Origin of the sequence: Staphylococcus sp. HMSC063A07, assembly GCF_001836955.1 — a bacterium.
Lineage (GTDB): Bacteria > Bacillota > Bacilli > Staphylococcales > Staphylococcaceae > Staphylococcus > Staphylococcus lugdunensis.
Window position 1 is genome coordinate 83,952 of record NZ_KV830913.1, and the last position, 82,694, is coordinate 166,645.

Genomic DNA, 82,694 nt, shown 5'->3' on the forward strand with positions numbered 1-82,694 from the left:
ACAGCATTCATTATGAATTCTTAGTCCCGCTCCGGCAAGGTTGACTGGATTGAAAAAAGTTTGGCGTCCGCGTATTTTCAATCCAGTCAACTACTACCAATATTTAGTTCATAGCCTAAAACATAATAATGTCCTAGACCCTCTTCATTATTTTTATATTAAATGTCATTGCGAAACGCTTGAGGGAACAAGACAACTTCAGCCACCAATATGAAGTATTGATTATAAAAGAAGCACAAAGACGATTGTAAATTTCAAATCATCTTTGTGCTTCTTTAAGGATTTATATCTCTAACTTTTTATTTTGCATCTTTACCATAAAGCTCTTGTTTAATTTGCGTTGTAGAAATGCCTTCTGTACGTTTTAAATAAACTACTTCGCATTTATCTTTTAAGAAATCAAATTCGCCTTCCCAATCATGACCCATAACAAATGTATCTATCTCATAGCGCTCAACATCTGTTTCTTTTTGACCCCAGTCATTCTCTGGAATTACTAAATCTACGTAACGAATTGACTCAAGCATCATTTTACGTTGTTCATAATCATAATATGACTTTTTATGTTTAATCTGATTAAATTCATCTGAAGAAAGTGCCACAATGAGATAATCTCCCATTTCTCGTGCTCTTCTTAACAATTCAATATGGCCATAATGTAATAAGTCGTAAGTGCCATAAGTAATGACTCGTCTCATGATATGTTAAACTCCTTATCCTTAACTAAAAATTTACAATCTTAATGTAGCATAAATAATTTCTTTACACCATCTTTTAGATGTCACTTTATAATTATTGCATTATTTTTTTAATAACTTCTTGATTCTCTGTTTACTAGTGAAACGCACTTTTTTAGGGGTTACACTAAATTCAAAAGCCAATAAACGCTTAGGTCTTCCAACGCCAACTTCTAACAACGTTTGTCTCCACAATTTATAAGTTTCTTTAGTCCAATGCGATGCACCCTGTTCAACAGCTTGAATCACTCTAAATAAAGCATCTCCTGAATAATGCGTATGCTGCATATCTCTAATATATTGAATGATTGCTTCAATCACAGTTATATCAATTTTAGGATACTTTAATAAATAATTTTGGATCAAATAACTAACAATGAGATTATCTAAACGATGGCTATAATATATCTTCTCATTATCTAATAATAGAATTGACATCATTCTAGAACGTACTTGTCTAGCATCATTTAGATAAGGTAAAAATTGGTCTGCAATTTTAGCAGTAATAGAGTCTTCTCGTTCATTATAGCCTAATACCACGTCTGGAATTAATTGAATATCCCTAGCCTTTAAGAACACACGCCCCATAAATGTATGTTCTTCACAGTAGACGACATCTTCATCAAAGCGCTCATTTTTAAATTTAGCACTAAATAACTTAGCACTTGGTCCGATTGACTGTAGAACTTCCGGACATTCTGCTAATGTAACCCGAGCTTCTTGTTTTAAAACTTCATGCGTAGGAATATCACGCCAATTCCCTTCTTTTCCTCGTACCATTTGTCCGATAACAACATCCGTATCTTCATATTTGTTAAAATAGTGCACTAGTTTGTCGATACTTCCTGATAAATATTGATCATCCGCATCAAGGAATAAGAAGCCCTCGATATCGGCAGACATGGCTTCCAGTGCAATGTTTCTACTCGCAGCAGCACCACGATTAGCTTGTTTTATAATTTTCATATTTTTTACTTCTTTTTGGAGTGCTTCTAATACTTCATGCGTAGCATCTGTAGATCCATCATTTACACATATAATTTCAACATCATGCGTGGTATCAATAGATTTTACTGCCTGACGTATTGTTTTCTCAGCATTATATACAGGTATGATAACTGCTATTTTCATTTTTTCACCAACTTATCAATAAAATTCATCAATAACATTAAACTCTGTGTTGAATTATAATCATGCCAACTCTCAAATAACGGTTTAAGTTGTGTACTATCATTCTTTAATTTATTAATTATCTCCGCTTCATCTGTCACTTTGTAAACTTCAGGAATCGTCCAATAAAATTGATTTAATCCACGCTGATCATGATATTCCGTTTCATCATAAACATAAAATAATGTTGGTTTGTGTAATAAACTTGCTTCAATGGGCAATGAACTATAATCACTGATAAGCACATCAGCCATAATCAATAACTCTTGCGTAGATATTCCTGAAGATTGATGGACGATGCTTGGATGAAATTGACTAATCACACGATACTCTGGCAATGCTTGTTCAATCTTTTCACTGTTTATTTTGCGATTGTTGCCATGGTCTTCACGATATGTAGGAACGTAAACGATGAGTTTCTTCGTTATCCCATGCTGCTGTTTGAGATCGCGCTGCCTTTTTATCATATCCTGCTGTTGATAGTCTACTAAACGAGGCAGCCCAAATTTAAGCATTTGTGCTGCCTGCGCATCAAACGCACCTTCAAAGCACTTCCCCATTTCTTCTCCACCAATAAGATAATAATCTGTCGCATCGTAAACTTTTTTATATTGTGTCACCATTTGTGTGTTTGCAGTATCTACTTGATGATCTTGGAGACCAAATAATTTAAGAGCACCTGATGCGTGCCAGATTTGAATAATCGTTTGGCCTCTTTTTTTTCGATAACCACCTAACATAAGATAATACGTATCTATTAATATTACCCTAGCTGAGCTTAATGCTTTAATATGTTGAATGACACCTTTATTACCAGCAATTAAGTAGTTTAGATGACCTAATGACTCAACCTCTTGTTGATATTTTTTAGGTCCAATAACCGTAATTTGATATGACTGTTGCACTAACGCTTTAATGATGGGCATCATATCTTCATAAAAAGTCATAAATACAACAATATGTTGCTTATTCACTTTTACAGGAAAAAACAACATATTTAAGCTACGAATAATGGCCATATAGAGTTTCTTGATTAAAATTCTCATAAGTCACCGCCAAAAATATAATATGTTTAAAATTATAAATGATTCTACAATAGATAGAAAATAAAAGCTGTACAATATGTCATAACTATTTCTTAGAAACAAGGCACGATTTTAACGTAATTCTTTTGTTGGAACCCAACTTCTTTTGCTTGTGGAATTTCTTGTCGAAATTCTCTGTGTTGGGGCCCCCGCATTTTTTTAGGCTGGGACATGTTTGGATGTCTCAGCCTAGTGGATGTTGATTATAGGAAGTCTGCAAAGTGATCGCGATAGCGTTTATGGAGTATTGATCCAACGATGAAGAAGAATAGTATGACTATTATATTGTATACTAATAATCTCCAATGCTGAATAAAGTACCATTCATGGAATAATATTGCGGCACGATAAGATTGAGCAATAAAGTAGACTGGATTTAATTTCATAATATTATGGATAATGCCACTCACACCGTGGTCTTTCGGCATCCATAATATAGGTGACATATAAAATAAGATCCTCATAATCGCTTGCATCATCATTTGTGTATCTCGAATTAAAATCCCAAGTGTCGATGTTAATAAAGCTACGGATGCTGTAAAGAAGAACGCAATCGGCACATAAATCAACAATTGTATGATATGAATAGATGGATAAATCCCTGCACCCATACATGCTAAAATAATTAATGTTAACAAGCCAATGTGTCCATAGAACTTACTCGTCACAATATATGTTGGAATAATAGATAATGGAAAGTTCATTTTAGCAACTTGATTAAATTTTTGAGAGATAGAACGCGTACCATCTAATGTTCCTTGATTGATAAAAAACCACATACTAATACCCACTAATAACCATAGTACGAAAGGCACGCCATCAATAGGATTGTTACTTCTAATTCCTAAACCAAACACAAGCCAATAAACCATAATTTGTAACGCTGGATTTAATAATTCCCATGCAATTCCTAAATAGTTATTATGGTTAGAAATTTTAATTTGGAATTGTGCCAAACGTTGAATTAAATAAAAGTTTTTTATATGCTCTTTTAACACAGTTAAGACTGCTGACATCGTATAAACCACACTTTCAAACGTATTACATATTTCTATTTTTACTTGACTGTCCACTGTTATTTGCGCATGCATAACCTGTGTTACACACTCATACGATAACCTGTAGTTGTAAACAGTTACCTTTTATTGTTGCACACGTTTACTTTATTACTTAACCATTATACTATCATTTAACTTAAAAAGTAGCTTTAAGTTGGCAAATATCGATAAATTTCATCCAAACTTATCGTTTTAGCAGTATCTTTCATCAATATGTAATCATCTTAATAGTCGAGTGATATCTTTTATGATGTATCACTGAAATCTTCTATTCACTTTACACCAGGTTAATAAATTTCACAACTGATGTGTGATATATTATAATCTATACAAATGCACGTAAGGAAGGTTTAATTATGAACGTATCGGTAAACATTAAAAATGTTACAAAAGAATATCGCATTTATCGAACAAACAAAGAACGCATTAAAGATGCGCTAATTCCAAAGCATAAAAACAATACCTTTTTCGCTTTAGATGATGTTTCAATTACTGCTCATGAAGGTGATGTGATTGGTCTAGTTGGAATCAACGGTTCAGGCAAATCTACGTTAAGCAATATGATTGGCGGCTCTCTATCCCCTACATCTGGCGATATTGAGCGTCACGGTGATGTAAGTGTCATCGCCATTAACGCTGGACTTAATGGGCAACTTAGTGGTGTTGATAACATTGAGTTTAAAATGCTCTGCATGGGCTTTAAACGCAAAGAAATTAAGAAACTTATGCCACAAATTATTGAATTCAGTGAATTAGGTGAGTTTATTTATCAACCTGTGAAAAAATATTCAAGTGGTATGCGTGCAAAATTAGGTTTTTCAATCAATGTAACTGTTAATCCTGACATATTAGTTATCGATGAAGCTTTATCTGTAGGCGACCAAACGTTCACTCAAAAATGTCTAGATAAAATCTATGAATTTAAAGAACAGAACAAAACCATCTTCTTTGTAAGTCATAACATTCGTCAAGTTAAAGAATTTTGTACGAAAATCGCTTGGATTGAGGGCGGTAAACTCAAAGAATTTGGTGATATTGATGACGTTTTACCTCAATACGAACAATTTTTAAAAGAATTCAGGAAAAAATCCAAAGCAGAACAAAAAGCATTTCGTAAAAACTTGGATGCAAATCGCTTTATCATAAAATAATGACACTAGCTCAAAATTTATGAAACAAAAAAATTCATAAATTTTGAGTTTTTTACTTTTCAAATAACCTAATCAGTACTATGATATAAACAGACGTAACAAATTAGACACATTTTATGCGTTTGGAAAAGTAGGTGATTGAGTCATTACTAACAAGACATCACAACAATTTGCAAACCTTGTACGTGCATACCGTAAGTCATATATCGGTAAAGGCCCAGAAAATATTAAAGTATTCTTTAAAGATAATTGGGCTGTCTGTCACATGACCGGAAGCTTAAGTAAAGTTGAAAATTTCTATTTAAGAAATGACGATTTTAAAAGCATGTTGAAATATGGCAGAACCGAAGAAATAAAAGCTTTATATCAGCAAAACCCTCCAACTGAAATGGAGAAACTTGTTGGTGCAAAATTTGTAAAATTATTTACAGATGTTGATTTAAAAACGGATGAAGTCGTTTCTATATTCGTCTTTGACAAAACAATCGAATAATTATCAATCTAAGGGATTGATGTAAGGTACTCAGTGCTGTTTGCTAACCCACTTTTTCAAATATGCTAATCAAAGTATGCATTTTAGGAGGTGGTCGAACAAGACTGAGTATTTTTTTACTAATTTTTAATATATTCTCATTAGCCATGCGATTAACATTTTAATTTATATAAATAGGAGCGGATTAATTATGAAAATTGTGGCATTATTCCCAGAAACAGAACAAGGTTTAGATAATCAATTATTAAATACAACAAAAGCAATCGGTCTTCCTGATTTTCTTGAACATACAGAGCATGAGCTTGTCATTTTAAAAAATGGAGAAACAGACTTAGATCAACACTTAAGTGATGCAGATATTATTATTAGCGCACCATTCTATCCTGCTTATTTAACTAGAAAACGTATCGAACAAGCACCAAAACTAAAACTTGCTATTACTGCTGGTGTTGGCTCAGACCATGTCGATCTTGAAGCAGCTAGTGAACATGACGTTGCCGTTGTAGAAGTAACAGGTAGCAATACGGTAAGTGTTGCAGAACATGCTGTTATGGACTTACTCATTATTTTAAGAAACTATATGGAAGGTCATCGTCAAGCTGTTGAAGGTGAATGGAACCTTTCTAAAGTAGGTAATCAAGCACGTGAATTACAGCACAAAACAATTGGTATTTTTGGATTTGGCCGTATTGGACAGCTTGTAGCAGAACGTTTAAAACCATTTAATGTTAACATTCAACATTATGATCCTATCAATCAAAAAGATTCTGAACTGTCTCATTTTGTAGAGTTTGAAGAACTTGTACGCACAAGTGATGCAATTACAATTCATGCGCCATTAACACCTTCTACCGACACACTATTTGATGCTGATGTGTTATCTCAAATGAAAACAGGCAGCTATCTTGTTAATACTGCACGAGGTAAAATCGTAGATACTGACGCACTTGTTGCTGCAGTTAATAGTGGTCATATTCAAGGCTGTGCTGGAGATGTATGGTATCCACAACCTGCACCTGCAACACACCCTTGGAGAACAATGCCACGTAATGGTATGACGATTCATTATTCCGGCATGACATTAGAATCACAACAACGTATTGAAGATGGCGTTAAAGATATTTTAACTCGTTTCTTTAACAATGAACCTTTCCAAAAGAAAGATATTATTGTTGATAGTGGACGTATTGCTAGTTCAAGCTATACAGCAAAATAATACTCATAACTAAATCTGTTACGTTATCTTGCTCCCCCCTATTCGATCATTGCAATATAACGCCCCTGTTTGAAATTAAATGATATAAATAAAGGAAAAAGTCGAGACAAGTGCATATGGCACATCGTCTCGACTTTATTTTTGCTTATTTCTTATGCTGCTCTTTATGTTCTTTATACTGTGTTTTAGCAACCTTTAACATAAATATAGGGATGCTTTTAAGACGTCCGATACGTTTCCAATCAATTAACAACCGATAAACCCATTCTATATTTAATTTTCTAAATACTTTAGGTGCTCTTTTTTTCATGCCACTAAAGACCTCAAAAGAACCTCCAACACCCATCATTACAGTATGCTTAAACTGATGTTGCTGTGCGACAATCCATTCATCTTGTTTTGGAAAACCCATACCAACAAAAATATAATCGGGATTTAATTTTTTAATTCGTTTTAATACTGTCTCATCATGTGTATCAACATATCCATGATGACTAGCAAACGTAATATATGGATAACGTTGTTGTAAACGACGTTGTGCTTTAGTCACAACTTCATTTTTCGCTCCTAATAAGAATACACGTTGACGCTTTATATTAGCCATCTTTAAACATTGATCCATAAGTTCTATCCCAGGAATACGTCGAGCTAATGGTCGTTTTAAACGCTTTGATGCTTTAACAATGCCCGTGCCATCTGCTACGACGTAATCGGCTTGATTGATTAAGTTTCTATAATGTACGTGTGTAGACGCATAATCAACAATTTCTGGATTAGCAGTTACAATCCACATATTATCGTCTTGCGCTTCATTTTCAACATATGCTGTTATGTTTTCTACCATTTCCAACATGGTCACATTATCAAATCGAACACCTAAAATATCTACTTTGTGAGGCTTGTCGTGATTACTCATAGCAGTATGCTCCTTCGAGTTTTCTATCTAATTATCGACATGCGTGATAACTATATACTTTGAATATATAGTTTATGATACATTATTCCCGTTTGCAATTGTATTCTTAAAAATACATCTAAAGTCCAAAAGTTAAAATATTCAAAGTAGCGTATAATGAAAATATCATGTACTAAAAACAAAAGATTACGAGGTTTATTATGTTGTATTTAGAAGATTTATTTACCACCGTGATAACTTTAAAATTTTATATCATTGTGTTAATTGGTATCTTATATATTTTAATTCATCATTACAGATATCATCCTGTTCTTGCCTATCTTGACATTTTATTAAATTACATACCTGTCTTAACACATGAATTTGGACATATTCTATTTAATAAAATAAGTGGCGGTCGCGCTAAAGATTTAGTTATTGTTACGCGACCATATGAAAGACAGATGACATCACAACAAGGTTATGCGATTACACAATCAACTAGTAAATTAGGTCATGGAATAACAACATTAGGTGGCTATATTTTACCTCCAATTATGTTACTTGTTGGTGCTGCTTCGGCACATTCTGAGCATCCAATCATTTTTCTAATATGCTATATTGCTATTTTTATCTATTTTCTAATTTTAACGTCTAGAAAATGGTCTCCCATTATCATTTTGATATTGTTGGTAACATTATTATATTTATTTTTACAGCAAGCGCAGTATACTTTTACACATACAATAATGTCTTATAGTTATCATTTTATTTTAGGTGTACTGTTAGGCGAAGTCATCCAATCATCTTGGACAATTGTTAAATTAACATTTCAACGTCCTAAAACCCAATGGGATGGGCAGGCATTAGCAGATATGACACATGTCCCTAGTATCGCATTCAGTTTAATTTGGATTTCGATAAACGGTTACAGTTTATATCTGTTATTCCAATACTCATTTTACTAATAACTACCCCCATCTTATAGCTTAATTTGCATCAGTAAAAATAAAAGGAGCGAGAAATCAAATTCTGACTTCTTGCTCCTACGATATATTTATTCTTATTTTAATGAATATCCTTTGTATGATGCAGTTTTAACGCGTGACCAAAATCATTACGCTTGCTCAACAAAAATATTCTCCGCATTGTCAAAACTTAAGATTGACGTATTATCAGTCCTTTTTAAAATAAGCACTTTATTCGTCTCATCTTTAGCTACTATTTCCACTTCATTGCCAATTGAGATGTCTTTACTTGATAAATAAACCAATAACTCCGTCTTATCTCTCACACGTCTTATTATCACATGCTCTCCTGGTTCAAAATTTAAGATAGAAGTTGTATATTTCTCTTTGTATTCATTACTCCGTGGAATAATACCTCCATGTGGACAAGTGTCTGGATAGTTTAAAATCGCATCTAAGCGTTGTACAAATAAATCAGAAATTTTATGTTCTAATACCTCTGCTTCTTGATGCACTTCTTCCCAATTATACTTCAACACTTCAATTAAAAATAATTCTAACAAGCGATGACGTTTAATAATATCTAATGTATGAATTAAACCTTCTTGAGACAGTTTAACTCCTTTATACGGCTTAGTTTCCACATATCCAGCCTTTTCTAGACGACTCACCATTTCACTAACTGATGGTGGCTTAATTTCAAGATAGAGCGATAACTGCTTATTGGAAACAAATTGATGATCACCATCATTTGCAAGTATAGCTTTAAGATAATCTTCTTTTTCTTCTGTTAACATTTCTTCACCTCACAGACACATTCACCTAATTGTACCATGAAAATACTTGACATGTTAAAAGTTCAGAGTTTATCATGAAATAAATTAGGTTAACCTAAACTTTTTATTAGGGGGTGTAAACATTTTAGAAGTCTCTAACTTAACACTTCAACTTGACGGTAAAATTGTCTTGAAAGATATTTCTTTTAAAATACCAATACAAGGCGAAATAATTGGTATTATAGGTCCTAACGGTGCCGGCAAGTCATCATTAATTAAATCACTGATTGGTGAGTTTCAAGCAAGCGGGAAACAAACATTATTTAATAAACCGATACAACATCAGTTAAAATCTATGACCTATATTCCTCAAAAAGCCAACATCGATATTGATTTCCCTATTAGTGTAGAACAAGTCATCCTCTCTGGCTGTTATAAGGAAACAGGTTGGTTTACTAAAATTCCGAAAAGTGCACGTCAACATCTCGTCGAAGTTATGGACGATTTAGAACTAACACCGCTGCGCCATAAACAAATCTCACAGCTAAGCGGAGGACAACTACAACGTGTCCTTGTAGCACGTGCTCTAATGTCTGAAAGTAGAATTTATTTTTTAGATGAACCATTTGTTGGTATAGATTTTAGAAGTGAAGATATCATCATGCAAAAATTAGCAGCGTTGAAGCGAAGTGGTAAACTTATTTTTATTGTTTATCATGACTTATCTAAAACTGAAGCCTATTTTGATCGTGTGTTGTTATTAAACAAAACATTGCGCTATTTAGGTCCGACTAAATCCGTTGTTAATAGTGAACTCATCTATGAGACATTCCTCGGAAAATAACACTATTTAAGAAAGGAGTACCATTGCTGTTTATGATAGATTTTCTAAATCAAATATTAGATTACCAATTTTTACATCGTGCCTTAATTACTTCAATTGTTGTAGGTATCGCATGTGGTACTGTCGGTAGTCTAGTCATCTTACGAGGATTATCACTTATGGGTGATGCCATGAGTCATGCAGTGCTACCTGGTGTCGCGGTATCCTTTATCTTACATATACCGTTTTTCATTGGTGCAATGATTTCAGGTATGCTTGCAAGTTTATTTATCGGTTTTATTTCTGATAAAAGTAAAACTAAACCCGATGCAGCTATAGGAATTTGTTTCACCGCTTTCTTGGCACTCGGAGTTATCATGATTAGTTTAATTCAAAGTTCAACTAATTTGTATCACATTTTATTTGGTAATTTATTAGCGATTACGAATCAAGCATTTTTGTCAACACTGATAATCTGTGGACTGATTTTAGTATTAATTATTATTTTTTATCGTCCATTGAAGATTTCAACGTTCGATCCTACATTTAGTAAAATGAGCGGTTTGAACACATCATTGCTACATTATTTTGTCATGCTGCTACTTGCATTAGTTACAGTTGCCAGCATTCAGACTGTGGGTATCATTCTCGTTGTTGCCCTACTAGTTACGCCTGCTTCGACTGCATTTTTAATCACGAAGCAACTATCTACAATGATGATGGTTTCTAGCTTATTGAGTACGATATGTTCAATCATTGGTATGTTCTTTAGTTATCTATACAACTTACCTAGTGGTGCATCTATCGTTATCTGTACGTTTATTACATACGTTATTGTATTTACTTTTAAAAAATTAGCTAACAAACAGAAAAGAGGTATTTCATCATGCGAAAGTTAATTCCCTTTATACTTGCACTGTTATTAGTATTAACAGCTTGCGGAAGTAAAGATACATCGCACAATCATAAAAAACTTAACGTTGTAACAACAAACTCTATTATATATGATATGGTCAAACATGTCGGTGGTAATAATGTAAATATACATAGTATTGTTCCAGTAGGACAAGACCCTCATGAATATGAAGTAAAACCGAAAGATATTAAAAAGCTTACAGATGCTGACGTCATATTTTACAATGGTTTAAATTTAGAATCTGGTGATGCATGGTTTGAAAATGCTTTAAAACAAGCCGGAAAATCACTGAAAGATAAAAATGTTATTGCTGTTTCCAAAGGCGTTAAACCCATTTATCTAAACGGAGAAAATGGCAATAAAGACAAACTAGACCCACATGCTTGGCTAAGCCTAGACAACGGTATTCAATATGTCAAAAATATTCAACAAGCCTTGAAAGATATTGATAAAAAACATGCTTCATCTTACGACAAGCATGGCAATAAGTATTTAAATAAACTTACAAAATTAAATAATCATAGTAAAGCAAAATTTAATGACATACCGAAAAAAGAACGAACGATGATTACCAGTGAAGGCGCCTTTAAATATTTCTCAAAACAATTCAATATTCATTCAGGATATATTTGGGAGATTAATACCGAAAAACAAGGTACACCTGAACAAATGAAACAAGCAACAAAATTTGTTAAAGATAATAAAGTAAAACATTTACTTGTTGAAACAAGTGTAGATAAAAAAGCTATGCAAAGCCTTTCTGAAGAAACCAATAAAGATATTTATGGCGAAGTTTTTACCGATTCAATTGGTAAAAAAGGAAGCAAAGGCGATTCATACTACAATATGATGAAATATAATATTGATATCATTCATAATAGTATGAAGTAATAGCAGACCTGCTTGCCCCAATCACCTTTGAGGTGAGCAGGTCACCTTTATAATATTAGTATGCTTTGTAGTCCCATATCGTGTATAAATCATACTGACACACTTTGTGTTGTAAACATCATCCTCCGTAAAACTTATAATCAACCTATACACGATATGGTGGTATAAAGCTTATACCATATAAAATTAGTGCGCGTTTGTGTAACCCATACACTCCCCAAACGCGCACTCTTTTTGTTTTAATCTGTCAAACTATCAACGATGACCATTTCATCATAATTAATCGCTTCTCTAATTTTTAATGCAGTACTTTCAGTGATTTCTTCATCTTCAACTAATGAATTTAATACGCGACGTTGCTCTCGTAATGCGTTGAGCTTGATTTTAGTCATTGTATTTTCTGCTTTAGTATTAAAGAAATTATCAGGTGTTAAGTTCTCAATACGCATTAAGTAACCATCACAGACCATACCAATTTCCAAAGTATTGTCACTTGTTGCTTCTTTTGCTAAACGACTTACGACATTATAATGTACTAATTTATTGATTCTCGCCAACTCTGTAAGGTTATCTGTAACGCTCAAAGAAGAAGATGCATTGATACGTGTCTTTACACGACTTTTAAGTAACATACCTCTCACAGCAACAATCATACGTCGGATTAATGAAGCTTGACGATAGACTTGCGTACGTTCAGCATAGCGCATATAGTTTTCAAGTGCACTCGTCGTAATGTTACCTTCCTCAGCAAGATTTTCTAATGTTTTTGTTTCTACATTAAATGCAATTTTTTGTAATCGCTCTAGTTCTTTAGAATTTTCATCATCTTTCGACATCGTTTTTAGAAATGTTAATTTATCATGATATTCTTTAATCACATTACCATATTTATAGCTAGTATCTAATGTCGCATGTTGATTTAAATAATCAATCACATTTTCTAATATATATATTCTTGCTTCTTTAAAGTTTAAACTACCGATTTTCGCTTTAGGTGCATTCGGTGTTATTAGTGGCAAAGCCACTTGAGCAATAACTAAACTAATGATGACCATCCCAGATGCAATAAATAATAAATCATTACGAAACGTAAATGCATGATGATCTGCCAATACATATGGTAATGTCAACGCGATAGCCAATGAAATGGTACCATGTACGCCACATATCGTCATGATTAAGGCATACAAACTTCTCTTTGGCGGTTTTTCATCTGTCTTATCTTCTTCTTTAGACATCATCTTTTGAAAAGGGCTGACAGATAAATAAAAATATGGATATAATACATAAACCCAAATAAACCTAAAGACATATACAGCCAAAGCAATCAGCACGGTTATCGCCATTAAAAATGGTAAATTATGTGGTTCATTATCAATAATTCTAACCACAACTTCAGGCACTAAAAAGCCCAAAATAGAAAAAACAAAACCATTTAGTGCATATCCTAGAATATTCCATGTATGGTTATAGCTCATTTGCAATTGTGTTCTCGTTTGGGCAATACGATCTCTTTCAAAGCCATGAACTAAACCAGCTACAACCGCCGCAATAATACCTGAAGCATGAAACATTTCAGCAACTAAGTATGTCACAAACGGTGTTAATAGTTGTATGAAGGTAAACATATTAATATTTTCAATGCCTCGACGTGTTAATGTTAAGCGGAATCTTACCAAAGCAACACCGATAATGACACCGACAATGGCACCACCAATTGAGGCAATTAAAAATTGTTCAATCGCTTCAAAAATTGAAAATACACCTGTAATTAAAACGCCCACTGCTATTTTAAATGAAATGATACCTGCAGCATCATTAAGTAAAGACTCACCTTCTAAAATAGTCATTGAACCTTTAGGTAGTATTTTGCCATTTGTTATTGCCTGCACAGCAACTGCATCTGTTGGACAAAGGATAGCTGCTAATGCAAAGGCTGCACCAATGGGCAATTCCGGCCAAATCCAATGTACAAATAATCCTACACCAAGCACTGTCGTAATTACTAAACCTAAAGCCATTAACATAACTGGTTTAATATAACGTCTTAAGTGCACTCTTGATACGTTAACACCCTCTACAAATAGTAATGGTGCAATTAGTGTAACCATAAATAATTCGGTATCAAAGTTAAATTCAACAGGAACAGGAGTTAAGAAAAGTAGCATGCCAAATGTAATTTGAATGAACGCAAGAGGTACTTTAGGTATAAAAGTATGCACAAAAGAGCTTATGATGACGACACCGAGAAATATTAGAATCGTTTCAAATATTTCCAATCTTTCACCTCTCCATTTTTTCTTTGCATAATTGAGTTATTCAATACATTGAGTAATTGCAATCACAATGTCTCTTTTATGTAGATAACAATAAACATAAGCATAGAGGATGACCATAAAGGAAGGAACTGAGCCTAAAATTGTTCTATGTCATGCATTGATTAAATTTCAATTAAACTTGTAATAAATTTTAACATGTTGTATACATTATTTTAAATGACTTGCTTAAATAATATATTTAGGTCAATATGTCATTTAATTTCTTCTAGCAGTTATGATGAGACCTGCTCGAAGATCATAGTTCTTATTTATCATCGCTATAATCTGATGAATCAGTTTGTTTCTTTTTTCCAACATCTTTTTGCGTAAAATCATAATATAATTTCTCGCGCCGTTCTTCTCTTAATTTAGCACGTGTTTTTAATTCCTCAGGTGTGTTAAATTCCTTTGAGCTCAGCAATATTGTTGACTGTCGTGGCACATCATCTTTGCGATACATATAAGCTCCAGTACGATAGGCAGCACGTGCTACCAAATGCATTCCTACTGGAGAAGTTAAATTAATAAAGACGATAGATAATAACAATCTCACACTAAAGAAACTTTGTTCATTAGTAAAAAATATTAATACTCCTACCAACGTTAATAGCACTGACAATGTAGAACTTTTAGTTGAGGCATGGCTTCTTAAAAAGACATCCTGAAATTTGACTAGGCCTATTGAACTAATCAATGCAATCATACTACCTAGAAATATTAGAATTGAGGCACATAAATTAATTATTTCTTTTGTTAGTTCCATTAAACACACGCCCTCCTCCTATAAATCTAGAAATTGATACAGAGCTTACAAAGGATATGATAGCAATGAGCATGATAGAATCCAAAAATGATACTGTACGATTAATAACACTCAATACGCCTACGATGGACATGATAACAGCACTCGTTGTATCAAAAGCCACTACACGATCCGCTGTTGTTGGCCCTTTAATTAATCTAAACATAGCGATAAGTAATGCAATACCAAAAACAATTAACGCACTCGTCGTAAAGAACATGGTTAAAGTCGCTATCATTATTGCATCACCTCCAAAATTAAGTCTTCATAATGTTTGATATTTCTGAGTAAAGTTGCTTTATCCTTGTCCGACACATCAATACTATGAATAAAAAATTTGTTCGTTTTCTTTGAAATGCGTATAACCGTAGAACCAGGCGTAATAATAATCAATATCGTTAAAAAGGTAATAGCCCAATCATTTTTCAATGTGGTTTCATATGTCAACAACCCAGGATTCATATCATTCGTCTTAAACAAAATATAATTAATGGTCGAGATACTTGATGTAACTAATTGGTATAAATAAACCATTAAAAATTTAAATGCTACCCACAGTTTCTTAGGATAAAATTCTTGATTGAAAAAACGATGCAAAATGTAAATAACAACGATACCAATCACATATCCAGAGAAGAACGTTGAGAACAAGAATGAATCTTCATCTTGAAATAAGACCCATAAAAATGCAATTAAAATATTTAAAACTACTTGTCTCATTTTAGTTCCTCCTTCAAGTGTGGATTAACTAGTTGATGAAATGTGTGTCCATCCATATTCATCTTTGTAGCATCTTCAGTAACATTAAGGACGATCGGTGCAGCAATTCCCATTGTAATGACAACTACAATTAGTACGCTTAAAATACTTTTACGATGTGTCGGTAATGGATTGAAATTTACTTGTTCACCATCCGCATCACCCCAATACATCACAAAAAAGATTCTAAATAAGCTGTACATCGCTATTAAACTCGTCAAAATCAATAACGTTAAACCTATATAATTGCCATTTTGAATCGCACCTTGAAAAATAAGCACCTTCCCTGGAAAACCACTAAATGGCGGCACGCCACCTAATGCAAAAATCATAATGACAAATGCTACACCATACAATGGTTCTTTTTTAGCTAAGCCATTTAAATATTTATACTCCCGATAACCAGTCATATAAACTAAACTACCTATAATGAAAAAGAGCATTGTTTTAACAACCATATCATTAGCTAGATAGAAAATAGCTCCATTAACGCCATCAAAAGTATTAGAACCAAGACCTAGAATAATAAATCCAATTGATAAGACTACTTGATAAGAAGCGATTTTCTTTATGTCATGATAAGCAATCACACCAAACGCACCAATAATCATCGTGATGCATGCCATAAATACCAGCAATGGATGCGTGACTCCAGTATGTTGATTAAACAGCAAAGTGAAAAAACGAATTAATGCATAGGCACCTACCTTGGTCATTAATGCAGCAAATAGCGCAGCCAACTCTGTATTTAACACAGCATAAGCTTTAGGCAACCACATAAAGATGACCAATGCAGCTTTGGAACCAAATGCAACTATAAAGACTAATGAAATAATAATGATTGTTTTATTATCCTGCATTTGATCAAGCCTTAATGCAATTTGAGTAAAATTCAACGTTCCTACCGTTTTGTACAACAAACCTATACCCAGCAAGAAAATCCACGAACCAATAATATTAAGTACGACATAAATAATTGCCGCTCTTAATTGTTCAACAGATTGTCCTAACGTAACTAGTACAAATGAAGCCAATAACATAATCTCAAACATCACATATAAGTTGAACAAATCAGAAGTTAAAAAGGATCCAATCACACCAACAGTTAAAAATAAAATAAACGTTGGTAAATAATAACGGTTAACTCGATTTTCACCACGACCAAACCCGTATGACATAATTAAAGTAACCACAAATGACGTTATTGTTACCAACAATAAACTAAGAGAATCGCCTAAAAATTGGATGCCGAAGGGTGCTTTCCAACCTCCAAAATCTAAAGTGATTGGCTTATGGTTCAACACATATATTAATAATGCTAAAGAAATAACGGTCGTAACAGACATCGTCCCAATATATAATATTTTTGAAGTATTGTTCTTATTTTTAGTAAAAACTAAGACAAGCGCACAGAGAAAAGGAAGAAGAATGGGTAAAATAAGTAAATTACTGCTCATGATTCTCTTCATCTCCTCTCAGCAAGTTAATTTCTACTTCTTTCGTTACACGATAAGTTCTGTATACTAAGACGAGTAGAAAAGCAGTCATCGCAAAGCCAATAACAATGGCAGTCAAAACAATAGCTTGTAATAAAGGATCAACATAATTCGTATTCGAAGTTCCAATAAGCGGCTCCGTCATATGACTACTATATTTACCCATGCTCATAATAATAAGATTCCCAGCATGCGTGTAAATTGAAATACCAATAACAATTCGAATTAAATTAAGTGATAGGATCATGTATGTTCCTATAAATACTAAGAATCCTATAACTAATAATAAAATGATGTTCATGACTTACCACCACTAATGGATAACATCACTGTAACAATCACGCCAACCACCGTCAGCAAGATGCCTAATTCAAATAAGGTAACCGTAGTTAGGTGCAATTCATCGAAAATAGGCAAATGTAAATGCGCTTCAGATTGATATAAAAACGGCTTGCCAAAAAACATAGGAACAATGGCAGTCGTAACAGAAATTAATGCACCTAAAATCATCAACTTTCTAAAATCAACTGGTAAACTTGCCAATACTTCTGACACGTCAAAGGCCAAGAACATTAGAATAAATGCCGAACTAAAAACAAGTCCACCAATGAAACCGCCACCTGGGTTATTATGCCCAGCCAAGAAAACGTAAAAACCAAATGTTAATAAAATAAACACTACAATTTTAGTAACTGTTTTTAGAACTACATCATTTTCTTTCATCTTGACCCCTCCGATCTTTATAGTTAAGTAATGTGAAGATACCTAATCCAGCGATAATTAAGACCAAGCCCTCAAACATAGTATCTAATGCACGAAAATCTCCTAATATAGCATTGACAATATTTTTTCCACCCGTTAGTTGATAAGCATTAAGATAATACTTAGAGATTGAACTGATGCTTTCTCCATTTTGTGTGATAAAAATAAGCATCATTACTGACCCAGCAACAATCAATGAAATAATAATTTTAATCGTTTCTTTCATCATATTGGGTGCTTTACGAGCCACGTTTGGTAAACGTGAAAAGCTGACAATAAATAGTATCGTTGTAATTGTCTCAACAACAAGTTGTGTAAGTGCCAAATCAGGGGCTTTCATTGCAATAAAAAACAATGCCACAGAAAAGCCAATCACACCATTTAAAATAACCATTGTCAAACGCTGTCTAATAAAGACAAGCGCAATACCAACAATGCTAATTAATATAAGTAAAATCACTTCAAGGGGGCCAAATTCTGAAACATGAACTTCTGCCACTTTGGGAAAACCAACTTGAATCATGCCATAAGCAACAATCACAGAAAAAATCATCAACGTAATAATCAAATAATAATTCAAGCGATTACTCATTAATTTTCTAATACTTTGTCCAGAATATCTTTCAAACCATTGATACACTGAGCGATACGATTGTGTAATTGAAGCCGTTTTTAACATGCCTAAACGGAGATATTTCCAATCAATAAACAGTGTTCCAAGTAAACCTACAGCGATGATAACAATGGTAAAAATTAGCGGTAAATTTATGCCATGCCATTGTGAAACGTGTGGTGCGATAGCTTCAACTTCTGTACCCAACTGAGAAACACTACGTAGTGCAGGTATGACAATGTGTTGCGTAAACAAATTGGGAATAAAGAAAATAATCGGAATAAGCAGACCTAATATCACTGCAGGTATACTAAATAGCCACGGCTCGTGAATATTTTTTCGAGGGACTTTTTGCGTATCAAATTTACCCCAAAAGGTTTCTTTAACCATGTATAATGCATAAATAAAAGTAAAGAGACTTGCAATAACACCAATCGCTGTAACGATGATTGTTAACGTTATATCAAATTGTGCTAGATTACGCGCATGCACTAGTCCGTCGAAGAACATTTCTTTACTTAAGAACCCATTCAATAACGGGACCCCTGCCATGGATAATGCTGCTAATGTCATGACAATATGCATCTTAGGAAAATGATGCCTCATACCTCCAAGACGACGAATATCTCGTGTACCTGCTTCATGATCAATAATGCCTACACCCATAAATAATACACATTTAAATATGGCATGATTCATTAAATGAAATAAACCAGCAAATAAAATCATGATGTATAATTCTGCCATTTTACCTGTAGTTTGTTGTGCAATTCCACCTCCAAGACCAATCATTGACATAATCATGCCGAGTTGACTAATAGTAGAATAAGCCAATATCCCTTTTAAATCATATAATCTTAGCGCTGCGATAGCTCCAAATATCATCGTAATTAAACCGACAAATGTCACAATATAAATATAACTATCACTTAAACCAAGTAATGGTGTGAATTTAAATAACAGAAATAATCCAGCTTTCACCATTGTTGCTGAATGCAGATATGCACTAACCGGTGTGGGCGCTGCCATCGCTTTGGGCAGCCATACGTGGAATGGAAATTGGGCTGATTTTGTAAATGCACCAATTAGCATTAGAAGCATAGCGGGAATAAATAGCGGTTGTTGGGAGATGTGGTGTCGTTGCTGTAAAAGCTCAGTAATCGTATTTGTTCCAGTCATCATATAAAGCATGATAAAACCTGCAAGTAGCGCTAGTCCGCCAAACACGGTGATCATAAATGATTGAATAGCACCTAGCTGACTATTTGCATTGCTATACCAATATGAAATAAGTAAAAAAGATGAGATGCTTGTTAATTCCCAAAAAACGTACATCAGAATTGTATTATTGGAAACAACAATACCTAACATGGCAAACATAAATAATAATAAATAGATAAAAAACCGAGGTAAATTATCTTTTCCAGAAGTAAGGTACTGTGTCGCGTAGAAAAATACTGCCACCCCAATGATTGAAATAATCAAACCAAACATTAGTCCAAGGCCGTCTAAACGTAAATCTACATTAATGTCTATAGATGACATCCAAGGTATATGGATGGCTGGATACTGTTCTTTTAATACTATAGGTATGTGATAAATAAAATAGCTTGATGCCATTATAGGTGCAAGTAGTGCAATGTAACCAGTATATCGTTGACTTGGCTTTATAAATAAAGTGCCTAAAACGACTACCATAACAACGATGAGTGCACCCATAAGATAAACAATGCTCATCAAAAGCCTCCTTTTATGTAAGTGATTACTTATAAATTCAATGCAATCACTGTTTGATTTTTCTCAATTTTCTTAATGCCAATAAACTTCATTGTTTCTTGCGTCGTCTGGTGACCTAAATATTTTTGTATTATCGAAATTGAAATACCCGATTCATAGGCATGATATGCAAATGTTTTGCGCAAAGTTGTTAATCCTATATGTAAAATACCTAATTCTTCTGCTGCTTGATGAATAATTCTATAGGCCTGCTGTCTTGAAAGCGCCTGATGTGTACGTATTGATTGGAATAATAATTGCTGATTAGCCAATTGATAGTCATCAATATAATCTGTCAGTTCTTGACGTAATGTTTCAGGCAACTTAATCTTAATTGACGGTACTGTGTTTTCAATCCAAGCTGTTTTAATATTCCCTCTTTGCAGATTTTTAATATCTTTCACTTCTAATTTTAATAAGTCTGTCAATCTAATGCCGGTATGAATTGCTAATTTGAAAAATAAATAATCTCGCTTAGATTTCATGCTAAGCACTTGATACATACGCTTAATATCTTCTTTATTTCTAATAGGTTCTACTTGATTCATTTGGCCACCTCATAATTGTTTCTCATTTAATAATAATACATATTTAAGTTACATAAAAGAATTATGCTTATATATTCAAATTCATTTGGCTCTTTTGATAATGCGCAACGATATATAAAGTGTAAGGAGGTGAAAATAATGAATCAAATCAATCAACTGACTGTTCAGCTTACTGAAATCAAACTTAATGATGCAGGTAAAGCACAAGAACAAAAACGACGCTTTGCAAAACTGAATCCACAAGCCACTGCAGACCAAATCAAATCATTTTCTCAAATTATAAGTCAACTTACTGGTTTAAAATTTGATAAAGTGGAAGCGATTAAAACTGAAGAAATTGTATAATAAGGAGGACATATCATGCCAAAAACTCTAGAATTAGTATTTAAAACGGCTGATAATAAAAATGCTAGACTGCAAGTTCCAAATATCGTTGCAACAACCGATGCAGATCATGTTAAAGAAGCCATGAATAACTTAATTGCATTGAAAATTTTAAATCCAACAACTGGTTTACCAGTTAAAGCTATTGCGGCTTATCTCATTGACAAATCAACAACTGCCATTTTTGAAGAAAAGTAACTTGTTCATACTAATATCCATAGCAATTGATTATTATTAACCATTTTTGACGGAGTCTGGGGCATCATTATTTTTCAGGCTCTGAACTCTATATTGATGGTAGTTAACTGGATTGAAAATACGCTTACACCAAGCTTTTCAATCCTAGTCAACCTTGCCGGGGTGGGACTACGAATTCACAATGAATTCTGTCCCGCCCCCTATCTATTTTTTAACAACTATCTTTTATCGTACTTTTATTTCAGCTATAATAAGGCCAATCACTTATTTTAAAGAAAGCGTGTTTACTTATGATATTACTATTTATATTCGGTCTTATTGCCGGTATGGTCGTACCTATTCAAACGTCAATTAATTCAAGGCTAAGCTATTATACGAAGTCATCATTTTATGCATCGACCATTTCCTTTTTCACCGGAACACTTTTTTTAGTTGTGCTTAATTTAATATTCAATCCACAGCTACTACATATCATACATACTCAACAAACTTCTTTTAATTACACATGGTTTGTAGGTGGTTTACTTGGCGTTTGTTTTCTAACAGGTAACTTACTGTTATTACCACGACTGGGTGCTGCTTTGACAGTTGTCATGACCGTAACTGGGCAAATTTTCATGGGGGTAATTATCGATACCTTTGGCATACTTGGAGCTCAGCAACATACGTTCACTACGCTCAAAGCTTTAGGTACATGTTGTTTGCTTTTAGGAATTATTTTAATGAACTATTTGCCGAAATCAAAGTTGACTGAAACCAAACAGCCACGTTTTTATTTATGGCTTATCATTGGTCTCATTTTTGGTTTTGCACCCCCGTTACAAACAACAATTAATAGTTCGCTAGCCCAACAAGTGCATTCCTCCCTTTTTGCATCTCTAGTATCTTTTAGTGTTGGAACAATGGCTTTATTCATCTTAACATTATTATTTCATCGTAATTTACGTCTTGAGCGTTACCATGAAACGCAAGGAGCATTGCATCCGATACATTTTATCGGAGGTCTGCTAGGCGTAGCATTTGTCACTGCAAACATTGTCCTAATGCCTCATTTAGGTGCAGCTTTAACTACGATTATAGGTATGTTAGGTCAAATGCTTATGGGTGTTATTATTGATCATTTCGGTTTATTGGGGACACCTCAAAATCGTATCACTATAAGAAAAACATTCGGTCTTATCGCCATTGCTTTAGGGATTATTTTGCTGCGGCTTTTTTAATAGACATTTGTCTTGTCTCAAGCCTTAGAACGTGAAATCATTTAATATCGTTCTGAGGCTTTCAATATAGCCAAAATATTGTATAATATTTTTATAAAATAACCCCGAGGTGATTTAACTTGCCCACAATATTCAAACATCGTTTTATTTTCCCCTTACTCCTACTATTAATTGTTCTAGCTATTTGCCTGATGGTTTATCACACGTATTTTAATCAACCTAAATCTTCCCCAACTTTAATAACCGTGAAACCATACCAATCAGCCTCATTTACCGCTATGGAACAACCTAAATCCTTTTATGAATTACGTTATCACTCAAGCTATGGCTATATAGATCATATTTATGTCAAAAATCAGCAACTCATCCAAAAACAGACACCTTTATTAACTTACTATAATCCTCAATTAGAACCCCTTATTCTTGCACAAAAGAAATTGCTTACTCAAATTAATCATTCAAACGTTTCTAACACATTTAAAGATCAAGCCCGTTTAAAATTTATTAGTGATATTGCAGTTGAACAAAATCATTTAGTAACACGTTTAACTTCTCCAATCAAGGGGTATGTTTTGATAAACAACACGACGCCCTCAAAAGAAAATGATATTATCTTAACGATTACAAGTGAAGAGCATATCATCGTTGGAGATTTACCAGAAACATTCCGCAATAAATTTAAAATAGATGAAGAAGTTACATTACTAACCAGCAATAATCAACAATTTTATGGCAAAATCAATAGTATTTCTCCAATTCCTAAGGCATATCATACAAAAAATTCTGTTTATCGCGTTATAATAAAATCTGATAAAAATTGTCCTCTTGGCACACACATTAAAGTTGCACCGTACCACACAACTTTTGAACTACCACAGTCAGTATTAATTCAAAAAGATTGCGTTTTGATTTCAAAAAATAACAAATTAATTAAAAGAGAAGTAAAATACACTAAGAGTTCAAAAAAAGGGTATATTATTATAACGCAAGGTTTAAATATTAATGACCGCGTTGTAAGACATCCTGAAGCCAAAGATATTTATGATTGAGCACACTTAATGACACTTAACTAATTTTTTTATATAATGAGACTAAACTAAATTACGCCGACATTAATTTGTAATATGAAAATTCTGTTAAATAAAAACTAACTTATCTCAAAACAATATTTTGTTTTATTAAGTGTTTTTATGTTTACTTTTTATTTTTATTTAGTTATAATTAACTAAATAATATAGCATTAAGTGCATTTAAATAAGTTTTATTGACTTCAAACTATCCATAGGCAACGCTTTAATTTTTTTATAAATCTGTATGATTATTAAATTGGGTACGGTGTCTTATAGTAAATGAGGAAATATATTGGGGAGGTTTCACATATGGCAGTTTCAAAAATCAATGATTGCTTTGAATTATTAGCGATGGTTACTTATGCTGACAAATTGAAAGGTATTATAAAGAAAGAATTCTCAATTAGTTTTGAAGAATTCGCAGTTTTAACATATATCAGTCAAAATAAAGAGGATAAATATTATTTGAAAGATATTATTAATCATTTAAATTACAAACAACCACAAGTTGTTAAAGCTGTTAAAAATTTGTCTCAAGAAAACTATTTCGATAAAAGACGTAACGAACATGATGAAAGAACTGTATTAATTTTTGTTAATGCAACACAACGCAAAAAAATCGACAAGCTATTAGAGCAAGTAAACAACCGTATTACAGAAGCAAATAAAGATGCATAAGTCAGCACATAATAATGCAATATTATTGCATAAACGCGATCAGCTATAAGCTAATCGCGTTTTTTATTGACTAGAAAATGAGTGTAATAACAAACTTATTCTAGTTTTACTAATAGTATGATCAAAACACATTTCACTACACAAATTAAGCCATTAAAAACATATTTTTCCATAATCTTTTACTATAGACTATTAAATTTCAATAGATCTCAATCTCGCTTATTATCATGTTAAGAATGACTTGCATCAATAAACTGAGTTAAAAATGACAAAAAGTGATCAGGTTCTTCAATGTGTGGTGCATGTCCTGAGTATTCAAACAACTCCTTTTGGACACGCGTAAAATGGTTATCAATATCATCGTCACTAATTAATGGATCATATTTGCCATCAATAACCAATGTTGGCACATGTATAGTCGTTGGCTGTTCAGCTTGACTATTGCTTATTGAATATAATGCTCTACTGGCAGTCGCATTGTCTTCTGACGTAGCCTTATGATATAAATATTGTGCTTGGAACCATTTCATTGCCCGACTTTGTTCCTTGAAAATGTAAGGAAATAATATCAAAATAGCCTCTGAACGATTGAAACCTTGAATCTCTTCTTGATGCTCAATCATCAACTGTGTAAAACCATGGACGACGGCCTTACGTTTAGAAGAAATCAACGTTAAAGACAACACTCGGCTAGGATATTGTTCAGTAAATTCACGTGCAACCATGCCCCCCATCTCATGGCCGACTAAATGAGCCGTACAGATTCCCAAATGACGCATGATTGCTTTTAAATCCCCAATATGGTCAGATAAGTGATACACATCTGGTCTCGAAGACTTACCATGACCACGTAAATCATATGTAATAACTCGATACTGTGTTTTTAACGCTGCTGCTAAATTATAAAAACCCGCTAAATTACCATTTAAACCATGTAGTAAGATAATGGGAATGCCCTGACCTTCGTCTTTATATACTAATTCTTTTTGGTCAAACGATTTAATTTTGTCCATGACGGCACCTCCCTTTACTAATCTGTATACCCACTCCCGCTAAGAATACGCTAAGAAGTTTAAAAACACTTTATTACTTTTGTATTTATATTCATTTATTATAAAAAGCTTAGCCCATAGTATCCTACATAACATAGCAATACCTATGGCTAAGCTTTTAAAATTTTTATATTTTGGTGCGTGATGATAATTGAATTGTATAGTATATCACTAATACAACAATTAATATCCATATTACTAATGAAAATATTTGAGCTTGATGAGGGTTATGAATAACTGCATCGATTGTTTTTTGTGCAAAGAGAAGGCCTATTCCTGTAAACTCATACCGCTTTAGAAACATGCCTAATAAACTTAGCGCAATTCCTACAAAGAAGACCACTTGATGGCCATACATCGAAACTGGCACAATTCCCAAATTAAAATTGAATGCGCGCATTACAATTAAAATCATAGCTAATATAGCGATAACAACTCCCATAATCATCTCGACACGGTTGCTATATAAATAATTTTTAGCTTCTATTCTAAAATGCAGTAAAACTGTCAATGGAAATAATATAATACAATAACAAATAGACATCGTTGTTGCTGCTTGATAAATAACAAATTGTTTATCATATAAATATGAGATAAGCACAAAATTAATGATGAAGAAAATCGCCGGGTTGATTTGTAAACCAAAAATATTGCGTTGAATGGTCAAGATAATTTGTGCCGGCGACTTCCCTCTATACTCAATATAATCCTCGTTTTTTGCTTCAGATTTAGCTAAATCATGACGATATTTTTCTTCAATATCATCAATAATATTTGAGGGTAAACCTTTATGTGTGAAGTAATCATCGATATTTTCTAGTAATATTTTATCATTAGGACGCATGATAAACTCCTTTACGTAACTGATTCAATAATCAATTGTATCATAAGTTATTCGCATTTACTTAAAGTTTAACATAAGTCACATGACAAAAAGAAAGCGACAAAATACAATCATTTAAAACATGTATTTGTCGCTTCTATTATTAATATGTCAGTGTTGCACAAAAAGTTATTTTGCAATATCTATACGATATAATTTAATATTTTTATCTTTTGGTGAATTTGATGCAAATTGATATGTTGTTTTACCATTTTCAATATAGCCAAAGTTACCACTTACGCTATTGTATTGCACGCGTGCAATCGCTTTGTTACCCACTAGGTGCTTAACATGCTTATATGTTGGGCCATCTGCTTTATTATAAGTCATAGAAATACGTGTAACATAACCATGGTCTTTTTGACCATTTGCAGTAACAACTAAAACACCTTTACTTGTGCGATACTCATAATAATGTTCTTTGCCACTTGGCTCTTTTGAATAGATAGGTGTGCCATATTTTTTAGTTACTTTATTAATAGATTCGCCTATATTAACATCTTCTAAATTTTTTTGTCCATGCGTTAATTGTTCTACAGTTTGAGAAGTATTTCCAGATGCAGCTTCAACATGATATATGCCTACGCCACTGATTACCAAGCCAGAAACTAATAATGATGCCATTAATTTTTTCATAAGCTTTCTCTCCTTCTATTGTTTCTATCTTTCATTTGCTCATTCATATTATACCCTACATATTACTAAAATAACACTACTATTACAAATATATTACAAAAATATGTAATTTGTAATATAATAAATATATAAACTGCCGTTTCTTTACTTACTATTGTTGAGGTATATGTGCTTTAATAAACGAACTAACCTGACTAATAAAGTGTTCTTGTTCTTCAATAAAAGGATACAAACTAGAAGCATTAAACACTTCAAACTGTGGTTGTCCTACTAAATCTGCAACTTCTTTTGCCTCTACACTTGTAACTTGCTCACCATGTTCTCCAGAGATAATGTATGTAGGTTGCGTTACTTGGTCAAATGACTGTGCAATTCCTGTTGTTTTAAATACTTCTTCAACCGCTTCTATCTCTTCTTTAGTGGAAATCGCATTTGTGTCTTCAATATGTTTTAAATATTTGTTTAAATGACGCGGTTTATAATATCTATGTTTATCTAAAAATTTCTCTTGTTTATTGTCTTCCCAATTTCTTATTTCATTAGCATACTTACGGAACAAACGTTCAGCAGGCAATTCACCCTCTATTGACGTCGGATTGACTAGCGTTAATGAAGAACAATATTCAGGATAGCGTACGGCTAAATCAGCTATAATGTTAGCTCCTAATTCGTGACCTATAAACGCTGCTTGCTCGATATATAAATAATCGAGCAATAAAATGATATCATCTGCAAATTCATTAAATTTAATGATTCTTGGCTTATCAGAATAACCATGCCCTCTCAAATCTATCAGCACAACTTGAAATGATTCTGCTAACTTCTTAGATAAATCTTTAAATATAGCTGCGTTATCATATGCCGTGTGTATTAATACTACAGGATAACCTTCACCTGCAGTATGATAATGAATCGTAATACCACCTTTTCTTGTAAATAACTCCATTTATTATTCTCCCTTCCCTGCTGATTGTTGAGGTAAAATGTCTAATATTTCTTCAATCGTTGTTATCGTGTAATCTACTTCTTCAGCTAATGGCTCAATTTCCGCATCTTCTTGTTTAAACCATACACTAACCATGCCCATCGCTCTTGCTGGTGCTACATCGTTTAGTGCATCATCACCTACATACATCATTTCATTTGGTGTAACTCCTAATTGAGCAATCATATCTTCAAATATTTTTGGGTGTGGCTTACGGTATCCTACCATTTCCGAGGTCGATAGATAATTAATTACATGTTCAATTCCTAGAGAGTGAAGTCTAAATTGTTTGATCTTTGACTTACCATTGGCAATCACACCAGTAAGATAATTTCGTTCTGTTAACTGTTCTAAAGTGTATAGCGTGTCGTAGTATGGAAAGACATAGCGATAAAAATGCATTTCAAAATCTCGAAATAAATCTTTCCATGTTAAACGATCAATATGAAATTGTTTAATAATTTCTTTATAGAGATTTGGTTTATCGTTGTCCTCATCATCATCTAATTCAATAAATGTCTTTTTAAAATCTGCTAATTGAACATGCACGAAGTAATCATGGAAACGTTCATATTGTTCTTCAATAAACTTATCTCTTGATTTCTTTCTATCTAATAAAGTGCCTTCTAAATCAAATACAACTGCTTTAATACCACTTAAATCCATGTTTGTCCCTCTTTATTATATAATTTGTATTATCGTAGCAAAGACTTATTGTCATCTTAAAAAACGTGCAGATTTTATCAACATTAAAAATAACACGGGGATCCCTATGATGGCTAAAATAATACTTGCCGGAATTTGAACTGGTGCAATAATAATTGCGCCTAGCCAATCGGTTATCACCATCATAGTCCCACCAATTATAATATTCAATATCATTTGAATATATAGTGAGTAACGATGATGTATCCTGCGACTTAATTGCGGAATAATCATACCTATAAAACCTATTATCCCTACATATGCTATTACAATAGCAGACATCATTGAGGCTATAATTAAAACATAGAAAGTAAGCGTGGTTACATTTAAACCTAATGATTGTCCTTTAAGATCTCCAACTTGTAGTAATTTTATTCTCGGTATCATAATAAATAAACATAGTAATAAAGGCAAACATACCACAAGCATTATCCAAGATTCATAAAATTCTGCCGTAGCAAAGCCTCCAAACATATAATTTGCTACATTATTAAGTTGTTTAGGCTTAATCAGTATTAAAATATAAAGTAATGCATTAAACAATGCACCAATCATTAAACCTGTAATAATTAATAATCGCATTGGTTGTTGTTTAGCCATCGTATAGACAATTGCTAGAACTAAGATAAGTGTTAACATGCTTGTACCAATGGAGAAGACAGGTATCCAGAGTACGCTGATACCAATAAATAGTGGTAACGCCGCACCAAATGTGGCACCACTTGCTAAGCCTAATGTGAAGCTATCTGCCAACGGATTATTTAATACAATTTGAAACAGTTGACCAGCTACAGTTAAAACAGCACCAGCTATTAACGCTTCAAGTACCCGTGGTATGCGCACCTTTAGCAATATCATTTGATTAAATTGATCTAATATTGAGCCTAAGTTCCATAACAGACTAGTGCCTATAACTAAACATAATAACACTAGCCAAAGACTTACTACCTGATATCCTTTCATTATCGTCACTCTTTATCTTTTTTATTAAAACCTCACTTGACCACAGTAAATAAGCTATATACTATAAGCAATAAATTAATATACAAAGCAAGCTATATTTTCCAAACATACTGTTTAATTATTAGTCTTACAGCAATAGCCCACACATTTTTACCAACTTTATTATCATTTATAGATGGCTTCTTTTAAATCCTTTAATCCCTCATCAATACGTGGACCAGGTCGTGAAACTTCGTCACCATTCACAACTTCAACTCTACCATTTTTCACTGCTTTCACTTGATTAAATCCACCTCGTTTTTTTACGATATCGTTGTATTCAGATTTTGAAATACCTTCTGTAGATATTAATATATCTGGATTCTTTTTAATAATAGCTTCTTTGCTAACAGCTTTCCAACCTTCAATTGAACTAAAGCTATTTCGTGCATGTAATATAGTTAACATATCGTTAAAAAATGTCTGCCGCCCTGCAGTATAAATGTCTGGTTTAGAGGACACTTCTAAAAACACCTCTTGTTGTCGTTGATGCTGCGGTATACTATCAACTACTTTTTTAATGTTTTGTTTTGTGTCTTGTATCAAAGCTTCTGCTTGCTGCTCGCGATGAGTTACCTTACCTAGTTGTTTAAATGTTTGATACATCTCATCGATAGATTGAGCATCTTTCACATAAATCACTTTGACACCATTTTTTTGTAGCGCTTTAAGTACTTTATCAGATGATGCTTTTTGTGATTCATGCGCAACAATTAAATCTGGTTTTGCTTTTAATAACGCCTCTTTATTTAGATTCATCGCATCAAATTGTTTTCTTCCTTTTTTAATATTTTTAGGATAATCATCCACAGTAGAAACGCCAATGAGTTGTTTCTTCAATCCTAATTCATATAATATTTCTGTATTGCTTGGCATCAATGACACTATTCGTTGATACGGTGTATGCGATTGTTTATCCGCATTTTGATGTTGACTACGTTGCGTTTTATCTGATTGACTACAACCACTTAATATAAGCAGTATCGATAGCAAAAGTATAACCCCATATTTTAACTTCATTATGTTACCACCTTTATATTTATTTCAATATTCATCATATCAAATTTATTAAGGTACTATTATGTGATTTTCAAAAATATTAAAAAAGCACAAAGACGATTTTCAATTTTTTAATCATCTTTGTGCGATTATGTTGAGATTTGTATCCTAGTCTCTACATTATAAACCTTTAAAAATTTTGCACTTATAATTGTAGGTATATTAAAACTTGTATCTTATTACAGCCTAGTGCACTTCAGGTTCTGCACCATATTTATTAGGACCTTTATCACTTTCTAATAGACAGACAATAAGCGCATATAGCGCAGTCACAATAAATGTTATAGTATATACTAAACCAATGAATAGTCCAATATTTCCTGCCATTTCAAATAATGATTTATCGCTAGAATCATTTAACACAATCTTAAAAATATTCTCAATGATTGATAAGCCGTCAAATATTGCAATAATAAGCGGTGCAGCCATGGTGCGACCACAATCATGGAAACGACGAACTGAAATACTAAATAGTGGAAATAAAGCAACAATTTCAACAAGTGTTATCATTGAGTCTTTAATAGGACGTGATATAGGAAACACAATTGATAGGATAGCTATCAAAAAATAAGCCACAATCACTAGCCCCCACGTTATTAAGACAGACGGCCAAAATTCTTTGCGTCTTGTTCTTCCTTCAAGCTTAAATGTATTTAACCAAAATTTTTTGTAAAAACCCACAGCATGATCTCTCCTTATTTGTAATCAAACATTCTTTGTTTATACTTTACCACAGATTAAGATGCCTATTATCTTTTAAGCAATATAGGCACGAATTGCTTCAGAGATATAACAATTTAGGCCTTCTCTTCTATGTCGATTAATATAAGCACTAAAGCGTGTATCCTCTTCATAGAGTGTCGCCATATAGTTTAAAAATATAGTATCGCATTGGGGTACTTGTTGCAATATAATGTTTTTTAACTTAACAATATTAAGGTAAACTTCTGGTTGTGTAGCTGAAACTCCTTGTATTAAGTATTCATTCATGCAATCAAAAAATTGATTCATGGGTACTTCAATACGTTCATCCCACTTTTTACAAGCGCTATTTTGTTGCACTTGCTGTATGCTATAGGACTGATAATAGTCTGTTTGCCCATACTTTATTTTTGCTTCTTTAGCATATTGCGCATGCAAACGTACATGATCATAATCAAGTTCATCTAATGCTTTCTGATGTGATGAAGTGAGATGGTGTTGTAAATCTTGTAATCGCTGTTCTAACTCATAATAACGTTTCAAAATTTGCTGGTAATGTGCTTCAAGCAACTTGTTTTTAGCTTCTATATCACTATGACAATACCTATGAATTTGTGACAAAGATAGTCCCATATTTTTCAAAAACTGTATTTCTTGTAACTTCTCAATATCTGATTCACTATAATAACGATAACCATTTTCCGCAATGATAGAGGGGATGAGTAACCCTATCTCATGATAGTAACGTAATGTTCTAGTACTACTTCCCGTAATATGCGCAACTTCATTAGGTAAAAATGTGTAATGCAAACAACTCACCCCTTTAATATTTTTCATTCATGCATACTTATCTACTACTATAAACAATAACGTTACGTTAATGTCTATATTATTGTTCAAAATATTCATCTAAAAAGTTGTACTTTTTACTATTTGAACTATTGAAATAATTTTTACCAAAATTATCTAATAATGCATGAAACTCATTCGCATCTTGATTTGTAAAATTTACTGGTAATGTGATATGCTGCTTTAATTTATCATAGCTAGCTGTTTGTTGATAGCCTAATTTATGATATAAACGCCGTGTATAACTGTCAGGAATAAATTCAACACCATTGAATATATAAACCATTAAGACATCCGCTGTTTCCGAGCCAATCCCTTTAATTGCTAACAGTTCATCTCTCAATCGCTTATCAAATAAATGTGCAATGTGCTCATAGTCGTAGTGATACATATGTAACCAACTGAACAATTCATGTAGTGCCTTAGCTTTATTTCTATAAAATCCACTAGGACGAATTATACGCTGCAACGTTTCTAACGATAAAGATAAAATACTTTGCGGTTGAAATTGTGTTGCCTCTTTAAGACGAAGCAATGCCATATGTGCATTGTTCCATGCTGTATTTTGAACTAATATCGCACCTGCTATCATTTCTTCTGGAGTTTCTGCAGGCCACCACGCTTGTGGGCCCATCTCTTCGAATAATTTGTTATAAAGTTGCTCAGTTGTTAGCGTTAGCACATTATCACTCCCATTCATAAGATAAAAATACCCTCATAAACAACAGGCTATGAGGGTACTTTAATTCATTTATTTTACATAGACTCAGGTGCTGACACGCCTACTAAAGTTAAGGCATTATGCAATGTAATTCTTACCGCTTCAATAAGTGCAACAAGTGCTTTTGTCTTTTCTTGATGATCTGTCAAAACCTTTTCAGCATTATAAAATTTATGGAATGCTGCAGCTAAGTCTTGAATATAATTTGTTAAACGATGAGGTGCACGGTGCTCGGCAGCATTGTCAATAACTTGTTCAAATTCAGCAACCTTTTTCAATAAGTCAATCGCTTTGTCATTCGTGATCAATGAAAAATCAGCATCTGTAGTGATGTCTATTCCTTGCGCTCTTGCTTGTTTCAAGATAGAACAAATACGCGCATGAGCATATTGTGCATAGTAAATTGGGTTGTCTTGTGATTGTTCTTTTGCAAGTTCCATGTCGAAGTCAAAATGTGAATCTGGACTACGCATGGTTAGGAAGTAACGCGCCGCATCTACGCCTACCTCGTCCATAATTTCACGTAAAGTAATGGCATTTCCAGTACGTTTACTCATTTTTACTTCTTCGCCATTTTGCATTAGACGAACCATTTGCATGATTTGTATTTCTAAACGATCGCTATTTACGCCAAATGTTTCTAAGCTTGCTTTAATACGATTAATATAACCGTGATGATCTGCACCCATTAAATCAATTAAGATATCATTACCTCGATTAATTTTGTCATAATGATAAGCAGTATCAGGTGTGAAATAAGTATACGAGCCATCACTTTTGATTAAAACACGGTCTTTATCATCTTTAAAATCAGACGTGCGTAACCATGTAGCACCATCTTTTTCGTACGTATAACCGTTTTCTTTCATACGTGCCAATGTGTTTTCAATAGCACCATTGTCATATAACGTTGTCTCACTAAACCAACTATCAAAGTGCGCATTGAAATCAGCCAAATCTCTCTTCAGCTTTACCATTTCGTATTCAACACCTAATTGTCTAAATGTTTTTAAACGGTCATGGTCAGAGTAATCTTTAATTTCCGGATGTTTCTGCGCTAAGTCTTTACCAATTTCAATAATGTCTTTGCCGTTATACCCATCTTCCGGCATTTTATGACTCGTATCACCTAATGCTTCAAAGAATCTTGTTTCAATAGAACGCGCTAAATTCGTGATTTGATTACCGGCGTCATTAATATAATATTCTCGTGTTACATCATATCCTGCAGCAATTAATATATTGGCTAGTGAATCGCCTACTGCTGCGTTTCGAGCATGACCAATATGTAAGTCCCCGGTAGGATTGGCAGATACATATTCTAATAAAATACGTTTGTTTTTAGGCTCACTTGCATAACCATAATGCGCTCCCTTAGAAATGGCTTCAGGAATGATTGCCGTCAAATAATGATTATCTAAATAAAAATTTATAAAGCCTGGTCCTGCGATGTCTACTTGTTTTACATGTGCTTTCGTTGTATCAAAATGATCTACAATGGCTTGAGCAATTTCGCGTGGATTCCGCTTTGCTAATTTAGTTAAGACCATCGCAATGTTGGTAGAATAGTCACCATTTTTACTATCTTTAGGTATTTCGATTTTTATTTCTGGTATTGATTGATCTTGAATGAGTTTAGCTGATTTTATGCTCGTTTTAATTTCATTAATTAATGTCTGCTTTACTTGTTCGATAATATTCATTCGCTTATCTCCTTATAGTTTATTTCATACTGGTACGTGCCCATTTTTTCATCTTCTTGATACAACTCATAATGTATCTTCAATTTGCCACCCGACTTGTTGACAAAATGCAGGATACTCAATGTTTTAACCGTTAAAGTGAGTCGTCCTGCTGAAATATCGTACAAAGTCGTTGTTGTTTTACCTTCAACAAAATGGAGGTTCATATTAATATCGCCTTTGCGAATGAGCTTGACCCCTTGTTGGTCTATTTTAATCGTTACATTTACATTAGCATCTTCTATATTTTCTTCATATCGAATGAATTCGGACTGACGCTGTTGCCATACACCAATCGTTGTCATATCAAATTGTTGCTTATCGCCATTTTGCTTTAAGACTTGCTTTGTATTAATCTTTACAGTCTTAGTCAAAAGTTACTCACCTTAATCTCTAAATAATTACACCACATTATAGCATAAATACTATAGCGCTTGTAGTCGTCAATATACTAAAAATATGGACTTATCGACATATTAAATATCTTATCATTAAAATTAATCTTGCTTTAAAAGACTTTGCTATTGAACTACATGGACCAATATCAGAAATACAATATGCATTCGTTAATCATATTCAAAATAGCGATATAGTCAGCATGAGTATGCCGATAAATATGCATCATTCTATGACAATTATTCCCCTTATGAAACTGGACATATCGCTAAGCTCATCATCAACTGCTTCTTTTTTAAAATTATATTGCTTTAACTACTTAAATCGTTAAAAAGCTGAAACAACTCTTGTATAAGTTGCTCCAGCTTTTGCTTTACTTCTTCATTTTAATCTATCATATACTGTAATTTGCCATCTGCGTCACAATATTTATCTATTCTTTCTAAAAATATCTGCTTCTGATTCAAGTTCTACTATGTCATAATTATATTTATCTACCAACATTTTATACTTATAGAAATAGATGATGCCAAAACAAAGCGTTGTTACAAACAATAATAGTTTAGTCATTTGTTGTCCTCTCATTCTATAAATCAATTCACTTACAAAAATTATACCATTTATTAAGTTGATTACAATATTAATTGATTAATAGACTGTGCTACATTAACATAGAGCAACCTTTTCAAATATATGTATCGCTCTGGTTATTACATAGCGTTTAAGCATCTTGTAATATGTTTATATATAGCAGCTTAGAGTTAATCTATGCTTGATACAACATAGGTGTTTTGACATTTCAAATAAATCATTAACGGTGATTTTAGACAAATTTCCCATTTTTAAAAATGACACGTTCTTTTTGACCATCTATAAAATAATTAAAGTTTTCTGTTTGGAAATCACTTAATAGCACTTTGGAAGTACCATATTTCATACGTTCATTTTCAGTTTTAATAATCATTTTGCGATATAGCCAACCTTCTTTTAACGTGATATCCTTCACTGCAGTGTAATCTAATAGCATAGCTTCTCTCGTTTCAAATGTGTTAAATGCCACAATGATAGCGGCAAACAATTCTTCACCAAGATAATAGACTGTCAAATCGTCACGATGATGTTGACCAACTAACATTCTCCCTTTTTTAAATTCTTTATCTGGAAAATTTATTTCTAAAAAATCTATAAGTTCTTGTTCTCTTAATTTCATCTGCATAACGTCATCTCTCCCATATAATTATTAATTTTATTATATATAAAATTTCAGTATTTGTATATTTTATCACTATGCGCTGAACAGAAATAATTCATATTTTGTTTTAAAATTAATTCATTTAAATGGGAAAATCACGTTAAACATTATTATTCAATCTTACTATATTGCTCATCATCGACGGGTTCTAACCATTCGTTAGAGCTATTTTCTGCTGGAACTTCAATCGCTAAATGTGTAAACCAGCTATCTTTTGTAGCACCATGCCAATGTTTGACTTCTGCTGGTATATGAACCACATCACCTTTCGTTAACTTACGTGCAGGTTCTCCCCAGGCTTGATAATAACCTTCACCTGCTGTTACAAGTAAGATTTGTCCACCTTTATGATGGATATGCCAGTTATTTCTACAACCAGGTTCAAATGTTACATTACCAATAGTTATGCCTTCTGTAGACAACATATTAAGATAACTATCCCCAATAAAATATTCTTTAAATGCGTCATTTTTTTCACCCATTTCAAAAACTGTATCAATATTTTTGTTAGTCATTTTTATCACACTTTCCTAAATTTGTTTCTTTAACCAATGAAAACATATAGAAGCTGGAACAGTAACAAAATGTCCCAGCTTGATGTATAGCTATAATGATGTTGTATCGTTCAAATTAAAACTTAATAACCATACGACCAGTGATTTTACCTTGTTCCATTTCTTCAAAGATATCATTAATATCCTCTAAGTCACGTGTTTTAACTTTAGGAACAACTTTACCTTCTGCAGAAAATTGGAAAGCTTCTTTTAAGTCTTGACGTGTTCCTACTAAAGAACCGACGACTTCAATACCATCTAACACAAGACGTGGTATATCTAAATCCATTTTGTCTACAGGTAAACCAACAGCAACAACACGTGCACCAGCTTTAACAACATCAACTGCTTGGTTAAAAGGTGTTTTCGCTACTGCAGTAATCACTGTGGCATCTAAACCTTTATTATTGGTTAGTTGATTAACGATTTCAGTTGCATCTTGATTTTTAGTGTTCACGACTGCATCGGCACCTAATTCTTTGGCAAAATTCAACTTATCATCACTAATATCAAATGCAACGACTTTAGCATTAAACACATTCTTAGCATATTGAAGTGCTAAATTACCTAAACCACCGATACCAAATATTCCAATCCATTGTCCAGGTTTAATTTTGCTCACTTTAACCGCTTTATATGTTGTAACACCAGCACAAGTAATTGATGAAGCTGCGGCAGGATCTAAGTCATCAGGCACTTTAACGGCATAATTTGCATTTACAATAACCTCTTCTGCCATTGCACCATCGACCGTATAACCTGCATTTTGGACATCACGACATAATGTTTCACGTCCAGAAGTACAATATTCACAACGTCCACAAGCTGCGTACATCCAAGCGATTGACACACGATCGCCGACTTTTAATGCGGTAACATCATCGGCAACTTCAATCACTTTTCCGATTCCTTCATGACCTAGTATTCTACCTGTAACATCACCAAAATCCGCATTTTTCACATGTAAATCAGTATGACAAACACCACAAAATTCTGTCTTAACAAGTGCTTCTCCAGGCTTCAAAGAACGTAAAGTTTTATCTTCTAAACTTACTTTATGATCTTGCGTAACAACAGCTGCTTTCATGATTACTCCACTCCTATCATTCGTTGTAATACAACACTATTATAGTTTAATTATACCATGCAAAAGCTTACTATCGTTAGCAATAACCTAGCTCACAATGTTTTTCATTAAATTATATTTTAAGCATAAAATATATAAAGCATCCGGGATAACAATGTCTTTGACAAGTTAAACAAGCATGTAAGACAGCATTCATTTTGAATTCATATTCCCACGCAGGCAAGCTTGACTAAGATTGAAAAAACTCAGTTTAAGCGTATTTTCTATCCAGTCAACTACTGCCAATATATTGTTACGAACCTAAAATAAATGAGGCGTTATCTCTCAGGCGCTTCTTTATTCTTTGTTATATTACGTACCACTTAAGACCAAACCAAGTGCTTTTAAATACGACGTATTGATCATAAAAGAAGCACAAAGACGATTTTTAATTTTTAATCATCTTTGTGCGATTATGCTGGGATTTATGTCCCAACCTGATATCTATATCCAAGACTTTACAAGTTTAGTGGTAAACGTGTTGTCTTTATATTTAAATAATATAAGCTTGTATAGCTCAATCTTATTCAAATGCTAAATGTAGCTCAGAGCTCGAATTATTCCACATTTCACTATTATGTGATTGTAAAAATTTCTTGAGTACCTGTTTGTTATTGTCACCAATATGATCTATGATAACATGATGTTTCATTGATTTATCCATCATATTAACATGTTCAGGCATGCTTTTATAACCACGGCGAATGGACTTATTAACGAGCAAGTAACATGCAGTAACGCCTGCATAGTATGGACCTTGTTCACTACGTTCAGTCGTCACCCAACAAAGCCAATATTCCTTTGCATCGTCACCTTCTACTGTTTCTTTATCAGTTATCCATTTCACACCTTTTTCTACTTGAGCTCGTGCATGCATACCTCCAATATCAATAAAAGCTTCTTGGTTGGCAACATCAATAAATACAGGTGCAATATTATCTAAGCTAATTGAGCCAATATTTGTACCTTTATGGCCATCTAAAGGGTCATTTTTAATAATATTAAACTTAAATCCTTTATTCTCTGCCAATCATGACACCTCCATATAAATCAAAAAGTATCTATTTGAACTTTAACTATTATCTATTCTACGCATCAGCTAATGTTACTGAATGGTTATATCAATCATTAATTTAACTCATTGAGTAAATTAATAATTGAACCTTTAACTTCAAGGTCAGCAATATTAAGGATGCGCTCCTTAGGATAGTATAATTTATAATCTTCACGATTAATACCTGTAATACTGGAAATTACTAATGATTGACTACTAATTTCTCGAATATGACCATTTTTTCGTAGCAAATGAATCGGTTGACGGTTAGATCCTGGTCTATCATAATCGTAGGGTAAATCTGAAAAAGCTTCACTAACAAAATAATACGTTGGATCTATGCCAGCTTGAATAAATAATTCTTGTAATTCCGTAATTGTTATAATAGAACCATCAAAAGGAATGTACTTAAACAAATCCCTATTGATAAACCGTCGCGATAAATCGCTTAATATTGCATCATCTTCTTTAATCCAATTTTTAAGATAATAAAGAACAACGGCTTCGTCTAAATCAATATATTGTTCTATGGTCATTGTTCCTTCAAAAAACGGTACAAAGTCATGTGGATGCATTTTAAATATATAGCCTTCTTGATATAAGTGTTTCGCTCGTTTCAAACAATTATTAAGCAATACTTCTCCTCCACGACTAACTGGGTGAAAATAGATTTGCCAATACATTTGGTAACGACTCATAATAAAATTCTCAACAGCATGCATACCACTTTCTTTAATTAGTACTTCATCCTTAGAAGGTCGCATTAATCTCAATATCCGTTCCATATCAAACGTGCCATAAGATACGCCTGTAAAATAAGCATCACGTTGTAAATAATCCATTCTATCTGCATCAATTTGTGATGAAATCATTGAAATCACGAGCTTATTATTATGCGTCTTATTAATAACATCTGCAACTTCTTGTGGGAAGGTATCCGAAACGCGACTTAACACTTCGTTTACTTCTGTATCTCCAACAATAATTGCTTGAGTAAAGGCTTCATGATCAGTATTGAAAATTTTTTCAAAGCTATGTGAAAATGGTCCATGTCCTAAATCATGGAGTAGCGCAGCACATAAAGCGAGTGGTCTGTCACTGTTATCCCACGCTTCACGCCCGTTAAATGACTCATCAATAAGACGTCTGACGATTTCATAAACACCTAAAGAATGGCCGAAACGACTATGTTCGGCTGTATGAAAAGATAAATACAACGTTCCAAGTTGTTTAATACGTCGTAAGCGTTGAAATTCCTTCGTTTTGATTAAGTCCCAAATCAGTTGATCTTTGACATGTATATATCTGTGTATAGGGTCTTTAAACACCTTTTCTTCTGCTAACTTTTTTGTCGCGTATGATGATAAATTCAAAGTTATCCTCCTTTTGAGGCTTGAAATATCATGAATCATGTTGCTGTCTGCTGTGCAAAACGAAGCTATTTTATTTCCTTTTTCATTAAAGCTAAATCCATATGTTCGCCATACATTTCTGGCTGATACGAACGCACGATTTCAAAGCCATGATTTTGATAATATTCAATACCTTTAGCATTTTTATTGTCTACTTCTAAATATACTGTATCGTACTGACCTTTAAATGTTTCTATACCTTTATTTAATAAACTTGTGCCGTATCCTTTATGCTGTGCTTCAGGATGCACATAATGGGCAGATAAAAATAGTTCTTTACCATAAATAAAGTTGGCAAATCCTACAATAATCCCTTCTTCTTCAGCAACTAAAAATAATTGTTCTTTTAAACGTTTCGCTAAATGTTGCTCATTATAAGAAGCTGCCAATAGTTCGTTGACTGTTGATGCAGCATAAATTGCTAAATACGTGTTATACCAAGCTTTTGTAGCAACATCTCGAATGGCTACTGCATCTTGCTCAGTCGCTTTTCTAACTCTATACATGCCTGTCTCTCCTGACCGTTAATGAAGTAATAATAGTTGCATTATATCACATTTTGAGTTATTCATATCATTATTATAGATATGAGACTTAAGCCATTAACTTTTTAGAAATGTTACCCTAGAATATCTCTTTAAAATTTAAAAATCACGCATTTAAAAGATAGCTTATCATCCAACTTGCTAGCTTATATCTTATTACTAAATGCTTGATTCCATTCTGTTGCTCTATCTAATGCTAGTTTATCTTTCATAATATCTCCGGGACGTTCGGCTGTACCAATAATGTATCCTGATAACTCTGCTTTTACAAAATCTAAACTATATTTCATTTGTGTAATACATGGTTTAGCTTTTACTTTAGGTACATCTCCACCTACTAAAATCAAACGAAAATCAATTTGGGACATACGCATTTTAAAATCTTTGTATTGTGGATCTATAAGTGTTTCTGACCAATGATCGATAAATGCCTTTAATGAAGCTGAAACACTATACCAATATACGGGTGATGCAAAAATAACCACATCACTTGCTAACACTTGGTCAATAAGTGCTTTATAATCATCAGAATAAGAAGTGATTTCTCCCTTATCATGTCTAGCATCTCTAACTGGATTTAGCTGATATGTTGTCAAATCTATCCAGTTATATTCAAGTCCTTGTAGTGCATATTTTGTTAATTGTGCCGTATTACCATCAGGACGACTTCCTCCAAATAACACTGTAATCATCATACTCATTCTCCTTTAATTCATAATATCATTATTATTTATGATGCCAATATTGACATTGTTCTTAATACCCATTCTTCTTACTTTCAAGTTCTATAAATACACATTAACATACTCAATATAAAAAAAGACTTCTGACACTTATATAAACGTTATCAGAAATCTTTTTACTTATTATTAAGACATTATTTTTCTATTGGAAATAATTGTTCAATCGTCTCAATATCTTTGTCCGTCAATGTAAGCTGTGCTGCTGCAATATTTTCTTTAACCTGTTCAACTCGTTTAGCTCCAGGTATAACGACATCCAAGGCTGGTCTTGTTAAATAAAAGGCTAATACAATATTAGCTATTGATGTTTGATGCGCTTCCGCAATTGGTTTTAAAGCATTGACACGGCGGACATTATCTTTAAATGTTTCAGGTTGAAAATCCCGACGTGGAGCTCGGTGATCGTCAAATGTCATATCTTCTGTGTATTTGCCAGCTAAAATGCCTGAAGCTAGCGGAAAATATGGAATAAATGTAATATTATTTTCAGCCGCATAAGCCATAATATCCTCATTTTCACGATGCAATAAATTATACTCTAATTGCACAACGTCGACATAACCATCTTTGTTGGCTTCTTTAAGTTGTTCTAAAGTAAAGTTAGAAACGCCAATCGCCCTAATCTTTCCTGCTTCTTTCAATTCTTGCAATGCAGCAACAGCTTGATCTTTAGGCGTTGATTCATCCGGAAAATGTATATAATATAAATCAATATAATCTACTTGTAAACGCGCAAGACTCTCTTCTACTTGTGACTTTAAAAATGCCGGTTCATTATTATGATAAACTTTACCGTCTTCATTTATGACATGAGATCCCTTGGTTGCCACTTGAACTTGCTCTCTTGGATATTCTTTAAGTACTTGACCTACAAGTTCTTCGGAACGTTTAGGTCCGTAAATGAAAGCTGTATCAATTAATGTAATACCATTATCAATTGCTTCACGTACAACTTGTTTACCTTGTTCTTCATCTAAATTAGGATATAGATTGTGTCCACCAACTGCATTGGCACCTAACGCAATAGGGTAAACATCAACATTTGATTTGCCTAATTGTACTTTAGTGGTCAAAACAATACACTCCTTTAACTTTATCTATTTATTATTATTTACCCACATCATGTAAAAACATTCCATACTTCTGCTCAATAAGACTAATAAGTTGACACATTGCTTAACATTTTATTTAATGTAACTATAATAGTTACATTAAGGTGGTGACATGATGAACTTAGAATTTAACATTGCTGTACATGTCTTATGTTTTTTAGCAAAGCATAAAGATAAGCATTATAGTAGTACTGAATTAGCAGAATTGACGTGTTTAAATCCAGTACAACTCAGACGTGTAATGTCACAATTAAACAATAGTAATTATATACAAACAATTCGTGGTAAACATGGAGGATATCAAGCTAATCAACATACGGCTGCTATCACCCTAGCAGAACTTTATTCACAATTTGTTCTCGATAAAACACACACACAACGCTTATTCACAGGCAGTATCGATAGTGATTGTATCATTTCAAATCAAATTGCCACTACCATGTCACACTATCGCGAACAAGAACAGCAACTGATTTTAAATTTTTATCGTGATAAGACAATCGATGATGTGATTGAAGATATAATAAAGGAGGCATAATGTTATGACACATTATGATTTATTAATTATAGGTTTTGGAAAAGCAGGAAAAACGCTTGCAAAATTTGCTGCGAATCAAGGGCAACGTGTCGCAGTAGTTGAACAATCTGCAAACATGTATGGCGGTACATGTATCAATATAGAACGTTTATAGTTCCATACAAAAATACCGTATCTTAATAGATACGGTTTAATCTCATCAACCAAGATGACTTTTTTATTAAAACAAAAAACACCCACTAGTTGGTGAGTGTTAGTCACTTTTCCATTCTATATCAATAATATCAGTTCTTCTCATGCTACGATACGAACTATTCTTACCTAAAATATACATAGTTGCTGGGATAAAAAAATCACTATTGTAACCTTTTTTCAACCCAAGTATCATTAATTTACTGTTTTTATCATCTATAAAAGCCACATCAATTTTTTGCGGATTTATTGACTTTTTTGGAACTATGACGCATAGCCTTATTTCTCTATCAATAAAACATTTATGTAAAAAATTATAATTAATGAGGCGATCTTTAATATTGTCATATTCATGATGTTGCTTTATAGTTTCATGCGTGATTTTACCTTCTGCAATTCTTCCAATAATTTTTTTGGCGCTCACATTGTTTTGTGTGTAATGTAAACCTAATAAATGAGGTAAATTGTTTTTGTGAAAAGATATTTTAAAGGTAGGAAGTCCTTTATATTTGGTTTTAACTTCTACATAACCATTGCAAAAACAATTAATGAAATCATTAAGGATGTTTTGTAAATCAACATCATTTTGATTGTTTATTTTTAAATATGTTGATTTCCCCACCTAGTACACCCCTTAAAAATATCCCTACAAACATTAATGTAAGTAGGGATTATGTATGAGAGTGATGGCAAGGAAGAAGTCTCCTGCGGGACCAACAGTCAGATATATGGCCTCTGCCGGGCTATACAAATCACTCCTATTTGTATATAACTATAATTCTATAGTTACAAGACGAACTAACTAAAAGCGCTAAGAAGTTAGGAAGAAAGAATGAGTTTGAGAATTAACTTTCTTCGTAATTAACTATATACCTTGTTGTGCTATTTGTAAATAATTAAGCTGAAATTCTTTTCCTATTTGGATAACTTTTATAAAAATTATACACACATTTTATAGAAAAACCACCCAGTGACATGTATGGGTGGTCAAGGCTTCATGGATTTCGAATGTTTAACATGTAAGTTTATTTTAACATAAAAAAATAGGGCAGTCGATAAGACTACCCTTTCATAATGACGTGGTAAACATACTATAACATATTAAGTTATAGTTCCCCACAAAACACCCTTGCTGTCTGTAGATTTATCCCAAGTTCTGACGGGTAACCATACATTTTTACCATTGTTTGCTGTATACGATACCCAAATGTAACCGTCTTGCTTGCATACAGTGTCATAGATAATGCTTTGACCAGCTTGTAAAACTCCAGCTTGAGGACATGAAGTAAATGGCCCTATATATCTTGTTCTAATCGCGGTATTGGGTGTAAATGTTGCATGTTCCGCTTTGTAATAAGTACCGTATTGATTTACTTTCCAGCCGTTCGAGTTTGTGCGCGTGGCAGGTGTAGAAGCACTGCCAGGTTTGTTTACTATTGTTGTAGATGTAGGCTGCTTACCGATCATATACGCTCGAATTTGTTTGATGAAGTAATCTTTTAACTTCAATCTAGCTTGTTCAGTGATAGAATTGTGTATTGGGTCTAATCCAGCGTGTAACTTCATTGATCTGTGTGGGCATGATGTTTGGCTAAATTCATTGTGTAAGCGTACAGTGTTTCTGTTAGCAGGTAAACCCCATTTTTTGAGTTTCTGCGCTGCAAATTGAAATACTGCTTGTTCATTTGCTAGAAATTCTTTGTCACTAGCACTTAATGATTGGTTCACTTCTATACCGTAGAAATCGTGGTTACCGCTACCAGGATTGATACCGTCCGCACAATGCCAAGCAATACGACTTTCGTCGATAGCCTCCCAGATGCCGTTTCTGTCAGCGTATGCGTGAGCAATACCACGCGCTAATCTGTCGTAGTTAGCATTCACTAAGCTATTGTAATAATTTTGAGAATTTGCTGAACCGGCGTCATTGTGTATGACAACGCCACGCGGATTATAGCCGCGTTTATCCATTGTCCAACCAGTGATGCGTTTTGTATTTACTTCTATTTTTTTAGTTTTCGTTTTATTAGTTTGAGTAGGAGCTTTTTTTGTTTCTGTTTTTAGCACTTTAAACTCTTTTGCTAATGGAGGTACGATAAAGTGCGTTAAGCCATAATAGTTATCCCAGCGCAATTTAGGTTTTTTGTTAGCATAACCGTTCCAATTTTGCTCTAAAATTTGAAATGAGTTAGTATTTCCACCGTTATAAACAATGCCTATGTGCCCGTATTGTGCGTATGTGCCGCTTGTAAATACGGCAATCCAGCCTTTTTGCGGCACTGTTTCTGGCATATTTTCAATAACTTTCCAACCGGTAGGGAATTTATTGTTAGGGAAGTCTTTAGCGTTGCCCCACGCCTTATATTGGTTATCAGTTAACCAAAGAATATAATCTGTAGGTAAGTCGGCACATTGTGCATGATAAAAGTGGTCTACATCAACGCAACCGGGTTCCATTGTGCTAAAAGCGGGGTCGTAACTCGTCCATGTTTTCACTCTATAAGGGCTGTCTACTGTGCCGTTTTTATAAGTGTCTAAACGTGCATTAATTTGTGATTGTGTTTTCATTGTTATTCCTCCACTAACGCTTTTTCGTCTGAATTGTCGCGTTCTTCTTCTGGTACATCTGTGTAGTGACCGCCACTTTTTGCGTCATCGACTGCGACTTCATCGTCATCATCTGAAAATGGTTCTGTTGTGTCGTATGTTTTTGGAGTTAATGCGCTAGGTACAGTTGTTTCAGATTTAAATTGAACCGGATGTGTATCCTCGTTTCTAGGTTTATTCAATTGCATGTCTAAGCCAGCGTCAGAGACGCCTTTTGTGTTTGGATTAGTGATAATACCCAAGCCGGCCAGAAGCGTTAAAATAGTGCCTACAATGCCGCTTACGGCCTCCAATTGTTGTGAGATATCTACACCAAAAATTTCAGCAATTTGTTTTGCCAATAAAAAAAGCGTTCCAATCAAAGCTGATAGGGTCGCCTTATTTTTAAGTCTGTTTATCCAATTAATTTTCATTTAATTATCTCCTTTTGAGTAAAATAAAAAGCCGACCCGTATAGGTCAGCTTGAAATTAAATTCTTAACAATCTATCATATATTACGTTTGAAATGGCATATCCACCATTTTTATTAGGATGTACACCGTCTTTGTACATCAAGCCGTTTGAGTTAGTAGTGTTGAAGTCTCCCAAAGCTCTGTATAAGCTAATAAATCCAATGTCTAAATCTTTAGCGATACGATATAATGCGTTGCTATATTCTGACATTCCTAACGCTGTATTTTGTACGTTATTTCCACTCGGACTTATCAAAAATACACTTGCTAATGGTTTACCTTCTTTTATTCGTGAAACGATTTCTTTCATGTTTTTTTCGAAATCAGTGATTGTCATACTCGCAGCCATATCATTCGTACCAAGTAAAATACCGAATGTGTTAGCGTTACAACGTTTGATTTGTTTAACCCAGTTGTCACGATCAGTTGCTACGATTTGAGATGATTTCAAACCACCGTTGCCCATTTTATGGATAACTACACCTTTATTGCCTTTATAAGCATAAGAGCCAATAAATGACACGAGACCCTCAACAACTTCAAGTGTAATTGTATGTTTACCTAAATCTAGTTTGATTGGTGTTACTTCTTGTTGTGTAGCATCAACTGTCGTCCATTCGCCGTTGTCTACTTTATATCGCCATTTTCCGATGTTTGACGTGTGCAATTCATAATAGTCGATTTCTTCATAGAATGTTACCACTATGCTATCGCCAGCAGTAGAGCTTTCGACCATAGCAGTATCTAAACCTTTAGCTTTTGGACCGATATCTAAATTCGCATCATATTGAGTCCAACTACCTTTTAACTCTACACTTAACAAACCATTGCCTGTATGATTGTTTGCTAGTCCGATAAAACCAATACCGCCGTCAGCATAGCCTAATTTCATAAACTTTTCTTTGAGTGGTAATGTTAGTCGGTCTCCACCTCTAAACTCGCCGCCCTGAATCCAACTGTCGCCAATAAATGCAATCTCTGTTTTGCCTGCGTAATCTGCATTTAATTGCTTGCTTATGTCAGCTGTGTATGATTTAAGTGTGTGTTTACCAAAAGAATCGATGTTATAATCAGTTTTATCTTGTGTAGCTTCCTTCTCTATAAATTCGCTAGGTATCTTTATTTCATACGGTATATAACTTTCTGGCACTTTGTCGCTTTTAACAAGCATCGTTGAATTAATCGCACTAGTTAACATACTAAATCTTACATACCACGCATCTTGAGGCACAGTGATTTGTGTTGTCGCCGTTGTTGTTATTGGTATAAAGTCAAAGCTTTTATTATAAAAAGCATATGTGGCAAAATTATTATTTTTAGATAATGTCGACGCATCTTTAATGTAAATGTAATCACTTGCTGAATAGTTGATGTTATCTGACAAAAGTCCATTAGTCTGATTGACATATTTGCCAGTTGTTACTCTTGAATTATCGAAAATATTTTCTGATCGTTTAGTAAAACTTAATTTATCTGCTGCTATACTGTAATCGTATAACATTTCATTCGAAACATATCTGCTAGGAATATTTTGATTTAAGCCAGGTAAGCTATAATTGAATTTTTCAAAGCTTGTTTTGGTGCTCCCTTTTTCAATTTGATAATTTAAGTAATTATAACCTGCATATTTAGGGTCTTTAATTGTAGTTGTTCTTAAGAAAAAAGCGTTGCTCGGCGTTTTGAATGTTCTTGCTTGTGAAGGTGTAGCCGATCTAGATAAACCACTTAAAAACTTTTTGTTAATGTCATAAAAAACAACCACATCTGCATAATTTTGTGTGTAGTTTGTATTTGGTTCAATTGGTAAAAAATCACTAGTAACGTATGTCTCGTTTTTAATTTCTTGCCCGTCAGCATAATTCAAAATAATGTCAGACGTTATTGTGTAAGCGTTAAATATGTTTTTTCCTGAAAATAAAAAATCAGTTCTAGGATAAGATACCGCTTTATCTTCTATGTCACTAAAAGCTGCTAAATCCTTCTTTTGAGCGTCTGTTAAACTATCGAATGAAACATTGCCGTCTTTTCCTGGCTCGCCTTTAGAACCTTTGAATTTGTCCGGGTTTTCATTGACATAAGATTTCAAGTCTGTTTCTAACTTTTCCTTGAAACTATCGTCTAACAGCCCCATAGCATTTTCTTTCATTACTTTTTCAACTAGGTATTGCAAGCTTTCCACATGAACCTCTTTACCAATAGGCCCAGTCATACCGCTATCAGTGATAGTAAAGTAGAAGTTAGCAACATGTATACTGTCTTTGTCATTTGCTAAGAATAATTTAGCGTCCATTTTACCAACGTGAAGAATTACGTTGTCTCTAACTTTGTATTGTATAACACCTTTTCTAGGGTAAAGTATGTCTAACGGTTCATCAGTGAATATAGAACCATCTTGAGCGAACAAATCTAATCTAGGTATCATGTTTGTTTTCGTAAAGTCTAATATCTCATTTTTATCTTTAATTGTAATTCTGATGTAAGCTGATCCGTCGTCTTCTGTATAGAAGTTAGCACCGATAAATCCATTCTCAACGTTGCTTACATTAATATTGGTTACAACATCTTTTAATTTTCGTACCATAAATACACCTCTAATATTTTTTGGATAAAATAAAAAAGCCGACGCATTGCGTCGACCTTTTATTAAATGCTACTTGCATTTGCCGAACCAGAAACAAGACCAAAGGTTTGCACCAAGTAAAAATTTGAACATAGTTTTCACCTCCTTTCAAATGCCAAAAACTAAACGTAGTACTGCTATAATCAATGAACCAATTATTGTTCCGACCAGCCCGAGTACCCACATTTTAATTTCTTTGATATTTTTTTTATTTTCTTTTTTACTCTCTTTTTCAATTTCACGTTCTCTATTGATGCTGTCTAGAGTAAAATTCATTTTTTGATTGACTAAATTTTGATTATGTTGACCATCCTTTATTTGTTCCAAAGAGGTAAAAATTTTCTCATCATTAACTTCTAATCTACTTACTCGACGCTCAAGGTCGCCTCTTTGGTTGTTATCCATATACCCACCTACTTAAAAATTGATAAAAAGATTTATTCTTTATCTTCTTTCAATTGTGATTTTAATTCTTCTATTTTTTTGCTTTGTTCTATAAGTTGTATTTCTAAACTAATAGACTTGTTCATTTCTTCTATTAATCTTTTTTCCAAAACTGCTTCTGTTACTGATTTTTCATTCATACTTCTACCATTCCTTTTCCAGCAGGATAGAATCTATATTCTTTTAATTGCATTTTTTTAACTATTTCTCTAAATGAGTAGTAACTATCTTCAACTTTAATATAAGCGTCATTTGTTTGTTCTGAAAATGCGATACCTACACCGTTATAAAAACTATATTCAGGTTTTTCTGTAGCAAAATTTTTTACTTTTCCTGATCCAAATGTTTGTATTGCAGAAAAATATTGGTCAGTGTTTTGATATGTGTATATACCGTTAAAAGAGTTCGTATAACAAGTATCGAACCGCCTTTCAGTAGTACCTAAGTTCGTTGGCATTGTTGGTGGACTTGTAGGCGCTAAAACATGGCCTGATGTTCCTTTTTTGTAAAGGGTAGGGTCGACGATTTCGTTATTATCAACAGAATAGTAGTACTCCATACCGTTTACACCAAATTTTATATTTGAACCACCTAACTTTATTGTATCCGAATATAAATTTATGATGTCATAAAAAGTCATCGCGTTATTTTCTTTAATCAGATATCCTTTTATAAACTCTATTCCACCAGCCATTGCCGCTGTGTTTTGCTCGTCCGAATCATAATCTAACACACCAAAACTTAAACCTACTTCCCTGCTATCTGGCCTTTGATCTCTTTTATTATCTAAAATACGCATACCTATTGAAGTGTGTATAGTTTCAGTTTTATTAGTATATTCGTTGTATTTTTCTAAATCGTAGTTGTATTTAATACTGTTTTTACTAGAATAAAAGTCAATACTACTATTCTTTTGGAATGACAGTCTTCCAGCGTCAAGCTCGAATAAAACATCGTCATTGTTACTGGCCAGTGTACCACCTCGGATATGGTCAGCAATCAACGTACCTGTTGTGATTGCATCCGCGTTAATACCATAACCGGTTATCGCACTTTTGAAGTTATAACCACCATTATCACTAATACCAATACCTCTACTGTTAAAAACAGTCATTATATTAGGATCTAATGGGTCTCGTGCAGTTATACCACTCAAACCAAATTCTAAGTTAGTTCTTGCTCTTTTCAGTGCGTCTGTATTGGTTTTCACTGCTTGAGGTAGTACACTATAACCTAATTTAACACGACCTCTTTTTAAGTCATCTAAATACTTTTGTGCTTCGCTAATACTTTGGTAATATCTCTCTTCACGTGACTTGTCGCCCAAAGTCACAACCTGCTTAGTGACGACATGCCTTGCATCTCTTGTTTCTTTTATTTCTAGTATTCTGAAACGTTCTCTAAAGTTAATAGTGTCATCTTCAACCATGATGATATCGCCTTCTTTAGGCGAAATGTAGTTCATTTTACCTGTTTTGTCTCTTAATTTTGTTGTTAAAAAATCAACAGAAATAGAAATTTTAAGGGAGTCGTCAACCAATGATTTTAGTGCTTTGTCCATTGTTTCTTCTAATTTTATTCTTCCGTCTTTGATAGGTTCTGCGTGTCTGCGTTGTTTAAATACTTTCTCGAGAGGATGTACATATTCTCTTATCAATAAAGCTTTTTCGAAGCCTTCTTCATCTGAAAAGTTACCATAACCCCTAGCATAAGTGGCCCAATTAGATGCGTCTTCATCGACTGATATTTCTTTAGCGTTAATTTTTCTTGAAAGGTAATACGCTGGCTCTCTCGAAACTTTGTCTTTTAACATGAATGTGTTTGATTGTGGTAAATACTCGAATTCTAAACCGTATCTATCAATACCGCCTAAAAATAAGTTTAACCTTGAGTCTCCCTCTCCAGCGTTTTGCCATTCTTGAGCATAAACAGTTGCAACTAACGTATAGTTATATATTGTATCTTTAAATACAGCATCGAAATAGGCCTTACCTGTATAACTACCGTCAATCTTTTCATAAAACCTGTCGTTAGCTAAGTCGTCGTAAACTTTTTCTCTTGCTACAATGGATATCGTCGGTTTTTTGTTTACTGTTTTTTTGTTTATAGATATAATGACGTATTTTCTCTTATCTCCGTTGCCCTCCACATTTGAAACCCACCAAAGTTTACCGACTTTGTTAATAAAATCAGCGTTTTCTTTCGTTTCAAATAACCTAACCTCTAAAAGACCGTCGCCATTTATCTTTTTGTTTAAAGCTGTTGTTGCTTCAACGGTATAATCTTGATTATTCGTAGGGTCTATAAAAACAAGCGACATTCTTATGCACCTTCTTTTCTATTTGTATTTGCCTAAAACAGATATTTGTAAAGTCCAAGGAGTGCCTGCAGCATCTTTATATGACCATACACGAACACCGATATATGAACCTATTGCATTTTTAGAAGTGCCGCCCGTTATATAATAATTACCTAAAATACTTACAGTAGTAGAGAAAACTTTAACGAAAGATATTCCTGCTGGAAACGGTATAGCGTTAATGTCGTAATAGTAAAAACCCGATGTCGTTTTAGTGTTTTCAGCTGTATAATCGTAGGTAAAATGCAATTCTGCAAAACCGTCTTCATATTTTGTTATATAATACGTGTCGCCCTCGAGAATTTCTACTATGCCATTAATTTTTTTACTGGCAATACTAGCGCTTGCTGCTTCTGTTTTATTTTTTAAATCGGTCATAGTCTGCGTTGCATTGTTATAAAATGTGTTGATATCAGAATTTTTCTTGTCGTAGTTGTCATTAAACGCTTTGGCCTTATTATTATAGTTATCGTTGAATGCATTCAATTTTGTTGTGTAGTTATTATTAAACGTAGTAGTCTTATCTGTGACATTGTCATTGAAAGTTTTAACTTTATTCGCGTAATCTGTTTCAAAAGTTGTTTTTAATGAAGTGACATCATTTTTTAATTGTGTAATTGTGCTTATTGCACTAGCACCTATGTTGTTGACATTGTTTTTAATACTCGTGTTTAAAGCGTCAATCTCTTTTTTAGATAAATTCAATTGACTTGTTAAATCTTCTTTGTATTGCGCAACAGATTTGTCTAATTCCTTTTTAAACTGTTGGTAAGGGTCGTAGTTTGCTTCTTCAAACTCTAACCAGTCAGAACCATTAAATACATATAATTTCTGTTCATTTCTTACATATCTTATTGTATTTCTTTTGTCTGGGTCAGGTAATTCTGCGGGTGGCAAATCACCTAAATTGTTAACCGGCGTTCCAAGATTAATAGTGTTTTGGTCAACAATTTTATTCCATATTTGTTGCGAAATTTGTTCTATAGCGTTTTCAACTCGTCTAAACAATTCGGAAAAATTTTCATTTATTCTGCCTAAATTTTCATCGTTTAAAGGTGGCGTAATTATTTTTCTCATTATGTCATCTCACTTTCTATTTGTAATAACATCTTGCATCTACAGTGGTTTTGACAACTGCGTTATTTTTAATTTCGATTTTGTTCCAACCGATTTTAATCTCCGGTTGTGTGTAATTTGAAGATTGCAAAATAGATAGGTTGTTATTTAAAATGTTTTGTCCGTCAAAAATGAGTGCTTCTCCAGCTTTAAAGTCTACATCTTCAATAATCACTAGTATGTCATTTATAGCAAAAGAAAAACCTTTGCTATCTTTTTTAAACTCAAATTTAATTATCTTATCCATGTTAGATTGATCGTTGGGTATGTTGCCCGGGTAATAAAAGCTTAATGCATTTACAGCATCAAAAACGTAGTTATAAGCTTCTGAATTACTAATAAGACCCATGCCATGTGACCAATCTTTGCTATTTTGATAGTTTTTGTTATTGTGTAGCGATAAAGTCGTATTAACACTTTCTGCAAATGGCAATTCGATTGTTTCAAATTCAAGTTCAGCTTCGCCTTTATGATTAGATTGACTTAAGCTTATAACATTAGCCAACCTTACTTTATAACGCTTACCTGATGACATTTCATTGGCTGTTTGCGGTGTGTCGAACGATGTTTCTTTGTTGTTTTCATCTAGAATTAAACCGCCCGAGTCGGAAGTTGTGTCTCTAAATTCATATTGCAATCTTTTTGGCCTTCTCATTTCTCTAATGTAAAAGCCGTCTAAATCAGTAACTATGTTGAATAATTTATCTCTGTGCAAAGGGAAGTCGCTAAGCTCGCCAGCAATGAAAGAAATGGGCACGCTTACCGTTCTTTTACGATAAACGCCACCCATGTCAAAGCGGCCGTGTAAGCCGTCTATTTGTTCATATTCTGTGTCTAGCTCTAAGCCACTTACATTGAAATCATGAACAATTATGCCAGCGCTACCTAGAGTGAATGACTCCCCGTCAAATTTCTGTATGAGTACATCCAACTAGTGCACCTACTTTCTTTTTAATTTCTAACAAGCATCATATCTTTAGTAGCGTGAACACCGTCAACCTTAGCTGTAATAGCTTCGTCGTCGAGGTCTAATTGTATTTTGATAGTATTTGTTGTCGGCTCTGCTTTTACGTTGTATGATGCGTTTAAATCGCCTTGTATGCTGTCTTTTAATCCTTTAATACCTTGAGAAATTCCGGATATTTCCGGTGTTTGTAGTTGTGGAGTGAATGCGTTGGCTACTCTGTCGCCAAGTTTTGCTGCGCTCTTGATTGTGTTATTTCCTTCTTGCATCATACCTACAGTTAAACCTTTAGCAATGAATACACCGACTTCATCACGCATCACACGTGAAGGAGAATGTATACGCAACGCACTTTTAATCGCACTAACCGCTCTACTTGCTAGCGCTCGAGCTCTCGACATTACATAACCGGCCATATTCATGATACCTCTGGCGATGCCACGCGCTAAGTCAGCACCCGCCGAAACCATTCTATAAACGCCGCCTCTAACAGCGTTATAAGCTCCAGAAATACCGTTTCTAACAGCACTACTAACACGACTCATTCCGCTGTGTACAGCACTACCCATTCGGCTCATACCGCTAGACATTGCGCTAGTCATGTTATGAACAGCGTTCGACACTGTAGATTTGATGGAATTCCAAATGCTACTTATGATACCTTTTACTCTACTCATAATACTACTTACTGTATTTCTAACTGCGTTAAAACCAGATGATACAAATGATTTAACAGCGCCTACAGCTCCAGAAACGATAGATTTAACACCATTCCAAGCTGATGATATAAATGATTTAACAGCGCTCATAACTGAACGTACAACATTTCTAACACTGTTAAAACCCGAAGATACACTGCTTTTGACTTTTGAAACTGACGAAGTGACAAATGACTTGATTGCGTTCCATACAGCTGAAATCACAGCTTTTATACCGTTCCAAACGCCTGTAGTTATAGCTTTGAGCGTATTCCACTGCGCTTGTACTCTATTTTTAATATAGTTAACAGCGGCCACTATAACTGCTTTTATGCCGTTCCAAGCGCCAGATGCAGCCGATTTGATAGCATTCCAAATTGCTGATAAAGCTGCTTTCAAAGCGTTGAAAATTGCCGTTGCTCCACTTTTGATTAAATTCCATACGGTCATCGCTGTTTGTTTGATTGTGTTCCAAGCGCCTGACCAATCTCCAGTGATTAATTGCATAACAGTTTTTATAATGCCCCAAACAACATTTATAGCTACTTGAATAGTCGTCTTAATAACTTCCCAAACGATAATAACAGCTTGCTTGATTACTTCCCACGCTGTTTTCATAGAAGGACCGAGCGCATTCATTACTGTCATAATGACTGTTTTGATAGCATTCCATACGGTTGTTGCTGCAGCTTGTATAAGTACATGATTTTCTTGCCACCATGCTACTAATCCGCCCCAAATGCTTTGAACGAATGTAACGATAGCAGTGACAACCGTTGATACAGTTGTTTTGATAACATTCCAAGCATTGATACACGCTTCTCTAAATCCGTCATTAGTTTTCCACAAGTAAACAAATATAGCAACTAGTGAACCTATGACAGCAATTACTGCCAAAACTGGCGCGCTTAAAGAAGTGAAAACACCAACAAGTAGACCGAAAACGGTTCTAACTAGAGATGCTTTACCAAAAAGCAATGTAAACACTTTAGTTAAGGCTTGTGTAGCAGCTTTACCAAGACCTAATTTACTAGCTAGCCCTACAATTTTAGTTATTAATGGTCCTAAGAAATCATACACACCAGAAATGCTAGGTACTAAAGCCATCAAAACACCTGCTAAAGATATAGAAATGCCGACTAATTGTGCTATTGCAGGGTGTGTTTCAAACAACTTAGCTAACCAACCGGCAAAAGCTGTTACAATTTTCAAAACTTGCGCTGCAATAGGTGCCATTGCGATACCAAAGTTAACCAAAGCCATTGCAATATTACCTATTAACTCCATGATAACCGGACCATTTTGGTTCATATATTGAACGAACTTCTTAAATCCGTCTGACTTAGATATCCCAGCGGACCATTCAGCAAATTTCTGCGTCATTTTCTCTAAAGATTTGAAAATTGTCGTTGAATTAGGCGCGAAAGCCTTGAATATATTAAAGATACCTATAAACGTATTTTTGAAGATGTTAAATATAATTGGTAAATTGGTTTTAGTATAGTTAATGAAGTTTTGAATAGCTTGGCTACCTTCAACACTGTTAGCCCATTTTTGAAAGGCCATAGACATGTTTTGGAAACCTTGTGATGACCATTTGAACAATGGCATTAATTGAGTAAATATTGATACTAAGCCGTCGCCAAAACGTCCACCTGCATTGAGTAAATCTCCAAAAATTTGAACACCTACGGTATTTAACGCTCTAAACGCATTCTGTGCTGTGCTAGAGCTAGTTACCCATGTTCTTAATTTGGCTGCATTATCGCTGATTAGCGTTGCTATTCCTGATAAAAACGGTCTCATTTGATTTAACGCGCTTGTAGCACTTCTTATACCAGAAGCCATTGCACCAAATATTTGAGACGCATTTTCTTTCACAATGCTTTGCCAAGTTGATTTAACGCCATTTAGAGCGCTTTTATAATTGTTCGTAGCACTACTTGCACTGATCGTACCTTTTTCAAGCATTTTTATAGCAGTTACAGCCATTCCAGCAAAACCTGTAACGCCTAAGCGCAACACTCCGAACGCTCCAGCAGCACCAACAGCACCGCCGCCAAGTGCAACAGTAGCATTACCTACAGCAGCAATTGCGGGTACTAAACTACCCAATATAGGAATTAACGCACTAAATGAAGCTAACAACAAACCTTTAATTATATTCGCTCCAATAGTCCCAAATGTTCTGATTGATTTAGCGATGCGATCCATTCGACCTTGAAAAACATCAACTTGTCTATTTAACCCTGTTAACGCATTTCTGAATCTATTTGAGTCTAAAGTTACCCTAGTTTTTATTTTGTTAGGTATACTTTTCAGCATCAATTTAAACCGGCTAACTTCCGAATTAGCTAGCTTGCTGTCTACTTCTAATTTGGCTGTAGCTCTCTTTTTAGCAAATTCAAGCAACGCTTTTTTAGTTTCTGCAATTTTTCTTCTGGCCTCTTCCGAATTAACTCTAATTTCCGCTGTTGCTTTAGATGAGCTTAAAGCTTTCAAACTAGCTTCAATGTTCTTAATTCTTGTTTCAGCACGCTTTGTGTTTGCATCTATATCAATTTCGCCGTTTTTGATGCCGTTCACAAGTCCTTGTAGACTTTTTATATTTCTAACCGCTTTGTCAATATCTGCTGTGATTTCAGTATCTGCGTTAGTTTTATCTAATCTGTTGATGATAGATTTAACTTCATCAGTTTTTCTTGAAAACTCACTTATGTCAGCTGTGACGTCAGGGTCTATCTTCATTTTATCTAACTCTTGTGCTTTAGCTTTTGATTTATCAATCTTTTTATCAAAATTTGATGTGTCAGCGTCAACATCGTTGTCTTTTAGTTTCTCTACAACTGCTTTAAATTTTTCAGAAACTCTTTTAGCTGCTTGTATTTGCTTTTTAAACCTGCTGACATCAGCTGTAACTTCTGTAGACACCTTGTAATTAGCCAATTATCCTCACTCCTTCCCTTTTGCGTCTTTGTTAACTTGAGCAACGAGTTTTAATTTATCTTTCAAACTCATGGCTTGCTCTACGTCTTTGCCTTTTTCTTCAAATTTGATAGATAAGCCTTTATCTAAACGTTTGATATTCTCTTCGTAATTCAATAAATCAGACGAGTCATTGAACATATAACGTTCTTCTGGCTTATTCTCTGTTCCAATGTTTTCAGTTAGTTGAGCGTTTCGAATTGAAAAGGCTAAATCAAACATCTGTTGTATTTGATCTAGCCTTTCATATTCTCGTGCCCACATACGATAGTAATATTCAGTTAGCGTCAGTTTTTCTATCTCTTGCATGTCGTATATTTTTAATTGAGACATACACGATACAACTAACTTGTCATAAGTTAATGACCTGTTTTGTATTATTTCTTCGCTTTTTTCGCTTCTTTGTACTCGTCCGGTACTAGGTTTTGGGTCATGACACGCTTTCCCAATTCCTTAATGATGTCTTGACAAAATTCTTCGATGCCATGTTCTTCTGCGATATCTTCTATTACAGTTTCTAGTTCACTTTCGGTTTTAGGCGCTTTGTTGTGATGTGCTGTAGCTGCTTCGATAATGTACGATAAAGAAACTGCATCAGCCATTTCCAGTCTAGGTACTAACATTTGTGTGCCTTGACCAAATGAAATATTTTCAGACTCCATAGCCATTACTTTGTCGATGATTCTTAAAAATTTTAAACCGAATGATAATTCTAACTCTTTGCCTTTAAAGTTGATATACATATTTATGTACCTCTTTCATTTTTGATTTTTGGTATAAAAAAAGGAGCAAGCTCAAGGCTTGCCCGTTTAAAATTAAAGTACAGGTGTTCCAGTTTCGGCCGCTCCGCTTTCTGTTGGTTGAGGTATTGAAGCTAAACCGTCGTTTGCAGGGTCAGCTTTCACAGTGTCGTGGAAGCCATATGCAAGTTTGTTATCTTCAATTAATTTAGGTAACGTTGCATAACCGCGTTTTTTCTTACCGAAAACAGCATATTCAGCTTCATATTCAGCAATGCCGTCAGCCTCATTCTTACGTTCGAACGATGTGAAATAACCTTGTCTGTATTCTGCTTTATATTTTCCTTCTGTGTTTTTAACTTGTCGATTGATGAACCAAAGTTCATAAGCGATGTCATCTTCAACAGCGTCCTCAATTTCGTCTGAAAGTTTGTCTTGTACGTCCATATGTGCTGTGAATTTAACTTCTGATTCTAAAGAACCGCCAGCACTAATTGAACCGTCCATTGTTTCAACACTGTCTTTATCTTTTTCAGTAGAGCGTGAGTGTTCAGTAACTAGCATTACTTTTTCAGCGTCTACTTTTTCTCCTAAAATTCGTAATAAAACTAATTCATCTTTACCTGATTTTTGTGGCATAAATAAACCTCCGTTTTTTTAATAAGTATCAAATTCTGCAACTATTTGACTGTGTGCTAAAGATTGATTTGTTGTATCTTCAGATATTTGATTAACAGTTATATCGTTTAACCTTACTTGATAATTAGGTAATGTCTCTAGTTGACTTAAATCAACTTGTAAACCGTACACAATGCTATCATGTAAGCCTAAATCACTTTCTTGTGACCAAATATCTATAGTGACGCTTGTTTGTCCGTCTATAGTGTCAAATGACCCTATATTCATACGACCGTCACTTCTGCTTAGAACAACAAAAGGATATGAAATATCTTCTGTCATCTCTTTTTGAGAAATGACAGGGATATCATATCCTTTAGCTAAGTCAAATGTTTTGTTGTAAAGCTGTAATTGTGGTGATTGCATTGCAACACCTCTATCCTTCCAGTAATTCTTTTAAGTCTTCAACCAAATTCTTTTGTACCTCTAAATATGTTGGCCACATAAAAGGTTCAGCCTCCATATAACGCGTTCCAAATTCTAAGAACCCGGAATAGCCGGCGTTTGATGTGATTTTATATGATAATTTACCGCTTTTTGCTGACTCTATTTCACGCCATAAATTTCCAGTCCAGTATCCTTTATTCATCACACGTTTAGCATTGTTTTTGGCAATACTCACACCGTCCATAGCGACGTTTCTAACAACTTCGTTTACATCGTCCTCAATGTTGTCTTCCATAAACTCAAAGTGTTCTATAAGCGCATCTAAATTCATTAGTTAACACTCTCCAAATAAAACACAGTATCGTGAATGTAGTGTTTTTGTGTAACTACTTTATATTTGGTGTTGTTAACTAATGCGTGGCTTACAGTATTATCGTAGTTGCCTTGAAGACGCGCAACCATAATATCTTTAGTAATGTCGCCAAATTCAACAGCTAAGCGCTCCATAGAAAGTGGATTGATATTACATACTTCTTCGTCGTAAGTGGTTGTTTTAGGCTCGTATTTGCTCGTCTTAGTGTTGTAAGCCCCTTTACTTTCAAGCATGAATGTTATTCTGTCGTTGTATCTCAATAAAATTTGATACTTCCTTTCGACCCGTTTTCTTTCGGGTAAAGTTCATCAATAATTGTTTGATACTCATCGAAATCATTCGCTTGAAACGTATTTGTACGGCCTTCAACACTTTCTGTCGTCATACCTTCAGCGCCTATTCTGTTATAACGTTTGACAGCCACTTCTTCGACAATGAAAGACAAGTTATCCGGTACACGTTCGAGATTTATAGGCAATTTGGATAATAAACGACTTTCAGTGTTCTTAATGATGATATCTAAGACATTGTCTTGTTTGTCGTCTTTTAAACCAAGTAACACTTTCACATTTTCTTTAGTTGCCATTAACAACACCTACTCTAAGTCTGATAAGATATCAGCTTTTGTCTTGTCATCTTCGACAACAATATTAATGCTTGATAAAGTATCAACTATATCTTTTTTAGTCATTTGTTCATTAACAACAACTAAATAACCTTTTTCTTTTAGATCTTTGATACGTTGGTCGTCATCACAAGAATAAACGTCGCCTTTTAAATAAAGGCGCTCGTTATCCGTCTTGTCTTTAAAGTTACTAGCTACTAAACAAACCATTTTACCACCTCTTTTTATACTACTGGTGTAGTTTCTGCTTTGATTGTCACTTTAACCACTGCGTCGATGTTTTCAGGGAACATTGAGATTGCAGAAGCAAATACAGTGTCAGCTGTTAAGCGTTCTGGTTGAATGTCGTGTAATACACCTACAAAGCCAGTTTCATCAGTCGCAAATGCAAATGCGCGTGATAATTCGCCGCGCGGATTAGCAAACGCTACGTTTAAGTTTTCAGCTGTTGTCATCCAAACTTCGCCAGCTGGTACGTCTGCAAATTCGATAACTCTAACACCAACGTATGGAGTTAATAAGTTTAATCCAAATTGAGCGCCATTTGAGTTAATGAAACCATTAGCGATATGCTCTGCTACATCGTTAGGGTTTACTAAAGCGATAGGAGTGATCTCATCATCTAATAAAGTAGATAAGTTAGCACGCCCTTTAGCTAAAGCTCCTTGTAAGTTTTTGCCAGTTAAAGCTGCTTTATTTGTACGATCAGCACTATCCAAAGCACCTTTTAAAGAGTTGAAGAAATCCTTACGGAAGTTCTTTTGTACATAACGTAACAATTCATTGTCAGTACGATTGATTGCTAAATCATAACCATGTGATTGAATAGCTTCTGCACTTGTAGATTTACGATATTTTTTGAATTTTAATTCAGTGATTTTAACTTGTTCGCGTTCAACTTTTGTTAATGGAATGATGTCGCCTTCTGCAACGTTTCCGTCTGGAGCTGTTGAGTCAACGATTTTAAAACGATATTGCTTAATTGCTGAACCTACATTCATAGGAATTTTGTTTGTAATAGATAATGCTTCGAATAATTTGTTTAATCCAATACCCATTCTGTTTGCGAAATCAATTGACTTCGCTTCGCCTAATGCCTTTACATCAATTAAATTTGGTTCTGCTGCCATAAATAATTACCTCCGATTATTAATTAAATAATTGTCTATTTTGAGCGATAGCTATTTGACGTTTGCTATCATCTTTTATGTTTAAAATATCTTCTTTAGTCAGTCCACTTGTCGTGAACGCTTTCGGCGATTCTTGACGCAATGCTTCTTTGACTTGTGTTTTAACCATTCCGTTTAATAAATCAACGAATGCATCAACACTTTCTTTAGTTCCGTTTGCATCTTCTTTCACAACAAAATTTAGTAATTCATCACTAGCATCGATATTCTTTTCTTTCAACATAGCGCGAGCTTCTGAACGCATTTCATTTGTCGCTTTTTCTGCACGTAATTGTTGCAGCTCTTTTTCCATTTTTTCGCGTTCATACTCTGCTTTTTGGTCTTTGTTCATCTTAGCTAGTTTTGCGGCTTCTTCTGCTTTTTCTTCCGCTTTCTTTTGTTCACGAGCAACACGGTCTTTAATCATTTGGTTAACTTCTTCTTGTGTAAATGTTTTATCAGTATCTTTTGACTGCTTTGTTTTATCGTTTGAAGTTTCGTCTTGATTTTCTTGTGTTTGCTCTTTTACTTCTGTTTCTTCAGTAACGTTACTTTTTATTTCTTCTGCCATGAGATATACCCCCGTTTATAGTCTGTCGACTGTTTTTCCATACGAGCTTTTAACGTCGTCAGCACGTTTTGGACATAAAAAAATAACCACCAATTTGGTAGTTTTATATATACTTACTTGTTTTATTTTCTTTCGTTTTACCTTCTTTTATCGTTGGTTCGTTTTGCTTTTGCAATTCAACTCTTATTAACTTTAATTCTCTAGCTATTTCTTTTAGATATGATTCGTTGCTTCTCAATATTAACAATCCTCCACATCTTATTTGATTCATCATAATAAGCAATGTTATTGCCTTTCACTTTAACTTTTAATTCTAGTTTCATTTTATTGTTACCTTAGCGCCTTTGTAGCGTCCTTTTCTAGAGTTTATAAAGTCTTTTCTTCTAGTAGGTGCGAAAGGTATCGTTGAAGATCTACAGTGTGGATGTAGTGGAGGTGCGTTTAACCCTGGTGTCATATCTTTAACTTTATAGATATTGCCGTTATGACTTAAACAAGTTTTAGATGTCTTTTCATCCACTTTGGCAACGAATTGATATCTAGCATCTTCGCCTAAAGTATCAGTGTAATACTCTTTTTGTGCTAACGTTTGAACCCTTGCTGCTTCTGTTATTAACAATCGCTTAGCATCTGATGTAGCGACATCGTGTTTCTTCCTAAGTTCAGAAACAAACTCATTCGGGTGTCTACCTCTCAATACAACGTGTGATGCAATACGTTGTACATCGTCGCGTAATTCATCCATATTAGACCATAAGCGCTTTGACCATGTTGTATTGCCAAAATCAGCATTGACGATAGATGTTACTTTTTGTGGTGTTATTTCTACGTTGTCGCCTAATATCCCGGCTTGACGCTTTATTTCTCTCTCTACAGCGTCATGCATGTAATCAGATAGCTTATTCTCTGTTTCGGCTGTAAAATAATCTATCAGACTGTTTAATTGGCCTTTTAACAATTCTTCTCTAGATACATACATCTTTGTGTTGTACTTCTTGAGCTCTTTGTTAGCCTTGTCGCTAAAGTCTTTGGTTTCTACATACTGCTTAGCCTTGTTTTTAAATGCTTCTACGTCAAAACTATCAACTTTCTTTTTAGCTTCTTTGATGTTCAAGCCTTCATGATTCGCATACTTAGCATAGAATGACATTATTTCTTTCTCTATCTCTTTAATCATGGTCATTAATAACATTTCTATGTCTTTAATTGCCGCTTTATCACGTTTTACTTCTTGTACAATCCCTTTTTGAGCTAATTCCCACCATTGAGCATCACTCTTCGACATCTATATTCACATCTTCTTTGTTATCGTTTGTTAGATTGCTGTATTCGCTGTTGTCACGGGATTGTATTTGCTTTTCTTTTTCTTTTTCCATTTTCTTCATTTCTTCTTTAGGGTTTTTGATTATATCAAGTACACCTAATCTTGTTTCTTCTGAAACACCACCATTTAAATCGTTAAATATTTCAACTGATTCTTTTAGTGACTTTGGCAAGTTAGGAGTGAATACAATATTTAACTCCGAATAGTCATGATTTTCAAAACTTTCTATATTCACTTTGTTTAGAAGCAACTTGTATCGCTTCATCAACCCTTTTTTAAACAATCTCTCTTTTATCGCTCTAACTTGCTCAAGTCCAAACAATTTATATTTCATTGACTCGCCAGATTGAACACCGCTAAAATTTTCATCGTTTAAATCTGGTGTGTTTGTGTATTTGTGAATATCGTTCTGTAATCTCTTTTTATATGCTTCTGAACCGGAAACGTCATATTGTTTGTAAATATACTTAGCGTCAGCTTTGCCTTCTCCACCATTAGCATTTATCGAAGGTTTGATGTGGATCATGTTTGCATCTCTAAACGCTTTCGCATCTTCTCCGTCTAAATCAGCATTACCAATCAATGCTAACATTGCATCGTTAGTATCTGACATATAGTTAGCTGTATCAGATTGGCTGGCATCATATAAATCAATTAAAGAAATAACATTCTCAAAGTCGCCTTGTTTGAATTGGTCGTTCAAGTATTCTATGACAGGTACTTCATTGTAGAAGTGCTTAACTACATCATTTACTACAATAGAACCGTCTTTGACTTGCAAATAATAAATGTCTTGTTCTGTGTAAACCTCTATATAGCTTGTAGGTATATTGTTTGCATCTGACTTTTCATAATATCTAACACCGGCTATAACGCGTTTGTCTAAAGAGCTGTCGTAGACAACGAATGTACTTTTAGGGTCTAATACTCTAAATGTGTCATTGTCTTTCATGTCTCTGTATACAATTTCGTATGCACGTCCGTATATAGACAAATTCAATGCTAAGTCGCTGTTTATTTCATCAGCATCGTTCTTGTCATTGAGTTCAATAATCTTGTTATTTGTTTTATTGTTCTTGTGTGTGATTGTGATAGGATTACCGGTTAGGTAACCAACTATAAACCTAGAAACGTATCTAGCATAGTTATGTACAGCTCTATGATCTGCTTTATCCCCATTACTATTCAAACGACGTTGTCCCGTTAATATATCTGTATTTCTATTCAAATAATAAGCTTCCAACATCTCTAGACGTGGTAATTGTTCTGTCTTGTGTCTGCTGATTAAACTTCTTAAAAAATCACCTTTAAACAATTCATCTAAATCATTGACAATAAAATCATCGTTAGCTATTGGAGAGAATTTTTCTGTTACACTCCCGACTGTATATAAAGTCATTAGCTCACTCCTTAAAACATATTTTTAATCATACGTAAATCTTTTGCGGTTTTCTTTTGTTTTTTGTTATTGATCATTAACATTTCAACACTATAGCGTAATGCGTCAATACAATGGTTATACGTGTCCACCGGTTCGTTATAATATTCACCTGTGTTTTTGTCTTTTTTCCACGTGTAATTGTCTAACTCCTCAATCGTTTTAAAACATCGTTCGTCAATAACGATATCGAATTGATTAAGGTATTGTATTCCAGAGATAATACTATCCTTACCCTTCATAGCAGGTCTGATTCGAGTAATGCTGTGATTATTTATTTCAGCAATACTTTTTTGTTCAGCGCTATCTGCTGTAATTTCTTCTTTAGCATAACCAAGTTGCTTTATGACATTAGCTATTTCATCATTCAACATACCTTGTTTAACATACTCTTCAATGATGTATAATTTCTTATTCTTTACATCTATTTTAGAATGTATAAAAGCACTAGGATCATTAACGTAACCAAAGTCCAATCCAAAACAAGAAGGTAAATGTCTTAGCTCATCTTTATTTATTAAACGTTTTTCATACTTAGGGAAAACTAATTTGTCTAATGTAGCAAATTCACCTAACGCATAAATTTTGTAATATGCTGGATTACGATTTGCTAACAACTCTAAGTTTTGACGCGTCATCTCATCAAGAAACTTATTATCTCGATAACTAGATTGTCTAATCATGACATTTTCCATCGGTTCATCATGCTCAAAGAAATACTTATAAACCCAGTTCAATTTAGAAACCGGGTTAAACATCAAGAATATTTGTTTGTTGATGTGTTTGCGTTCTCTCAAACGCAATGTCAACTGTGTGTAATCATTCAATGTGAATTCAGACGCTTCTTCCATCACTATGTCTGATATACCTTTAATCGACTTTATTTTCTCTGGGTTATCCAATCCTTTAAACAAAAAAACTGCGCCGTTTGGCAACACTACTTTGTTATCAGTCTTATTCCAAAGACACATATCCCAAATTCCAAAGTTTATTAAACATGCTTTCACATCTTCAAATAAACTATCTTTAATTGTAGACTGAACTTTTCTAAGCCATAATATACGTCTAGGATACTTCCAATCTTTCAATGCTTTAAGTACAACTTTTTGTATAACCCCATGAGACTTACCACTTGAACCGCCACCATAATGAACCTCTGTAAAGTTATCGTAATTGAACAGTACATCAAATATATTACGATTAAATACTTTAGCAGGATTGTCAAACCGCAGTTTAACTTTCGTCATCATAATCACCTATTTTAATTTCGAAGTTACGGTTTGTGATTTCCTGTTCTACTTTATCTCTGTATTTGTGTGGCAATCTATTTTTAAGTGCGAATATAAGCGACGTAGGGTTAGCGTGCTCGTACTTTTTAACTTTGACAACCTTACCTGCATTAGTGACCGTTTCTTCTTCGTAGTAGTAGCCTGTAGCTCTCTTATGAAGTGCGTTTTCTAATTCATAATCAGAGACTTCTTTGCCCTTTTTTAAGGCTGCTGAAAACGCTGGGTACTTGTCCGGCGTCCATGTTCTTAACGTAGAATAAGCGACACCTAAATTCTTAGCTATCTGCTCGTCAGTTAATCCGTCGCGTTTCCAACCCTCTACTAATCCGAGTTTGCTTTCTATATCTAATTTTTCGTATGCTGTTCTTCTGCCCATTTCATTTACCACCAACTCTCACGATATTATCTTTTATAAATTTAAAAAAAGCCATCCGTGTTTCTCACGGATAGCCTAATAGGAGTAAAACATAATTTGTTAGGAGACGAACATATAGTTTATATACCGCCCACTCATAGAGTAGACGGTTAAGCAACCAGGCGCACTACCTCCAATAGGAAAATTGCTACCCGATTACTTATACGGAAGTCTCCGCCATAAGACAACGTCTTATTACGGCGGTTCGTTCACAATACCATGATAAGCCTTTTCAAACCGGACTTACATACCCCAAAAGTCCGCTATACATAACCTATAAACTCCGCCAACCTACTAATCATCGCATCTCTACGTCTTAATACACTCGTTTTACTAATACCAAAGTAGTTAGCGATGTCTTCCCACTCATAGCATCCAATAGGACACTCCCAGTATCTTAACCGTATTAAGTCTTTAGTATCTTCGTCAGCTTCAAATATAAGCTTATCTACACCTTTTACAACGTTACGCAGCATTACATATCTATTATCACTTAACTTCTTAACTGTCTCTCTCTCAATAGGATTTCCTGGTAGATTACTCTTTCCAGCTCCTATATTCTCCGGCTCGTGATTTTCCATTAACTCATACCCACGCATCAGAAATTCTTTGCGGTATTCCTCTATATTCTTTATGTAGTCTTCAAGCTTCTTGATGTCATGCTTTTGAATAACTATCATAATGACCCTCCGTTTTTTAACTTATCTCTCAACACTTCTATTTCATATTCTTTCATCTCTATCTTGTGCTTTAACTCTTTTTGTTCTAACATGCAACCAAATACAAGTATTACTAACAATATAATAGCTATGACTAACCATATCATTTTATAAACACCTCTTTCACTTCGTTTAAGTCTATCTGATCGCTTACCCTTGCGTAATCATCTGGTGCTTTACTTTGTCTACTGACCCTCTTCATCTCTAGTTCAGTTTTAATAATCAAGAACATTAATATAATCATTGTCATCACTAATACTTTATTGACCATTATTCCCCTCCTCATACTTACGTCGTGCCTCTTCTGCACTCTCCTCCTCTACAAGTGTGTATATCTCGTTATCGTGCGGCTTAGTTACATCGACAAATGTTTCTTGACCGTGTTTTATCTCTGTTATTAGAAATTGCGTCATTTCCTAAGCACCTCTTTTACTCTTTCGTATATATTTTTAGTACCCTGTTGATCCGAAGCCTTTTTCTCCTCTTTCACTTTCTGTTTGAAACTCCTCTACTTCTTTTAACTCTGGCGTCCAAATAGGTACAATAACGAGTTGTGCTAATTTGTCGCCTTTATAGATTTTGTATGAATTTAATTTTTTTGTATCGTGATAATCTCTTTCAACACACTCATCTTTAATGTTTAAATATGTGGTGCTTTTAAGTTTGCGATATCTTTCATCAACATCATTCTTAATATTAATCCCTAAATTACCTTGATAACCCGCGTCTATCTTGCCTGTCTCAATTACTAAATGTGTTTTACTACTTACACCACTGCGACTTGTTAACAACCCCACATACCCCTCTGGTATGTTCACAGCTACATCAGTTTTAATTACAGCTTTTTCTTGCGGCTCAAGTATCACTGTTTCAGCAGAATAAATGTCATATCCTGCGTCCGATCTGTCACGCGTTGGCATTGTCGCTTTGTCTGATAATAATTTGATTTCTAATTGATTAGTCATTATTGTTGTCCCCCAATATCATTTATAAAATCTTTTCATTATTTCTTCTTCGTTGTTCCCTACTTCTTCCCCTAGAATTGTTATAAAGCCAATCGTTTGTATATCTGACATCCCTATCTTTTTACAAGCTCTAACTATGCCTTTTTCATCATCCGGAATTTCTTTTAGAATGTGCTTTGCTATTTGATTACCTGCTAATAAATCTTTAATTACTCTATTTAAAATTGCTCTTGTTATACTTTTGATTATTAGTTTAATTATTTCTCTCATCGTTTTTTTACACTCCATTTCTTCCAATTCTTTCTTCGTAATTTTTTATCACTTCATTAGTTTTGATCCAAATTAATGAATTAAACTTGCTGTTCTTCTTAATATTTACTACGTCATCCAAAGCTTTAGCTTTCTTATATACTTTATCCACTTCTTGCAACAACTCTTCTGTATCATTCCCAGTAAACGCACTTGCACTTATGATTGCTTGCTCTATTTGTTCACGTTTAATCTTTACCATTCTCTAACCCTCCCATTTTTCAAAAACTCTTTGCACGTACCAACGCGCTTTCGCAATATCTTCTTTACCATTCTTATGCGTCGCTCTACTTAAATATTTGATTGCGTTACCTATGTCATAAGTCAAATTAGACGGGTAATGTGCTGTGACTTGTTCTATATAGTCTATAACCTCTATATCGCCGTAATTGTAATGCGACGGACTATTTACGTTATCCTCCGTCTTCTCTACAACCTCTATAAGCTCATCATCTAGGTATAACGCAAAGTCTGCGATGTATTCTGTCTTACGCTGCTTCTTTGTTTTTGGTATCAACTCATATCTGGGTTGTAGCTCTATTCTGTTATACGTGGCACCGTTAATTTTATTTTCTAAGTATTGGTAGTATTCGCATTCAACCGCACTGTCGAACGCATGTCCCTTATATTCAACTTTCTTTGCATTGTATTTGCTCATATGACACCCCTAAAAAAGAAATTCATCTATTGTTGTTTGTTGCTGTAATTCTTCTTTTCTGAATAATTTATATTTACGTTTTATCTTCGCTAATTCGTCTTTAGTTACATATTCTTTAAATTTATTTTTTTGCATTCCACCCAAATTAGCTAAGTAAAATGTGTTGTCATCTCTTGGCAGTACTCTCAACATCTTCCAACCGTCGCTCTCATATAAGTTGTAAGCTTTCGGTTGGTTTTCTCTAATGCCCATATTCAATCACAGCCTCCCTTACACGACGTTCAGCAAGTTTTTGGTAGTATATGTCCTCTAAAGCTTTTTCGTCGCCCTGTGCGTATTCTATGAGTTTCTGAGCATATACATCAGAACATTCAAGATTTTGTTTGATTTCTTGTAATGTAATCAAAATTTAAGCCCCCTTGTTCTGTAATCTTGACCGTCCATTTTGATTAGCGTTGTATTGCTCATAATTCTACTGAATATACGCTGCATATCTTTGTTTCTAGTCATTTCTTTTTCATCTAGGTTAGTTGTAAATATATTGTGTTTGCCAACTCTACTTTCGACTAACTCGAACATCTTGCTTGTCGCAAACTCATTCATGTTAATACCGAAGTCATCAAATACCATTAGGTCAACATCACTAATAATTTGCGCTAGCTCCTGTTCAGTCATACCGTTTCTGTTGTTGTAGGTATTTTTAATTGTTGATATGAGCTGAGGGACGTTCATATAAAGAACTGTATAACCTCTCGCCTTTACTTCTTTGACAATACTCATAGATAAATGTGATTTTCCTGTGCCGAATGAACCTTGTATCAATAGTGATTGTTTATTATCTAATGTGAAATTACGGGCATACCTTTCGCACAAACCTTTAGCATACTTTAACTTTTCTGATGTAGGTTTGTAGTTCTCAAATGTCACTTGTGCTAAATTTTCGTTAATTATCGATTGTTTAAATATCTTTTCTGCTTTAGATTTACGTTGTTTCTTGTGATAGTTTTCGGTAGATACTTTAGCTAGCGCAATCATGTCGCAGTCGCAACCGTCTTTGACTACTTGTCCGTTATCGAATTCATAGTAATCATACTTACGACCACAATCATTGCAATGTAATCCAAATTCTTGTTTAACTATCTTATTTCTAAAACCTGCTTGTTTTGCTAGTTTCTGGAAAGCCTCCATCTCATCACTCCTTTAAAACGGTAGATTTTCCATATTTTGTGAATGTGCAGCACGTTCAAATGCGTCAGTGTATTGATTGCTAGTTTCTTGTGGCATTTCTTCGCTATAGTCATTCATATAGCTTTCATTAGTAAGAAATGTTTTGGGGTATTTCTGATATTGTTTATTTTTAATGGTTTTTATATATTCTCTAGTCCCTTGCATGATCTGTTCGAAGGAATGCTTTTTAAGACAACTCTTAAATTTAGAAAACGTTAATTTCTTATCTTTCTTCTTGTCGTAAAGTTTCCACCATTCCTCAAAACGTTCATGCGTAACGTCAGTTGCGCTATTATTTGAAGAAGTCTCTGAAGAAGTCTCTGGAGTAGTCTCTGGTATAGGTCGACTCTTTTTGATACGCTCGTCATCTCTTTTTGATACGCTCGTCGTATCATTTTGATACGATGGTTGTATCATTCTCTCGATAGTCTGATAATTAATGCTGTACCATTTTGTCTTATCAAATTTAGCTTTGTTGTAATTACCTATGTGAAGTAGTTCCTGTTTTTCTAAACTGTATATCGTTCTTTTGATAGTAATCAGTGACCAAAAAGGAAATTGTTTTTGCCATTCCGGATATGAATTGTAAATCCACTTTTTGCCATCGTATTTATGATTAGAAGCATTCAACCAATAATGCATTTGTTGTAGTATGATCGCTTCATTCAAACCAATTTCGACTGCTAATTTCGGCAATACTTGTATGGGGTAATCATCAATTAATAATTTATTCACATTTTTCTCCTTTCAGCATTCTGTTTAGTCGTTCGTCTACATCCACCCAGTTGTTTATCTGTGATTTTAAACGGGTCTACTGGCTTAACTTCACATTCAGCATCTAAGCCGTTATCTAGTAATAACGATGTTTTGTTGTCTATATTCACATCCTCAATGACAACGGTGGTTATACCGTCATCTTGAGTGATGTAATTCTTTATTTTCGACATTTGTTCACTTCCTAATAGCTTTTAAAAATATCTTTAAATGAACTATTGTGAGTATTCTTAGTGAATAATACACTTACGTTTATATCGAGATAATCTGCTACTTTGTTTAAAATTTCTAAATTAACCATTTTTATACGACCATCTCTGTAAGAAGTGATGGTGCTTCTTGCTATTCCTGTTTCTTTTGCCATTTCCGAAACACTTATTTTGTCTCTAGCCATTAACATTCTTAGATTTGTCGCTAACACTTCACTTAATTTCATGTTTACACCTCTTTAGAAAGGAAGTTCTGAATCGTCTATATCTATTGGACCATTAGCATTAGCGAATGGGTTTGATTGTTGACTCATTGGCGTCTGTTTCCCATTTGCTTGCTGTTCTTTTTGTTTCATCTCATCAGTTTTAGGTTCTGGTTTATTTACGATTTCGTCACCTTTGTTCCAAACTTTTACAAAAGATAATCTAACGAAATACTTACCTTGATCTTCGTTAAACTTATTTTTAAGTACGATTGTTCCCACTTTGTTTATTAATTTGTCTGTATCGAAAGTTAAATCAGGTAAATTAAGTTGAATTCCTAGTCTGCTTAATAATTCGATATATTGTCTTTCTTGGAAGTCTTGTTGGAATGGTGGTACGAATTGATTGTGTTTGTATTGTTTACCTTCGTTATTTTCAAATACGATAGTGAAATATCTTCCTTCTTTGTCATTAAATTCAACATCTTTAACTTTAACTGTGAATTCTCCTGCTCCTAAGAAGTCTCCACCTTTCATAAATGCCTCTTGATTAGTTTCTTTAGTGTGTTGTGCTTGTCCTGTAATTTTCATAATTTAATACCGTCCTTATTAGTTATTTTTAATTTCCATTTCTGATTGCTTGTACTACGTCCGTTATGCTAGGGTTTACAAATTTTTTATTGTTAATTGTTATATTGCTTGCATGTCTTATTTTGGTTTCGAATAAGTTAGAGGGTTCAGCGTTAAGTACATACTCATATGACTTTTGTCCGTTCTCCTCATGCTCTTCAATTGTCATTCTTGCAAGTACATCTGATTGACTTACAACTGCTTTTCTTATTTGATCTTGTGCCTCAATCGTGATGGTAGGATTAATTGTGCTACCTTCATCGTCTTTATCTTTGTTGATACCTTCGTGACCACTTATCGCTAAATGGAATTGATATTGCTCTTGTAACTTAGAGACATATCTATACATATGAACAATACGTGTAGCACACTCTCCCCAATCATTGAATGTGGGCTTTTTTGTCTTACCATTCATGATGTCGTCAATAGTGATATCGCGTAGTTTCTGTATTGTTTCAATCACTACTACGTCTATTTGCTTTCCATTTTCTCTTAGCTTCTCAATTACTTGAGGCAACATTTTTATTACATAAGCAAAGTGTTTGTAGTTTTTAATTTGTACCACTGCACCATCTTCTGTAACTGTTGTTCCATCTTCGTTAATGTCGAGGACAAGTGCGTTATTGTCTTTAGTTAAAAAAGTTGTTTTACCAGTACCAAACTTCCCGTATATGGCAAATTTGTAAAATTTATTAGCGTTTTGCTTGCTGATGTCTTTCACACCAAGTTGGGTTAAAATATCCTGTTCTTGTTTTTCCTCTGTCATTTATCGCACCCTCAAACTTCTATTTTGTTTTAATTCGACGCCTTTTATTTCGAGTCCGTCTTTGACAGCTTTTAGCAATTCTGTTTTGTTTAGTTTAGGTTTTTGCTCTACGTAATATTGTTTCGGAATTAAACTTTCATCTTGCACATCTAAACTTGGTGAGTTCTTAGCTATGCTGTAGCTATTCAACGATGTTTTGAATTTCTCTTTGCCTGTTTCTTCCATAGCCAGTTGTAAGCTTTCTTTTAATCGTTTAATACCGTTTTCGTTCGTTGATTTACGCTGTCTCAAACGTTTGATTTCTTCATCAATTACTTTATTGTCTGCTTTTAATGATTTGATAATGGCAACATAACTGTCCGCTTTATTTTCTAAAGCATCGTTAATGCTCGCTAATGTATCTTTTAAAATTAGTTCGTTTTCTTGTTCAGAAATTAGGTTATAAATTTGTTGATAATTTGTTGATAACTCGAATAAATTACTCAACTTGACGACCTCCGTTTCTTTTCGTATATTTAAATTAGTTGTATTTCTTAAATGTTTTTCTTTTACTGTTACTTGTTGGCGCAAGTAGCAGTTTTTTTATCGAAAAAATGGTGTTCATAAAACCAGTAAGCTACTATCGCTATTGCTGCGCTTACGACTAATCCTGTTGTAAAGTAAATTTCAAAAATGACCATTGTTATAATTGAAATAAGTATGAATGTGATTAAAGCGATTGTTAGACTTTTCATTTCAATCCTTCCTTTTCTAGTATTTTTTTACCAACGCGTTCATACATAAAAGTGGCCCAGTAATCAATCATTTCTTGACTCATGTTTTTGCTCCATTTCTATAATTTTTTGTATATATCCTCGCTCAAGTGCGAAATCGAATAACATTTGTTGAATATGTGGTGGCATTACTTCTCTCCCTTTCGTTAATTAAGTTTGTATTGTACGGTCACGCATGTGATGAATACGATAATCAGTAGTGCTAGCAATTTATTAGTTCCTTTCGTGTATAATGTTGTTATCCCTTTATGAAGGGAGGTGCGTATTATGAATCGAAACTTAATTACTAGTTATTTAGATATTGAAAATATTGATTCTCTAACTCTAAAATTAGTAAATAACGAAAAAATATTAATCAGAAAATTGGCTACCGACCATACTGGAAATGATTATATTCACGTTTTAGAACCTAAGGACAGAGTTATTGATTTAAACAAAGTCATTTATTTCAATATCAATACAACTAATAATGTTGGAACTGATTTCTTTCCGAATTAATCAGTGATGTTTCTATACGCATCCACCAGATTCGCAGTTGCCTCAATCAACTGTGGGTCTGGATTTTTTTGAATTTGTTTTAACAAATAATCAATTGTTAAATACATTTCATTTGGATTAATTCTTAATAAGTTTTCTTGCATTCCATTTCCTCCTTAAGTTGTTTGTTCGATTGTGGGTTAAGCTCGTCTTACTTCGTAAACCGACAAACTTTTTATTTTGTCTCGAATTTCATCCATCATATAAACGTTAAATGTCTCTATATTTCTTTTGGGTGAAATGTGATATACATCACTCAAATGATATTTAACTATCTTCCAAATTTTATTTTTGTATACTCTTAATTTCTTGTTATATTCTTTAGTATTTTTAGCTTTAGTCTTTTGTAACTCTGAATATTTATCTAAAGTCATACTTCCATTAATTAGTTCATCAAAATCTAATTGATTTAAATTACCAAGTGCTGTTCTAGCTTTTTCGTCAACTGTTTTTCTTAGTTGATCTAATTCAATTTTGTTCAAAGCTCTCATGTTGTGTTCTTCTTTTTGATGATTTTCAATACTAGTCATACGATTACCTTGTGTTTGTAATACGTTTAGTAAATCTTCTTGATACTCCCTTTGATTGTTTAGCATCATTAAAGAACTGTTTTCTGTTATTTGCTTGGCTGAAATTAAAACTCTTTCAACATCATGCACACTTACATTTGTATCTTTGGATATTGCTTTTACTACACTCGTTTCTTTGTTAAAAATACTTAATGGATTTTTCAATTTAATCACCCTCTATTATTTGACTTGTATTCAACGAATTTCTCATTTGTCGAGTCCACGCTTCTATTTCTTCCACTACATCAAACATCATGTTTTTAGTACGGTCTGACGCTCTTGCAATAGCTGCTTCTCTATAAGGTGTATGTGCAACTTTATTTAAAAACTCATTTGCGTCATCTCTTAATGAAAGTAAATTCGTCTCTACTTGAAATCTGATTGAAGCTATTTGTTCTTCTTCTTTTAAATTCTTATCTCTCTGATACTTATTTGTATCAGTTTGTTTCGGTTGTTCATTAAACTTTCTCTTTAAATCAGATAATTCTTTTTCACGTTGTTCTAGTAATTTTTTATCATTTTTTAAATTCTCAAGTTGTTTATTGATACGATCAGGAATGATTTCTACTTCTTTTTCAATAACTTCTGGTTCCTTATTCTGTTCATCTTCGAGTTGCTTACGTGCAATTGATTCAGAACGTCGAGCTTGATCTACTTGTGATTGGAGTTGAGCGTTTTGTTCGTCACGTTGTTTGAGTTGACGTTTTAAGTCTTCTAATTCTCTATTTGTCATATCTATAGGTTTTTTCATTTCGCCAGAAGATGTTTCGAATTCTTCCTCTCGTTGTTCCTCGGGAATGGTCGCTAAAGAATATAATGCTTTAATCCCTAAATGGTTCACTGGTGAATCATTTGAGAATTCATCACTTACTTTTATAAATTTAGTTGCTTGCCCTCTACTCATATTTATTGATTGCAACCATTTAGACCACTCACCATGTGCTAAGTCATTTTCTTTAACATGTTTCAATCTTCGACCAATCTCGAAAATAGACTGACCAGCGATGTTTTGGTAACTCTTAATTTCTGTTTCGATAGTGATTAAGTCGTTGCTAAGTTGTAATTCATTCAAGTATTTATGCTCCTTTCATGTATAATGTTGTTATCAACCTAAGGAGGTGATATTTATGCCTAAACATATTTACGCTTGTTTACTTGGTGAATGGGTAAATCTGTCAGAGTCTGAGAATGTAGTAATCGATAATAGCTATACTGATGCTAATTTGTGGTACAAAGAAGTAGGTCATAAAATGTTCGATTACAATCAAATGCACATTGGATATAACGGCATTGACTACTTTATTCACCCTAGTTTCATCCAAGTTCTAACTAAGTAATTTCTTAATTACTTCACAGCTATGACTGTCAAGCTCCACCTTGACGGTCTTATGGCTGTATACTTTTTCAACTTCTTGCACAATTCTGTCCCATTCATATTTGGGCATGCCGTTGATAGCTTCTAAAATTTTGTTTAAACGTTTTTGCAATTCTTGCATTTGTCATTCCTCCTTTTAAGTTATTTGTTTTTCTTTTGTTGACGTTATGGAAACTTTGTTTGTAAAAAAAATACCGCACTTATCTTGTGGTATTTCTAATATTTCAATAACTTTTGCTAAATCGTCAACATTAATTCTAATATGACCATTTTCTTTTTTTGAATAAGTGCCTGGCGTCATTTCTAATTTATTTGCCATCTCTGAAAGAGAAATTCCTTTAGCTATGCGTTCGGCTTTCATTCTTTTAACGTTGAACTCATACATTTTGTCACCTCCGTTTTTTGAAGTTAACTCAATGTTAAACTATGGTTTCCTAATTGTCAACAACTATCTCAAAAAATATTTTGAAACTTTCTTAAAATACTAGTTGTTTCCTATATGGAAAAGTGGTAATATACTGTTATAGACAAAACGGAGGTAATTTTATAATGAGAACTTCAGCAGAAATAGGTAAGTTAATAAAACAACTACGTAAAAAGAACAATGTAAATTTAACTGATTTTGCAACTAAAATAGGTGTTAATAAATCTACTTTGTCAAGATATGAAAATGGTAGTAGAAAAATACCTATGGAAGATATAGCTGAAATCGCAAATGCATTGAATGTTACCCCAGAAAGTTTATTATTAAAAAATAAACAACCAGAAACCGAAGTACAACATCGTGCAGCTCATCTTGAAGGCGAACTAACAGATGATGAATGGCAACGTGTATTAGACTACGCAGATTATATTAAAAGTAAGCGAAAATAAAGGGTGTTTTTATGGGATTGTACGAAGAGATGTTAATAAAACATGATTACATAGAAATTAAAGAAACAGATGTTATGCCCGATAATTTATCGGGGGTGTGGTTAGATGACTTAATTTTAATCAATAGTAATCTACCTGAAACACGAAAAACCGAAGTCTTATACGAAGAATTAGCACATCATAAACTTACATATGGGAATATCTTAGACCAGTCTAAATGGATTAACCGTAAATTTGAAAACTACGCAAGACGTCATGGATATGAAGCTGCATTGCCCTTGCGTATTATTATAGAAGCACACCACTTCGGTGTAAGTAACTTATACGAACTAGCACAGTATGTTCAATTAAGTGAAGAATACGTATTAGAAATATTGGAACATTACAAACAGAAACATGGTATTGGAATTCACTACGGCGAATACTCTATTACATTTGAGCCGTTGAGGGTTTACAAATTACATCATATTGATTAATAACGTCCTAGCGACCCTTTAATATAAATTACATAAAATAAAGGAGAACGAAATGGCTAAACAAAACGATGGTTGTACTAATTTTTATACATGCTTATTAGCTATTCCTGGAATGGGGATAGGTTGTTTAGGATTTATATTTGTAATTATGGTGATTTGGGAAATTTTGAAGTGGATAGTTACGTCAATATTTTAAAATTCATCAATGTGGTACTAACTTTGTGTCTATCACATTCTACTACAGGGTTCATTCTATAACATTTGAGCCGTTGAGAGTGTACAAATTGCATAGAGTTGATTAACCCCGTCCTAGTGGCGGTTTAATGTAAATAAAGGAGGTTGAGGGATGGAAGACCCTCGCTATTGTCCATTTTTTAAATTGACTAATAAAGAAAAACCATATATAATGCAAGTATGAAATAGTTGTTCTGTGAAACGACTCAAGAAACCTCTCATGCTTGCATGAGGGGTTTTTTCGTTGTAGGAGAGAATTCTATTGAAAGATATAAATGCCATAAAAACTTATTTAAAGCTTTCCCCAGAATCAAAACCTTATTTAAGTTGTAAAGAGCAAATAATTTTATTAAAAGACAGAGGCTTAATTATTGATGATGAAAAATTTGCATTAATGCAGTTGGAAACAATTTCCTATTATTCATTAATCAATGCTTATTCACACTTTTTCAAACAAAAAAATAATGAATTCTTTGTAAACGGTACACATTTCAGAGATTTGTTTCATTGTTATCAAAATGACATGAGGTTAAAAAATTTATATTTTAAGTATTTGATCTTGATTGAACAATCTTTAAAAAATAATGTTGCTGCAGTAGTAGCTAAAAACTTTGGAGTAAACGAACCTAAAACAAAAAGTAAAAATAACCCAAAACATTTCGATAGAAAATACAGTTATCTAGATACTTACTATTATGACCCCCATAAAAGTAAAAGAGCTGGAGTATTAGATGACATTAGTAAATCTCTAAATTGGAATAAAGTGGAGTCAATTAATCATTATAAGAAAAAACATAACCATGTACCACCATGGATAATCATATTGCCTCACAATTTCGGTTTAACAATTAAATGGTTAAGTATTCTAAAGAAAAGTCATAAAATTGAAGTATTAAAAAGTATTTCTAATATAACTGTTAACGAAAAAGATTTATCAAGCATAGGAGTAGACTCATTAAATTTATTAAGAGAATTCAGAAATAGAATAGCGCATGGTCATAGATTTTATTCATTTAAATCTGAATACCAATTATCTCTAGCACATTTCAATAATATAATTGGGTACGAATTACTTTTAAAAAAAGACTATTCTAAAGACATTGGACGAAATGATTTGTATGCGTTAACGTTAATAATTCTTTTGTTTACTAGAAACAAACCAACTAGAGATAATTTGATTGAGGAATTATTTAAATTATACGGTGAAATGGATCAATATAACAAAATAAATTTACTAGAATCAATTGGCTTTACTTACAATTTAATTCGAAAACTTTCTTTTTTTAATGAAAATTATCTTTAGAATTTTAGCAATAGATTTCAGGGTACCTAGTACCCTTATTATTTTTTACTTTTTTAGGAGATGAAACAATGAAAGTAGCGATTTACACAAGAGTAAGTACATTAGAGCAAAGAGAAAAAGGCCATTCTATAGACGAACAAGAACGTAAATTGCGTTCATTTTGCGATATAAACGATTGGACAGTTAAAGACGTTTATGTAGATGCTGGATTTTCGGGAGCTAAAAGAGATAGACCGGAATTGACGCGTTTGTTAGATGATATAAGCGAATTTGATTTGGTATTAGTTTATAAGTTAGATAGATTGACACGTTCAGTGCGCGACCTTTTGGACTTGTTGGAAGTATTCGAGAATAACAATGTTGCTTTTAGAAGCGCTACTGAGGTATACGACACAACAACAGCAATAGGTCGGCTGTTTGTAACGTTAGTCGGCGCTATGGCCGAGTGGGAGCGTGAGACAATTAGAGAGCGCTCTTTAATGGGAAAACGTGCAGCAATTAAAAAAGGTATGATATTAACAGCTCCCCCATTCTACTATGATCGCGTAAACAACACTTATATACCTAATCAGTACAAAGATGTTGTGTTAGATGTTTATAACAAAGTTAAAAAAGGTTATAGCATTGCACATATAGCACGTTTATACAACAATTCAGATGTAAAGCCGCCAAATGGTAATGAAGAATGGACTACACGCATGTTGATGCACGCACTTAGAAACCCGGTCACACGCGGCCATTATCAGTGGGGAGAAATCTATATCGAAGATAGTCACGAGCCTATCATAACAGATGAAATGTACAACACAATAATAGATAGATTAGACAAGCACACGAATACTAAAGTAGTAGCGCATACATCTGTTTTTAGAGGTAAGTTAATTTGTCCTAATTGTGGTTACGCTCTAACGTTAAATTCACAAAAAAGAAAGCGTAAAAATGATACTATTGTTTATAAAACGTATTACTGTAACAACTGCAAAATTACAAAAGGAATGAAACCACATCATATTACAGAAACAGAAACATTACGTGTTTTTAAAGATCACTTATCTAAAATAGATTTAAAACAATATGAGACACAAGAAAAAGAAAAGCAATCACATGTAACTATCGATTTGTCTAAAGTTATGGAACAACGGAAAAGATATCATAAGTTGTATGCTAGTGGTATGATGCAAGAAAATGAGTTATTCGAATTAATAAAAGAAACCGACGAAATGATAGAAGAATACGAAAAACAAAGAAAGCAAGTTGATGTAAAAGAATTTGATATTTGTAAAATTAAAGAGATTAAGGATGTGCTTTTGAAGTCTTGGGATATATTCACATTAGAAGATAAAGCAGACTTTATACAAATGTCTATAAAAGCTATTAATATAGAGTACACTAAATTAAAACGTGGCAAATCTAGCAATTCGATGAAGATTAAAGATATTGAATTCTATTAATTTTTGTACGGAAGTAGATACTATCTTTCAACATTGGTTGTATTCCTACAAAGACACTCATTCATGATGGACTTCATAACCGTTCATTTGCTGATGCTTTTGCAAGAAAAAATGAAGTCGTATCAGCATTAAATAAGAAAAATTATGGAAATTTAGCAAATGATACGCATATTGATGTTTTGGACTATAAAGCTACGTTCAAATCTAATACTGAAGTTAATTTAATTAATGCTCAAGGACAAGTTGAGCGTACCATTAGTGCAACAGATATTGTTATTAACACAGGTGCAAAAGCGCGTATTCCGAATATTAAAGGTGTAGATCGTGCCACGCGATTATATGACTCTACTGGCATTCAAAATCTCGCTACGCAACCTCAACAGTTAGTCATTGTTGGCGGTGGATACATCGCACTTGAATTTGCTTCACTATTCGCTAACTTAGGAACACATGTCTCTGTGCTTGAATCTAGTCAAACACTCATCCCAAATGAAGATCGTGAAATTGCTGAACTTATCATCCATGATTTAGAAAATAAAGGCGTCGAGATTCATACCGATGTTGAAACATTTGAATTTATTGATAGTAATGATCATACAATAGTGAAAACATCTCAAGGAGATTTTGTAGCTGATGCCGTTCTTCTAGCTACTGGCCGTATTCCGAATACAGATTTAACCCTTGAAAATACAGATATTGAATTAGAAGAACATGGTGCTATCAAAGTGAATCCACATCTACAAACTACAGTACCGCATATATATGCTGCTGGAGATGTAAAGGGTGGACTACAATTTACGTATATTTCTCTAGATGACTTTAGAATATTGAAAGCTAAACTATTTGGTAATAAGGATAGAACAACAGAAAATCGTGGACAAATTCCTTATACCGTATTTATTGATCCGCCACTATCTCGAGTTGGTTTAACTGCTGCTCAAGCAGAGGCACGTCATTATAACTATTTGGAAAACAAGCTAGCCGTTAATAACATTCCTCGTCATAAAATTAATAATGATCCTCGCGGCTTGTTTAAAGTAGTCATTAATAAGGACACAAATGAAATTTTAGGCGCAACGTTATACGGTAAGGAATCTGAAGAAATGATTAACCTTATTAAATTAGCTATGGATCAACACATACCTTATCAAGTATTAAGAGATAATATTTATACTCATCCAACAATGACAGAAGCATTCAATGATTTATTTAATTTATAATAAAAACAGACTGGAACATAAATCCCAGAAAAATGGCACTCAGATGAATTGAATTCAACTCAATCTGAGTGCTGATTTTTTATTCAATACTACGTATTAACATGT

At 33.8% G+C, this 82,694-nt stretch carries 103 protein-coding genes and 3 pseudogenes; 22 read left to right on the plus strand and 84 right to left on the minus strand.

Translation table 11 applies throughout. The features are described from left to right. Nucleotides 1-299: 299 nt before the first annotated feature. The 4 genes from tagD to HMPREF2597_RS03695 form a co-directional block, all read right to left on the minus strand. Nucleotides 300-698 carry a glycerol-3-phosphate cytidylyltransferase gene (tagD, locus tag HMPREF2597_RS03680; protein ID WP_002459827.1) on the minus strand — a complete coding sequence of 133 codons (399 nt, stop codon included), beginning with the start codon at nt 696-698 and terminating at the stop codon, nt 300-302. A 102-nt stretch (nt 699-800) separates the two neighbouring features. Then, a complete protein-coding gene (locus HMPREF2597_RS03685) occupies nt 801-1,868 on the minus strand; it encodes a glycosyltransferase family 2 protein (protein WP_002479402.1) in 1,068 nt (355 codons plus the stop codon). Then, on the minus strand, nt 1,865-2,953 hold the full coding sequence (tarB, locus tag HMPREF2597_RS03690; RefSeq protein ID WP_070817155.1) for a teichoic acid glycerol-phosphate primase TarB: 1,089 nt from the start codon (nt 2,951-2,953) through the stop codon (nt 1,865-1,867). Before tarB ends, HMPREF2597_RS03685 begins: the two co-directional genes overlap by 4 nt. A 242-nt stretch (nt 2,954-3,195) precedes the next feature. Next, nucleotides 3,196-4,008, minus strand: coding sequence for an ABC transporter permease (locus HMPREF2597_RS03695; protein WP_002492956.1), 813 nt, complete (start codon nt 4,006-4,008; stop codon nt 3,196-3,198). A gap of 398 nt (nt 4,009-4,406) precedes the next feature. Here HMPREF2597_RS03695 and tagH point away from each other — a divergent pair, with 398 nt between their 5' ends. The 3 genes from tagH to HMPREF2597_RS03710 all read left to right on the plus strand — a co-directional run bounded on the left by tagH (nt 4,407) and on the right by HMPREF2597_RS03710 (nt 6,910). Beyond that, entirely contained in the window at nt 4,407-5,201 is a 795-nt protein-coding gene (tagH, locus tag HMPREF2597_RS03700; RefSeq protein ID WP_002459832.1) for a teichoic acids export ABC transporter ATP-binding subunit TagH, read from the plus strand. A 145-nt stretch (nt 5,202-5,346) separates the two neighbouring features. Beyond that, complete coding sequence (locus HMPREF2597_RS03705) at nt 5,347-5,694, plus strand: Na-translocating system protein MpsC family protein (protein WP_014533359.1); 348 nt, start codon at nt 5,347-5,349, stop codon at nt 5,692-5,694. A gap of 190 nt (nt 5,695-5,884) precedes the next feature. Continuing rightward, nucleotides 5,885-6,910 (plus strand): NAD-dependent formate dehydrogenase, encoded by a 1,026-nt coding sequence (locus HMPREF2597_RS03710; RefSeq protein ID WP_002479403.1) that lies wholly within the window; start codon nt 5,885-5,887, stop codon nt 6,908-6,910. 145 nt (nt 6,911-7,055) lie between these two features. On the opposite strand, the gene tarA is transcribed toward HMPREF2597_RS03710, so the two are convergent. Beyond that, nucleotides 7,056-7,826: an N-acetylglucosaminyldiphosphoundecaprenol N-acetyl-beta-D-mannosaminyltransferase TarA gene (gene tarA, locus HMPREF2597_RS03715; RefSeq protein WP_002479404.1), complete on the minus strand. Its 771-nt coding sequence runs from the start codon at nt 7,824-7,826 to the stop codon at nt 7,056-7,058. A gap of 200 nt (nt 7,827-8,026) precedes the next feature. Here tarA and HMPREF2597_RS03720 point away from each other — a divergent pair, with 200 nt between their 5' ends. Beyond that, complete coding sequence (locus HMPREF2597_RS03720) at nt 8,027-8,773, plus strand: M50 family metallopeptidase (protein WP_002479405.1); 747 nt, start codon at nt 8,027-8,029, stop codon at nt 8,771-8,773. 149 nt (nt 8,774-8,922) lie between these two features. Here HMPREF2597_RS03720 and HMPREF2597_RS03725 read toward each other — a convergent pair whose 3' ends face one another. Further along, nucleotides 8,923-9,570: a metal-dependent transcriptional regulator gene (locus HMPREF2597_RS03725; RefSeq protein ID WP_002459837.1), complete on the minus strand. Its 648-nt coding sequence runs from the start codon at nt 9,568-9,570 to the stop codon at nt 8,923-8,925. 121 nt (nt 9,571-9,691) lie between these two features. Between HMPREF2597_RS03725 and HMPREF2597_RS03730 the strand changes: the two genes are divergently transcribed. The 3 genes from HMPREF2597_RS03730 to mntC are packed head-to-tail and all read left to right on the plus strand — an operon-like array spanning nt 9,692 to nt 12,179. Further along, nucleotides 9,692-10,393 carry a metal ABC transporter ATP-binding protein gene (locus HMPREF2597_RS03730; RefSeq protein ID WP_037540836.1) on the plus strand — a complete coding sequence of 234 codons (702 nt, stop codon included), beginning with the start codon at nt 9,692-9,694 and terminating at the stop codon, nt 10,391-10,393. 32 nt (nt 10,394-10,425) lie between these two features. Continuing rightward, a complete protein-coding gene (locus HMPREF2597_RS03735) occupies nt 10,426-11,271 on the plus strand; it encodes a metal ABC transporter permease (protein ID WP_037540834.1) in 846 nt (281 codons plus the stop codon). Beyond that, nucleotides 11,259-12,179: a manganese ABC transporter substrate-binding lipoprotein MntC gene (gene mntC / locus HMPREF2597_RS03740; RefSeq protein ID WP_002459840.1), complete on the plus strand. Its 921-nt coding sequence runs from the start codon at nt 11,259-11,261 to the stop codon at nt 12,177-12,179. Before HMPREF2597_RS03735 ends, mntC begins: the two co-directional genes overlap by 13 nt. Before the next feature lie 239 nt (nt 12,180-12,418). Here mntC and HMPREF2597_RS03745 read toward each other — a convergent pair whose 3' ends face one another. From HMPREF2597_RS03745 to HMPREF2597_RS03785, 9 genes are all read right to left on the minus strand, one after another. Beyond that, nucleotides 12,419-14,458 (minus strand): cation:proton antiporter, encoded by a 2,040-nt coding sequence (locus HMPREF2597_RS03745; protein ID WP_002492980.1) that lies wholly within the window; start codon nt 14,456-14,458, stop codon nt 12,419-12,421. Between the two features lie 304 nt (nt 14,459-14,762). Then, nucleotides 14,763-15,260, minus strand: a complete 498-nt coding sequence (locus tag HMPREF2597_RS03750) for a Na+/H+ antiporter subunit G (RefSeq protein WP_002459842.1) — start codon at nt 15,258-15,260, stop codon at nt 14,763-14,765. Continuing rightward, nucleotides 15,235-15,537 (minus strand): Na+/H+ antiporter Mnh2 subunit F, encoded by a 303-nt coding sequence (mnhF2, locus tag HMPREF2597_RS03755; protein ID WP_002459843.1) that lies wholly within the window; start codon nt 15,535-15,537, stop codon nt 15,235-15,237. Before mnhF2 ends, HMPREF2597_RS03750 begins: the two co-directional genes overlap by 26 nt. After that, a complete protein-coding gene (mnhE2, locus tag HMPREF2597_RS03760; protein ID WP_002459844.1) occupies nt 15,537-16,019 on the minus strand; it encodes a Na+/H+ antiporter Mnh2 subunit E in 483 nt (160 codons plus the stop codon). Before mnhE2 ends, mnhF2 begins: the two co-directional genes overlap by 1 nt. Continuing rightward, nucleotides 16,016-17,515, minus strand: a complete 1,500-nt coding sequence (gene mnhD2 / locus HMPREF2597_RS03765; protein WP_002459845.1) for a Na+/H+ antiporter Mnh2 subunit D — start codon at nt 17,513-17,515, stop codon at nt 16,016-16,018. Before mnhD2 ends, mnhE2 begins: the two co-directional genes overlap by 4 nt. Continuing rightward, nucleotides 17,505-17,855, minus strand: a complete 351-nt coding sequence (gene mnhC2, locus HMPREF2597_RS03770; protein ID WP_002479408.1) for a Na+/H+ antiporter Mnh2 subunit C — start codon at nt 17,853-17,855, stop codon at nt 17,505-17,507. Before mnhC2 ends, mnhD2 begins: the two co-directional genes overlap by 11 nt. Further along, entirely contained in the window at nt 17,852-18,277 is a 426-nt protein-coding gene (gene mnhB2, locus HMPREF2597_RS03775) for a Na+/H+ antiporter Mnh2 subunit B (protein WP_002459847.1), read from the minus strand. The genes mnhC2 and mnhB2 overlap by 4 nt, the downstream gene beginning before the upstream one ends. Further along, nucleotides 18,264-20,666: a DUF4040 family protein gene (locus HMPREF2597_RS03780; RefSeq protein WP_002479409.1), complete on the minus strand. Its 2,403-nt coding sequence runs from the start codon at nt 20,664-20,666 to the stop codon at nt 18,264-18,266. Before HMPREF2597_RS03780 ends, mnhB2 begins: the two co-directional genes overlap by 14 nt. A 29-nt stretch (nt 20,667-20,695) precedes the next feature. After that, a complete protein-coding gene (locus tag HMPREF2597_RS03785) occupies nt 20,696-21,253 on the minus strand; it encodes a tyrosine-type recombinase/integrase (RefSeq protein ID WP_002479410.1) in 558 nt (185 codons plus the stop codon). A gap of 138 nt (nt 21,254-21,391) precedes the next feature. Here HMPREF2597_RS03785 and HMPREF2597_RS03790 point away from each other — a divergent pair, with 138 nt between their 5' ends. The 5 genes from HMPREF2597_RS03790 (at nt 21,392) to sarA (ending at nt 24,803) form a co-directional block, all read left to right on the plus strand. Then, entirely contained in the window at nt 21,392-21,598 is a 207-nt protein-coding gene (locus HMPREF2597_RS03790; RefSeq protein WP_002479411.1) for a sigS mRNA-stabilizing protein SroA, read from the plus strand. A gap of 15 nt (nt 21,599-21,613) precedes the next feature. Beyond that, nucleotides 21,614-21,835, plus strand: a complete 222-nt coding sequence (locus HMPREF2597_RS03795; RefSeq protein WP_002459851.1) for a DUF2922 domain-containing protein — start codon at nt 21,614-21,616, stop codon at nt 21,833-21,835. Between the two features lie 290 nt (nt 21,836-22,125). Next, nucleotides 22,126-23,055, plus strand: a complete 930-nt coding sequence (locus HMPREF2597_RS03800) for a DMT family transporter (protein WP_002479412.1) — start codon at nt 22,126-22,128, stop codon at nt 23,053-23,055. A 119-nt stretch (nt 23,056-23,174) separates the two neighbouring features. Next, nucleotides 23,175-24,104 carry an efflux RND transporter periplasmic adaptor subunit gene (locus tag HMPREF2597_RS03805; RefSeq protein ID WP_002479413.1) on the plus strand — a complete coding sequence of 310 codons (930 nt, stop codon included), beginning with the start codon at nt 23,175-23,177 and terminating at the stop codon, nt 24,102-24,104. 330 nt (nt 24,105-24,434) lie between these two features. After that, on the plus strand, nt 24,435-24,803 hold the full coding sequence (gene sarA, locus HMPREF2597_RS03810) for a global transcriptional regulator SarA (protein WP_002459854.1): 369 nt from the start codon (nt 24,435-24,437) through the stop codon (nt 24,801-24,803). A gap of 230 nt (nt 24,804-25,033) precedes the next feature. On the opposite strand, the gene HMPREF2597_RS03815 is transcribed toward sarA, so the two are convergent. The 21 genes from HMPREF2597_RS03815 to HMPREF2597_RS03910 form a co-directional block, all read right to left on the minus strand. Continuing rightward, a complete protein-coding gene (locus HMPREF2597_RS03815) occupies nt 25,034-25,816 on the minus strand; it encodes an alpha/beta fold hydrolase (protein WP_002479414.1) in 783 nt (260 codons plus the stop codon). A 166-nt stretch (nt 25,817-25,982) separates the two neighbouring features. Further along, nucleotides 25,983-26,699 carry a hypothetical protein gene (locus tag HMPREF2597_RS03820; protein WP_002459856.1) on the minus strand — a complete coding sequence of 239 codons (717 nt, stop codon included), beginning with the start codon at nt 26,697-26,699 and terminating at the stop codon, nt 25,983-25,985. Nucleotides 26,700-26,867: 168 nt separating this feature from the next. Then, the gene (locus tag HMPREF2597_RS03825) at nt 26,868-27,374 is read right to left on the minus strand and encodes an SA0570 family protein (protein ID WP_002459857.1); all 507 of its coding nucleotides are present in this window, start codon (nt 27,372-27,374) and stop codon (nt 26,868-26,870) included. 151 nt (nt 27,375-27,525) lie between these two features. Beyond that, entirely contained in the window at nt 27,526-28,320 is a 795-nt protein-coding gene (locus HMPREF2597_RS03830; protein WP_002459858.1) for an alpha/beta fold hydrolase, read from the minus strand. 3 nt (nt 28,321-28,323) lie between these two features. Next, entirely contained in the window at nt 28,324-29,025 is a 702-nt protein-coding gene (locus HMPREF2597_RS03835; RefSeq protein WP_002459859.1) for an HAD family hydrolase, read from the minus strand. A 51-nt stretch (nt 29,026-29,076) separates the two neighbouring features. Further along, the gene (locus HMPREF2597_RS03840) at nt 29,077-30,027 is read right to left on the minus strand and encodes a FecCD family ABC transporter permease (protein WP_002459860.1); all 951 of its coding nucleotides are present in this window, start codon (nt 30,025-30,027) and stop codon (nt 29,077-29,079) included. A 165-nt stretch (nt 30,028-30,192) separates the two neighbouring features. Further along, nucleotides 30,193-31,086 (minus strand): ABC transporter substrate-binding protein, encoded by an 894-nt coding sequence (locus HMPREF2597_RS03845; protein ID WP_012990954.1) that lies wholly within the window; start codon nt 31,084-31,086, stop codon nt 30,193-30,195. A 225-nt stretch (nt 31,087-31,311) separates the two neighbouring features. Next, the gene (locus HMPREF2597_RS03850) at nt 31,312-31,806 is read right to left on the minus strand and encodes a DUF805 domain-containing protein (protein ID WP_002459862.1); all 495 of its coding nucleotides are present in this window, start codon (nt 31,804-31,806) and stop codon (nt 31,312-31,314) included. A 75-nt stretch (nt 31,807-31,881) separates the two neighbouring features. Further along, nucleotides 31,882-32,646, minus strand: coding sequence for a MerR family transcriptional regulator (locus HMPREF2597_RS03855; protein ID WP_225306497.1), 765 nt, complete (start codon nt 32,644-32,646; stop codon nt 31,882-31,884). A gap of 70 nt (nt 32,647-32,716) precedes the next feature. Continuing rightward, nucleotides 32,717-33,376, minus strand: coding sequence for an endonuclease III domain-containing protein (locus tag HMPREF2597_RS03860; RefSeq protein ID WP_037553894.1), 660 nt, complete (start codon nt 33,374-33,376; stop codon nt 32,717-32,719). Nucleotides 33,377-33,432: 56 nt separating this feature from the next. Further along, nucleotides 33,433-35,100 (minus strand): arginine--tRNA ligase, encoded by a 1,668-nt coding sequence (argS, locus tag HMPREF2597_RS03865; RefSeq protein ID WP_012990956.1) that lies wholly within the window; start codon nt 35,098-35,100, stop codon nt 33,433-33,435. Beyond that, nucleotides 35,097-35,513: a YwiB family protein gene (locus HMPREF2597_RS03870; protein WP_002479419.1), complete on the minus strand. Its 417-nt coding sequence runs from the start codon at nt 35,511-35,513 to the stop codon at nt 35,097-35,099. Before HMPREF2597_RS03870 ends, argS begins: the two co-directional genes overlap by 4 nt. 451 nt (nt 35,514-35,964) lie before the next feature. Then, complete coding sequence (locus HMPREF2597_RS12700) at nt 35,965-36,105, minus strand: hypothetical protein (protein WP_002479420.1); 141 nt, start codon at nt 36,103-36,105, stop codon at nt 35,965-35,967. A gap of 253 nt (nt 36,106-36,358) precedes the next feature. After that, the gene (locus tag HMPREF2597_RS03875; protein ID WP_002479421.1) at nt 36,359-36,751 is read right to left on the minus strand and encodes a hypothetical protein; all 393 of its coding nucleotides are present in this window, start codon (nt 36,749-36,751) and stop codon (nt 36,359-36,361) included. A gap of 146 nt (nt 36,752-36,897) precedes the next feature. Beyond that, nucleotides 36,898-37,302 (minus strand): cupin domain-containing protein, encoded by a 405-nt coding sequence (locus HMPREF2597_RS03880; protein WP_002459869.1) that lies wholly within the window; start codon nt 37,300-37,302, stop codon nt 36,898-36,900. Nucleotides 37,303-37,417: 115 nt separating this feature from the next. Further along, nucleotides 37,418-38,428 (minus strand): alcohol dehydrogenase AdhP, encoded by a 1,011-nt coding sequence (adhP, locus tag HMPREF2597_RS03885; protein ID WP_002479422.1) that lies wholly within the window; start codon nt 38,426-38,428, stop codon nt 37,418-37,420. A gap of 562 nt (nt 38,429-38,990) precedes the next feature. Then, nucleotides 38,991-39,497: a YwhD family protein gene (locus HMPREF2597_RS03890; protein ID WP_002479423.1), complete on the minus strand. Its 507-nt coding sequence runs from the start codon at nt 39,495-39,497 to the stop codon at nt 38,991-38,993. A 98-nt stretch (nt 39,498-39,595) separates the two neighbouring features. Then, nucleotides 39,596-40,933 carry an HD domain-containing protein gene (locus HMPREF2597_RS03895; RefSeq protein WP_002459872.1) on the minus strand — a complete coding sequence of 446 codons (1,338 nt, stop codon included), beginning with the start codon at nt 40,931-40,933 and terminating at the stop codon, nt 39,596-39,598. A 26-nt stretch (nt 40,934-40,959) separates the two neighbouring features. Continuing rightward, on the minus strand, nt 40,960-41,439 hold the full coding sequence (locus HMPREF2597_RS03900) for a GNAT family N-acetyltransferase (protein ID WP_002459873.1): 480 nt from the start codon (nt 41,437-41,439) through the stop codon (nt 40,960-40,962). Nucleotides 41,440-41,624: 185 nt separating this feature from the next. Further along, nucleotides 41,625-42,170, minus strand: coding sequence for a flavodoxin family protein (locus HMPREF2597_RS03905; RefSeq protein WP_002479425.1), 546 nt, complete (start codon nt 42,168-42,170; stop codon nt 41,625-41,627). 185 nt (nt 42,171-42,355) lie between these two features. Further along, on the minus strand, nt 42,356-43,294 hold the full coding sequence (locus HMPREF2597_RS03910; RefSeq protein ID WP_002459875.1) for an aldo/keto reductase: 939 nt from the start codon (nt 43,292-43,294) through the stop codon (nt 42,356-42,358). Between the two features lie 154 nt (nt 43,295-43,448). Here HMPREF2597_RS03910 and hypR point away from each other — a divergent pair, with 154 nt between their 5' ends. Beyond that, nucleotides 43,449-43,871: a redox-sensitive transcriptional regulator HypR gene (gene hypR, locus HMPREF2597_RS03915; RefSeq protein WP_002459876.1), complete on the plus strand. Its 423-nt coding sequence runs from the start codon at nt 43,449-43,451 to the stop codon at nt 43,869-43,871. A 4-nt stretch (nt 43,872-43,875) separates the two neighbouring features. Continuing rightward, nucleotides 43,876-44,013: pseudogene (locus HMPREF2597_RS12350) on the plus strand (FAD-binding protein); the annotation flags it as partial. 111 nt (nt 44,014-44,124) lie between these two features. On the opposite strand, the gene HMPREF2597_RS03920 reads toward HMPREF2597_RS12350, so the two are convergent. The 43 genes and pseudogenes from HMPREF2597_RS03920 to HMPREF2597_RS04100 all read right to left on the minus strand — a co-directional run bounded on the left by HMPREF2597_RS03920 (nt 44,125) and on the right by HMPREF2597_RS04100 (nt 74,264). Further along, entirely contained in the window at nt 44,125-44,685 is a 561-nt protein-coding gene (locus tag HMPREF2597_RS03920) for a PBECR4 domain-containing protein (protein WP_002478912.1), read from the minus strand. 479 nt (nt 44,686-45,164) lie between these two features. Continuing rightward, a complete protein-coding gene (locus HMPREF2597_RS03925; RefSeq protein WP_070817156.1) occupies nt 45,165-46,631 on the minus strand; it encodes an SH3 domain-containing protein in 1,467 nt (488 codons plus the stop codon). A gap of 2 nt (nt 46,632-46,633) precedes the next feature. Next, entirely contained in the window at nt 46,634-47,083 is a 450-nt protein-coding gene (locus HMPREF2597_RS03930) for a phage holin (RefSeq protein ID WP_012990962.1), read from the minus strand. A gap of 56 nt (nt 47,084-47,139) precedes the next feature. Next, complete coding sequence (locus tag HMPREF2597_RS03935; protein ID WP_070817157.1) at nt 47,140-49,704, minus strand: SGNH/GDSL hydrolase family protein; 2,565 nt, start codon at nt 49,702-49,704, stop codon at nt 47,140-47,142. Between the two features lie 147 nt (nt 49,705-49,851). Continuing rightward, nucleotides 49,852-50,148 carry a DUF2951 family protein gene (locus HMPREF2597_RS03940; RefSeq protein ID WP_012990964.1) on the minus strand — a complete coding sequence of 99 codons (297 nt, stop codon included), beginning with the start codon at nt 50,146-50,148 and terminating at the stop codon, nt 49,852-49,854. 32 nt (nt 50,149-50,180) lie between these two features. Then, nucleotides 50,181-50,327 carry a hypothetical protein gene (locus tag HMPREF2597_RS12705; protein ID WP_012990965.1) on the minus strand — a complete coding sequence of 49 codons (147 nt, stop codon included), beginning with the start codon at nt 50,325-50,327 and terminating at the stop codon, nt 50,181-50,183. After that, a complete protein-coding gene (locus HMPREF2597_RS03945; RefSeq protein WP_012990966.1) occupies nt 50,324-52,507 on the minus strand; it encodes a tail tube TT1 domain-containing protein in 2,184 nt (727 codons plus the stop codon). Before HMPREF2597_RS03945 ends, HMPREF2597_RS12705 begins: the two co-directional genes overlap by 4 nt. 18 nt (nt 52,508-52,525) lie before the next feature. Beyond that, the gene (locus tag HMPREF2597_RS03950; protein WP_070817158.1) at nt 52,526-53,623 is read right to left on the minus strand and encodes a hypothetical protein; all 1,098 of its coding nucleotides are present in this window, start codon (nt 53,621-53,623) and stop codon (nt 52,526-52,528) included. A 16-nt stretch (nt 53,624-53,639) separates the two neighbouring features. Further along, nucleotides 53,640-54,593 (minus strand): phage tail domain-containing protein, encoded by a 954-nt coding sequence (locus HMPREF2597_RS03955; RefSeq protein WP_070817159.1) that lies wholly within the window; start codon nt 54,591-54,593, stop codon nt 53,640-53,642. Nucleotides 54,594-54,613: 20 nt separating this feature from the next. Further along, nucleotides 54,614-58,270 carry a phage tail protein gene (locus HMPREF2597_RS03960; RefSeq protein WP_070817160.1) on the minus strand — a complete coding sequence of 1,219 codons (3,657 nt, stop codon included), beginning with the start codon at nt 58,268-58,270 and terminating at the stop codon, nt 54,614-54,616. Between the two features lie 6 nt (nt 58,271-58,276). Then, nucleotides 58,277-58,642 carry a hypothetical protein gene (locus tag HMPREF2597_RS03965; RefSeq protein WP_070647815.1) on the minus strand — a complete coding sequence of 122 codons (366 nt, stop codon included), beginning with the start codon at nt 58,640-58,642 and terminating at the stop codon, nt 58,277-58,279. A 44-nt stretch (nt 58,643-58,686) separates the two neighbouring features. Beyond that, nucleotides 58,687-59,052: a tail assembly chaperone gene (locus tag HMPREF2597_RS03970; protein ID WP_070481516.1), complete on the minus strand. Its 366-nt coding sequence runs from the start codon at nt 59,050-59,052 to the stop codon at nt 58,687-58,689. Between the two features lie 72 nt (nt 59,053-59,124). Continuing rightward, on the minus strand, nt 59,125-59,688 hold the full coding sequence (locus tag HMPREF2597_RS03975) for a phage major tail protein, TP901-1 family (protein ID WP_070817161.1): 564 nt from the start codon (nt 59,686-59,688) through the stop codon (nt 59,125-59,127). A gap of 18 nt (nt 59,689-59,706) precedes the next feature. Continuing rightward, complete coding sequence (locus tag HMPREF2597_RS03980; protein ID WP_070817162.1) at nt 59,707-60,093, minus strand: hypothetical protein; 387 nt, start codon at nt 60,091-60,093, stop codon at nt 59,707-59,709. A gap of 10 nt (nt 60,094-60,103) precedes the next feature. After that, nucleotides 60,104-60,445 (minus strand): HK97-gp10 family putative phage morphogenesis protein, encoded by a 342-nt coding sequence (locus HMPREF2597_RS03985; protein ID WP_070817163.1) that lies wholly within the window; start codon nt 60,443-60,445, stop codon nt 60,104-60,106. After that, nucleotides 60,445-60,747: a hypothetical protein gene (locus tag HMPREF2597_RS03990; protein WP_070817164.1), complete on the minus strand. Its 303-nt coding sequence runs from the start codon at nt 60,745-60,747 to the stop codon at nt 60,445-60,447. Before HMPREF2597_RS03990 ends, HMPREF2597_RS03985 begins: the two co-directional genes overlap by 1 nt. Then, on the minus strand, nt 60,744-61,073 hold the full coding sequence (locus HMPREF2597_RS03995; protein WP_070481521.1) for a phage head-tail connector protein: 330 nt from the start codon (nt 61,071-61,073) through the stop codon (nt 60,744-60,746). Before HMPREF2597_RS03995 ends, HMPREF2597_RS03990 begins: the two co-directional genes overlap by 4 nt. A 9-nt stretch (nt 61,074-61,082) precedes the next feature. Beyond that, nucleotides 61,083-61,322 (minus strand): hypothetical protein, encoded by a 240-nt coding sequence (locus HMPREF2597_RS04000; protein ID WP_012990977.1) that lies wholly within the window; start codon nt 61,320-61,322, stop codon nt 61,083-61,085. A gap of 14 nt (nt 61,323-61,336) precedes the next feature. Then, nucleotides 61,337-62,242 (minus strand): hypothetical protein, encoded by a 906-nt coding sequence (locus tag HMPREF2597_RS04005; protein ID WP_012990978.1) that lies wholly within the window; start codon nt 62,240-62,242, stop codon nt 61,337-61,339. Between the two features lie 19 nt (nt 62,243-62,261). Next, the gene (locus HMPREF2597_RS04010; RefSeq protein WP_070817165.1) at nt 62,262-62,852 is read right to left on the minus strand and encodes a DUF4355 domain-containing protein; all 591 of its coding nucleotides are present in this window, start codon (nt 62,850-62,852) and stop codon (nt 62,262-62,264) included. Continuing rightward, a pseudogene (locus HMPREF2597_RS12550) lies at nt 62,837-62,945 on the minus strand (hypothetical protein). Before HMPREF2597_RS12550 ends, HMPREF2597_RS04010 begins: the two are co-directional and overlap by 16 nt. A 10-nt stretch (nt 62,946-62,955) precedes the next feature. Next, on the minus strand, nt 62,956-63,090 hold the full coding sequence (locus HMPREF2597_RS12855) for a hypothetical protein (RefSeq protein ID WP_256337085.1): 135 nt from the start codon (nt 63,088-63,090) through the stop codon (nt 62,956-62,958). Between the two features lie 81 nt (nt 63,091-63,171). Next, nucleotides 63,172-64,137 carry a minor capsid protein gene (locus HMPREF2597_RS04015; protein ID WP_070817166.1) on the minus strand — a complete coding sequence of 322 codons (966 nt, stop codon included), beginning with the start codon at nt 64,135-64,137 and terminating at the stop codon, nt 63,172-63,174. Then, nucleotides 64,124-65,575, minus strand: a complete 1,452-nt coding sequence (locus HMPREF2597_RS04020; protein ID WP_070817167.1) for a phage portal protein — start codon at nt 65,573-65,575, stop codon at nt 64,124-64,126. Before HMPREF2597_RS04020 ends, HMPREF2597_RS04015 begins: the two co-directional genes overlap by 14 nt. 11 nt (nt 65,576-65,586) lie before the next feature. After that, nucleotides 65,587-66,861, minus strand: coding sequence for a PBSX family phage terminase large subunit (locus HMPREF2597_RS04025; RefSeq protein WP_070817168.1), 1,275 nt, complete (start codon nt 66,859-66,861; stop codon nt 65,587-65,589). Then, on the minus strand, nt 66,848-67,279 hold the full coding sequence (locus HMPREF2597_RS04030; protein ID WP_070817169.1) for an HNH endonuclease: 432 nt from the start codon (nt 67,277-67,279) through the stop codon (nt 66,848-66,850). Before HMPREF2597_RS04030 ends, HMPREF2597_RS04025 begins: the two co-directional genes overlap by 14 nt. A 302-nt stretch (nt 67,280-67,581) precedes the next feature. Next, nucleotides 67,582-67,998 (minus strand): hypothetical protein, encoded by a 417-nt coding sequence (locus tag HMPREF2597_RS04035; RefSeq protein WP_012990986.1) that lies wholly within the window; start codon nt 67,996-67,998, stop codon nt 67,582-67,584. After that, nucleotides 67,995-68,144: a hypothetical protein gene (locus HMPREF2597_RS12710; RefSeq protein ID WP_176746551.1), complete on the minus strand. Its 150-nt coding sequence runs from the start codon at nt 68,142-68,144 to the stop codon at nt 67,995-67,997. Before HMPREF2597_RS12710 ends, HMPREF2597_RS04035 begins: the two co-directional genes overlap by 4 nt. After that, nucleotides 68,141-68,308 carry a hypothetical protein gene (locus tag HMPREF2597_RS12715; protein ID WP_176746550.1) on the minus strand — a complete coding sequence of 56 codons (168 nt, stop codon included), beginning with the start codon at nt 68,306-68,308 and terminating at the stop codon, nt 68,141-68,143. Before HMPREF2597_RS12715 ends, HMPREF2597_RS12710 begins: the two co-directional genes overlap by 4 nt. Then, the gene (locus HMPREF2597_RS12555) at nt 68,298-68,450 is read right to left on the minus strand and encodes a DUF1381 domain-containing protein (RefSeq protein WP_141760416.1); all 153 of its coding nucleotides are present in this window, start codon (nt 68,448-68,450) and stop codon (nt 68,298-68,300) included. Before HMPREF2597_RS12555 ends, HMPREF2597_RS12715 begins: the two co-directional genes overlap by 11 nt. Before the next feature lie 36 nt (nt 68,451-68,486). Continuing rightward, nucleotides 68,487-69,002 carry a dUTP diphosphatase gene (locus tag HMPREF2597_RS04040; protein WP_070817170.1) on the minus strand — a complete coding sequence of 172 codons (516 nt, stop codon included), beginning with the start codon at nt 69,000-69,002 and terminating at the stop codon, nt 68,487-68,489. A gap of 18 nt (nt 69,003-69,020) precedes the next feature. After that, entirely contained in the window at nt 69,021-69,272 is a 252-nt protein-coding gene (locus HMPREF2597_RS04045; RefSeq protein ID WP_070817171.1) for a hypothetical protein, read from the minus strand. A gap of 7 nt (nt 69,273-69,279) precedes the next feature. Beyond that, nucleotides 69,280-69,513 (minus strand): DUF1024 family protein, encoded by a 234-nt coding sequence (locus HMPREF2597_RS04050; RefSeq protein WP_070817172.1) that lies wholly within the window; start codon nt 69,511-69,513, stop codon nt 69,280-69,282. A gap of 3 nt (nt 69,514-69,516) precedes the next feature. Beyond that, a complete protein-coding gene (locus tag HMPREF2597_RS12860) occupies nt 69,517-69,969 on the minus strand; it encodes a DUF1064 domain-containing protein (RefSeq protein ID WP_083319034.1) in 453 nt (150 codons plus the stop codon). A gap of 9 nt (nt 69,970-69,978) precedes the next feature. Beyond that, nucleotides 69,979-70,221 (minus strand): hypothetical protein, encoded by a 243-nt coding sequence (locus HMPREF2597_RS04065; protein ID WP_070817173.1) that lies wholly within the window; start codon nt 70,219-70,221, stop codon nt 69,979-69,981. Continuing rightward, nucleotides 70,211-70,375 carry a hypothetical protein gene (locus HMPREF2597_RS12730; RefSeq protein ID WP_176747064.1) on the minus strand — a complete coding sequence of 55 codons (165 nt, stop codon included), beginning with the start codon at nt 70,373-70,375 and terminating at the stop codon, nt 70,211-70,213. The genes HMPREF2597_RS04065 and HMPREF2597_RS12730 overlap by 11 nt, the downstream gene beginning before the upstream one ends. Further along, a complete protein-coding gene (locus tag HMPREF2597_RS04070) occupies nt 70,372-71,157 on the minus strand; it encodes an ATP-binding protein (protein ID WP_070817174.1) in 786 nt (261 codons plus the stop codon). Before HMPREF2597_RS04070 ends, HMPREF2597_RS12730 begins: the two co-directional genes overlap by 4 nt. 12 nt (nt 71,158-71,169) lie before the next feature. Next, complete coding sequence (locus tag HMPREF2597_RS04075; RefSeq protein WP_070817175.1) at nt 71,170-71,931, minus strand: hypothetical protein; 762 nt, start codon at nt 71,929-71,931, stop codon at nt 71,170-71,172. Beyond that, nucleotides 71,928-72,143 carry a hypothetical protein gene (locus HMPREF2597_RS04080; RefSeq protein WP_070817176.1) on the minus strand — a complete coding sequence of 72 codons (216 nt, stop codon included), beginning with the start codon at nt 72,141-72,143 and terminating at the stop codon, nt 71,928-71,930. Before HMPREF2597_RS04080 ends, HMPREF2597_RS04075 begins: the two co-directional genes overlap by 4 nt. A gap of 11 nt (nt 72,144-72,154) precedes the next feature. Next, on the minus strand, nt 72,155-72,406 hold the full coding sequence (locus tag HMPREF2597_RS04085; protein WP_070817177.1) for a helix-turn-helix domain-containing protein: 252 nt from the start codon (nt 72,404-72,406) through the stop codon (nt 72,155-72,157). 12 nt (nt 72,407-72,418) lie between these two features. Beyond that, the gene (locus HMPREF2597_RS04090; RefSeq protein ID WP_070817178.1) at nt 72,419-72,973 is read right to left on the minus strand and encodes a single-stranded DNA-binding protein; all 555 of its coding nucleotides are present in this window, start codon (nt 72,971-72,973) and stop codon (nt 72,419-72,421) included. A gap of 28 nt (nt 72,974-73,001) precedes the next feature. After that, nucleotides 73,002-73,778, minus strand: coding sequence for an ATP-binding protein (locus tag HMPREF2597_RS04095; RefSeq protein WP_049401121.1), 777 nt, complete (start codon nt 73,776-73,778; stop codon nt 73,002-73,004). Continuing rightward, the gene (locus tag HMPREF2597_RS04100; protein WP_070817179.1) at nt 73,779-74,264 is read right to left on the minus strand and encodes a siphovirus Gp157 family protein; all 486 of its coding nucleotides are present in this window, start codon (nt 74,262-74,264) and stop codon (nt 73,779-73,781) included. It abuts the gene before it with no gap. Nucleotides 74,265-74,818: 554 nt separating this feature from the next. Here HMPREF2597_RS04100 and HMPREF2597_RS04110 point away from each other — a divergent pair. After that, the gene (locus HMPREF2597_RS04110; protein WP_051522842.1) at nt 74,819-75,049 is read left to right on the plus strand and encodes a hypothetical protein; all 231 of its coding nucleotides are present in this window, start codon (nt 74,819-74,821) and stop codon (nt 75,047-75,049) included. Here the strand turns inward: HMPREF2597_RS04110 and HMPREF2597_RS12735 are convergent. From HMPREF2597_RS12735 to HMPREF2597_RS12865, 3 genes are read right to left on the minus strand one after another with little or no spacing between them, the layout of a single operon-like run. After that, complete coding sequence (locus HMPREF2597_RS12735; RefSeq protein WP_172952952.1) at nt 75,046-75,192, minus strand: hypothetical protein; 147 nt, start codon at nt 75,190-75,192, stop codon at nt 75,046-75,048. The two genes, HMPREF2597_RS04110 and HMPREF2597_RS12735, sit on opposite strands and share 4 nt — an antisense overlap. 36 nt (nt 75,193-75,228) lie before the next feature. After that, complete coding sequence (locus HMPREF2597_RS04115; RefSeq protein WP_070817180.1) at nt 75,229-75,822, minus strand: hypothetical protein; 594 nt, start codon at nt 75,820-75,822, stop codon at nt 75,229-75,231. A 1-nt stretch (nt 75,823) separates the two neighbouring features. Next, nucleotides 75,824-76,729, minus strand: a complete 906-nt coding sequence (locus HMPREF2597_RS12865; protein ID WP_070817181.1) for a DUF3102 domain-containing protein — start codon at nt 76,727-76,729, stop codon at nt 75,824-75,826. A 55-nt stretch (nt 76,730-76,784) separates the two neighbouring features. Here HMPREF2597_RS12865 and HMPREF2597_RS04125 point away from each other — a divergent pair, with 55 nt between their 5' ends. Further along, complete coding sequence (locus HMPREF2597_RS04125) at nt 76,785-76,994, plus strand: hypothetical protein (protein WP_015977917.1); 210 nt, start codon at nt 76,785-76,787, stop codon at nt 76,992-76,994. Here the strand turns inward: HMPREF2597_RS04125 and HMPREF2597_RS12740 are convergent. Then, entirely contained in the window at nt 76,983-77,153 is a 171-nt protein-coding gene (locus tag HMPREF2597_RS12740; RefSeq protein WP_176747065.1) for a hypothetical protein, read from the minus strand. The two genes, HMPREF2597_RS04125 and HMPREF2597_RS12740, sit on opposite strands and share 12 nt — an antisense overlap. 15 nt (nt 77,154-77,168) lie before the next feature. Continuing rightward, nucleotides 77,169-77,417 carry a helix-turn-helix domain-containing protein gene (locus HMPREF2597_RS04130; protein ID WP_070817182.1) on the minus strand — a complete coding sequence of 83 codons (249 nt, stop codon included), beginning with the start codon at nt 77,415-77,417 and terminating at the stop codon, nt 77,169-77,171. A 164-nt stretch (nt 77,418-77,581) separates the two neighbouring features. Between HMPREF2597_RS04130 and HMPREF2597_RS04135 the strand changes: the two genes are divergently transcribed. From HMPREF2597_RS04135 to merA, 6 genes and pseudogenes are all read left to right on the plus strand, one after another. Continuing rightward, nucleotides 77,582-77,905: a helix-turn-helix domain-containing protein gene (locus HMPREF2597_RS04135; RefSeq protein ID WP_070817183.1), complete on the plus strand. Its 324-nt coding sequence runs from the start codon at nt 77,582-77,584 to the stop codon at nt 77,903-77,905. Between the two features lie 11 nt (nt 77,906-77,916). Next, the gene (locus HMPREF2597_RS04140) at nt 77,917-78,381 is read left to right on the plus strand and encodes an ImmA/IrrE family metallo-endopeptidase (RefSeq protein ID WP_070817184.1); all 465 of its coding nucleotides are present in this window, start codon (nt 77,917-77,919) and stop codon (nt 78,379-78,381) included. A 52-nt stretch (nt 78,382-78,433) separates the two neighbouring features. After that, nucleotides 78,434-78,577, plus strand: coding sequence for a hypothetical protein (locus HMPREF2597_RS12745; RefSeq protein ID WP_176747066.1), 144 nt, complete (start codon nt 78,434-78,436; stop codon nt 78,575-78,577). 300 nt (nt 78,578-78,877) lie between these two features. Next, on the plus strand, nt 78,878-79,918 hold the full coding sequence (locus tag HMPREF2597_RS04145; protein ID WP_012991014.1) for an Abi family protein: 1,041 nt from the start codon (nt 78,878-78,880) through the stop codon (nt 79,916-79,918). A 68-nt stretch (nt 79,919-79,986) separates the two neighbouring features. Next, entirely contained in the window at nt 79,987-81,369 is a 1,383-nt protein-coding gene (locus HMPREF2597_RS04150; protein ID WP_012991015.1) for a recombinase family protein, read from the plus strand. A 29-nt stretch (nt 81,370-81,398) separates the two neighbouring features. Further along, nucleotides 81,399-82,589, plus strand: a pseudogene (gene merA / locus HMPREF2597_RS04155) (hypothiocyanous acid reductase MerA); the annotation flags it as partial. Nucleotides 82,590-82,694 lie beyond the last annotated feature (105 nt).

Bases quoted from the DNA above. Each gene is read 5' to 3' on its own strand.
- HMPREF2597_RS03750 (WP_002459842.1), bottom strand. From the start codon at position 15,260: ATGGAACTAACAAAAGAAATAATTAATTTATGTGCCTCAATTCTAATA.
- HMPREF2597_RS03945 (WP_012990966.1), bottom strand. From the start codon at position 52,507: ATGTCGCTTGTTTTTATAGACCCTACGAATAATCAAGATTATACCGTT.
- HMPREF2597_RS12715 (WP_176746550.1), bottom strand. From the start codon at position 68,308: ATGGTCAATAAAGTATTAGTGATGACAATGATTATATTAATGTTCTTG.
- HMPREF2597_RS04140 (WP_070817184.1), top strand. From the start codon at position 77,917: ATGGGATTGTACGAAGAGATGTTAATAAAACATGATTACATAGAAATT.
- HMPREF2597_RS03905 (WP_002479425.1), bottom strand. From the start codon at position 42,170: ATGATTACAGTGTTATTTGGAGGAAGTCGTCCTGATGGTAATACGGCA.
- HMPREF2597_RS03860 (WP_037553894.1), bottom strand. From the start codon at position 33,376: ATGAATGGGAGTGATAATGTGCTAACGCTAACAACTGAGCAACTTTAT.
- HMPREF2597_RS04000 (WP_012990977.1), bottom strand. From the start codon at position 61,322: ATGGTTTGTTTAGTAGCTAGTAACTTTAAAGACAAGACGGATAACGAG.
- HMPREF2597_RS04035 (WP_012990986.1), bottom strand. From the start codon at position 67,998: ATGATAGTTATTCAAAAGCATGACATCAAGAAGCTTGAAGACTACATA.
- HMPREF2597_RS03725 (WP_002459837.1), bottom strand. From the start codon at position 9,570: ATGTTAACAGAAGAAAAAGAAGATTATCTTAAAGCTATACTTGCAAAT.
- HMPREF2597_RS03720 (WP_002479405.1), top strand. From the start codon at position 8,027: ATGTTGTATTTAGAAGATTTATTTACCACCGTGATAACTTTAAAATTT.
- adhP (WP_002479422.1), bottom strand. From the start codon at position 38,428: ATGAAAGCAGCTGTTGTTACGCAAGATCATAAAGTAAGTTTAGAAGAT.
- HMPREF2597_RS04020 (WP_070817167.1), bottom strand. From the start codon at position 65,575: ATGACTTTATATACAGTCGGGAGTGTAACAGAAAAATTCTCTCCAATA.
- HMPREF2597_RS03875 (WP_002479421.1), bottom strand. From the start codon at position 36,751: ATGCAGATGAAATTAAGAGAACAAGAACTTATAGATTTTTTAGAAATA.
- HMPREF2597_RS03845 (WP_012990954.1), bottom strand. From the start codon at position 31,086: ATGAAGTTAAAATATGGGGTTATACTTTTGCTATCGATACTGCTTATA.
- tagH (WP_002459832.1), top strand. From the start codon at position 4,407: ATGAACGTATCGGTAAACATTAAAAATGTTACAAAAGAATATCGCATT.
- HMPREF2597_RS04025 (WP_070817168.1), bottom strand. From the start codon at position 66,861: ATGACGAAAGTTAAACTGCGGTTTGACAATCCTGCTAAAGTATTTAAT.
- HMPREF2597_RS04045 (WP_070817171.1), bottom strand. From the start codon at position 69,272: ATGAGAGAAATAATTAAACTAATAATCAAAAGTATAACAAGAGCAATT.
- HMPREF2597_RS04090 (WP_070817178.1), bottom strand. From the start codon at position 72,973: ATGAAAATTACAGGACAAGCACAACACACTAAAGAAACTAATCAAGAG.
- HMPREF2597_RS03900 (WP_002459873.1), bottom strand. From the start codon at position 41,439: ATGTATAGAGTTAGAAAAGCGACTGAGCAAGATGCAGTAGCCATTCGA.
- HMPREF2597_RS04010 (WP_070817165.1), bottom strand. From the start codon at position 62,852: ATGGCAGAAGAAATAAAAAGTAACGTTACTGAAGAAACAGAAGTAAAA.
- HMPREF2597_RS04110 (WP_051522842.1), top strand. From the start codon at position 74,819: ATGAATCGAAACTTAATTACTAGTTATTTAGATATTGAAAATATTGAT.
- mnhE2 (WP_002459844.1), bottom strand. From the start codon at position 16,019: ATGAGACAAGTAGTTTTAAATATTTTAATTGCATTTTTATGGGTCTTA.
- HMPREF2597_RS12710 (WP_176746551.1), bottom strand. From the start codon at position 68,144: ATGATATGGTTAGTCATAGCTATTATATTGTTAGTAATACTTGTATTT.
- HMPREF2597_RS04070 (WP_070817174.1), bottom strand. From the start codon at position 71,157: ATGGAGGCTTTCCAGAAACTAGCAAAACAAGCAGGTTTTAGAAATAAG.
- HMPREF2597_RS04065 (WP_070817173.1), bottom strand. From the start codon at position 70,221: ATGGGCATTAGAGAAAACCAACCGAAAGCTTACAACTTATATGAGAGC.
- HMPREF2597_RS03940 (WP_012990964.1), bottom strand. From the start codon at position 50,148: ATGGATAACAACCAAAGAGGCGACCTTGAGCGTCGAGTAAGTAGATTA.
- HMPREF2597_RS04080 (WP_070817176.1), bottom strand. From the start codon at position 72,143: ATGTCGAAAATAAAGAATTACATCACTCAAGATGACGGTATAACCACC.
- HMPREF2597_RS04125 (WP_015977917.1), top strand. From the start codon at position 76,785: ATGCCTAAACATATTTACGCTTGTTTACTTGGTGAATGGGTAAATCTG.
- HMPREF2597_RS04050 (WP_070817172.1), bottom strand. From the start codon at position 69,513: ATGGTAAAGATTAAACGTGAACAAATAGAGCAAGCAATCATAAGTGCA.
- HMPREF2597_RS03685 (WP_002479402.1), bottom strand. From the start codon at position 1,868: ATGAAAATAGCAGTTATCATACCTGTATATAATGCTGAGAAAACAATA.
- HMPREF2597_RS03925 (WP_070817156.1), bottom strand. From the start codon at position 46,631: ATGAAAACACAATCACAAATTAATGCACGTTTAGACACTTATAAAAAC.
- HMPREF2597_RS03780 (WP_002479409.1), bottom strand. From the start codon at position 20,666: ATGAGCATTGTTTATCTTATGGGTGCACTCATCGTTGTTATGGTAGTC.
- HMPREF2597_RS12860 (WP_083319034.1), bottom strand. From the start codon at position 69,969: ATGAGCAAATACAATGCAAAGAAAGTTGAATATAAGGGACATGCGTTC.
- HMPREF2597_RS12740 (WP_176747065.1), bottom strand. From the start codon at position 77,153: ATGCAAGAATTGCAAAAACGTTTAAACAAAATTTTAGAAGCTATCAAC.
- HMPREF2597_RS03980 (WP_070817162.1), bottom strand. From the start codon at position 60,093: ATGCAATCACCACAATTACAGCTTTACAACAAAACATTTGACTTAGCT.
- HMPREF2597_RS03975 (WP_070817161.1), bottom strand. From the start codon at position 59,688: ATGCCACAAAAATCAGGTAAAGATGAATTAGTTTTATTACGAATTTTA.
- HMPREF2597_RS04030 (WP_070817169.1), bottom strand. From the start codon at position 67,279: ATGGGCAGAAGAACAGCATACGAAAAATTAGATATAGAAAGCAAACTC.
- HMPREF2597_RS04135 (WP_070817183.1), top strand. From the start codon at position 77,582: ATGAGAACTTCAGCAGAAATAGGTAAGTTAATAAAACAACTACGTAAA.
- HMPREF2597_RS03930 (WP_012990962.1), bottom strand. From the start codon at position 47,083: ATGAAAATTAATTGGATAAACAGACTTAAAAATAAGGCGACCCTATCA.
- HMPREF2597_RS04040 (WP_070817170.1), bottom strand. From the start codon at position 69,002: ATGACTAATCAATTAGAAATCAAATTATTATCAGACAAAGCGACAATG.
- tarA (WP_002479404.1), bottom strand. From the start codon at position 7,826: ATGAGTAATCACGACAAGCCTCACAAAGTAGATATTTTAGGTGTTCGA.
- mnhD2 (WP_002459845.1), bottom strand. From the start codon at position 17,515: ATGAGCAGTAATTTACTTATTTTACCCATTCTTCTTCCTTTTCTCTGT.
- hypR (WP_002459876.1), top strand. From the start codon at position 43,449: ATGAACTTAGAATTTAACATTGCTGTACATGTCTTATGTTTTTTAGCA.
- HMPREF2597_RS12705 (WP_012990965.1), bottom strand. From the start codon at position 50,327: ATGAATGAAAAATCAGTAACAGAAGCAGTTTTGGAAAAAAGATTAATA.
- HMPREF2597_RS04015 (WP_070817166.1), bottom strand. From the start codon at position 64,137: ATGTCGAAGAGTGATGCTCAATGGTGGGAATTAGCTCAAAAAGGGATT.
- HMPREF2597_RS03800 (WP_002479412.1), top strand. From the start codon at position 22,126: ATGATATTACTATTTATATTCGGTCTTATTGCCGGTATGGTCGTACCT.
- HMPREF2597_RS12700 (WP_002479420.1), bottom strand. From the start codon at position 36,105: ATGACTAAACTATTATTGTTTGTAACAACGCTTTGTTTTGGCATCATC.
- HMPREF2597_RS12555 (WP_141760416.1), bottom strand. From the start codon at position 68,450: ATGACGCAATTTCTAATAACAGAGATAAAACACGGTCAAGAAACATTT.
- mnhB2 (WP_002459847.1), bottom strand. From the start codon at position 18,277: ATGAAAGAAAATGATGTAGTTCTAAAAACAGTTACTAAAATTGTAGTG.
- HMPREF2597_RS03815 (WP_002479414.1), bottom strand. From the start codon at position 25,816: ATGGACAAAATTAAATCGTTTGACCAAAAAGAATTAGTATATAAAGAC.
- HMPREF2597_RS03695 (WP_002492956.1), bottom strand. From the start codon at position 4,008: ATGTCAGCAGTCTTAACTGTGTTAAAAGAGCATATAAAAAACTTTTAT.
- HMPREF2597_RS03935 (WP_070817157.1), bottom strand. From the start codon at position 49,704: ATGGTACGAAAATTAAAAGATGTTGTAACCAATATTAATGTAAGCAAC.
- HMPREF2597_RS03985 (WP_070817163.1), bottom strand. From the start codon at position 60,445: ATGAATTTAGATGCGCTTATAGAACACTTTGAGTTTATGGAAGACAAC.
- HMPREF2597_RS03735 (WP_037540834.1), top strand. From the start codon at position 10,426: ATGATAGATTTTCTAAATCAAATATTAGATTACCAATTTTTACATCGT.
- argS (WP_012990956.1), bottom strand. From the start codon at position 35,100: ATGAATATTATCGAACAAGTAAAGCAGACATTAATTAATGAAATTAAA.
- HMPREF2597_RS03825 (WP_002459857.1), bottom strand. From the start codon at position 27,374: ATGAAAAAATTAATGGCATCATTATTAGTTTCTGGCTTGGTAATCAGT.
- sarA (WP_002459854.1), top strand. From the start codon at position 24,435: ATGGCAGTTTCAAAAATCAATGATTGCTTTGAATTATTAGCGATGGTT.
- HMPREF2597_RS04095 (WP_049401121.1), bottom strand. From the start codon at position 73,778: ATGACAGAGGAAAAACAAGAACAGGATATTTTAACCCAACTTGGTGTG.
- HMPREF2597_RS03830 (WP_002459858.1), bottom strand. From the start codon at position 28,320: ATGGAGTTATTTACAAGAAAAGGTGGTATTACGATTCATTATCATACT.
- HMPREF2597_RS03950 (WP_070817158.1), bottom strand. From the start codon at position 53,623: ATGAGAAAAATAATTACGCCACCTTTAAACGATGAAAATTTAGGCAGA.
- HMPREF2597_RS03795 (WP_002459851.1), top strand. From the start codon at position 21,614: ATGCCAAAAACTCTAGAATTAGTATTTAAAACGGCTGATAATAAAAAT.
- HMPREF2597_RS03965 (WP_070647815.1), bottom strand. From the start codon at position 58,642: ATGTCTCAATTAAAAATATACGACATGCAAGAGATAGAAAAACTGACG.
- mntC (WP_002459840.1), top strand. From the start codon at position 11,259: ATGCGAAAGTTAATTCCCTTTATACTTGCACTGTTATTAGTATTAACA.
- HMPREF2597_RS04085 (WP_070817177.1), bottom strand. From the start codon at position 72,406: ATGAAATTAAGTGAAGTGTTAGCGACAAATCTAAGAATGTTAATGGCT.
- HMPREF2597_RS04005 (WP_012990978.1), bottom strand. From the start codon at position 62,242: ATGGCAGCAGAACCAAATTTAATTGATGTAAAGGCATTAGGCGAAGCG.
- HMPREF2597_RS03880 (WP_002459869.1), bottom strand. From the start codon at position 37,302: ATGACTAACAAAAATATTGATACAGTTTTTGAAATGGGTGAAAAAAAT.
- HMPREF2597_RS03835 (WP_002459859.1), bottom strand. From the start codon at position 29,025: ATGGATTTAAGTGGTATTAAAGCAGTTGTATTTGATTTAGAAGGCACT.
- mnhC2 (WP_002479408.1), bottom strand. From the start codon at position 17,855: ATGAACATCATTTTATTATTAGTTATAGGATTCTTAGTATTTATAGGA.
- HMPREF2597_RS03840 (WP_002459860.1), bottom strand. From the start codon at position 30,027: ATGAAAGGATATCAGGTAGTAAGTCTTTGGCTAGTGTTATTATGTTTA.
- HMPREF2597_RS12735 (WP_172952952.1), bottom strand. From the start codon at position 75,192: ATGCAAGAAAACTTATTAAGAATTAATCCAAATGAAATGTATTTAACA.
- mnhF2 (WP_002459843.1), bottom strand. From the start codon at position 15,537: ATGATAGCGACTTTAACCATGTTCTTTACGACGAGTGCGTTAATTGTT.
- HMPREF2597_RS03710 (WP_002479403.1), top strand. From the start codon at position 5,885: ATGAAAATTGTGGCATTATTCCCAGAAACAGAACAAGGTTTAGATAAT.
- tarB (WP_070817155.1), bottom strand. From the start codon at position 2,953: ATGAGAATTTTAATCAAGAAACTCTATATGGCCATTATTCGTAGCTTA.
- HMPREF2597_RS12745 (WP_176747066.1), top strand. From the start codon at position 78,434: ATGGCTAAACAAAACGATGGTTGTACTAATTTTTATACATGCTTATTA.
- HMPREF2597_RS03995 (WP_070481521.1), bottom strand. From the start codon at position 61,073: ATGGCAACTAAAGAAAATGTGAAAGTGTTACTTGGTTTAAAAGACGAC.
- HMPREF2597_RS03820 (WP_002459856.1), bottom strand. From the start codon at position 26,699: ATGCGTCCTAATGATAAAATATTACTAGAAAATATCGATGATTACTTC.
- HMPREF2597_RS03895 (WP_002459872.1), bottom strand. From the start codon at position 40,933: ATGATTCATGATATTTCAAGCCTCAAAAGGAGGATAACTTTGAATTTA.
- HMPREF2597_RS03785 (WP_002479410.1), bottom strand. From the start codon at position 21,253: ATGAATCAAGTAGAACCTATTAGAAATAAAGAAGATATTAAGCGTATG.
- HMPREF2597_RS04150 (WP_012991015.1), top strand. From the start codon at position 79,987: ATGAAAGTAGCGATTTACACAAGAGTAAGTACATTAGAGCAAAGAGAA.
- HMPREF2597_RS03790 (WP_002479411.1), top strand. From the start codon at position 21,392: ATGAATCAAATCAATCAACTGACTGTTCAGCTTACTGAAATCAAACTT.
- HMPREF2597_RS04130 (WP_070817182.1), bottom strand. From the start codon at position 77,417: ATGTATGAGTTCAACGTTAAAAGAATGAAAGCCGAACGCATAGCTAAA.
- tagD (WP_002459827.1), bottom strand. From the start codon at position 698: ATGAGACGAGTCATTACTTATGGCACTTACGACTTATTACATTATGGC.
- HMPREF2597_RS03970 (WP_070481516.1), bottom strand. From the start codon at position 59,052: ATGTATATCAACTTTAAAGGCAAAGAGTTAGAATTATCATTCGGTTTA.